We start from the raw sequence: 100,119 nt of genomic DNA, 5'->3' as shown, positions 1-100,119 counted from the left end.
GGCAGGGGCTGCGTGGGCCTCACATCACCGCGCCGACTTGCCACGGCACGAACTCGTTCTGCCCGTAGCCGTGCTGCTCGCTCTTGGAGTGCGCGCCCGAGGCGGTGGCCAGCACCAGCTCGAAGATGCGCTGGCCCATCTCCTGGATCGAGGCCGTGCCGTCGACGATCTCGCCGCAGTTGATGTCCATGTCTTCTTCCTGTCGCTGCCACAGCGCCGAGTTGGTCGCCAGCTTGAGCGAGGGCGAGGGCGCACAGCCATACGCCGAGCCGCGACCGGTCGTGAAGCAGATCAGGTTCGCGCCGCCGGCCACCTGGCCCGTGGCGCTCACGGGATCGTAGCCCGGCGTGTCCATGTAGACGAAGCCGTGCGCGGTGACGGGCTCGGCGTATTCGTACACCGCCTCGAGGTTGCTGGTGCCGCCCTTGGCGACTGCGCCCAGCGACTTCTCGAGGATGGTCGTGAGTCCGCCCGCCTTGTTGCCGGGCGAGGGGTTGTTGTTCATCTCGCCCCCGTTGATCTCGGTGTAGTGCTCCCACCACTTGATGCGGTCCACGAGCTTCTGGCCCACCTCGCGCTTCACCGCGCGGCGCGTGAGCAGGTGCTCGGCGCCGTACACCTCGGGCGTCTCGCTGAGGATGGCCGTGCCGCCGTGCGCCACCAGCAGGTCGACCGCCGCGCCCAGTGCCGGGTTCGCGCTGATGCCCGAGTAGCCGTCGGAGCCGCCGCACTGCAGCCCGATGGTGATGTGCGCCGCGCTGCACGGTTCGCGCTTCACGGCGTTGGCGCGCGGCAGCATTTCATTGATGAGCGCCACACCTTTTTCGACCGTCTTGCGCGTGCCGCCCGTGTCCTGGATGTTGAAGGTGCGGAAGTTCTCGCCCTCGGCCAGGTGGCCGGTCGCGAGCCAGGCGTTGATCTGGTTGGCTTCGCAGCCCAGTCCCACCACCAGCACGCCCGCGAAGTTCGGGTGCGTGGCATAGCCCGTGAGCGTGCGCTCCAGGATCTGCATGCCCATGCCCTGCGTGTCCATGCCGCAGCCGGTGCCGTGCGTCAGCGCGACCACGCCGTCGACGTTCGGAAACGCCGCGAGCGCCTGTGGATTGGTCTTGCGCGAGAAGTGGTCGGCAATGGCGCGCGCAGCGGTGGCCGAGCAGTTCACGCTGGTCAGCACGCCGATGTAGTTGCGCGTGGCCACGCGGCCATCGGCGCGCTTGATGCCCATGAAGGTGGCCTCGCGTTTCGCGGGCGCGGGCTTCACGTCGGCGCCGAAGGCGTAGTCGCGTTCGAAGTCGCCCTTGTCGGGGCCCATGTCCAGGTTCTGCGTGTGCACGTGCTCGCCGGCCGCAATGGGCTTGCTCGCGAAGCCGATGATCTGGTTGTACCGGCGCACCGGTTCGCCCTGCGCGATGGCGCGCATGGCGACCTTGTGGCCCGGCGGGATCAGGCCGCGCACGGCCACGTTCTCGACGAGCGTGCCGCCCAGCAGTTGCGAGCGCGCGATGACGACGTCGTCGGCGGGATGGAGTCGGATGTAGGGGGTCATCGTGGGTATCGTTCTCGGAGCCGGCGCGGGTGCGCCGGCGGTGGTCGTTACTGCATGATCTTCGGCAGCCACAGCACGGTGGCGGGCCAGTAGGTGATGATGCCCAGGCTCAGCAGCAGCGGCACCAGCCAGGGCAGGATCGCCATCGTCGTGCGCTCGATGCTGAGGTTGGCGATGCGCGCCAGCACGAACAGCACCATGCCCATCGGCGGATGCAGCACGCCGATCATGAGGTTGAGCACCATCACCACGCCGAAGTGCACCGGGTCGATGCCCAGCTGGTTCGAGATCGGCAGCAGGATCGGCACCAGGATCGTGATGGCCGCCGTGGTCTCCAGGAAGCAGCCCACGAACAGCATCAGCAGGTTCGCCAGCAGCAGGAACACCCAGGCTTCCTTGGTGAAGTTGAGCACCCAGCTCGCGATGTCGGCCGTGACACCGGTGGCCGTCAGCATCCAGCCGAAGATCGAGGCGGCCGCCACGATGAAGAGCACCGTCGAGGTCGATTCCACCGTCTCCAGGCAGACCTTGACGAACATCTTCCACTGCAGCGTGCGGTACCAGAAGAAGCCCAGCACCATCGCCCACACGCAGGCGGCAATGGCGCCTTCGGTGGCGGTGAACAGGCCCGTCGCCATGCCGCCGATGAGCAGCACCGGCGTCATGATCGGCAGCACCGCCTCGAACTTGAAGACCTTGTCGGCCGCGAAGAGGATCACCAGCGCAATGGCCACCGCCGGTTGGGCCGGCGCGCCGAACTTGTCGACCGCGAACCACAGCAGCGTGGGCCACAGGCACACCACCAGCAGTTCGACCAGCGCCTTCATGAGGCGCGGCCACTGGAACTTCACGTCCGCGCCCCAGCCGTTCTTGTGCGCGTAGTAGGCCACCGTGAGCATCATGAGCAGCGTCATGATCAGCCCCGGCATCAGCCCCGCGATGAACAGCGCACCCACCGACACGTTGGCCATCATCCCGTAGATCACGAAAGGCAGGCTCGGCGGAATGATCGGCCCCAGCGTGGCCGAGGCCGCGGTCACGCCGACCGCGAACTCGGTCGAGTAGCCGTGCTCCTTCATGGCCTTGATCTCGATCGTGCCCAGGCCCGCCGCGTCCGCGATGGCGGTGCCGCTCATGCCCGAGAAGATCACCGAGCCGAGGATGTTCACGTGCCCCAGGCCGCCCTTGAGCCAGCCCACCAGCGCGAGCGCGAAGTTGTAGATGCGGTTGGTGATGCCGGCGTTGTTCATCAGGTTGCCGGCGAGGATGAAGAAGGGAACGGCCAGCAGCGGAAAGCTGTCGACGCCGCTCACCATGCGGTGAATGACGACGAAGCCTGGCAGGTTGCCGCTCCAGAGGATGTAGACCAGCGAGGCACCGGCCATGGCCACGGCGACCGGGATGCCGGCGCTCATGAAGAGCAGGAAGGCGATCTTCAGCATGTTGTTGTCGTGATGGAGTGGGGTTGCGACCTCAGCGGTCGTCGATCGTGGATTCGGGCCGCTCCAGCACGCAGTAGCCGCGGCGCCAGTGCACCACGCTCACCTGCACCGAGCGCACGCACATGGCGACGAAGCCCAGCAGGCACACGCCGTAGACGATGTTCATCGGCAGGTCGACGATGGTCATGCTCGCGTTGTTGCCGATCTTGAGCATCATCTGCACCGTCATGACCACCGCCGCCGCGAAGAACGCCGTGCGCAGCACGTCGACCAGCAGGCCCAGCGCGCGGCCCATGGCCGGCGGCATGTGGCGGTAGAAGAAGTCGACCTGGATGTGGTTGTTGCGCGCCACGCCGATCGACGCGCCCACGAACACCGTGCCCACCAGCAGGTAGCGCGCGATCTCCTCGGTCCAGGAGGCCGAGTCGTTCAGCACGTAGCGCGTCACGAACTGGTAGAGCACCGTGAGGCCCAGCACCCAGAAGATGCCCAGGGCGGCCCAGGCCTCCACGGTGGTGCCGGACAGGTCGACGGCCTCGTCCTTGGCGTGGAACTCGCCGTCGTCGCCCAGCAGCTTGTCGTCGCTCATCGTGTGGCCTTACTTGATCGCGATGATGCGGTCGTAGTCCTGCTGGCGGTAGCCGTGGTCGGTGGGCTTGGTGTTCTTGAGCACGGCCTCGCGGAACGCGCCCTTGTCGACCGTGATCACGTTGTTGCCCTTCTTCTTGAACTCCTCCACCAGCCGGGTCTCGGAGGCGATGATCTCGCGGCCGGTTTTCTCGGCGGCTTCCTGCATCACGTCGTTGAACATCTTCTTCTCGTCGGCGCTGAGCTTGGCCCACAGCTGGCCCGAGACCACGGTGAGCAGCGAGTCGACGATGTGGCCGGTCAGCGAGATGTTCTTCTGCACCTCGTAGAACTTCTTGGCCTCGATGGTGGGCAGCGGGTTTTCCTGCGCATCCACGGTGCCGCTTTGCAGCGCGAGGTAGACCTCGGCGAAGGCGATCGGCGTGGCATTGGCGCCCAGCGACTTGGGGAAGGCCAGGTAGGCGGGCGCGTCGGGCACGCGGATCTTCAGGCCCTTCATGTCCTCGGGCTTGCTCACCGGCTTGGCCGCGCTCGAGGTGACGTGGCGCGCGCCGTAGTAGTTGAGCGCCGTGATGTGGTTGCCGGTCTTGTCGTCGTAGCCCTTGGCGAGCTCCTTGAACACGTCGCTCCTGGCGTACTTCAGCTGGTGCTCCGCGTCGCGGAAGATGAACGGAAAGTAGGTGATGGCCAGCGGCTTGTAGCTGTTGCCCGCGAAGCTCGCGCCGGTCAGCACGATGTCGACCGTGCCCAGCGTCAGGCCCTGGTTGATGTCGGCTTCCTTGCCCAGGCTGGAGGCCGGGAACACCTGGATGTCGTACTTGCCGTTGCTGCGCTTCTTGATCTCCTCGGCCGCCCACACCGAGTACTTGTGGAAGGGCTCCGAGGTCTCGTAGACGTGCGCCCACTTGAGCTTGGTCTGCGCCGAGGCGATGCCCGTCGCGCCCAGCGCGCCGGCCGCGAGGGCGCAGGCGGCCAGGGCCTTGAGGGCGGTGCGTTTGCTGTTCTTGCTGCTGCTGATCATGGGGTGTGTCTCCGTTGTAGTGAACTGGCAGGAAGGCTGGCGAGGAATCAGGCGGGCTTGGCGCGGCGCCAGCTCGCGCTGAAACGGTGGTGCGAGTTGTCCATGTGCGTGTGCATCGCGCTGCGCGCGGCCTCGGCGTCGCGCGCGGCAATGGCGTCGCGGATCGCCTCGTGCTCGGTGATGGCGGCGCGCCACGAGGTCACGGTCTCGAAGTAGCCGCCCAGCCGCGTGAAGATCGGCCCGCGGCGCGAATCCCAGAAGCCCTGCACCGTCTCGACCAGCACCACGTTGCCGCTGGCGCCGACGATGGCGAGGTGAAAGGCGCGGTCGCCGTCCAGCGGCATGACGTTGCGGTCGGCCATCTCGCGCATGGTGGCGATGGCGCGCGTCATCGCGTCCACGTCCTTGCGCTTGCCCGACAGGGCGGCGATGGCGGCGGTCTCGCCCTCGATCACGCGGCGCGCGCGGATCAGCTCCAGCGGCCCCCACTCGGTGGGCGCCACCGGCGCGCTGGCGCGGTGCGAGCGGTCGAGCACGTACACGCCCGAGCCGGTGCGCACCTCGACCCAGCCCTCGACCTCCAGCGCGATGAGCGCCTCGCGCACCGACGGCCGGCTCACGCCGAGCTGCTTGGCCAGGTCGCGCTCGGCGGGCAGGCGTGCGCCCACGTCGAATTCGCCCTTGGCGATCAGCCCCCGGAGCTGGTCGGCAATCTGGCGATAGAGGCGTTGGGGTTCGACGGTCTGGAGCGGCACGGGAGCAGGGTGTGGGTGCGGGCGAGGCGGTGGATCGGCTTAAGGGTTGTCCTGAATTGGACAAGTGGTAAGGCCAATTCAGAATACGGCGATTCACAGATGTCACCCATCGGGCCTAACCCGAACCCACCCCGCATCCGCAGAACACCCCAGGAGACACCGACCATGAGATTGAAGGGAAAGACCGTGCTCGTCACCGCCGCCGGCCAGGGCATCGGCCGCGCCAGTGTGCTGGCGCTCGCGGCCGAGGGCGCCCATGTGTGGGCCACCGACGTCAACGAGCAGCTGCTGTCGGCCTACGCCGGCGTGGCGAACGTCACGGCCCTGAAGCTCGACGTGCTCGACAAGGCCGCCATCGGCGCGGTCGTGGCGCAGCTGCCCACGCTCGACGTGCTGTTCAACTGCGCGGGCGTGGTGCACAACGGCACCATCGAGCAGGCCAGCGACGACGACCTCGACTTTGCCTTCCGCCTCAACGTGCGCGCGCAGATGTGGACCATCCAGGCCGTGCTGCCCGGCATGCTCGCGGCCGGGCGCGGCAGCATCATCAACATGGCCAGCGTGTGCTCCAGCATGAAGGGCTTGCCCAACCGTTTTGTCTACGGCACCACCAAGGCGGCCGTGCTCGGCCTCACCAAGAGCGTGGCGGCCGACTACGTGGCCCGCGGCATCCGCTGCAATGCCGTGTGCCCGGGCACGGTCGACACGCCCTCGCTGGGCGATCGCATCAACGCCAACGCCGACCCCGAGGCCGCGCGCAAGGCCTTCGTGGCGCGCCAGCCCATGGGCCGGCTCGCGCAGGCCGAGGAGATCGCGCCGGTGGTGGTGTTCCTGGCGAGCGACGAATCCATCTTCGCCACCGGCCAGTACTTCACGGTCGACGGCGGCATCACGATATGAACCGGCTCGATTTCGAAGGCCGCCACGCCGTGGTCACCGGCGGCGCCACGGGGCTGGGCTTCGGCATCGCGCAGCGGCTCGTCGCCTCGGGCGGCAGCGTCACGCTGTGGGACCGCGACGAGGCCGCCGCCGGGCGCGCGGCCGAAGCGTTGGGCGCCAAGGCCTTCGCACTGAAGGTCGACGTGACGCAGCAGCCGTCGGTCGCGAAGGCCGTGGCCGCCACGCTCGCGCACGCACCGCGCATCGATGCGCTGGTCAACAGCGCCGGCATCACCGGGCCCAACGTCAAGCTGTGGGACTACCCGGTCGACGACTGGCGCCAGGTGATGGAGGTCAACGTCAACGGCGTGTTCCTGTGCTGCCGCGAGGTGGTGGCGCAGATGCGCAGGCAGGGCGCCAAGGGCGAGGGCCGCATCGTCAACATCGCCTCGGTGGCGGGCAAGGACGGCAACCCCAACGCCAGCGCGTACAGTGCGAGCAAGGCCGCCGTCATCGGGCTCACCAAGTCGCTCGGCAAGGAGCTGGCCGACACCGGCATCCGCGTGAACTGCGTGACGCCCGCGGCGGTGAAGACCGCCATCTTCGACCAGATGACCCCCGACCACATCGCCTTCATGCTCTCGAAGATTCCCATGGGCCGCTTTGGCACGGTGGAAGAGGTGGCCGCGATGGTCGGCTGGCTTTGCACCGACGATTGTTCGTTTTCCACCGGCGCCGTGTTTGACCTGTCGGGCGGCCGCTCCACCTACTGATTCCCCATTCAATGCACTGAAAGGAACGCATGAAACTCGTCCGCTACGGCAACCCCGGCAAAGAAAAGCCCGGTCTCATCGACAACGAAGGCAAGCTGCGCGACCTGAGCGCCGTCGTCAAGGACATCGGTCCCGACCAGCTCGGCGATGCCGCCCTTGCCAAGCTGCGCAAGACCAAGGTCGACAAGCTGCCGCTGGTCAAGGGCAAGCCGCGCTTCGGCAGCCCGGTGGCCAACGTCGGCAAGTTCATCGCCATCGGCCTGAACTACGCCGACCACGCGGCCGAGTCGGGCCTGCCGGTGCCCAAGGAACCCATCGTCTTCATGAAGGCCACCAGCTGCATCCAGGGCCCGAACGACCCGGTGATGCTGCCCAAGGGCTCGGTCAAGTCCGACTGGGAAGTCGAACTCGGCGTGGTCATCGGCACGAAGGCGCGCTATGTGTCGCAGAAGAGCGCACTGGACTACGTGGCCGGCTACTGCACCATCAACGACGTGAGCGAACGTGAATACCAGATCGAGCGCGGCGGCACCTGGGACAAGGGCAAGGGCTGCGACACCTTCGGCCCCATCGGCCCCTGGCTCGTCACGCGCGACGAGATCGAGAACCCGCAAAAGCTCGCGATGTGGCTCGACCTCAACGGCCAGCGCGTGCAGACCGGCAGCACCAAGACCATGATCTTCAGCGTGGCCAAGCTCGTGAGCTACGTGAGCCAGTTCATGACGCTGATGCCCGGCGACGTGATCACCACCGGCACGCCGCCCGGCGTCGGCATGGGCATGAAGCCGCCGCTGTTCCTGAAGAAGGGCGACGTGATGACGCTGGGCATCGAAGGCCTGGGCGAGCAGCGCCAGGACGTGGTGCCCTTCAAGCTCTGAGTACGCGCACCAGTTCGTCGTACACCAGCCGCACGCGCGCCGGCACCGGCGCGCGCTGCGGGCGGTAGACGTGGATCGGCCAGGGCTCGGGCGCCTCGGCCGCCAGCACCTCCACCAGCGCGCCCGACTGCAGCCACGGCTGCGCCAGCGGCCCGATGAGCTGGCCGAAGCCGATGCCCGCCAGCACCGCGGCGCATTCGGCGTCGATGTTGTCCGTCACGAACGCGGGCGACGACACGGTGAACACCCGTTTCTTGCTGAAAGCCCACGGCCAGGGCCGGCCCGAGCTGTGATCGATCAGCGCCGTCACCGGCAGCCCGGACAGCGCATCGACGGTGCGCGGCGCACCGACCCGCTCGATGAGTGCGGGTGAGCCCACCACGCACAGCGACATCTTTCCCACACCCCGGGCCACGAAGCGCGCGTCGCGCATCGGGCCGACACGCACGCCGAGGTCGATCTGCTGGTCAACCACGTCGGCATGCTGCTCCGACAGCCGCAGGTCGAGCACCAGCCCGGGATGCTGCGCCAGCAGCGGCGCCAGCGCCTGCGGAATCAGCCGGGCGTACACATGCGGCGCCGTGACCCGCACCGTGCCCGTGTGCTGCGACAGCGCGCGCCGGTCGATGCGGTGAAAGAGGTCGTCCACGCCGCCCACGGCCACGCGGGCGCGCTCGGCGAGCTGGCGTCCGAAGTCGGTGAGCTGCACGCCGCGCGTGCTGCGGTGAAAGAGCGGCTCGCCCAGTTCTTCCTCGAGTTCGCGCACGGCGCGCGTCACCACCTGCGGCGACACCGACAGGCGCACGGCCGCCTCGCGGAAGTTGGCGGCATCGGCGGCGGTGAAGAACACGCGCAGGGCTTCGAGGCGGTTGGACATGGGGTGTTCCTTTTTTGGGAATTCTGAAGTCGCCAGAGTTTCATTTACTGGAACGCGTGGATTTTCCACACTGCATGCACCTCTTCAACACACCCCCCAAGGAAATTCCATGACCTCCATTCAAGACAACATCCAGGGCAAGGTTGCCATCGTCACCGGTGCCAGCAGCGGCCTGGGCGAATCGACGGCGCGCCACCTGGCCGCGCGCGGCGCCAAGGTGGTGCTCGCGGCCCGCCGCACCGACCGGCTCGACAAGCTCGTCGCCGAGATCCGCGAGGCCGGCGGCGACGCCATCGCCGTCGCCACCGACGTGGCGAAGCGCGCCGACCTGGAAAAGCTCGCGGCCGCCACCGTCGAGGCCTTCGGCCGCATCGACGTGCTGGTCAACAACGCGGGCGTGATGCCGCTGTCGCCCCTCGACAAGCTCAAGGTCGACGAGTGGGACCGCACCATCGACGTCAACATCAAGGGCGTGCTCTACGGCATCGCCGCCGTGCTGCCGCGCATGCAGGCGCAGGGCAGCGGCCACATCGTGAACGTCGCGTCGATCGCCGGGCTGAAGGTGTTCACGCCCATCGGCACGGTCTACAGCGCCACCAAGCACGCGGTGCGGGCCATCTCCGAAGGCCTGCGCGTGGAGGTGGGCAACAGCGGCGTGCGCGTGACCATCGTGTCGCCCGGCGCGGTGGACTCGGAGCTGAAGTTCGGCAGCAGCGACGCCGAGAGCGCCGCCGGCGTGAAGGCCTTCTACGACGCCAACCAGATTCCGGCCGACTCGGTGGCGCGCGCCATCGTCTACGCGGTCGAGCAGCCGGCGAACGTGGACATCAACGAGGTCGTGCTGCGGCCTGTGTCGCAGGAGTTCTGATCCCGCCGGGGCAAGGGTGCGGCCCCCTGGCGGCCGCCCCTTGCTTTGGCTAACCTTTATTAACCTACCGCCGCCCAAGGTCATTTGCGGTCAAAAGTGCAAAGCCCCTGCAAAATAGAACGACCGTTCGTTTTATTCGGAGCTTTCACGATGTCTGCCACCGCCGTTCCCGCCAAGCCGGCCCGCGCCGCCCCCAAGGGCCAGCAGACCAAGGCCATCATCGTCGACGCCGCGCTGGCGCTGGCCGCGCAGATCGGGCTCGAGGGCCTGTCGATCGGCGCCGTGGCCGAAATCACCAAGATGAGCAAGTCGGGCGTGTTCGCCCACTTCGGCTCGCGCGAGGAACTGCAGATTTCGGTGGTGCGCGAATACCACGCCCGCTTCGAGCAGGAGGTGTTCTTCCCCGCCCTGCAGGCCCCGCGCGGCCTGCCGCGCCTGCGCGCCATGTTCGCCAACTGGATGAAGCGCACCTCGACCGAGATCGACTCGGGCTGCATCTACATCAGCGGCGCCTCCGAATTCGACGACCGCCCGGGCCCGGTGCGCGACGCGCTGGTCGAGTCGGTCAGCATCTGGCAGGCTGCCGTGCTGCGCGCCATCGTGCAGTCCAAGACCGAAGGCCACCTGCGCGCCGACGCCGACGAGCGCCAGGTCGGGTTCGAGATCCACGGCCTGATCCTCGCGCTGCACTACGAAGCCCGCTTCCTGCAGGTGCCCGGCTCCATCGGCCGCGCCAACGTCGGCTTCGACAACATCCTCGCGCGCGCCGCCACGCCGGACGCGCCGCCTGCTTCCAACGCCGCCGAGTCCGCGCCCGCCGCGCGCGGCACGCGCCGGCTCAAGACCGTGCGCTGAGCGCCACGGTTGCCCGTTTCGTTTTTCCGTTTTCGTTTTTTCCAATCTATCTAGCTTCGACCAGGAGAGTCCCGGATGCCTACCTACAACCCCCCCGTGCGTGACATGCAGTTCGTGCTGCACGAAGTGCTCAACGTCGCCGAGGAACTCAAGGCACTGCCGGCCCACGCCGAGACCGACGCCGACACCATCAACGCCGTGATCGAAGAGGCCGGCAAGTTCGCCGCCGAAGTCACCTTCCCGCTGAACATCAGCGGCGACGAAGAAGGCTGCGTGCTCGACAAGGCCACGCACGAAGTGAAGACGCCCACGGGCTTCAAGGACGCCTACGCCAAGTACGTCGAAGGCGGCTGGCCCGCGCTGTCGTGCGACCCGGCCTTCGGCGGCCAGGGCCTGCCGTTCGTGGTGAACCAGTGCCTGTTCGAAATGCTCAACAGCGCCAACCAGGCCTGGACCATGTACCCGGGCCTGTCGCACGGCGCCTACGAGGCACTGGCCGCGCACGGCACCGACGACCAGAAGAAGACCTACCTGCCCAAGCTCACGAGCGGCGAGTGGACCGGCACCATGTGCCTGACCGAACCCCATTGCGGCACCGACCTGGGCCTGCTGCGCACCAAGGCCGAGCCGCAGGCGGACGGCACCTACCGCATCACCGGCAGCAAGATCTTCATCTCGGCCGGCGAGCACGACATGACGAGCAACATCATTCACCTGGTGTTGGCCCGCCTGCCGGACGCGCCCAAGGGCAGCAAGGGCATCAGCCTGTTCGTGGTGCCCAAGTTCCACGTCAAGGCCGACGGCTCGCTCGGCGAGCGCAACCCGATCTTCTGCGCCGGCCTGGAGCACAAGATGGGCATCCACGGCAACGCCACCGCGCAGATCGTGATCGAAGGCGCCACCGGCACGCTGGTGGGCGAGCCCAACAAGGGCCTGGCCGCCATGTTCGTGATGATGAACGCCGCCCGCCTGGGCGTGGGCAACCAGTCGCTCGGCCTGACCGAAGTGGCCTACCAGAACGCGCTGGCCTACGCCAAGGACCGCATCCAGATGCGTTCGCTGTCGGGCGTGAAGGCCAAGGACAAGGAAGCCGACCCCATCATCGTGCACCCCGACGTGCGCAAGATGCTGCTCACGGCCAAGGCGTATGCCGAAGGCGGCCGTGCGCTGCAGATCTTCTGCACGCTGCTGCTCGACAAGGAACACAACCACCCCGACGAGAAGGTGCGCAAGGACAGCGGCGAGCTGGTCGCGCTGCTCACGCCCATCGTCAAGGCCTTCATCACCGACAACGGCCACATCGCGACGAACTCGTGCATGCAGGTCTTCGGCGGCCACGGCTTCATCAAGGAATGGGGCATGGAGCAGTTCGTGCGCGACAACCGCATCAACATGATCTATGAAGGCACCAACACCATCCAGTCGCTGGACCTGCTGGGCCGCAAGATCCTGGGCAACAACGGCGCCTCGCTGAAGAAGTTCGGCAAGCTCGTCGCCAAGCTGGTGGAAGAAGAAGGCGTGAACGAGAAGATGGCCGAGTTCATCAACCCGATCGCGATGCTGGGCGACCAGCTCACCAAGTTCACCACCGAGATCGGCTTCAAGGGCTTCCAGAACCCCGACGAAGTGGGCGCCGCCGCCGTCGACTACCTGCGCGTGGCCGGCCACTTCGTGTTCGGCTACCTGTTCGCCCGCATGGCGCAAGTGGCCCTGCGCGAAATCGCCGCCGGCAACAACGATCCGTTCTACGTCGCCAAGCTGCAGACCGCACGCTTCTACTTCGCCAAGCTGTTCCCCGAGACCGTGATGCTGATGCGCACCGCGCGCGCCGGCAGCAAGGTGCTGATGGACACCGACGCAGCACTCGCTTAAGCGACACACAGCCTTTCTTCATCGACCCACCGGGAGCCCGCTCATGAAAGCAACGCTTGCAGCCGTCTTGTTCACCGTCACCGCCGTCTCGGCCATGGCCCAGAGCACGCCGGTGGGCCTGTGGCGCAACGTCGACGACAAGACCGGCGAGGCCAAGGCCGAGATCCGCATCGCCGAGACCAACGGCGCGCTGCTCGGGCGCATCGAGAAGTCGTTGAAGAAAGACACCAAGCCCGACGCCACCTGCGACGAATGCGCCGACGACCGCAAGGGCAAGCCCATCGCGGGCCTGGAGATCATCCGTGGCGGCAAGAAGGCCGAGGGCAAGGACGTCTGGGAAGGCGGGAAGATCCTCGACCCCGAGAACGGCAAGGAATACCGCGCGAGCTTCACGCCGATCGACGGCGGCAAGAAGCTGGAAGTGCGCGGTTATCTGGGCCCCTTCTGGCGCACCCAAACCTGGAACCGTGTGCAGTAAGTGCGCAACGGAGGCCATGTGACATGAGCGTCTCATCTGGAAAGTTGATCGGTGGCCTTGCCCTCGTGGCGGTTGCTGCTGGTGCGGCCGCTGTCATCTTCTTTCTTGGGATATTCGCAACTGTCCCCATTGCTACCGGGTACAGAGGCGCCTCGGCGACATTCCCGTGGTGGGTCGGTTTCGGTTGGGCGATCTGCGGTCTGTTTGGTTTGGGAGGACTGGTTCTCCTTGCGAACTCACTGGCAGCAGACGAATCGCCACCGACATCAGGTGCCGAATCGGACTCGGCATAGCGCGTCATCGATGCAGCGGAGATTCCCTTTTGTTCTTGATAGCTTGACCCACTCCCGTGCTGCTCACTTCGTGTAGCAGCCTCCCCTCAAGGGGCAAGACCAGCGGCCCGGCCAAACCGGTTTCGCAGTGTTCCCCGAACTGATTCATAACTTCGAAACTCAGCCATGTCCCGATTTCAAGTGAAGAAGGTCGCCGTGCTCGGCGCCGGCGTGATGGGCGCGCAGATTGCCGCCCACCTCGTCAACGTGCGCGTGCCTGTCGTGCTGTTCGACCTGGCCGCCAAGGAAGGCCCGAAGAACGGCATCGTCACGCGCGCCATCGACAACCTCAAGAAGCTCAAGCCCGCGCCCCTGGGCGACGTGGCCGACGCCGGCCTGATCGAGCAGGCCAACTACGACGACGACCTGGCCAAGCTCGGCGAGTGCGACCTCATCATCGAGGCCATTGCCGAGCGCATGGACTGGAAGCTCGATCTGTACAAGAAGGTCGCGCCCCACGTCGCCAAGCATTCGATCCTGGCCTCGAACACCTCGGGCCTGTCGATCACCAAGCTCAGCGAAGCACTGCCTGAAGCCCTGAAGCCGCGTTTCTGCGGCATTCACTTCTTCAACCCGCCGCGCTACATGTTCCTGGTGGAGCTGATCAACACGCCCACCACGCAGCCGCAGGTGCTCGACGACCTCGAGGCCTTCGTCACCAGCACGCTCGGCAAGGGCGTGGTGCGTGCGCACGACACGCCCAACTTCATCGCCAACCGCGTCGGCATCGCCGGCATGCTGGCCACGCTGAAGGAAGTCGAGAAGTTCGGCCTTACGCCCGACGTGGTGGACGACCTCACCGGCAAGAAGCTGGGCCGCGCGAGCTCGGGCACTTTCCGCACCGCCGACGTGGTGGGCCTGGACACCATGGCCCACGTCGTGAAGACGCTGCAGGACAACCTGAACGCCGAGACCGATCCGTTCTACGCCAACTTCGCGACGCCGCCCGTGCTCGCCAAGCTGCTGGAGCTGGGCAACCTGGGCCAGAAGACCAAGGCCGGTTTCTTCAAGAAGGCCGGTCGCGACATCCTGCGCTTCGACCTGAAGAGCGGCGAGTACGTGCCCGCCGGCGCCAAGGCCGACGAGGTGTACGGCCGCATGCTCAAGAAGCCCGCGGGCGAACGCCTGAAGCTGCTGCGCGAGAGCGAAGGACCGCAGGGCCAGTTCCTCTGGGCCATCCTGCGCGACGGTTTCCACTACGCCGCCGTGCACCTGGCCGACATCGCCGAGAGCGCGCGCGACATCGACTTCGCGATGCGCTGGGGCTTCGGCATGAAGCAGGGCCCGTTCGAACTCTGGCAGGAAGCCGGCTGGGCGCAGGTCGCCAAGTGGGTGCAGGAAGACATCGACGCGGGCAAGGCACTGAGCACCGCACCGCTGCCCAAGTGGGTCTTCGAAGGCCCGGTTGCGCAAGCGGGCGGCGTGCACACGCCCGAGGGCTCGTGGAGCGCGTCGCAGAACAAGTTCGTGCCGCAGCGCAAGCTGCCCGTGCACGATCGCCAGCTGTTCCCCGAGAGCGTGCTCGGCGCGAACGCGGCCGATGCCCACACGGCCGGCACGACGATCAGCGACGAAGGCGATGTGCGCGTGTGGACGCTCGACGGTGAAGTGCTCATCGCGAGCATCCAGTCGAAGATGCACGCCATCAGCCCCGACGTGGCCGAGGCACTCGGTGCCGCGGTCGACCTGGCCGAGGCCGAATACAAGGGCCTGGTGATCTGGTCGCCCGACGAGGTGTTCTCGGTCGGCGCCGACCTGCAGGCGATGCTGCCGGCCTTCGTGGTCGCGGGCATCGGCGCGGTCGAAGGCGCGGAAGAAGAGCTGCAGAACGTCATGCTCAAGATCCGTTATGCCAACGTGCCGGTGATCTCCGCCGTGCGCGGCATGGCGCTGGGCGGCGGCTGCGAGCTGGCCATCCACTCGGCCAAGCGCGTCGTCGCGATGGAAAGCTACATCGGCCTGGTCGAAGTCGGCGTGGGCCTGATCCCCGGCGCGGGCGGCCTGACCTACATCGCTCGCCGCGCGGCAGAAAACGCATCGGCCTCGACGGGCACCGACCTGCTGCCGTTCCTCACCGAAGGCTTCACCGCCGCGGCGATGGCGAAGGTGGGCACGGGCGCGCTCGACTCGAAGAAGCTGGGCTACCTGCTGGACAGCGACGTGATCGTGCCGAACAAGGACGAGCTGCTCTACGTGGCACTGCAGCAGGCCAAGGCGATGGCCGACGCCGGCTACCGCCCCCCGCTGCGCCGCACCTTCCGCGTGGCGGGCCGCAGCGGCGCCGCGACGATCAAGGGCCAGCTGGTGAACATGCGCGACGGTGGCTTCATCAGCGCGCACGACTTCCACATTGCCAGCCTGATCGCGAACGTGGTCACCGGCGGCGACGTGGACGCGGGCTCGCTCGTGACCGAGGAATACCTGATGACGCTGGAACGCAAGGCGTTCTGCTCGCTCATCGTGCACCCCAAGACGCAGGAACGCATCATGGGCATGCTCAGCACCGGCAAGCCCGTGCGCAACTAAGGACAGATTTCATGAGCAAGCAAGTACAAGACGCCTACATCGTCTCCGCCACCCGCACGCCCATCGGCAAGTCGCACCGCGGCTACTTCCGCAACTACCGTCCCGACGACCTGCTCGCGACCACGCTGAAGGCGGCACTCGCGGCAGTTCCCGGCCTCGACCCCAAGGCCATCGAAGACATCATCTGCGGCTGCGCGATTCCCGAATCGCAGCAGGGCCTGAACGTCGCGCGCATCGGCGCGGTGCTGGCGGGCCTGCCGACCAGCATCGGCGGCATCACCGTGAACCGCTTCTGCGCCTCGGGCCTGTCGGCCGTGCAGATGGCGGCGGACCGCATCCGCGTCGGCGAGGCCGACGTGATGATCGCGGCTGGCGTCGAGAGCATGAGCATGGTGCCGATGATGGGCAACTCGCCCTCGCTGTCGCCCTCGATCTTCGAGCGCGAAGGCGACGTGGGCATTGCCTACGGCATGGGCCTCACGGCCGAGAAGGTCGCGCAGCAGTGGAAGGTGAGCCGCGAGGCGCAGGACGCGTTCGCGCTGGCCTCGCACCAGAAGGCACTGGCCGCGCAGGCCGCCGGCAAGTTCGCCGACGAGATCACGCCGATCGAAGTGACCGACCGCACGCCGAACCTGGAAACCGGCGAGTCGATCGCCAAGACCCGCACCGTGAGCCTGGACGAAGGCGCGCGCCCCGACACCAGCATTGAGGGCCTGGCCAAGCTGCGCACCGTGTTCGCCGCGCGCGGCACGGTGACGGCCGGCAACAGCTCGCAGACCTCCGACGGCGCGGGCGCGCTGATCCTTGCGAGCGAGAAGGCCGTGAAGCAGTACGGCCTCACGCCGCTCGCACGCTTCGTGAGCTTCGCCAGCAAGGGCGTGCCGCCGCACATCATGGGCATCGGCCCGATCGAGGCGATTCCGGCTGCGCTGCGCTATGCGGGCCTGAAGCACGAGGACATCGACTGGTTCGAACTCAACGAAGCCTTCGCCGCGCAGTCGCTCGCGGTGATGAACACGCTGGGGCTCGACCCGTCCAAGGTCAACCCGATGGGCGGCGCCATTGCACTGGGCCATCCGCTGGGCGCGACCGGCGCGATCCGCGCGGCCACCGTGGTGCACGCGCTGCGCCGCGAGAAGCTGAAGTACGGCATGGTCACGATGTGCGTGGGAATGGGACAAGGCGCCGCAGGCATCTTCGAACGCGTCTAGCGGCTACTGCGCGGGCGATCTGCGGCGTTGCGGGGCCCGTCGGGAAATCCTCACGACCCGTCAGGTCGCTCCGGTTTCCCGCCACCCGCGCCTTGCATCTCATCCCGCTCGCTACGCCGCAGGGCGGTGGTTGATCAACGAAGAAGGAGGCAGGCCCATGCAAGCGCAACAGCTCCCGGTCGATGGCGGTGTGCAACTGGCGGTGCGCCGCTACGACCCCGCCGGCGCACCGCGCGCCAGCATCGTCATCGGCGGTGCGATGGGCGTGCGCCAGTCGTTCTACGAGCCCTTCGCGCACTGGCTCGCGGGGCAGGGCCTGCGGGTCTGGACCTTCGACTACCGCGGCAGCGGCGACTCGCTCGGCGATGCGCCGCTGCGTGGTTTCCAGGCCGACCTGTTCGACTGGGCGCGCGACTACGAGGCGGTGATCGACGCCGCCAAGGCCGCGCTGCCCGACGAGCCGCTGTACCTGCTGGGCCACAGCCTCGGCGCGCAGCTGCCGGGCTTCCTGCAGCGGCCCGGGCAGGTCGACGGCCTCGTGAGCATCGCGGCCGGCAGCGGCTACTGGCGCGAGAACGCGCCGAAGCTGCGGCGCAGCATCCTGTATTTCTGGTTCGTGCTGGTGCCGCTGGCGACGCGCCTGTGGGGCTACTTTCCGGGCCGCAAGCTGAAGAAGGTCGGCGACCTGCCGCGCGGCGTGATCCTGCAATGGCGCCGCTGGTGCCTGAACCCGCGCTACAGCGTGGGCGCGGAAGGCGAGCCCGCGCTGCAAAGCTATGCACGCGTGCGCTTCCCGGTGCTCGCGCTCTCGATGACCGACGACGAACTGATGACGCACGCCGGCACGCGCAGCCTCGTGAGTTTTTATGCAGGCGCGCCGAGCGCGGTCGAGCGCATCGCGCCGGCCGACGTACAGGCGCGGCGCATCGGCCACTTCGGTTTCTTCCGCGAGCAGTTCAGTCAGAGCCTGTGGCCGAGCACGCTCGACAAGCTGCACCGGCTCGCCGCGCTGACCGCGCCTGCGGCAGTGCAGCACGCCAACGTCCCGCACACGACTGCGTGACGTCATCCTCCGAAGGCACACTGGCGATCACCATGAGCAGCACGAACCCCCACCCCCTCGACAAAGCCCTGGCCCTGCACCACAGCGACATCCGCGTGGGGCACTTCACGGGCACCACGAGTCCCGACTACTGGAACATGGTCGGCCCGTTCGGCGGCACCACCGCGGCGCTGGCGTTGCAGGCGGTGCTCAAGCACCCCGACCTGCTCGGCACGCCCATCGCGCTGACCGTCAACTACGCGGCCGCGCTCGGCGAAGGCGCGTTCGATATCCAGGCCACCGCCGTGCGCACCAACCGCTCGACGCAGCACTGGACGGTGACGATCACGCAGCCCGGCGCCGATGGCACGGCGAACATGACGACCACCGCCACCGTGGTCACGGCCGCGCGCCGCGACACCTGGAGCCAGGCTGACCTCACCATGCCCGAGGCGCCGAAGCCTGAGGCGGTCGATCGCATCCGTATCGGCCCGTCGGGCGTGGCCTGGCTCGAGCAGTACGAGATGCGCCCCTTCAGCGGCGGCATTCCCGCCAAGTGGGACGGCAGCCTGCAGCACAGCGAAACCCGCCTGTGGGTGCGCGACGCGCAGGCGCGCCCGCTCGACTTCGCCTCGCTCGCCGCGTTGAGCGACGTGTTCTACCCGCGCGTGTGGCTGCGCCGTGCCACGCACGTGCCCGCGGGCACGGTGTCGATCACCACCTACTTCCATGTCGGCGCCGCCGAGCTGGCCGAGGTCGGCACGGGCTACCTGCTGGGCTGCGCGGCGGGGCAGCAGTTCTTCAACGGCTTCTTCGACCAGAAGGCGCAGCTGTGGAGCGAGAAGGGCGCGTTGCTCGCCACGTCGAACCAGATCGTCTACTACAAGGAATGACCGTCATGGCGCTCACCAAGGCTGCATTGATCGTCGGGGCGGGCGACGCCACCGGCGGCGCCATCGCCCGCCGTTTCGCGCGCGAGGGCTACGCCACCTGTGTCACGCGGCGCAGCCTCGACAAGCTGCAGCCGCTGGTGGCGCAGATCGAGGCCGACGGCGGCCGGGCCCACGCCTTCGCCTGCGATGCACGCAAGGAAGAAGAAGTGGTGGCGCTCATCGAGCAGATCGAATCGACCGTCGGGCCGATCGAGGTGATGGTGTTCAACATCGGCGCGAACGTGCCGGAAAGCATCCTCACCGAAACCGCGCGCAAGTACTTCAAGGTGTGGGAGATGGCCTGCTTCTCGGGCTTCCTCAACGGCCGCGAAGTGGCCAAGCGCATGGTGGCGCGCGAGATGCCGGCCGGCGGCCATCGCGGCACGATCATCTTCACCGGCGCGACGGCCTCGCTGCGCGGCGCCGCCAACTTCGGCGCCTTCTCGGGCGCCAAGATGGCCCTGCGCGCGTTGGCCCAATCGATGGCGCGCGAGCTGGGGCCGCAGGGCATCCATGTCGCGCACGTCGTGGTCGACGGCGCCATCGACACCGAGTTCATCCGCAGCAACTTCCCCGAGCGCTATGCGCTGAAGGACAGCGACGGCATCCTGAACCCGGACCACATCGCCGACAGCTACTGGATGCTGCATGCGCAGCCGCGCGACGCGTGGACGCACGAGCTGGACCTGCGCCCCTGGTCCGAGAAGTTCTGACCGACGCCGCGCTACGCATCGCGTCGCGGCGCACAGCCCCAAGGAGACGACACCCATGACGAAATCCGTCGCGTTCTATTTCGACGTCGGCAGCCCCGCCGCCTACCTGGCCGCCACGCAGCTGCCGCACGTGTGCGCCGACACCGGCGCCGAGCTGGTCTGGAAGCCCATGCTGCTGGGCGGCGTGTTCCAGGCCACGGGCAACCATTCGCCCGCCGAGATCAAGGCCAAGGGCCCGTACCTCACGACCGACCTGCAGCGCTTCGCCAAGCGCTACGGCGTGCCCTTCGTGCACAACCCGCACTTCCCGATCAACACACTGCTGCTGATGCGCGGCGCCACCGGCGTGCAGATGAAGATGCCCGAACGCTTCGGTGCCTACATCGACGCGGTGTTCCATGCCATGTGGGTCGAGCCGAAGAACCTCAACGACCCCGCGACCGTCGGCGCCGTCTTGCAAAATGCAGGCTTCGACGCCGCGGGCCTGCTCGCGCTGGCCGGCGCGCAGGAAGTGAAAGACCGCCTCAAGGCGGTCACGCAGGAGGCGGTGGAGCGCGGCGTGTTCGGCGCCCCCACCATGTTCGTCGGCGACCAGATGTTCTGGGGCCAGGACCGCCTCGATTTCGTCCGCGAATCGCTCCAAGCTTGAGAAGGTGTGAACGAACCCGCCATGTCCGCTCATCCCGCCCAGACGCGCCCCCTCTGCGTTGCAAATGCTCGCCATAGCCCGAGCTATGGCTGCGCTTGCGCCTTGAGGGGTCGCGCCTGGGTGGGCTGCTCGGCCACGCCGGATTCATTCACACCTTCTGAGCGCGTCGTCCCCCGTTTTACCTACCCAAGGATCTTTCCATGAGCGACATCCTCGTCCACACCGAAGCCGGCGTGATGACCATCACCTTCAACCGCGTCGACAAGAAGAACTCGATCACCAGCAGCATGTACGCCGCGCTGGCCGACGCGCTCGCCACGGCCGAGAGCGAAGCGGCCGTGCGCTGCGTGCTGATCCAGGGCGACCCGACGATCTTCAGCGCCGGCAACGACATCGGCGACTTTCTCAACGGCCCGGCCTCCACGCAGGAATCGCCGGTGTTCCGCTTCCTGCGCGGCATCGCCACCTTCCCCAAGCCCATCGTCGCGGCCGTGTGCGGCCCGGCCGTGGGCATCGGCACCACGATGCTGTTCCACTGCGACCTCGTCTACGCGGGCGACAACGCAGCCTTCTCGATGCCCTTCGTCAACCTGGGCCTGTGCCCGGAGGCCGCGTCGAGCCTGCTGGTGCCGCAGATGCTGGGCTACCACCGCGCCGCCGAAGCCCTGCTGCTGGGCGAGCCCTTCATGGCCGAGGCCGCGCTCGAAGTGGGCCTGGTCAACCGCGTGGTGCCGCCGACCGAAGCCAACGGCATCGCACAGACGCAGGCCCGCAAGCTCGCGGCCAAGCCGCTGAGCGCGCTGATCGAGACCAAGCGCCTGCTGAAGAAGACGCAGATGCCCGCCGTGCTCGAGCGCATGGGCGAAGAAGGCGCGAGCTTCGGCCGCATGCTGCGCGAGCCTGCTGCCAAGGAAGCCTTCGGTGCTTTCATGGAGAAGCGCAAGCCGGATTTCTCGAAGGTCTAAGCCTTCCGTGGACTTGCCTGCGGACGGTGGCTGCGTACACTGTTCCTCGTGCCTGCTCCAGACCTCAACCCGCCCACAGCGCCCGCCACGCGGGCGATGCGTGCTGCTGAAAAAGTAGCATTCGGGCCGACGCGCCGGCATGCTTTGGGCTTACTCGCGGGCACGCTCGCGGCGCCCTCGCTGGTGCTGGCACGCGTGCGGCCGTTGCGCATCGGGGTCATCGGTTCGTGGTCGGGGCCCTATGCGGGCGGCGGGCGCCAGTTCGACGCCGGCATGGCGGTCTGGCTGGCCGACCACAAGCAGCAGATCGCGGGCCGGCCGGTGGAGCTGCTGCGCCGCGACGTGCCCGGCAGCGCGCCCGAACAGGCGCGGCGCCAGGCACAAGACCTCATCGAGAGCGAGCGCGTCGATTTGCTCACGGGGCTGGACTTCAGCTCCAACGCCTACGCCGTCGGCACCGTCGCCACGCAGGCGCGCGTACCGACCGTGATCATGAACGCCGCCTCCTCGGGCATCCCCGGGCGCTCGCCGTTCATGGTGCGGGTGTCGTTCACCATCGCACAGGTCACGGCGCCGCTGGCGCGCTGGGCGCTGCAGCAGGGGCTGCGCGACGTGTGCACCGTGGTGGCCGACTACGCCTCGGGCGTGGACGCCGAAAGCGCCTTCGTCTCCGGCATCACCGCGGGCGGCGGGCGCGTGGGCGCGATGCTGCGCGTGCCGCTGAACACGCTCGACTATTCGGCCTACATGCTGCGCCTGCGCGAGCTGAAGCCGCAGGCCGTGTTCTTCTTCCTGCCCTCGGGCCAGATGCCGGCCATCTTCCTGAAGTTCTGGCGCGATCGCGGCATGGCCGACACCGGCATCCGCCTGCTCGCCACGGGCGACGCCACCGACGACCACTACCTGGACGGCATCGGCGAACTGGCCGAGGGGCTGGTCACCAGCCACCACTATTCCTTCGCCCACGAGTCGCCGGCCAACCGGCGTTTCGCGGGCGCCTTCGAGACCGAGTACGGCAGCCACCTGCGCCCGGGCTACTTCGCCGTGGCGGCGCACGACGGGCTCGCGGCCATCGACGCCGCGCTGAGCGCGCCGGGCGCGCGCGGCGGCAAGGCGGGCGCCGAGCGGCTGGTGGATGCGTTCCGCGGCCTGCGGCTGGACAGCCCGCGCGGGCCGGTGGAGATCGACGCCCACACGCGCGACGTGGTGCAGTCGGTCTACATCCGCCGCGTGGAGCGGCGCGACGCGCGCTGGATCAACCGCGAGTTCGAGTGCTTCGAGCGCGTGCGCGACGCCGGCATGGGCGTCGCCTGAAGGCGGCTCAGGCCGCCGGCTGTTCGATGGGACGGGGGCGGCCGTTGTCGTCGATGGCGACGTAGGTGAAGGTGGCCTGCGTCACCTTGATGTACTCGCCCTGCGCCCGGAAGCGCTCGGCGAACACCTCGACCGTCACCGTGATGGAGGTGCGGCCCACGCGCACCAGCTTCGAATAGAACGAGAGGATGTCGCCCAGCCGCACCGGCTGCTTGAAGATGAACTCGTTGACCGCCACCGTGGCCTGGCGGCCCTTGGCGTAGCGCGCCGGGATCACCGAGCCGGCCAGGTCGCACTGCGCCATGACCCAGCCGCCGAAGATGTCGCCGTTGGCGTTGCAGTCGGCCGGCATCGGGATGACCTTGAGCACCAGCTCCATGTCGGTGGGCAGGCTCTTGAGGGTGGCGGCGGCGGCCGCTGCGGCGGAAGCGGCACTGGAAGGGGAGGACATGGGCACAATCTGAAGCAACAACAACACCCACGATTGTCCCCCATGCGCCGAAGCGGCGAAGCCCTTTCCTCCTCTCCCCATGCGCCCGGCGGCCACCCGCCCGCGCGCTCCGACCGTTCCGACTGGGCGACCCTGCGCCGCCTGTTTCCCTACCTCTGGCAGTACAAGTGGCGGGTGATCGCCGCGCTCGGCTTCATGATCGCGGCCAAGGTGGCGAATGTGGGCGTGCCGGTGCTGCTCAAGAACCTCGTCGACACGATGACGCCCAAGCCCGACATGGCGCAGGCGCTGCTCGTCGTGCCGATGGCGCTGCTCGTGGCCTACGGGCTGCTGCGCTTTTCGACATCGCTCTTCAACGAACTGCGCGAGCTGATCTTCGCCAAGGCCACCGAGGGCGCGGCGCGCAGCATCGCGCTGCAGGTGTTCGGCCACCTGCATGCGCTGAGCCTGCGCTTTCACCTGGAGCGCCAGACCGGCGGCATGACGCGCGACATCGAGCGCGGCACGCGCGGCGTGCATTCGCTCATTTCGATGTCGCTGTACAGCATCGTGCCCACCATCATCGAGCTGGCGCTGGTGCTCACCATATTGGGCGTGAAGTTCGACGCGCTGTTCGTGTGGATCACAGGCGCGGCGCTGGTGCTGTACATCGTCTTCACGGTCACCGTGACCGAGTGGCGCACGCAGTTCCGCAAGACCATGAACGAGCTCGACTCGATGGCGCAGAGCCGCGCGGTCGATTCGCTGCTGAACTACGAGACCGTCAAGTACTTCAACAACGAGGAGTTCGAGGCCAAGCGCTACGACGCCAGCCTCGACCGCTACCGCAAGGCCGCCATCAAGAGCCAGCGCACGCTGAGCATGCTCAACACCGGCCAGCAGCTGCTGATTGCCGTGAGCCTGGTGCTGATGCTGTGGCGCGCCACCTCGGGCGTGGTCGAAGGGCGCATGACGCTGGGCGACCTGGTGATGGTCAACGCCTTCATGATCCAGCTCTACATTCCGCTCAACTTCCTGGGCGTGATCTACCGCGAGATCAAGCAGAGCCTGACCGACCTGGACAAGATGTTCGTGCTGATGGAAAAGGAGCGCGAGGTGCGCGACGCGCCCGGCGCGCAGCCGCTGGCGGGCATCGACTCGACCGTCCGCTTCGAGGACGTGAGCTTTGCCTACGAGCCCGATCGCCCGATCCTCAAGCACGTGAGCTTCGAGATCCCGGCCGGCAAGACGGTGGCGGTGGTCGGCCCGTCGGGCTCGGGCAAGTCGACGCTCGCGCGCCTGCTGTACCGCTTCTACGACGTGCAGCAGGGCCGCATCACCATCGGCGGCGAAGACATCCGCACCGTGCAGCAGGCCAGCGTGCGCCGCGCCATCGGCATCGTGCCGCAGGACACGGTGCTGTTCAACGACACGGTCGAATACAACATCGCCTACGGCCGCCCCGGCGCGACGCGCGACGAGGTCGAAGGGGCGGCGCGTGCCGCGCGCATCCACGACTTCATCGCCGCCACGCCCAAGGGCTACGAGACGACGGTGGGCGAACGCGGCCTGAAGCTCTCGGGCGGCGAGAAGCAGCGCGTGGCCATCGCGCGCACGCTCTTGAAGAACCCGCCGATCGTGATCTTCGACGAGGCCACCTCGGCGCTCGATTCGGCCAACGAACGCGCCATCCAGTCCGAGCTGCGCAGCGCCGCGCAGGGCAAGACCACGCTGGTCATCGCGCACCGCCTCTCGACCGTGGTCGAGGCGCACGAGATCCTGGTGCTCGAATCGGGCGTGATCGTCGAGCGCGGCACGCACGCCGATCTGCTGGCCCAGCAGGGCCGCTATGCCCAGATGTGGGCTTTGCAGAAGAGCGAAGCAGTGCCGATGCTCTAGCCCGATCATTCACTCCTTCTTTCTTTTCACCGACCCCAGGAGTTCAGACGTGTCGACCAAGATTCCCCTGCTGGTGCTCAACAGCCTCTCGAGCGCCCACCAGGCCCAGATTGCCGAGGTCTACGACATGACCTACGCCTTCGGCGACGCGCAGCGCGCCGCCGCCATCGCCGAGCACGGCCCCAAATTCCGCGCGGTGCTGACCATCGGCGTCATCGGCCTCACGCCCGCCGAGATCGACGCCATGCCGGCGCTCGAGCTGGTCTGCTGCATGGGCGCGGGCTACGAAGGCGTGCCGCTCGAGGTCACGCGCGCACGCGGCATCGCGACCGCCAACGGCGCCGGCACCAACGACGACTGCGTGGCCGACCACGCCTTCGGCCTGCTGATCAGCATCGTGCGCGAGTTCCGCACGCTCGACCGGCTGTGCCGCGAAGGCGTGTGGCGCGAAGCCATTCCGCAGCCGCCGAACGTGTCGGGCAAGAAGCTCGGCATCCTGGGGCTGGGCACCATCGGCCAGAAGATCGCCAAGCGCGCCGCCGCCTTCGACATGGCCATCGGCTATCACAACCGCAAGCCGCGCGAAGGCGCCACGCACCGCTACTTCGACGACCTGAAGTCGCTCGCCACCTGGGCCGACTTCCTGATCCTGGCCGCGCCGGGCGGGCCGGCGACCAAGCACCTGGTCAACGCCGAAGTGCTCGACGCGCTGGGGCCGCAGGGCTACCTCGTGAGCATCGGCCGCGGCAGCGTGGTCGACACCGAGGCGCTGGCGAAGGCGCTGCGCGAGCGCCGCATCGCGGGCGCGGGCCTGGACGTGTACGAGAGCGAACCCAAGCGCCCCGAGCCGCTCATCGGCCTGGACAACGTGCTGCTCACGCCGCACATGGCAGGCTGGTCGCCCGAGGCCACGCAGAAGTCGGTGGACCACTTCCTCGCGAACGCCCAAGGGCACTTCGCGGGGCGCGGCGTGCTCACGCCGATCTGATCCGATCGGATCAGGACAAGGCCGGCGGGCGCCGCGCCGCCCAGCCGCAGGCCTGGTCGTAGGCATGGCCCAGCCGCAGCACGTCGAGGTCGGCATGGATCGGGCCGGCCAGCTGCAGGCCCATCGGCAGCCCGCCGTCGCCGAAGCCCGCGCGCACGTTGAGGGTGGGCAGGCCCGCCAGCGTGAAGGGCGTGACGATCTCCATCCAGCGGTGGTAGGTGTCGCTCTTCACGCCGTTCACCTCGGCCGGCCAGTGCAGCTCGGCATCGAAAGGGAACACCTGCGCCGTCGGCGCCACCACGAAGTCGAAGCGCTCGAAGAGCTTGAGGAACGCGCGGTACACGTTCGAGCGGTAGTGCGAGGCCTGGTAGAGCGAGGCGGCGTCCAGGTGCCGGCTTTGCTCGATCTCCCATTGCGCCTCGGGCTTGAGCTGCGCGAACAGCTTCGGGTCGCTCAGGTAGGCGCCGAGCTTGCCGCCCACCAGCAGTTGCCTCAATCGCAGCCAGGCGCTCCAGTTGTGTTCGCGCGGCACGTCGAGCGTGCAGGGCTCGACCTTGCAGCCGATGGTGCGGAAACTGTCGAGCGCCTGCTCGCCGAGTTCGCGCACGCCCGGCGCCAGCGGCAGCTCCGGCCAGAGGCTGCCGAGCCAGCCGATGCGCAGGCCGCGGCCGTCGCCGTCCAGCTGCAGGTCGTCGGGCGAGGGCAGGGCGTGCGGCGACGACAGCGGCACGCGCGTGTCGAAACCCGCCTGCACGGCCAGCAGCCGGGCCGTGTCTTCCACGGTGCGGCCCATCGGGCCCTCGCAGCCCAGCTGCTGGAAGAAGAGCTCCTGCTCCGGGTCGCCGGGCACGCGACCGCGCGAGGGGCGCAGGCCGATCACGTTGTTGAAGGCGGCGGGGTTGCGCAGCGATCCCATCATGTCACTGCCGTCGGCCACGGGCAGCATGCCCAGGGCCAGCGCCACGGCCGCGCCGCCGCTGCTGCCGCCCGCGCTGCGATCGGGCGCGTAGGCGTTGCGCGTGATGCCGAACACCGTGTTGTAGGTGTGCGAGCCGAGGCCGAACTCGGGCGTGTTGGTCTTGCCGATGACCACGGCGCCGGCCGCACGCATGCGGGCGACGTGCAGGCTGTCGGTGCGCGCGGGCGAGCGCGGCGACAGCGGCGAGCCCATCGAGGTCGGCAGGCCGGCGGCGTGGCTCAGGTCTTTCACGGCCAGCGGAAAGCCGTGCATCCAGCCGCGCCGTTCGCCGCGCGCCAGCTCGGCGTCGCGTTCGTCGGCCTCGGCCAGCAGCTGGGCGGGGTCGCGCAGGGAGACGATGGCGTTGAACCGCGGATTGAGCGCGTCGATGCGGGCGAGCGACGCCTGCATCACCTCGCGGCAGGACACGTCGCGGGCCGCGATCTTGCGCGAAAGTTCGGTGGCGCTGAGCTCAGGCAGGTCGTCGAAAGGCATGGCGCATGCGGGAAAAGGAGGGGGCGCCCAGTATGGCGCGGCGCTCGCATAATCGCCGCGTATGGAAACAAAGTGGCTCGAAGACTTCATCAGCTTGGCGGAAACCCGCAGCTTCAGCCGCTCGGCCCAGTTGAGGCACGTGACGCAGCCGGCGTTCTCGCGGCGCATCCAGGCGCTCGAGGGATGGGCCGGCACCGACCTGGTCGACCGCAGCTCCTACCCCACGCGCCTCACGCCCGCGGGCCAGACGCTGTACAGCCAGGCCATCGAGATGCTGCAGTCGCTGCAGAGCACGCGCGCCATGCTGCGCGGCCACTCGGCCGCCGGGCAGGACGTGATCGAGATCGCCGTGCCGCACACGCTGGCCTTCACCTTCTTTCCCTCGTGGGTCACCAGCCTGCGCGAGCATTTCGGGCCGATCAAGAGCCGGCTCATCGCGCTCAACGTGCATGACGCGGTGCTGCGGCTGGTCGAAGGCAGCTGCGACCTGCTCATTGCCTACCACCACCCCTCGCAGCCGCTGCAGCTGGACGCCACCAAGTACGAGATGGTCAGCCTGGGCGAGGAAACCGTCGCCCCCTGGGTCAAGGCCGATGCCGAGGGCGCGCCGCGCTACCGGCTGCCGGGCCGCCCGGGCCAGCCACTGCCCTACCTGGGCTATGCGCCGGGCGCCTACCTCGGGCGCGTGGTCGACCAGCTGCTGAAAGAGTCGGGCACCGCCATCCACCTGGACCGCGTCTACGAGACCGACATGGCTGAAGGCCTGAAGGTGATGGCGCTCGAAGGCCACGGCATCGCCTTCCTCCCGCAGAGTGCGGTGCGCAAGGAGATCAAGGCGCGCAAGCTGGTGAGCGCGCTGCCGCCCGAGATCGACAGCCTGGAGGCCAAGATGGAAATCCGCGCCTACCGCGAGCGGCCCACCGCGCCGGTCCCGGTGAAGGGCGGCGCCGGCCGCTCGGCGGCCCGGGCCGGGCTGTCCGAAAGCCTGCAGCCCAAGCGCACGGCCGACGCCCTGTGGTCCTACCTGGTCGGAACCCAGCCGCCGCAATGAGCGGGCGAGTGTGAATGGCTGCGGATTTGTGCGCTGCACAATCTATAAGCACCACGCATACGACCCCCCGCAATCAGCATTGGCGGCCCGGCCACGGCGCCACTACAGTCGCGGCAGTTTTTTTCGGCCGTCGCACGCCGGGGATCGCCGGTCGCTGCTTGCGCCACGCACAGCCGCCCGAATGCCGGGCACAAAGGCTGCTTAGTGAAAGTCGGACAATGCGAAATGTCTGGATTGCACCAGGCTGGCGCCCCGATGGGCGCAGCCGGTGCGAGGCGGGCGGCGATGCCCGTGGAATGCACCGGGTTGGTCCGGGTATCCCGCAAAATGCGAGTGTCTAGAATTTCGTTCTATTTGTTTCAGTCACCCTCAGGAGCTTTTCGTATGAAAAAACAAGTATTGGCATTGGCTGTCGCAGCGCTCGCCACCAGCGGCGCCTTTGCACAGGCCAATGACACCCTGGCCAAGATCAAGGCCTCGGGCACCATCACCGAAGGCGTGCGTGAGTCCTCCGGCCTTTCGTACACGCTCGGCAATGGCCAGTACACCGGCTTCCATTACGACGTCTGCGCCAACATCATCAAGGACCTGGAGAAGGCCGCCGGCAAGAAGCTCGAAGTCAAGTACCAGCCCGTGACTTCGCAGAACCGCATCCCCCTGGTGCAGAACGGCACCGTGGACATCGAGTGCGGCTCCACCACCAACAACGCCACCCGCCAGAAGGACGTGGCTTTCGGCGTGACCACCTACGTCGAAGAAACCAAGATCGTCGTCAAGGCCAACTCGGGCATCAACTCGCTGGCCGACCTGAAGGACAAGACGGTCGCCACCACCACCGGCACCACGCCGCTGCAGACCGTGCGCAAGCAAAAGCGCGCCGAGAACCTGACCTTCAAGGAGGTCTACGGCAAGGACCACTCCGACAGCTTCCTGCTGCTGGAAACCGGCCGTGCCGACGCCTTCGTGATGGACGGCTCGATCCTGGCTGCCCTGGCCGCCAAGTCGAAGTCGCCCAAGGACTACAAGATCCTGAACGACGTGCTGGCCGTGGAACCCATCGCCATCATGATCCGCAAAGACGACCCCGCCTTCAAGAAGGCCGTGGACGACAGCATCAAGGCACAGGCCAAGTCGGGCGAACTCGCCAAGCTGTATGACAAGTGGTTCCTCAAGCCGATTCCCCCGGCCAACGTGACCATCAACCTGCCGCTGGGCGAAGCCACCAAGAACGCGTGGGCCAACCCGAACGACAAGCCGGCCGAAGAGTACGTCACCAAGGAATAAGCGCGCGTCGCTGCGTGAATGGACGCCCACCTTTCGCGGTGGGCGTTTCTTTTCAAGGGACGGTTTTTCGAAAAGAAGCTGAAGGAGTAAACACACATGGGAAACTGGGATTGGCAGGTCTTCCTGCAAGACCCCGGGGGGGAATATCCGAGCTACCTGCAATGGATGCTCTCGGCCTGGGGCTGGACCGTGTCGGTCGCGCTGCTGGCGCTGATCGTCGCGCTGGTGCTGGGCTCGCTGATCGGCATCATCCGCACGCTGCCCGACAGCCCGTGGCTCGTGCGCTTCGGCAATGCATGGGTGGAGCTCTTTCGCAACATCCCGCTGCTGGTGCAGATCTTCCTCTGGTACCACGTGATTCCGGCACTCATCCCCGTGATGAAGGGCGTGCCGAGCTTCATCCTCGTGGTGCTGGCGCTGGGCTTCTTCACCTCGGCGCGTATCGCCGAGCAGGTGCGCTCCGGCATCCAGGCGCTGCCCAAGGGCCAGCGCTATGCGGGCATGGCGGTGGGTTTCACCACGCCGCAGTACTACCGCTACGTGATCCTGCCGATGGCGTACCGCATCATCATCCCGCCGCTCACGAGCGAGACGATGAACATCTTCAAGAATTCGTCCGTCGCGTTCGCCGTGTCGGTCACCGAACTCACCATGTTCGCCATGCAGGCGCAGGAAGAAACCTCGCGCGGCATCGAGGTCTACCTGGCGGTGACGGCGTGCTACGTGGTGTCGGCCCTGGCCATCAACCGGCTCATGGCGTTCATCGAGAAGAAGACCCGCGTGCCGGGCTTCATCGTCTCGGCCAGCGCTGGCGGCGGAGGACACTGACATGATGAATCTCGACCTGTCCTTCTACAACTGGGACGTCATCAGCAACTTCGTCATCAAGGGCTTCTACTTCAGCATCATGCTGACGGTGGTGGCCACCATTGGTGGCGTGATCTTCGGCACGATCCTGGCGCTCATGCGCCTGTCGGGCAAGAAGTGGCTCGATGCGCCCGCAGCGCTGTACGTCAACGGCATGCGAAGCATCCCGCTGGTGATGGTGATCCTGTGGTTCTTCCTGCTGGTGCCGGCGTCGTTCTATTCGATGTTCGGTTCGCTCGGCTCGAACTACCGCTCCGAGATTTCGGCGGTGATCACCTTCGTGGCGTTCGAAGCGGCCTACTTCAGCGAGATCATGCGCGCGGGCATCCAGTCGATCCCGCGCGGCCAGGTGAACGCGGGCCAGGCGGTGGGCATGACCTACGGCCAGAACATGCGCCTCGTGGTGCTGCCGCAGGCCTTCCGCAACATGCTGCCGGTGCTGCTCACGCAGACCATCATCCTGTTCCAGGACACCTCGCTGGTCTACGCCATCGGTGCCTACGACATGCTCAAGGGCTTCGAGACGGCGGGCAAGAACTTCGGTCGCCCGATCGAGGCCTACCTGCTCGCGGCGGTCGTGTACTTCGCCATGTGCTACGCCCTTTCCTGGCTGGTGAAGCGCCTGCACAAGAAAATCGCCATCATTCGCTGATTGAGTGGCTGAACTGAACCGGAGAGAAACAAATGTCCGAAAAAATGATTGAAATCAAGAACGTCTCCAAGTGGTACGGCCCGGTGCAGGTGCTCAACGACTGCTCGGTGAACATCTCCAAGGGCGACGTGGTGGTGGTGTGCGGTCCGTCGGGTTCCGGCAAGTCCACGCTCATCAAGACCGTGAACGCGCTCGAGCCCTTCCAGAAGGGCGAGATCACCGTCAACGGCATTCCGCTGCACGACCCCAAGACCAACCTGCCCAAGCTGCGCTCCAAGGTCGGCATGGTGTTCCAGCACTTCGAGCTGTTCCCGCACCTGTCGGTGACCGAGAACCTCACGATCGCGCAGATCAAGGTGCTGGGCCGCACGCCCGACGAAGCCAAGACCCGCGGCCTGAAGATGCTCGACCGCGTGGGCCTGATGGCGCACAAGGACAAGTTCCCGGGCCAGCTGTCGGGCGGTCAGCAGCAGCGCGTGGCGATCGCCCGAGCGTTGTCGATGGACCCGATCGTGATGCTGTTCGACGAACCCACCTCGGCGCTCGACCCCGAGATGGTCGGCGAAGTGCTCGACGTGATGGTGAGCCTGGCCAAGGAAGGCATGACCATGATGGTGGTCACGCACGAAATGGCCTTCGCCCGCAAGGTCGCGAGCCGCGTGATCTTCATCGACGTGGGCGGCAAGATCCTGGAAGACTGCCCGAAGGACGAGTTCTTCAACCACCCAGAGAACCGTCAGCCGCGCACCAAGGACTTCCTGAACAAGATCCTGCAGCACTGATCCGCTGCGCGCTCCAAACAAAAAGCCACGCTGTCCGCAACGTGGCTTTTTTCATGGGGTTCGGGTCGAAGCTCAGGGCAGCCGCGCGATGTGCTCCGTCAGCAGGTCGAAGAAACCCTGCGCATCGCCGTCGATGATCCACTGCACGTTGGCCGGCCGCTTCAGGCTGCCGTGCCAGTCGGCCACGGTCTGGCCGAAGCCCATGCCCTCGCGGCTGTCGATCTCGACGTGGATGCGGCGGCCCTGGAACAGGTCGGGGCGCAGCAGGTAGGCCGTCACGGTGGCGTCGTGCACCGGGCCACCGGGCATGCCGTAGTGGGCCATCTCCTGCGGCGCGTAGGCGTCGAGGATGTCGGCGACGATCGTGCCGGCGCGGTTGCCCAGCTGGCGCAGCCGCGCGATGCGCGCGTCGCTCGTGAGGATCTTGTGCGTCACGTCCAGCGGCAGCATCGTGATCGGCACGCCGCTTTTCAGCACCGCCTCGGCCGCATGCGGATCGGCGAACACGTTGAACTCCGCCACCGGCGTGATGTTGCCGCCGTTGAAATGCGCGCCGGCCATGAGCACCAGCTCGCGCAGGCCGCGCACGATGTCGGGCGCCTGTTCGAGGGCCAGTGCGAGGTTGGTCTGCGGGCCGAGCATGGCGAGCGTCACGCTGTGCTCGGGCGCGGCGCGCAGCGTGCGCACGAGGTAGTCGACGGCATGGCCCTCGGCCAGCGCCACGACGGGGTCGTGCACGGTCACGCCCGTGAGGCCTTCACGGCCGTGGATGTTGGCGGCGTAGATGGGGGTGCGCTGCAGGGGCCGCTCGGCGCCCGCGTAGACCGGAAGCTCCGGCCGTCCAGCCCATTCGCAGGCCAGGCGCGCGTTGCGCGAGGTCTTGGCCAGGGGAACATTGCCCGCCACCGTGGTCAGCGCCTGAATCGCCAGCGATTCGGGCGCCGCCAGGGCGAACAGCAGCGCGATCACGTCGTCCGCGCCGGGGTCCGTGTCGATGATCAGGGTGTGCATGGCGACATTGTCATGCCGCCCCCCGATCCACGGCGATGCGCGGCTGCTTACTTCGCGCGCGCGGCGATGGCCTTCTCGGCCTTGGCCACCAGGTCGACGCCGACGGTCGACTTCCACTTGTCGTACACCGGGCGCGTGGCCTTCACGAAGGCGTCGCGCTCGGCCGGCGTGAGGTTGGTCACCGTCACGCCCATGGCGGCGATGTCCTTGAGCACGGGCTTGTCGGCTTCGACCAGGCCCTTGCGCGCGATGGCGATTTCCTGCTTGCCGGCGTCGAGCGCGGCCTGGCGCACGATGGCCTGGTCGGCCGGCGTCCACGAGGCCCAGATTTCCTTGTTCACGACGAACACCAGCGGGTCGGCCACGTAGCCCCAGGTGGTGACGAACTTCTGGCCCACCGTGTGCATCTTGAGCACGGTGAACAGGAACAGCGGGTTCTCCTGGCCGTCGACCGCGCCGCTGGCGAGCGCGGGCTGCGCGTCGGCCCAGCTCATCTGCGTGGGGTTGGCGCCCAGTGCGGTGAGCATGTCGGAGTAGATGGGCGAGCCCACCACGCGGATCTTCATGCCCTTGATGTCGGCCGGCGACTTGATCGGCTTCTTCGAGTTGGTGATTTCGCGGAAGCCGTTCTCGCCCCAGGCGAGCGGCACCACGCCGGCCTTGTCGAGCGTCTTGAACATGTCCTTGCCCACCTCGCCCTGCGTGAGCGCGTCGATGGCCGCGTAGTCGGGCATCAGGAAGGGCATGGAGAACAGGTTGAGCTGCTTCACTTGCGGCGACCAGTTGATGGTCGAGCCTACCGCCATGTCGATCACGCCCTGGCGCAGCGCGCTGAACTCGCGCGTCTGGTCGCCTTGAATGAGCGACACGCCCGGGTACAGCTTGATGTTGATGCGGCCCTGGGTGCGCTCCTTCACCAGGTCGGCCCAGATCTTGCCGGCCTGGCCCCACGGCGTGGGCGGGCCCAGCACCAGCGACATCTTGTACTCGGGCTTGTAGGTGGCCTGCGCCATCGCGCCGGTCGAGAACAGGCCGAGCGTGGCGGCGACGGCGGCAAGGCCCAGCAGGGTGCGGCGGATTTTCATGAGAGAGGTCTCCTCTTTGTCTATCGATGGATCGAAAAAATCAGTAGCCCAGCTTGCGCGGCAGCCAGAGCGCGAGTTCGGGGAAGGCGATCACCAGCACCATCACCACGAACATCGAGAACAGCATCCAGCCCACCCACTGCACGGTTTCTTCCATGCGCACTTTGGCGATGCGGCACGAGACCATGAGGTTGACCGCCAGCGGCGGCGTGAACTGGCCCAGCGCCACCTTCAGCGTGAGGATCACGCCGAACCACACCGGGTCCCACTTGTAGTGCTGCACGATGGGCAGCAACAGCGGCACGAAGATCAGGAAGATCGACACGCCGTCCAGGAACATGCCCACGGTGATCAGCAGCAGGATCAGGAGCGCCAGGATGCCGTACTCGCCCAGCCCCGAATTCACGATGGCGCGCGTGACCGGATCGATGACGCCCAGCGTCGAGAGCGAGTACGCGAAGATGCCCGCCAGCGACACCACCAGCAGGATCACCGCCGACAGCTCGCCCGACTCGCGCAAGATCACGAACAGGTCGCGCACCTTGATCGTCCGGTGGATGCACATGCCCACGAACAGGCCGTAGAACACCGCCACCACGGCCGCCTCGGTGGGCGTGAACCAGCCCGCGCGCATGCCGCCCAGAATCAGCACCGGCGCCGCCAGGCCCCAGATCGCTTCGCGAAAGCTCTTCCAGAACGGCGGGCGCGGCAGCGTCGATTCGAGCGCGCCCATCTTGTGCTTGCGCGCCAGCCACACGGCCGGAATCATCAGCGCCAGGCCGGCCATCACGCCGGGGATCATGCCGGCCGCGAACAGCGCCGGCACCGAGGCGCCGGGCACCAGCACCGAGTACACGATGAACGCGACCGAGGGCGGAATCAGGATGTCGGTGGCCGCCGCGGCGCCCACCACGCTGGCCGAGTACGCGGCCGGATAGCCGGCGCGGCTCATGGCCGCGATCATCACCGCGCCCACGGCGGCGGCGTTTGCCGGGCCCGAGCCCGAGATGCCGCCCAGGAACATCGCCACCGCAATCGCCACCAGCGGCAGCATGCCGGGGCCGCGGCCCACGATGGCGATGGCGAAGTTGACCAGGCGCAGTGCCACGCCCGAGCGGTCGAAGATGGAGCCGACCAGCACGAACATCGGAATCGCCAGCAGCGGGTACTTGCCCAGGCCGGCGTAGAAGTTCTGCGGCACGGCCAACAGGCCGAACCACTGGGCGTCGGCGTTGGCCAGCGCGATGCAGGCGGCGCCCGCCAGGCCGAGCGCGGCGCCGATGGGCACGCCCACCAGCATCATGAGCACGAAGGCGACGAAGAGCAGGGTGGCGATCACTTGGCGTCGCCCTTCTTGCTGTTGTCGTCGTCAGACTTGTAGTTCGTCTTGCGGCCACGGCGGACCATCAGGCCGATGGCGCGCCCCGCGATCGCGAACGACACGATGGGCAGCCAGATCGAATACCACCAGGCGGGCAGGCCGATGCCGGGCGTGGTTTCTTCGAAGCGGTAGTCGTCCCAGACCATGCGGATGCTGAGCGCGCCGATCAGCGCGAACAAGATGGCGATCATCAGCGCGCCGAACTGGGCCAGGCGCTTGCGCCGCGCCATGGAGCCGCTTTCCGAGAAGTACTCGATGCGGATGTGCCGGTCGCGCGCCACGGCGGCCGAGCCGGCCACCAGTGCCAGCATGATCATCAGGAACACCGAGAACTCTTCCGTCCACGCGAAGGACGAGTCGGTGAAGTAGCGCACGATGACGTTGGCAAACGTGATGAGCGCCAGCGCGCCCATGATGAGGACCGTGAGCCAGTCTTCGATGGCGAGGGGAACCTTGGTGGGTTCGTCGGCGGCTTCGATGTCGGGGGGGAGGGGACTGGCGGCGTCCAGCGTGGGGCCGGACTCGGGAGGAGTTGTCATCGCAGGAAAGGGCAGCTGAGGCAGGCGCCAAGTCACCGGGCGGACGCCGGGACGCGATCCGTACACCTTGACAGGCGAGCAGCGCTCGATGCTAGGGGGTCAATGACCATTCATATATCGGGGGTTTCCTTAGCTGTGGCCTTGTTCTGGACGCTTGTCCGGGGCGCGTGCGCAGGCCGCCGGGTACTCCCCTCCGCGAATGTCCCCCGGCCTGCGGCCTCCTCCTTGGTTTCGCTGCGGGGAGCACCCGATGCCCTGCGCACGATGAGTGCGGCTGTGACGTTGGCGGGCTGACCGCTGTGGTGGATTGCAGATGTTCGCTTCAGACTGGATGCAGTCGGGCCATTCGAGATTTTTAGCGGTCGCAGTTCCCCACCGAGGCGTCAATCGACCTGTATTGATTTCCAAGGAAATTCTCGATCTGGGTTGAGCTACCATTGCAGAACGCTAGCGTTTTTCACACAGGAGTTCTGCATTGGCTGTAACGAAGACGGAGGTGGTCAGTGCAAGAGTGCCTCCCGATGTGAAGTCCGCGCTGTCCGCTGCCGCAGAGGCGGAGAGACGCAGCGTCGCGTCCATGCTCGAAGTCATGGTTCTCAGCTACTGCCGTGATCACGGCATCGCCGCATCGCGCGCCGCGTCTACAGACAGGGGCCCTGCTAAGGCACCCCGCAAGCAACGCCAGCCTTCGAGCTGAAATGGCCTGATATGCAGGGCGATAAGGCATCGAACTTTGGATATCTCAAGGCGCACGACCAGCAGCTCGTACGCCTCGGGATGCTCGCTGAGCGCTACTTCGCAGACGATCCGAATACGTGCCTCCTGAAGCTGCGCCAACTGACGGAATTGCTCGCGCAACTCGCAGCTTCGAACGTCGGGGTTTTCACTTCTCCCGAAGAAAAGCAGGTCGACCTGCTTCGCCGTCTGCAGGACCAGGGCATCGTTCCGCGAGAGGTCGGGGCGTTGTTCGCGCAGGTCCGCAGGTCGGGCAACAACGCGAACCACAGTTTTGGCGGCGACCACCGCACCGCGTTGCTCAGCCTCCGGCTCACGTGGCAGCTGGGCGTGTGGTTCCACCGGACCTTCAAGGATCCCGCCTTCAAGTCCGGCCCGTTCCTGCCCCCCGTGCCACCGGCGAACGAGAGCGTGGAACTCACGGCTGAACTCAACGCACTTCGGGTCGAACTGGCCCAGTACCGAGCTACGCATCAGGATGCGGCGCAGGTGATCGATCAGGCGCAGGCACAGATCAGGCGCGCCGAAGAAGATCGCGCCTTCTGGGAGAGCATGGCCACGGAGGCCGAATCGGCCAAGTCCGCACTGCTCCAGCGACTGGAGCTGCTCCAGGCCCAAGCCGGTGCAGAGCCACCACAAGCCATCGCCAGGCTCGTGGCGGCCGCAAACTCGGCGGCAGCGGTCATTCAGATCAGCGAAGGCGACACGCGCAAGCTCATCGACGACCAACTGACCAGCGCGGGCTGGACGGTCGACTCGGCACAGCTGACGTTCGCCAAGGGTGCCCGGCCTCAACGTGATCAGAATCTCGCCATTGCCGAATGGCCCACCGAGACTGGGCCTGCCGACTACGCGCTGTTCATCGGCCTCACGCCGGTCGCCATCGTGGAGGCCAAGCGCAAGAACATCGACGTCTCCGCTGCATTGCAACAAGCCAAGCGCTACAGCCGTGGCTTCCGTGCATCACCCGAGGTGGAACTTCCTGCAGACAACTTCGGCGCCAACGCCGAGTTCCGTATCCCCTTTGTCTTTTCCGCCAACGGCCGTCCTTACCTACGGCAGTTGGCCGAGAAAAGCGGCGTCTGGTTCTGTGACCTGCGGCGCCCGGAAAACCTCGGCCATGCACTGGACGGTTGGTACACGCCCGAAGGCCTGAGCGCGCTGATGGAGCGGGACGAAGACCGCGCGCACTCCGAACTCGCCAATGCGCCATTCGATTACGGTTTTCCACTGCGCCCCTACCAGCAGAACGCCATCCGGGCGACCGAGGCCAGCATCCACGAGGGCCAGCGCGCCGTCTTGCTGGCCATGGCCACTGGCACCGGCAAGACCAAGACCTGCATTGCCCTCATCTACCGCCTGCTCAAGGCCAAGCGCTTTCGCCGCATCTTGTTTCTGGTCGACCGTTCAGCCCTGGGCGAGCAGGCCGCGAACGCCTTCAAGGACACGCGGATGGAGCGCCTGCAGACCTTCGCCGATATTTTCGGCATCAAGGAGCTGGATGCCCCACGGCCCGACGCCGACACCGCCGTCCACCTAGCCACGATCCAGGGCATGGTGCAACGTGTTCTGTACACCGCCGAGGATGAGCCACCGCCTCCCGTCGACCAGTACGACTGCATCGTTGTCGACGAATGCCATCGCGGTTACCTGCTGGACCGTGAGTTGTCGGACACCGAGCTCAGCTTCCGTGGCTACGACGACTACGTTTCCAAATACCGGCGTGTGCTGGACCACTTCGACGCGGTGAAGGTCGGGCTCACCGCCACGCCAGCGCTGCACACCACCCAGATCTTCGGGCCGCCGGTGTTCACCTACGGGTACCGCGAGGCCGTCGTCGATGGCTGGCTGGTGGACTACGAACCGCCCATCCAGGTGCACACGCACTTGTCCAGCGAAGGCATCGCCTGGAAGGCTGGCGAGGAAGTCAAGGTCTACAACACAGGCCGTCAACAGATCGACCTGTTCAAGGCGCCGGACGAGATCAAGCTCAAGGTCGACGATTTCAACCGCAAGGTCATCACGCGAGCGTTCAATGAAGTAGTTTGCAATTATTTGGCGCAGGAGCTGGACCCCGCGTCGCGCCGCAAGACCTTGATCTTCTGCGTCAGCGACAGTCATGCCGACATGGTCGTGGACTTGCTCAAGCAGGCCTTTGCCGCGCAGTACGGTGCAGTGGAAGACGACGCCGTCATCAAGATCACTGGCGCGGCCGACAAGCCGCTGCAGTTGATCCGCCGCTACAGGAACGAACGCCTGCCCAACGTTGCCGTGACGGTGGACCTGTTGACCACCGGCGTGGACGTGCCCGAGATCTGCAACCTGGTTTTCCTGCGGCAAGTGAATAGCCGGATTCTGTTCGATCAGATGTTGGGCCGCGCCACGCGGCTGTGCGACTTCGGCGGTACGGACGTAAAGGATGCATTCCGCGTGTTCGACGCCGTGCGCATCTTCGAGGCTATCGGCGACATGACGGCCATGCAACCCGTGGTCGTGAACCCGAAAATCAGCTTCAGCCAACTTGCCCAGGAGCTGGCAACGCTCAAGGACGAAGCCGCCACCGCCCTGGTGCGTGACCAGTTCCTGGCCAAGCTGCAGCGCAAGAAGCGTCACCTGTCTGACAACGACCGGCAAGACTTCGAAGCCAAAGCCGGCATGCCCGTGCAGGCCTTCATCCAGAAACTGAAGGCCATGCCCCTGACCGATGTGGCCGCATGGTTCGTTCAAAACCCGGAGCTGGGCGAACTGCTGGACCGCCGCGGCGATGGCCCCGAACGCGAGATGTATGTGTCAGAGCATGCCGACCGCTTTGAGCGTGCCGACCGCGGCTACGGCAAGGCCCAGAAGCCAGACGACTACCTCCGCGCGTTCGGCGACTTCATCCGGGCCCAGGGCAACCAGATTCCGGCCTTGGTGACCGTGCTCACCCGCCCGCGTGAACTGACCCGTGCCCAGCTGCGCGAGCTGGTGCTGACCCTGGACCGCGCCGGCTTCACCGAAACCAGCCTCGCTTCGGCCTGGCGCGAGCTGACCAACCAGGACATCGCCGCGCGCATCGTCGGCTATATCCGCCAGGCCGCCATCGGCGACGCGCTGGTGCCCTACGCCGAGCGGGTGGACCACGCGCTGCAACACCTGCTGGCGCACCCGCCCGGCGGCAAGCCTTGGAGTACACCGCAGCGCGACTGGCTCAAACGCATCGCGGCACAGACCAAAGCCAACGTGCTGGTGGACCGCGCCGCTCTCGACGACCCCGACCTCATCTTCAAGCGCGAAGGCGGCGGCTTCAACCGCCTCGACAAAGTCTTCAACGGCCAGCTCCAGCCCGTGCTGGAGGCCTTCAACGACGCGCTGTGGGCTCCGCCACCAGCGTCGGCCAACCGCTGACCTCTACTGACCCCCTGCTACCCCATGACCAACCACTCTGCCGCGCTCGACATCGGCGCCAAGCTCTGGTCGTTGTGCCACGTGCTGCGTGACGACGGCGTCACCTACCACCAGTACCTGAGCGAACTGACCTACCTGCTGTTCCTGAAGATGATGAAGGAGACCGGCCAGGAAGACCGGCTCAAGGTGTGGACGCGACCCAAGAAGTCCGAGCCCCCGGTCGAACAACCCGGCACCCGCTGGGACGACCTGCTCAACGCCTCCGCCCCCGAACGGCTCGACCTTTACAAGGAGATGCTGCTCGACTACGGCCTGCGCGGCCGCGGCGCGGTGCAGGAAATCTACGCCAACGCCAACACCTTCATCACCAAGCCCGCCACACTGAGCAAGCTGGTCACCGACATCGACAGCCTGGACTGGTACAGCGTGGAACGCGACGACCTGGGCGACATGTACGAAGACCTGCTGGAGCGCAACGCCGGCGAGAAAAAGAGCGGCGCCGGCCAGTACTTCACGCCAAGGCATCTGATCGACAGCATCGTTGCGGTGATGCAGCCGCAGCTGGGCGACGTGATCCAGGATCCGGCGGCCGGCACCTGCGGCTTTTTGATCGCGGCCAACAACTACCTGCGTCGGCACAACGACTTCGACAGCCTGACGGATGCACATCAGCGCCGCTACACCAAGGAAACCTTCTTTGGTATGGAGCTGGTGCAGGACACGCACCGCCTCGCGTTGATGAACATGCTTCTGCACGGCATCGAAGGCGGAGTGATCTATGGCGACACGCTCAGCGATGACCACGACCAGTTGCCGAACGCCACGCTGATCCTCTCCAACCCACCCTTCGGCACCAAGAAAGGCGGCGGCTTGCCGACACGTGGTGACCTCACCTTCGAGACCAGCAACAAGCAGTTCGCCTTCCTGCAGCACATCTACCGTGCGCTGAAGCCGGGTGGGCGCGCCGCCGTGGTGCTGCCCGACAACGTGCTGTTCGAAAGCAATATCGGTACCGAGATTCGCCGCGACCTGATGGACAAGTGCAACTTGCACACCATCCTGCGCCTGCCCACCGGCATCTTCTATGCCCAGGGCGTAAAGACCAACGTGCTGTTCTTCACGCATGGCAAGACCGACAAGGGCAATACCAAGGAAGTGTGGGTCTACGACATGCGCGCCAACATGCCGCAGTTCGGCAAGCGCACGCCCTTCACGCGCGACTATTTCCGCACGCCGTCTGACGCACCGGCCAGCCAACTGCGCGACAAGTTCGAGGACGTGTTCGGCGACGACCCCTGCGGCGGGCCCAGCGCATTGGCCGCGCGTCAGGACACTGGCGCCACCGGCCGTTGGCGCCGCTACACCCGCGAGCAGATCGCGCAACGCGGCGATAACCTCGACATCAGCTGGCTCAAGGACGACAGCGCGCAGGCCGCCGACGCCCAGCGCGATGACCCGGCCATGGTCGCCCGGCTGCTACAGCGCGAGCTGGGCGACGCCATGGCCGAGTTGCGGGCCTTGCTGGAAGAACTGGGGGAGGACCCCGATGTGGCGCTAGACGACTTGCCCCTGGACGAGCCGCAGGCCAATGAGGCTGGGGTATGACCGACTTGATTGCCACCCTGGCCGGCACCTCGCCGGTGAGTCTGCACGACGAGCTGCGCGCGCTGATCGCTGCCAGCCGCCAGCGCTTGACCGGCGTGTTGAACCGGCTGTGCTGGACTGTCGGCCAAAGTCTGGTCTCAGAAGTGCTGGGTGGTGTGTGCGCCGGCTCTGGCGCCCGCTTACTCGACCAATTGGGCTTGCAACTGTCGCAAGAGTTCGGTCGGAGCTCCGAACCGCGCAACCTGCGCCGCATGGTGGAGTCTGCGCAGGTCTTCGCCGACGCCGCAATTGTGTCGTCGCTGTCGACACAATTGCCGCTGCTGAATGCAGCGCTGATAGAGGCGCGGGAGCGGTTGGTGCTGCGGGAAGGGCCGGGGCGATGAGTGATTTCGAGATCACGCCGCAAAGCTTGCCGCCTTCTTGGGTTGTCACAAACCTGGGCGCAGTTGTTGCCTATGGCAAAACCACAAAAGCTGAGCCCTCGGAAATTCCCGGCAGTGCCTGGGTGCTGGAGCTGGAAGACATCGAAAAGGACAGTTCGCGCATCCTGGCCCGATTCACGCAAGCTCAACGCCAGTCCCGAAGCACCAAGAACCGATTCAACACCGGGGATGTGCTGTACAGCAAGTTACGCCCCTACCTCAACAAGGTGGTCATTGCCGACTTGCCGGGCTTTTGCACCACTGAGATCGTGCCCCTGCCGACGAGTCCAGCGTTGGACAAGCGCTACCTCTTCCACTGGCTCAAACATCCGGCGTTTCTGAAATACGTGGAAGCCGCGAGTCATGGAATGAGCATGCCGCGCCTTGGTACCGAAGCAGGTAGGTCCGCGCCACTCGTGGTGGCGCCGCGAGAAGAGCAAACCCGCATCGCTGACCAACTCGACACCCTGATGACCCGCATCCAAGCCTGCAATGACCGCCTGGATGTCATTCCGGTATTGCTCAAGCGGTTTCGGCGGGCAGTGCTGAATGCCGCTACGTCCGGCTCGCTGACGGAGGACTGGCGAAACGATGAGATGACCTCTTGGCCTCAAGTCAGGCTTGCCGAAGTGGCCTCCGGCTTTTCGTATGGCTCCGCGGCCAAGTCCTCTCCGACGGGGGAAGTGCCTGTGCTTCGCATGGGCAATATCCAAGAAGGGCGGCTGGACTGGAGCGACTTGGTCTTTACCTCGGACAAAGGAGAGATAGACAAGTACACGTTGACTGCCGGCGACGTTCTTTTCAATCGCACGAATAGCCCCGAGCTCGTAGGAAAGACCGCCGTCTACAAAGGCGGACGACCAGCCGTATACGCGGGATATCTAATTCGCGTCAGGTGTTTGCCCAGCCTGTTGCCAGACTACTTGAACTACTGCCTCAATAGTCAGAACGGACGGGACTATTGCTGGTCGGTCAAGTCCGACGGTGTTAGCCAGTCGAACATAAACGCCAAGAAGCTGGCAGCCTTCCCCTTTCGGTTGCCCTCGCTAAGCGAGCAGGCCGAGATCGTGCGTCGCGTCGAAGTACTTCTGTCTGTCGCTGATCGCATTGAGAAGCGCTATGAGCAAGCAAGATGGCTTGCTCAGCGCCTCGCACCTGTCACGCTCTCCAAAGCCTTCCGCGGCGAACTCGTCCCTCAAGACCCCGACGATGAGCCCGCCAGCGCGCTGATAGCGGAACTGAGGGCCGCTCAGACAAATGCTGCAGCAGAACCCTCGCGCAGACGACCCAAGACACCGGGGAAACGACCGAATATGAGCATTTCCGACAAGAACACCATCAAGGCTGCAATTCTGAAGCTGAAGACTGATCGCTTCTCGTTTGACGAGCTAAGGGCGCAGGTTTCAGGTGACTACGAGCAGCTAAAGACAACGCTCTTCGAGTTGCTAGAAGAATCAAGTCCTGTTGTTCGGCAGGTCTTCGACGAGAAGACCAAAGCGATGCAGCTTGTGCGAGTCTGACCATGAAGCTCACCCGCATTCACATCATCAAGGCGGCGACCTGCGGCGGGCTACTCGACGGGCTCGATGTCGGCTTGCGAGGGACGCAGAACGGGCCCGAGCAATTCGACCCGCTCTGCCTTGTTGGACCTAACGGTGCGGGAAAATCACAGTTCCTTCAGGTGGTCGCCGAGGCGTTTCAGACAGTCTTTCACGCATGTGTTGCGAATGAGGAGCGCGCTAAAGGCAATGAAGACCTTCAGTTCGAGATTGAGTACGTGATTCGTCTCACGAGTGGCGAGCCGGTGCTAGTCCGTCTTTCGCGTCGCAGCGAGGGCAGGCGACGTCCGGCGCTCAAGATCGAGCGGAAAGATGGTATCGAGTGGGTTGAATGCTCCCTCGAGAAGCCTGCGACACACGAGCTGCTCCCATCGCGGATCGTCGGCTACACGTCGGGAGGCAACGAGACTCTGAGCCTGCCTTTTCTTGTGAGCCGGAGCGGCTACGCTGACGCGGTTGGCAAGCAGGCGTTGGACCATGAGCCCGGTGCGAAATCTCAGTCAATTCCCGATACACGGCTCATGCTCGTAGACTACGGCACGCATCTCGAGGTGCTGGTCGCAAACCTTCTCCTGGGGTCCGCGACGGAAAGGGATGCATTGCTCCGGGACGCGAAGCTCAAGGAACTGCACTCGTTTCGATGCGTGATCCAGCTGGCTCACCGGGCTGTCCCTAAGCTCTCGGCACGAAAAACGTCGACGCGGAAGCGCAAGGGTGTGCAGCTAACTGACGAGCTCGAGCACTACATCGAACAACTGAAACGGTGCTCGACTTGCCATACATACGACGAAAAGTCCGAGACCTACGTCTTCGACTTTCTGGTGACGGACGAAACGCGCAGAGCATTTCTCGCGTTCTGGGCGACCACGATCGAGCTGTACTCGGCACTTCACAAGCTGGCGATGCTGAACGACCTGGCGATTCCCAAAGTCACCCGCGAACGCCTACTTCGCGACATCAAGACGAGACGCTTCGCATCGCGGCTGCCGGAGCCTCAGGATGAGGACAGGGTCTTCCGCTTTGAGCAGGTTCGGTTCATACCTAGGGTTGGCGAGGGAGTTGTTGACTACGTTTCGCTTTCCGACGGTGAACACCAGCTCGCGCAGATTCTCGGGACGATGTGCATGGCATCGTTTCCCAACGTGCTGTTCCTGCTTGACGAGCCGGAGTCGCATTTCAACCCGCAGTGGCGCGTCAAATTCATCTCCCGGATGATGGACTTGCCCACGGCGAGCGGCAAGCGCGGCGAAGCGGGCGGAGCGGCCGCCCAACAGGACTGCTTGCTGACGACCCACTCGCCGTTTGTGCCGTCGGACATGTCGCGGAACAACGTGCTCATCTTCAAGAAAGGGGAATCCACGGTCGAAGTGCGGCGCCCCGACATTGAGACCTTCGGCACAACCTTCGACGCCATTCTTGGAGAGTGCTTTGACGTTCGACCTCCAATGTCGGAGGTGCCGCGACGTGAGATCAAGGAGTTGATGGCCAGCGAGGACGCAGACGCAATCAAATCGGGCATCGCGAAGCTAGGAGATTCAGTCGACAAGGTATTCTTGATGGATCACCTTCGCCAGATCTCGAAGCAGGACGGAGCGTAGGCATGCTCTTCGGCTACCCGCCTGCCGCAACGCAGAACAACTGGCTTCACGACTGCGTGCTGGCGGCGGTCAAGAATGTGCACGCGCTAGCGGACGCTAAAAAGCGGTATCCGGCCTGGCCCAAGATCCTGCCCGACGAGCACCAGGCGACGCTAAAGTCACGCGCGGGGTTGCGAGACCGACTCAAGAAGTACAACATCGCACTCCGGAAGCTGTCGTTGCAGAGCGAGAGGGCCGCCGTTCTAGCCGCCGTCACTGATCAAAACCGCATTGCAGACCTGCTGTCCAACGCCTCCAATTGCGCGGCGCTCGAAGCGCTGCCCGCAGCCGTTCATGACGCCGTGACCTCGCTCTTTGACTTCGCCTTCGGACTGCTCACCGACCTCAAAATTCGTGATGATCACTACAAGATCATCTACAACGCGGTGACTGAGCATATCTGTCCGTTCTGCGGCACGGAATACTTCGATGCGCCCGGGGCGCCTCGTGAGGACTTGGACCACTACCTAGCGGTGAGTCGCTATCCATTTGCCGCCGTTAACCTGAGGAATCTCGTGCCCATGGGGCACAAGTGCAACTCGAAGTACAAGCTTGCGGTTGACGTGCTCTACGACGCGGGCGGCGTACGTCGCGTGGCCTTCGACCCGTATAACCACGCCAAGATTGGCGTGGTGCTCGACGACAGTGACCCGTTCGACGGCTCAACGCCGAGCACGCCCAGATGGGCGATCGAATTTGACCCTGACGCACCAGCTGTCCCGACTTGGGATGCAGTGTTCTCCGTTCGCGAGCGCTATCGACGAGACCACCTTGACGAGGGCTACTCGGCATGGCTCTGGGAGTTTCGGAACTGGGCGCGAAGTGCCGATCGCCGGGGTGATACTGATGTCAGCTTGTTAGAGGCGCTCAAGAGGTTCGAGCAGTACTGCGTCGACAACGGCATGCGAGACAAGGCTTTTCTCAAGGCGGCGGTGTTCCGGATGCTGCGACTACGCTGTGAACAGGGACATGGCCGCCTGAAGCAACTTTTACGAGATCTCCTTGACCAGTCGACGACTTCAGCACCGTGCTCATGAGCGACATCAAACTCTTCCGCCTTCAATTCGGCCGCGCCACCGAGCTCCAAGGCGACGCCTCCGATTTGGAGAAACCGTTGCAGACCCTGATCGAGGCCAATCTCGATACGCTCCTCGGCATTCGTTTCCTGGCCACCGAGTACTCCACCGGCAAGACCCACGCCGGGCGAATCGACTCGCTGGGCCTGGATGAGAACAACTGCCCGGTGATCCTGGAATACAAGCGCTCGGTCGGCGAGAACGTCATCAACCAGGGCCTGTTCTACCTGGACTGGCTGATGGACCACCAGGCCGAGTTCAAGCTGCTCGTGATGGACAAGCTGGGCAAACCGGCGGCCGACGCCATCGACTGGACGGCGCCGCGCCTGGTGTGCATCGCGGCCGACTTCACCAAGTACGACGGCCATGCGGTGCAGCAGATCAACCGCAATATCGAGCTGATCCGCTACCGGCGCTTTGGCGAAGAGCTGCTCCTGCTGGAACAGGCCAACGCCACCAGCGCGAACGGCGGCCGTGCGTCGGCGGTCAAGCCGGCGAAAGCGCTGAAGTCTCCGCCCGCGGATGCCAGTGCGGCGAAGCCGGTGACGGGAGACCGGTCGTTTGCCGAATGGCTGCCCTTGCTTGCGCCCTACTTGAGCGAGTTGATGGCGTCGCTGGAGGGGCATGTGCTCTCGCTGGGCGACGACGTGCAACGTAAAGAGCTGAAGTTGTACGTGGCCTTCAAGCGGCTGAAGAACTTTGCCACCGTGGTGCCGCAGAAGGTGCGCTTGCTTCTGTACCTGCACGTCGACCCAGCCCAGGTGCTGCCGCTACCGTCGAACGGGCGGGATGTCAGGCAGCAAGGACATTGGGGAACGGGTGACCTGGAACTGTCCCTCGCGTCGCAGTCGGATCTGGATGCAGCGAAGCCGCTGATCCTGTTGGCGTATGAGGGGCGTGCGACGGGTGCGGTGACTTCGTCAGGCAGTTGACGGTTTGCCCAGGCGAGCCGCGAAAACCGCAGCCCGCAGACCAGCCGCTAACCGCCAGTCTCAAGCGCTCCGCGTCGCGCCTTCTCGCTCACACCTTTTACGATCAGATGCGCTGGGTCGGATGGGAGCATGAAGTGAGCAACCTACCTGGGGACCAGTGCTTCAACTTCTACCCTTTCCTCCATACCGAGCAGGGCTCGACGCAGAGTAGCTCGCGGCGTCCAGTCCCGATCCCCGAGCAATACGCACTCAACACCGAATAGATTGTCGCGGCGCTACCTGAGCCGGCGGCGAGCGGCCGCTTTGGAGCGAATCGAACTTCGGCTTTGGGCTCATTGCTGAAGTTAACCTGCAGCCAACAGAAGCGTCGAAGGCTTCTGGAGCGCCTCATAATCAAAACCTGCCCCCCGCTTGTTCGAGATACCGACCTTTCGTCATGGATAAATTCTTGCTGCAACAGCAGGTGCTGGAACGGCTCGCCGAAGACCTGCTGCAAGCCGAACAGGCAGTGCGGGCAGCCCATGAAACGGCGACTCACGAAGAGAACATCGCCGAAAACAAATACGACACATTGGGGCTCGAAGCCGCCTACCTGGCCACCGGCCAAGCTCGGCGCGCCGAAGCCATACGCCAGGCGATGGCCAATTGGCGCCGATTCCGCCCGCGTCCCTACGACGCCATCAAAGGCATACAGCTAGGCGCGCTGGTCTGCCTGGTCGATTCCGACGACAAGCAGCAACAGCTCTTTCTCGGCCCGGATGGGGGCAGCATGACGTTGGTCAGCGGCACTCAGCTGGTTCAGGTCATCAGCAGCGAAGCCCCTTTGGGTAGGGCAATGCTGGGCAAATGCGAGGGTGATGAGGTGTCGATACAGGTCGCTCCAATCCGACAGCAGTTTGAGGTACTGCGGGTTCTTTAAGCCGCGACTGGACAGACGCGGCACGCGTGACGTTGAGAGTCAGTCGAAGGCGGCGGACCTCGACCTGCGTTGACGCTAACTAGGGTCTCGACGAACGTTCCTCGAAGATTGGCCCCGATTTTCCAGTTGTAGATTTCAGCTGCGCGTTGGCGAGATCTCCAAGACTCCTGATGGCCCCTTCCAAGCGCGGGTCGCCGAGATACCCGTAGTTGATGCGCAGGTGCCGGGTGTATCGGCGGTCGGCTGAAAACAAATGGCCCGGCGCTACGCCTATGCCGAGCCGAAGAGCGTCCTGGTGCAGTGCGAGCGAGTCGACACCTTCTGGCAGCGCGAGCCACAGGAAATAGCCACCCTCGGGGCGCGTGACCCGCGTTCCAGTTGGAAAGTATCGATCGATAAATCGCAAGCATGCAGCCTGCTGGCGGCTGAGCGAATGCCGCAGGGCGCGCAGGTGACGATCGAAACTCTTGTGTTGCAGGTACTCCTGCAACGCCAGTTGCGAGGGGAGTGCCGTCGCCAGCGAGCTCATCAACTTGTTCCGGCCCAAAGTGGCTGCAAAGCGACCGCCCGCTACCCAGCCGATGCGATATCCGGGTGCCAGGGATTTCGAGAAAGAACTGCAGTGCAGCACCCAGCCATCCCGGTCCCAGGCCTTGGCTGGTGGCGGTCTCCGAGCCCCATGCGCGAGCTCGCCGTACACGTCGTCTTCGATCAGCGGTATGGCGCGGGTGGCGAGCATGCTGACCAGTTGCTCCTTGGCTGCGTCGCTCATGGTGCAGCCCATCGGATTCTGGAAGGTCGGCATGAACCAGCAGGCCTTCACCGGATGCTGGTCGATCACGCGAGCAAGAGAGTCGAGATCTACGCCTGTTCGCGGGTGCGTCTCAACCTCGACCGCGCGAAGACCGCGCCGCTCCAGTGCCTGCAACGCACCGTAAAAGGTTGGCGTTTCGATCGCCACGAGGTCGCCTGGCTGCGTCACCGATTCGAGCGCAAGATTGAGTGCTTCCATCGCCCCGCTGGTGATGACCAGTTCAGACGCAGGAACATCCATCCCGACGCTGCCGTAACGCAGGGAGATCTGATGGCGCAATTGGGCGTTTCCTGGTGACAAATCCTCGACGGTCTGCCAAGGATCCATCCGCTTGAGCGCTCGCGTCAGGCCGGCGGCAAGTTGCTCGAAGGGAAACAACTCTGGCGACGGAAAGGCCGAGCCGAGCGGGACCATATCGCGCTCGCGAGCCTGTGCAAGGACCTGAAAGACAAGCGACGAGACGTCGACCGACATGGACCGCAGGACAGGCTCGCTGGCGGCGAGTTCGTTGGCCGGCATTTCCGCGCCCGCTCGAACGAAGTATCCCGACCGCTGCCGAGCTTCGACAAGCCCTTGCGCCTCCAGCAGGTAGTAAGCAGAGAACACGGTGGACGCACTGATGCCCATTTGCGACTTCAGTTCGCGCACGGAGGGAAGGCGATCGTTCGCCTTCAGGCTACCCGCGCGAATACGCTGAGCGATGTTGTCGGCAAGCTTCTCGTAGCGGTTCATGGGCATCTCTTTCTGATACGGTCGTTCTGGACCGCTTCAGAGATTGTCATATCAGACGTCGACCCGCCCCGGCGCGACTACCGGCCTCCTTGCATCTGATACGAAGATTTTCAGCTGATCTGGTTCTTTACGTATCAGCCTGGAAGATGAACACTCGACAGCACGATGAGAGTGCTTCTGTGGTGCAGGCAGACTGCTCCGCCTTTCGACCCATGTCTTGCGTGCCTTTCGACGCGCCTTGCGGACGCCCATTTAGCTCACCGCAACCGTTTCGTTAGATTGATTGATTGAATTTCCGTTTCTTCATCGGTCTATTGAGCTACTCGCCGCACTCGGGCACTTCGCCGTCTTTCACCATTGATATCCCTTCAATCATGAATTCAATCCCTATCTCTTTTGTTATTTTCAAGGTTCTCGTGCTCAGCGTGGGCATGTATTTAGCCGTCAAGTGGCATTACGAACGGGGGCAGAAGGACAAGAATCAGAAGACAGCTGCAGTGGTACTGACATCCATCAAGGTGGGCGGGGCGTTCGTCGCTTCTGCGTTCCTCGTGCTCTTCCTCACCTTTGAATTTTGCAATTGGATGGGTCTGGACCTGGCCATGCAGTGATTGGAAGTTTTCGGTCGATAGCCCGGATACGGTGCGACTAACGGCACGACCCTTTCAGAGACGGACATCGACACGATGGCGCGGTATTTGGCTGGCATGCCGACGTGCAAGGCGAGCTCGCCGATGGCAAAGTTCTCGCCCAGAATTCATGTCAAGTGATCGCCCGGCTGCATCGTCTCTGCTCCTGCGCCAACCTGCGTTGGTGCCGGGCATCAGGCCGGTTACCTTCTTGCCAGCAGCCTTGAGGCGGCGCCGGAACTCGATCTGGCCATCTTCGATTTTCATATTCGATGAGCCCGCCGAGTGGCTGCTTGTGGCCGCAACGAGCCCTGGTCATCGACCTCAACAATCTGAGGCCCCAATCGACTGAGCTCGTTCCGCTGACCCTCGGTGAAGGTGCGTCGCGCGAGCACAAGTGACTGCAACCCGGTGATGCCTGCCAATGCCGCGATGGTCGCTATGGAGAGCCGCGAGGCGTCGAGCGCAATTTGCTGGATGCCTCGCAGACCGCAAAGCGGAATGACCTTATCGTCCGCCAAAGATACATCCATAAGAGTGACCGCAAAGACCTCCGCGTCCCACACGTAGCCGCCACCGACGGCTTCCACGCCGTCGAGAATCGACTGATTGGCTTGGCTTTCTTCAGGCGTCATTTTCGGTTCACTGTATTGAAGGCGGCGGGAAGCAGGCGCGCCCCGTCTGGAAAGCTGAGAGGCGCCGACGAACTTCCGCTCTTGGCCGACTGCAGCCGGTCGCCTTGCCATCGCAAAGGGCGCTGCTCTCGACAATTTCGCGCGATCATGAAAGCTGGAGCTGGAATGGATTGACACACCCCCGAGGCAATGGAAAAGGCCCATTTAGGATGTGTGAATCCCCGTCCCACCATCAAAAATTCCTACGGATTTCGACTGGGGCCCAGTGTCGATTCATGTACTTCATTGTGAAGATGGGCCCTTCGATAATCCGGAGACGGACAACGTGCGTCTGATGAGTTCGCGCACATGAGATTAACTAAATAGAAACAACGCTTGTGGAGCAACATCGCTTTGGGCCTATGCTGCCACCGTACCTCCAGGTTTCGCGCGAAGGCCGTGTGCAGCACTTGGCCGAACACAGCGGCACCTGCCGCGGTGCAGTCCTGCGCATTGCATGCAACGGAATCGATGGCTTTCATGCCGGGATGGCAGCCAAGCAGTACGGCCACGCGTGTCCTGGCATCGAGGACACGGGGTGGGGCACGCGTGAGGTGACAGTTCGGCATTCCTTCGGGAATCGGTTGACGTTTGCCAACGCAGTGAGCACGTGACGGGCCGTCCGAATGCCCCGAACCGCCGACGGCCGTGGCTACAGTCGATGGCAGCCCTCGCCGTCGCGGCCTTGATCGGCTGGGGGTGCCTTGTTGGAGCGATCGAAGTGGTGGAAAGCGTGCGCACCGGGGTGCTCAACAACCGCAAAGGACCTGACATCCTTGCCGTCGAGCAGCCTGTCCTTTACTGGGCCCTGATCAGCTTCTACGCGGCGGCAACCCTGACCGCCGCCGGCTTGGCGCTTTTGGTGATGGCCATTGCCGTGCGCGATCTGATTGGTGCAAGAGGCCCTGATCGATGAATGCGTCGTCTACGCGCCTGGCGACCTGCGTGCGCGTTGCCGAGGTGCAAAAGTGGCGCGATCTTTCCGATGCCGGCTGGAGCGCGAGATTCCGGCTTGAAGATGGCCCGCGGACCTCGAAGGGTCGAGGTGGTGACGAGCCCGTTGCCGGCTGTCAGTGCGGCGTAGTTCTCCTGGTCAACTCGCAAGCGACTGCGTGGCGACGCCGAATGACTGCTTCTGTCCGAAGCCGGGCTTCCGCTGATTCACAGAAAGACGGTGTGAGGCTGCAGTTTCACTCCTTCTTACATGCTCACTCACAAAGAATTGACGACTTGTCCGTTCGCTGTGATTTGTCAGTGCGCCGAGAGCAGATACTTCATGCCCTGCGTAAAGCCACGCGGCGCGACGGTGAGATGGTCCTCGTCGTTCAGGACCGCTGACTTCAGCTTCAAGCTTGGGTACTTTCTGCTCTGTAGCGCCGTCTCCAGCGCCTGGTTGTCGGCAACCATGTCTACCGTCTGGTTGTAGCGCCGAACACCTTTGCGCAGCGCCTCATAGGCGCCGACATAAAGATAGACATTCGCCGTCAGGTCCCGATTCTGTTTGGCGTAGCTCGCTTCGAGCTTCAAGGCATGTCGCTTGTCGTACCAGAGAGATGGGCTGCCGAGGATATAGCCGTTGAACAAGCCGGGCTCGGTGAAAAGGATCTGCATCCCAAGCAGGGCGCCGTAGGAGTGACCGAGAAAGATTGTTCTGGCCGGGTCGGCCCGGTAACGAGCGGCGATGAACGGCTTTACCTGGTTGCGCAGATATTCTTGATAGGCGCGCGCCTGACCGTGGACCGCATTGGCTGGCGCGGTGCTGGGGCCGTTCGGTGTCGGTGTGTAGTCGCGCTGGCGGCTGACCGCGCCGTCCTCGCCCTTTGCGTAAGACAGGCCGACGAGGATGAATTCCTCGATCTGAGGTCCTTCAACGTTCAGGCGGCGCCCCAACTGCCGGACGATCGGGAAAGCGTAGTCGGCGTCAGTCACATACAGCACGGGGTAGCGCTGCCGGGGCTGCTTCGCATAGGACGGCGGCAAAGCAACGAAGACTTGGTAGCCGCGGCCTGAAACCGGATCGGGCACGTCCCATACCTCGCTGTCGACAATCTCGTAAGGCCGCCCCTCGCCGGGCTGCACCTTCGGCGTCGTTTGGGCCTGGGCGCGTGCCGGATCGCCAGAGATGCCGAAGCTGGCGATGAGGGCAACCAGCAAGGCATTCAGAAAACGTTGTTGCATGTGATGAGGTCTTCGCAGATCGGGGGAAATTCTGGTGCAGACCGAGAGGATGGCTTTCGTTCGACACCTGTCCCATGTTGAGTGTCTGCTTGTGACCGAATCGTTCCGGCGCAAAAAAACGGACGGTTGTTGGCCCCTGGTGACCTTAGGGTGTTCGCGAACTGGGCGGCGTGAGCCAAGGTCCGGTTCTGGCCGATAGCACTCATTCGCGCGAGGCCAGAAGATGTCGGCAACCGCTGCATGGCCGTCCTTCGTGTGCGCCCGCTTCAGACTGTTGCGAGACAGGCCTGCACGCCTGGCTGTCTCGCGAATGCACAACCATTCATTTCATTTGCATCTTTTACTCAGAGCAAATCAGCCGGCGCATCATGCCTTGTGCATGTCGTATGGATGCACTTTGGGTCTCGGCTCGACCCACCCGGCCGCTCCGGTATCCAACTACTTCAATTGGAGACCCAAATGAAAAAATTCATTCCCAGCGCCATCGCCAGCCTTCTGATCGCAGGGGCAATCTTGCCGGTCGCCGCCAAGGAGAAAGTCGTCGCCCGGAGCATCACGGAAGCGGAAGTCCTGGGGGCCCAGCAGGCCTGGTGCAAGGCGCTGGTCGACATCAGCGCTGCGAATTCCAGCGGAGGGCAGCCGGCCGCCAGGGCGCTGGCCGAGAAGGTCATCGACAGCGCCTACGCCTACCAACTGGGCGCAGTGCTGTTCAAGCCGACGCTCACGACATCGCCGCAGACCTTTCGCACCGCTCGCGACGGCGCGCTGGCGTACTTCGTGGGCGGCAACCCTGCCTTTCCCAACGACACCGGCTTCGCCCTGAAGGGCTGGACCAAATGCGAGATTGCCAACAGTGCCGTGCTCATCCACGGCGACGTGGCCAGCACGCTGGGTAACGTGCTGTTCACCGACCCGGACGGCAAGGTCACCACGGTCGACAAGACCTGGACTTTCGTGAAGGACGGTGCCGGCAAGCTGCGCATCGTCGTGCATCACTCGTCGCTGCCGTACGCTGGCCGTTGAACACCGCGTTCGAGTGCCGGCATTGGTGGCTCAAAGGCGCGAATCGGTGGCAGCACGCCGTCGTAGCGCGCGACCTGCACCGTAGTGCGTTGCCCCGCGCAACCCTGCGCCAGCGATGAGGTGCCGATGTCGCGCGTCAACACATTGGGGTTGCCGTGCACGCTTGCACTTCGAGCGGCAGTGGCCAGAGTGGCTGAACGCCTGTCTGTCTTGGGTCAGTAGGCACCCATGTAGTCGCGCTTGCCGATCTCCATACCGTTGTGGCGCAAGATGGCATAGGTGGTGGTCACATGGAAGAAAAACTGCGGCAGTCCATAGTGCAGAAGATATGCGCTTGCGGTCAGCTTCTTTTCCTTGGGGGTGCCGGGGCGCAAAACGATCTCGCGGCTCTCGCTGGAATCAAATTGCTCAGGCTTGAAGGAGCCGATATGGGCCAGAGCTTTGGCGATCAACGCTTGCAGGTCGGCGAAGCTGACCTCGGTGTCGGGCCAGGACGGCACCTCGGCACCAGCCAGGCGGGAGGCAATGCCCTTGGAGAAGTCCGCGGCGATCTGTACCTGACGTATCAGCGGAAACATGTCAGGGAACAGCCGCGCCTGCAGCAGCGCATTGGGGTCGATATTTCTTTGCGTCGCCTGGTCTTCGGCCTTCTTGAGCACGTCGGACAGGGCGCGCAGCATCTGCTGCATGACGGGAACGGAGGCGTTGTACAGCGGGCTGGTCATGGTGAGTTCACTTCTAAAATTTTGGGCACGATGGCCGGAGTTGGCGTGGCAGGGGCCCTGCCGACCATGCAAGGCTAACAGCACAGGGCGAACTGAATCGCCCCGGCTTTTGTGGCTAGCTTTTCTTCCCGCTGGTAGTCGGAGCAGCCGCGTTGAAGGGCAGTTCACTGGCAAGAAGCGGAGCGGGCCGCGAAACACGCAGCCCGCAGACCAGCCGCTAACCGCCGGTCTCAAGCGCTGCGCGTCGCGCCTTCTCGCTCAGTTGAAACAGCTCTCCAGCCTTGCGAGCGAGATCAGCCGCAAGCCACAGCAGGTTGTCCAGTTGTCGAGGCCCGTCACCGCTGCACCAGTCGATGTCTTCCCCGTGGCAGACCCACAGGAGCGCTTCGAGTTGAGAGAGTGTGTTTTCGAGAAGATCCGCCGGGTCTTGGGCGTTGTCTTCGGAAGCTACCGGCGTAGTTGGCCGGGCTATAGTCTTGGTAGCCATTTTTGTGCGTTCCTTCCAAGGTAGTTGCACGAACTTGGTTAGACGGCTGGGGTGCTAGTAACACCTCGGCCGTCGCCTTTTGATACCTCGCATCTGCATCGCTGCTTTCGCACCGACGACCTGCCGCGAGGCAAGCAGCCTTCAAACATCTCGGTAGTGGTGGGGGTGTGGCGCCTTTCTTCTTCCCTTGGTGGGGTGTCGAGTGACAGGGGCATTCACTCTAGAGAAGAACCCGGCGAAGTGGCCGGTTCATGCGGCACGAAGTCTCGGTGAGCGCCAACAAATGCAGCTTCTGCGATGTGCCGCGCACGGACCTCGTGGGCCCGTGCCGCGCCAGTCCGAAGCGGCTCTGAACGCTCACGTCGATGGGGTGCCTTGCGCGGCGAAACCAAGGAGGAGCCCGAAGGGCGGGGGACATTCGCGGAGCAAGGCGCCCCGTCGGCGGGAGCGCGGCAGAGCTTCAGTTCATCCAGCTGCGGGCGCGGTCCAGATGCTCACGGCACTCGCGCACCATGCGTTCCAGCAGTTCCGCGCAGGTCGGGATGTCGTCGATCAGTCCGATGCACTGGCCGGCCGAGACCACGCCGTTGTGCACCTCGCCCGACTCCAGCGCCGCGCGGCCGCGTGCGCCGGCGACCAGCGGACGGATGTCCTCGAACTCGCAGCCGCCCGGACGGCGTTCGGTGGCCACCACTTCTTCGGAGATCGCGTTGCGGAACACGCGCGCCGTGTTGTGCAGCGTGCGGAACATCAGCTTGGTGTCGCGCTCGGTCGCGGCCACCAGCGCCTGCTTGATGTTGTCGTGGATGGGCGCTTCCTGGGTCACGCAGAAGCGCGTGCCCATGTTGATGCCCTCGGCGCCCAGCGCCAGCGCGGCAGCCATGCCGCGGCCGTCGGCGATGCCGCCCGACGCGATGATCGGAATGCGCAGCTTGCGCGCCGCCACCGGCAGCAGCACGAGGCCGGGCACGTCGTCCTCGCCCGGGTGGCCCGCGCATTCGAAGCCGTCCACGGACACCGCGTCGACGCCGTTGCGCTCGGCCGAGAGCGCGTGGCGCACCGAGGTGCACTTGTGGACGATCTTCACGTCGTGGCGCTTCAGGGCCTCGATGAAGTCCTTCGGGCTGTTGCCCGCGGTCTCCACGATCTTCACGCCGCTGTCGATGATGGCTTGCACGTATTCGGCGTACGGCGGCGGCTTCACCGCCGGCAGGATCGTGAGGTTCACGCCGAAGGGCTTGTCGGTCATCGTGCGCGTGCGCGCGATCTCGTGGCGCAGGTCGTCGGGCGTGGGCTGCGTGAGCGCCGTGAGAATGCCCAGGCCGCCGGCGTTCGACACGGCCGCGGCCAGCTCGGCACGGCCCACCCATTGCATGCCGCCCTGGATGATGGGGTAGCGGATGCCGAGCAGTTCGGTGATGCGGGTCTTCATCGTCGCAGCCGCTTACAGCGTGGTCACGAGTTCCGGCACGGCCGTGAACAGGTCGGCCACGAGGCCGTAGTCGGCCACCGAGAAGATCGGTGCTTCTTCGTCCTTGTTGATCGCGACGATGACCTTCGAGTCCTTCATGCCGGCCAAGTGCTGGATCGCGCCCGAGATGCCCGCAGCGATGTACAGCTGCGGCGCGACGATCTTGCCGGTCTGGCCCACTTGCCAGTCGTTCGGGGCGTAGCCTGCGTCCACAGCAGCGCGGCTGGCGCCCAGGCCGGCGTTCAGCTTGTCGGCCAGAGGCGCCATCACTTCGGTGAACTTCTCGGCGCTGCCAAGGGCGCGGCCGCCCGAGACGATGATCTTGGCGGCGGTCAGTTCGGGGCGTTCGCTCTTCGTGACTTCGCGGCCGACGAAGGTCGACTTGCCGCTGTCTGCGACGCCTTCAGCGGTTTCGACCGTCGCGCTGCCACCGGTGGCAGCAGCTGCGTCGAAGCCGGTCGTGCGCACGGTGATCACCTTGGTGGCGTCGGTGCTCTGCACGGTGGCGATGGCATTGCCGGCGTAGATCGGGCGCTCGAACGTGTCCGGGCTGTCGACCTTGGTGATGTCGCTGATCTGCGCCACGTCGAGCTTGGCGGCCACGCGCGGAGCGACGTTCTTGCCGTTGGCGGTCGAGGGGAACAGGATGTGGCTGTAGTTGCCGGCGATCGCGAGCACCTGGGCTGCGACGTTCTCGGCGAGGTTCTCGGCCAGCGAAGCGCTATCTGCAGCGATCACCTTGGACACGCCGGCGATCTGCGCGGCGGCCTTGGCGGCTTCTGCTGCGTTGGCACCGGCCACGAGGACGTGGACGTCGCCACCGCAAGCCAGGGCTGCGGTCACGGTGTTGAGGGTGGCCGGCTTGATGCTGGCGTGGTCGTGTTCGGCAATGACGAGTGCGGTCATGTTCGTTTCTTCCTCAGATCACTTTGGCTTCGTTCTTGAGCTTGTCCACCAGGGTGGCAACGTCGGGCACCTTGATGCCGGCGCCACGCTTCGGGGGCTCGCTGACCTTCAGGGTCTTCAGGCGGGGCTTCACGTCCACGCCGAGGTCTTCGGGCTTGAAGGTGTCCAGCTGCTTCTTCTTGGCCTTCATGATGTTGGGCAAGGTGACGTAGCGCGGCTCGTTCAGGCGCAGGTCGGTCGTGATGACCGCGGGCAGCGTGAGCGTCAGGGTTTCCATGCCGCCGTCGACTTCGCGTGCCACGGTGACCTTGTCGGCTGCCAGGTCGACCTTCGAGGCGAAGGTAGCTTGGGGCAGGTCGGCCAGCGCAGCCAGCATCTGGCCGGTCTGGTTGGCGTCGTCGTCGATGGCTTGCTTGCCGAGGATGATCAGCTGGGGCTGTTCCTTGTCGACCAGCGCCTTGAGCAGCTTGGCAACCGCGAGAGGTTGCAGCTCTTCGCTCGTCTCGACCAGGATGCCGCGATCGGCGCCGATGGCCATCGCGGTGCGCAGGGTTTCCTGGCACTTGGCATCGCCGCAGGACACGGCGATGACTTCGGTCACGATGCCCTTTTCCTTCAGCCGAACCGCTTCTTCGACAGCGATCTCGTCGAAGGGGTTCATGCTCATCTTGACGTTGGCAATGTCCACCCCGGTGCCGTCGCTCTTGACGCGCACCTTCACGTTGTAATCGACGACCCGTTTGACAGGCACCAGAACTTTCATGGCTGTTCCTCTTGAATGACAAAAATGGGAAAAGGGGTTACTCGAGCTTGGCGCCCGACTGCTTGATCAGGCGCTCCCACACGGGGCGCTCCTGCTTCCAGGCCGCGGCAAAGAGCTCGGGCGAGCTGTCCTTGATCTCGAAGCCCATGGCCGCCACGCGCTCGCGCACGTCGGGCTGCTGCGTGGCCTTGCGCACTTCGTCGGCGATGCGGTCGACGATGGCCTTGGGCGTCTTGGCGGGCGCGGCGATGGCGAGCCAGCCGGTCACGCGGTAGGCCTCGTCCTTCAGGCCCTGCTCGGCCAGCGTGGGCACGTTGGGCAGCGTGCTCATGCGGCGCTCGCCGGTCACGCCGACGGCCTTGAGCTTGCCCGCGTCGATGTGCGGCTTGGCCGCGAGCGCGCTGGCGTAGGCCATCTGGATCTGGCCGCCGATGAGGTCCTGCACCATCGGCGCCTCGCCCTTGTAGGCGACGTGGTTCATGTCGGCCTGCTGCGTGAGGCTCATGTGCGCGCCGGCCAGGTGCGGGTAGGCGCCCACGCCGTACGAGCCGTAGGCCACCTTGCCCTTGTTCGCGGCCACGTACTTCAGCAGCTCGGGGCCGGTCTTGGCGGGCACGCTGGGGTGCACCACCAGCACCAGCGGCGCCATCGCGATCTGGTAGACCAGCGTCAGGTCGCGCTGCGTGTCGTAGGGCAGCTTCTCGTAGAGGAACTCGTTGGTCATGAGCGAGTTGCTCAGCGACAGCACGATGGTGTAGCCGTCGGGCGCGGCCTTGGCGACCGTGTCGGTGCCGATGATGCCGGCCGCGCCGGGCTTGTTGTCGACCACGAGGGGTTGGCCCATGCTGGCCGACATCTTCTGGCCCAGCACGCGCGCCAGCACGTCGGTCGCGCCGCCGGCCTGGAAGGGCACGACGAGGCGGATCGGCTTGTTCGGGTAGGGCGCCTGCGCATGCGCGGGGGCCAGCGCGAACAGTGCGGCGGTCGATGCTGCCGCGCACAGCAGGGCGCGGCGGGTCGAGGGTTGATGGGTCATGGTTTGTCTCCCGTTCGGTTTCAGAAAATCGTTGTGAAGAAGCAGATCAAGATCACTTCAGCGCGATGCGCGTCTTGAAGGGCAGGGGCTCCAGGGCTTTCTGCAGTCGCTCCTGCAGTGCCGCGGCTTGCGCGCCCGCTGTGGCGGCGTCGATCTGCACATGCACGAGGCTTTCGCCTTCGGTGCTCACCGCAGGCCGCGCCGCATCGCTCAGGCCGAGTGCCGTGCAGACCTCGGCGACCGTGGCCGCCACCACCTGCCGCGCGGCCATGGCGCGCAGCTCGGGCTTGTAGATCTTGCCGACGTTGGTCATGGGCATCGTGGCGATCACCGACACCCACTTGGGACGGGCCGGTGCCTCGTCCACGCGTGCAGAAGTGAAGGCCAGCAGTTCCTCTTCGGTGGCCGAGGCGCCGGGCACCAGCGTCGCGAAGATCACGGGCAGCTCGCCCGCGTAGGCGTCGGGGGCGCCGACGGCGGCGCACAGCTGCACGGCGGGGTGCGCGCCCAGCGCGTCTTCGATGGTCTTGGGGTCGATGTTGTGGCCGCTGCGGATGATCAGGTCCTTCGAGCGGCCCGTGAGGTGCAGCCGCTCTTCAGCATCCATCCAGCCCAGGTCGCCGGTCGCGAGCCAGCCGTCGGCCGTGAAGGCCTTGGCGTTGTCGGCCGGATCGACGAAACCCGAGAACACGTTGGGCGACTTGAACAGCACCATGCCGGTCTCGCCCTGCGCCACCTCGCGGTCGCTGGCGTTGCCGTTCTCGTCCAGCGCCACGATGCGCACCTGCGCGTACGGCAGGCGAAAGCCGACGCAGCCCGCGGGCCCGTTCACGCCGGGCGGCGTGATGGTCGAGATGCCGGCCATCTCGGTCATGCCCAGGCTCTCGTGCACGTGCAGGCCGAACAGGCGCTCGAAGCGCGCGGCCAGCTCGGGCGCGAGCACGGCGGCGCCGGTGCGGCAGTAGGTGATGGACGAGATGTCGGCGCCGTCCAGCGGCACGTTGGCCAGCGCGGCCAGCACCGTGGGCACGGCGGACAGCGAGGTCGGGCGGTACTTCTCGACCAGCTTCCAGTAGTTGGCCAGCACCTCCTTGTTGCGCAGCAGCGAGGGCGTCGGAATGATCACCTCCACGCCCGCCGACAGCGACGAGAGCGAGGCCGGCAGCACGCCCGCCACATGGAACAGCGGGTAGCCGTTGATCGAGATGCCCTGTTCGTTCATGCCCGCCAGCTGCACGCTGGCCCAGGCGGTGAACACCTGCGCGCCGTGGCTGTGGCGCGCGAGCTTGGGTGCGCCCGTGGTGCCGCCGGTGTGGAAGTAGGCGGCGATGTCGGTGGGCGCGATGTCGCGGCCGCTCACGAGGCGGTCCGAAGGTTGCGCGGCGCGCAGCACGTCGAACTCGGCCACACCCTCGGGCAGCGTGCCGGCAGTGCCGGGCGCTTCGTCGTGCGGCGCCACGCGCAGCACGGTGGTGAGCGTGGGCACCTGGCCGCGCAGGCGCATGGCCTTCGACCACATGCCCGATTCCACATCAGAGCCATAGGCGATGAGCACCTTGGCACGCGCCGCGGTCATGAGCGCGACCAGCTTCTCGTCGGTGAGCAGCGGGTTCAGCGGCTGCACGATGCCGGCCGCCTCGCCGCCCCAGAGTGCCAGGTGGTACTCGAGGCAACCGGGCAGCAGCACCGCGACCGCGTCCTGAGGCCCCACGCCCAGCGTGTGCAGCAGGTTGGCCGTCTGGTGGATGCCCGCGAGCAGCTGCGCATACGACCAGCGGATGGGTTCATCCGCCGGGTTGCCACTGCGCAGGAAGGTCAGCGCGGTCTTGTCGCCGAAGGCCACGCCGGAGTTGCGAAAGAGCTCGTAGGTGCTGCGCACCGTGAGCGCTTCGTCGAGCGGCGTTGCTTCGAGCGCGCGGATGTCGGCGAGCCCGCGCACCGGGAACCGGGGGCGCATCGGTGCGCCGATGACGTTGCTGTTGTTCTTGTCGTTGCCTGTTGTCATGTTGTCTCCTTGAAGGGGTCTTGCCGGCTGCGGACGGATGCCGTGTCTTACTGGTTCGTGATCTTGTTGTCGCGAATGACCTTGCCCCAGCGCTCGAAGTCCTGGCGCATGCGCGTGGCGGTCTGTTCCGGCGTGCCGTAGGCCGCGAAGGAGCCCACGCTCTGCAGCTTCTCTCCGACTTCCTTGTCGGCCAGCGCCTTCTTCAGCTCGGCGCTCATGCGGTCGACCACGGCCTGCGGCGTGCCGGCCGGGGCCAGCAGCCCGCCCCACGAGGTGGCGTCGAAGCCGGGGAAGCCCTGCTCGGCCACGGTCTTCACGTCGGGCAGCAGGCTCACGCGCTTGCCGGAGCCCACGGCGATCGGGCGCAGCGTGCCGGCGCGGATGTGCGGGATCACGGCCACGAGGTCGGAGAACATCGCGGGCACCTGGCCGCCGATGAGGTCGGTCACGGCCGGGGCGCTGCCGCGGTAGGGCACGTGCTGCATCTCGAACTTGCCGATGTTCTTCAGCTGCTCGGTCGTCAGGTGGCCGAAGCTGCCGGCGCCGGCGGTCGTGTAGTTGAGCTTGCCGCCGTCGGCCTTGGCCTTGGCGATCAGGTCCTGCAGGCCGTTCACGCCGGGCAGGGCCTTCGGGTTCACCACCATCACGATCGGCAGGTCGTACACCGTGCCCACGGGCGTGAAGTTCTTGAAGATGTCGTAGGGCACGGTGCCGTACAGGTGCGAGGCCAGCAGCGTCGGCGTGGCCAGCATCACGAAGGTGTAGCCGTCGGGTGCAGCCTTGGCCGCAAAGGCCGCGCCGATGGTGCCCGAGGCGCCGCTGCGGTTGTCGACCAGGATGTTCTGCTTGAGCGACAGCGACATCTTCTGCGCCACGATGCGCGAAGCCACGTCGGTCGGGCCGCCGGGCGGGAAGGGCACGACCAGCGTGATGGGCTTGGTCGGCCAGGCCTGGGCGAAGGCGCTGCCGGCCAGCAGGGGAAGGGCCAGCGCGAGCAGGGCGCGGCGCACGGGGTTGCGGGGGGTACGGAGGAACGGGAAGGCCATGGATTTCTCTTCAGGGATGCGGGCGTTGTCTTCGCTGTGTGCGATCAGACGACGCCATTCGTTTTCAGCGCTGCCAGCTTTTCATCCGACAGGCCGAGCAGGGACTTCAGCACGTCGTGCGTGCCTTCGCCCAAAGTGGGCGGCGCGCTGCGCACGGGCAGGCGCTCGCCATCGAAACGGTAGGGCGGCGCCAGCACATTGACCTCGCCGGCCACCGGGTGCGGCTGCTTGGTCACCAGGCCGGCGTCGGTCGCGCGCGGGGAGTTCAGCGCTTCCAGCAGGCCCAGCACTTCGCCGCAGGGAATGCCCGAGGCGTTGAGTTTCTCGAGCAGCGCAGCGCGCGGGCGCTTCGCGAGTTCGGCGGTCAGCTCGGGCAGCAGCGCCGCGCGGTTGGCCGAGCGCAGGATGTTGGTCTTGAAGCGCTCGTCGGCCGCCAGGTCGGGGCGCTCGATCACCTCGGTGCAGAAGCGCATGAACTGGGCGTTGTTGCCCACGGTGATCACCAGCGGGCCGTCGGCCGCGTCGAACACGCCGTACGGCACGATCGACGGGTGCGAGTTGCCGTAGCGCGGCGGGTCTTCGCCCATCAGCAGCGCCTCGAGGCCGTAGTAGGCGGTGATCATCAGGCCGCAGTCGAACAGCGCCATCTCGATGTGGCGACCCGTGCCGGTCTTCTCGCGCTGGTAGAGCGCGGCCAGCACGGCCTGCGCCGAGTACATGCCGGTGAACAGGTCGACGGCGGCCACGCCGAACTTCAGCGGCGGCTGGTTGGCCTCGCCATTCAGCGCCATCAGGCCGGCCTCGCCCTGCACCACGAGGTCGTAGCCGGGGCGCGCGGCCTCGGGGCCGGTGCGGTCGTAGCCCGAGATCGAGCAGTAGATGAGGCCCGGGTTCTCCTTGCGCAGCTGTTCGTAGCCCAGGCCCAGCTTGTCGATGCCGCCGAACTTGAAGTTCTGCAGCACCACGTCGCACTGCTTGGCGAGGTCGCGCGCGATCTGCTGGCCTTCGGGCGTCTGCAGGTCGAGCGTGACGGAGCGCTTGTTGCGGTTGACGCTGTTGAAGTAGGCGGTCTCGGTCTTGCCCACGCGCAGGCCCCAGTCGCGCGTGTCGTCGCCGCGGCCCGGGTGCTCGACCTTGATCACCTCGGCGCCCATGTCGGCCAGCACCATGCCGCACCACGGGCCGGCAAGGATGCGGGACAGATCGAGGACGCGCACGCCGGCGAGCGGCAGCGAGGAATTCAGCGAGGGCATGGGAACAACTCCAGGAAAACGAAAGACCCCCGCATCTGCATCGGCATGCACACGCGGAGAGGGGCGCGGCGCGTCAGGACGCGTCGGGCTGGGGTGCGTGGCGCAACGCGACGAAGTCGGCCTTGCGCTTGCCGAGGAAGGCGCCGATGCCTTCGGCGGCTTCGGCGTCGGCCTGCGACGTCACCATGTAGACCGCTTCGGCCTCGAGTTGTTCCTCGAGCGTTGCACGGTGGGCCTGGCGGCACAGCGTCTTGATGCGTGCGCTCGCGCGCTGCGGGCCGTTGGCCACCTTGGCCGCGAGGGCGATGGCCTCGGCCAGCGCGCCGCCCTTGTCGGTCAGGCGGTTCACCGCGCCCATCGCGTGCAGACGCTCGGCCGTGAGGCGGTCGCCGGTGAGGCACAGCTCGGTGAGCAGCTGGCGCGAGACGAACTCCGCGAGGAAGGCCGTGGCGCCGCCGTCGGGCGTGAGGCCGACCTTGACGTAGGCCACGGTGTAGAACGCATCGCGCGCCGACACCAGCATGTCGCAGGCCAGCGCCATCGACAGGCCCGCGCCGGCCGCGCCGCCCTCGACCGCCGCGATCACGGGCTTGCCGCAATCGCGGATCGTGCGGATCAGGTCGTGCAGGCCTTCGAGCTTCTCGCGGCGTTCGGCCTCGGGCAGTTCGCGGCGCTTGGCCAGCAGGTTCAGGTCGCCGCCCGAGCAGAAGAAATCGCCCGCGCCGGTGAAGACGATGGCGCCCACCTCGGGGTCGTTCTGCGCGTCGGTGAGCGCGGCGGAGAGCTCGGCGTACAGCGTCGGCGTGATCGCGTTGCGCGCGGCCGGGTTGCTGTTGGTCAGGATGCGGACCGAGCCTTCCTGCGAGATGAGGACGGTCTTGTCCGTCATGCTGCGACCTCTTTGCCCAGAGCGATGTAGCGCTGCAGGTGGTGGTCTTCGTCGCCGAGCTGGTGGTCGATCATCACGAGGCGCTTGGCGTAGTGGGGCAGCGGCAGCTCCCAGGTCATGCCGATGCCGCCGTGCATCTGGATGCTTTCCTCGGCCACCAGCGCGCCGATGCGGCCGATGCTGAACTTGGCGGCCGACAGCGCGCGTTCGCGCGCCACGCGGTCGCTGCCGTCGATGGCGGCGGCGGCGTTGATCACGGCCGAGCGGGCCTGTTCGATCTCCAGCAGCAGGTCGGCCATGCGATGTTGCAGGGCCTGGAAGCTGCCGATGAGGATGCCGAACTGCTTGCGCGTGCGCAGGTACTCGAGCGTGGCGGTCTTGGCGGCTTCCATTGCGCCCAGGGCTTCGGCGCACAGCGCGAGCACGCCGCGGCCGATGGCGCGTTCCAGCGTGGCGGCGCCCTGGCCTTCGGCGCCCAGCAGCGCGTCGGCGCCGAGCGTCACGCCGTCGAGCGTGAGTTCGGCCACGCGGCCCCCGTCGATGGCGGGGCAGCCGCGCACGGTGAGGCCGGCGGTCTTGGCGGGCACGAGGAAGAGGGAGATGCCGGCTTCGTCATCGACGTTGCCCGAGGTGCGGGCCGACACGAGGAACAGGTCGGCCTGTTCGCCCTGCGGCACCACGGCCTTGGCGCCCTGGAGCACCCAGCCATCGCCGCTGCGCTCGGCCTTCGTGGCCACGCGCGTGCGTTCGTAGTGCGTGTCGGCTTCATCGTGCGCAAAGGCCGCCACGGTCACGCCGTTGACGATGTCGCCGATCTTTTCTTTCTGCGCGTCGCTGCCGGCGGCGCTGATCGCCTCGCCGACCATCACGGCGCCCAGCAACGGCTCGACCACGAGGCCGCGGCCCAGCGCTTCGAAGACCACGGCAATGTCGAAGCCGCTGCCGCCGAAGCCGCCGTCGGCCTCGCTGAACAGCGCGCCGATCACGCCGAGCTCGGCGAAGTTCTGGAAGATTTCCTTGCTGAAACCGTGCGCTGACTTCGCGATGCGGTCGCGCGCATCGAAGGCGTACTGCTCGGCGATGAAGCGGTTCAGGCTGTCGGCGAGCATGCGCCGGTCTTCGGTGTGTTCGAAGTTCATTGCATCTCTCCTTACAGGCCCAGGATCATCTTGCTGATGATGTTCTTCTGGATTTCGTTCGAGCCGCCGAAGATCGACAGCTTGCGGTTGTTGAAGTAGCGCGAGGCGGCAGCCTTGGCATAGGCCGGGCCGAAGGTCTCGCCGGTGAAGCCGTCCTGCAATGCCTCCGCAACGAAGGGGCGGCCATAGACGCCCATGGCGCGGCGCGCGAGCGACGAGATCTCCTGGCGAATTTCCGTGCCGCGAATCTTCAGCATCGAGCTTTCCGCACCCGGCACGCCGCCGCCGGCCACGGCCGCGATCACGCGCAGGTTGGTGGTCTTCATGTTCTCCAGGTCGATCTCGACGCGCGCCAGGCGCGCGGCAAAGGACGGGTCTTCGGCGAGCGGCTTGCCGTTCTTGGTCTGCGAGGCGGCGATGCCCTTGAGCTGTTCGAGCGCGGCCACCGAGAAGCCCACGCCCGCGATGTTGGTGCGCTCGTAGGTCAGCAGGTACTTGGCGCAGGTCCAGCCCTTGTTCTCTTCGCCCACGAGGTTCTCGGCGGGCACGCGCACGTCGGAGAAGAACACCTCGTTGACTTCATGCTCGCCGTCCAGCGTGATGATCGGGCGCACTTCCACGCCGGGCGAGGTCATGTCGACCAGGAGGAAGCTGATGCCTTCCTGCTTCTTCGCCTCGCGGTTGGTGCGCACCAGGCAGAAGATCATGTTGGCGTGCTGGCCCAGCGTGGTCCAGGTCTTCTGGCCGTTCACGATGTAGTGGTCGCCCTGCGCGTCGATGCCGCGCACGGCCGTGGTCTTCACCGCGGCCAGGTCGGAGCCCGCGCCGGGTTCCGAGTAGCCCTGGCACCACCAGTCGGCGCCGCTCAGGATGCGCGGCAACCAGTAGCTCTTTTGCGCTTCGTTGCCGTACTTGATGAGCACCGGGCCCAGCATGTTGACGCCGAAGGGCACGATGCGCGGCGCGAAGGCCAGGGCGCATTCGTTCTCGAAGATGAACTTCTCGACCGCGGTCCAGCCGGGGCCGCCGTACTGCTCGGGCCAGTGGTTGGCGAGCCAGCCGCGCTCGTTCAGGATGGCGTGCCATTCCTGCATGTCGGCCTTTTCCAGGATCTTGCCGCTGCGCACCTTGTCGGACAGCCGTGCGGGCAGCTTGTTCGCCAGGAAGGTGCGCACTTCGCTGCGGAAGGCTTCTTCTTCGGTCGTGAAGTTCAGGTCCATCGCGGACTCCTCAATGAATCAATAAATTTCGAACAGGCCCGCGGCACCCATGCCGCCGGCGATGCACATCGTGACCACGGCGTACTTGGCGCCGCGGCGCTTGCCTTCGAGCAGCACGTGGCCCGTGAGGCGCGCGCCGGTCATGCCGAAGGGGTGGCCGATGGAGATCGCGCCGCCGTTCACGTTCAGGCGTTCCGACGGAATGCCCAGCTTTTCCTGGCAGTAGATCGACTGCGAGGCGAAGGCTTCGTTGAGTTCCCACAGGTCGATGTCCTGCACCTTCAGGCCGTGGCGCGCGAGCAGCTTGGGCACGGCGAAGACCGGGCCGATGCCCATCTCGTCGGGCTCGCAGCCGGCCAGCGCCAGGCCGCGGAAGGCGCCCAGCGGCTTCAGGTTGGCGCGCTCGGCATCCTTGGCTTCCATCATCACGCAGGCCGAAGCGCCGTCGGACAGTTGCGAGGCGTTGCCGGCGGTGATGAACTTGTCGTCGCCCATCACGGGCTTGAGCTTGGCCAGCGCCTCGTAGGTGGTGCCGCGGCGGTTGCAGTTGTCTTCCGTGGCGGTGACTTCGCGGTGGGTGACTTCCTTGGTCTCCTTGTCGGTCACGGCCATCGTGGTGGTGCAGGCCACGATCTCGTCCTTGTAGCGGCCGGCCAGCTGCGCTTCTTCGGTCTTGCGCTGGCTCTCGGCGGAGAAGCGGTCTTGTGCTTCGCGGCTGATGTTGTAGCGCTTGGCGACGATGTCGGCGGTGTCGATCATCGCCATGTACAGCTCGGGCTTGTGCTCGACGATCCACGGGTCCAGGCTGAGGTCGCCACCGTCGCCGGGGCTGCGGCCGCGGATCTGCGAGATGCTTTCCACGCCGCCCGCGATCATGGCCGGCGCGCCGTCCACCACGATGCGGCCGGCGGCCATGGCGATGGCCTGCAGGCCCGAGGCGCAGAAGCGGTTCACGGTGGTGCCGGCGATGCTGATCGGCAGGCCCGAGCGGATGATCGACTGGCGCGCGATGTTGCGGCCGGTGGTGCCTTCGGGGTAGCCGCAGCCGAGGATCGCGTCCTCGATCAGGGCCGGGTCCAGGCCCGAGCGCTCGACCGCGGCCTTCACCGCGAACGAAGCCAGCGTGGCGCCGGAGGTGATGTTGAATTCGCCGCGGTGCGCCTTGGTGAGCGGGGTGCGGGCGGTAGAAACGATGACGGCTTCACGCATGGGGTTGTCTCCTGGGGGCTCTTGCTACGGGTTACTCGGATTGATTCAGGCTGGCGAAATCGGCGCCGCGTTCGACCAGCTCCACGAGCAGCGGCGACGGCTTCCAGAAGATCGGGTCGGCCTTGGCGAACTCGCGGATGTCGGCGAGCACCTTGGGCAGGCCCACGGTGTCGGCGTACTTCATGGGGCCGCCGCGGTGGCGCGGGAAGCCGTAGCCATAGAGGAAGGTCACGTCCACGTCGAGCGGGCGCAGCGCGATGCGCTGCAGCACGACATTGGCGCCTTCGTTGACCATGGCGGCCATGTAGCGGCGCATGATTTCTTCTTCGGTGAATTTGCGCGGCGTGATGCCGGCGCGCTCGCGCTCGGCGTCGATGATGGCCAGCACCTCGGGGTCGGGCACGCCGGTGCGCGCGCCTTCGGGGTACAGGTAGTAGCCGCGTTGCGTCTTCTGGCCGAACCAGCCGCGCTCGCAGATGCGGTCGGCCACCTGCACGTAGCGCGCCTGCGGGTCGCGCGTGGCGGCCTTGCGCTTGCGCGTGGCCCAGCCGATGTCGCCGCCGGCCAGGTCGGACACCTGGAACGGGCCCATCGGGTAGCCGAAGTTGCGCACGGCCGCGTCGATGTCGTAGGGCGAGGCGCCGTCTTCCATCATGTGGTCGGCGGCCTGGCGGTACACGGCCAGGATGCGGTTGCCGATGAAGCCGTCGCACACGCCGGCGCGCACGGGCACCTTCTTGAGCTTCTTGGCGAGTTCGAAGCCGGTGGCGACCACGTCGGCGCTCACCTTGGCGGGCACCACGATCTCCAGCAGCTTCATGATGTTGGCGGGCGAGAAGAAGTGCAGGCCCACCACGTCCTGCGGACGCGAGATGCTGGCGGCGATCTCGTCGATGTCCAGGTACGAGGTGTTGGTGGCGAGCACGGCGCCCTTCTTGCACACGCGGTCGAGTTCGGCGAACACGGCCTTCTTGACGCCCATCTCTTCGAACACGGCCTCGACCACGATGTCGACGTTGGCGAAGGCGTCGTAGCTGGTCGAGCCCGAGAAGCGCGCCATGACGGCGGCCTTGGCCTCTTGTGTCATGCGGCCCTTGGCGATGAGGCCGTCGTACACCTTCTCGACGTGGGCACGGCCGCGCGCGAGGCTGGGCTCGTCGCGCTCGACCATGGTCACGGGCAGGCCCGCGTCGAGCATGGCCACGGCGATGCCCGCGCCCATGGTGCCGCCGCCGACGATGCCGGCCGAGGCGAGCGCGCGCGGGCTGGCCGAACGGGTCTCGGGCGCCTTCAGCACTTCGCGCTCGGCGAAGAAGGCGTGGATCAGGCCGGCGCGCTGCGGGCTGTCGATGCACTGCAGGAACAGCTTGCGCTCCAGCGCCATGCCTTCGTCGAAGGGCAGCGTGAGCGCGCCTTCGACCGCTTCGACGATCTTCATCGGCGAGAACAGGCCGCGGCTCTTCTTGGCGGTGTCGGCGCGCGCGGCGTCGAGCGCGGCACGGGCCGCTTCCTTGTCGGCCAGGCCGGCGGCTTCGCGCGTGCGGCGCACCGGGGCATTGGCGGCGACGAGTTCCTGCGCGTAGGCGAGGCCTTCGGCGCGGGCATCGGCCTCGGTGCCGAGGCGGTCGACGAGACCGAGCGTCAGCGCTTCCTTGGCGCCCGCATGGCGGCCGCTGAGCATCAGTTCGAGCGCGGGCTTCACGCCGATGAGGCGCGGCGCGCGCTGCGTGCCGCCCGAGCCGGGCAGCAGGCCCAGCGCCACTTCGGGCAGGCCCAGCTTGGCGGTGGGCGCGGCGAGGCGGTAGTGCGCCGACAGCGCGATCTCCAGCCCGCCACCGAGCGCGGCGCCGTGGATGGCGGCAACCACCGGCTTGGTGCAGTTCTCGATCTTCAGGCAGACCTCGGGCAGCGAGGGCTGCTGCGGCGCCTGGCCGAACTCGCGGATGTCCGCGCCGGCGATGAAGTTGCGGCCCGCGCCGACGATCAGCACCGCCTTGGCGCCGCTGTCGGCCTCGGCCGCGTCGATGGCGGCGGCCAGGCCGCGGCGCACGTCCACGCCCAGGGCGTTGACGGGCGGGTTGTCGATGGTCACCACGCACACGTCGCCTTGACGCTGGAAGGTGACGGGACCGTTGGACGTGGAAGGGCTGGGAGTGGGGGTGGCCATGTGCGTGTCGCTTGTCTCTTGCTTGCGTGGCAGGCCCTCGTGAAGTCGAGGGGTCCGGGGCTCTGGGGAGCCCTGCATTCTTGGCCGGCATCGCTGCTTTGACAATTGCATAGGTGGTTGACAGACTGTCAAAGAATTTTTGACACAATCCGCCCATGGACCTGCAATCGCTCACCCTGCTGGTGGAAATCCTTGACGCGGGCAACCTGAGCGCGGCGGCGCGCCGGCTCAAGATGACCCGCGCCAACGTCAGCTACCACCTGAACCAGCTGGAGCGCTCGGTGGGCGCGCAGTTGATCCGGCGCACCACCCGGCGCGCCGAGCCCACCGAGATCGGGCTGCGGCTGTACCAGCACGGCGTGGCCATCCAGGGCGAGTTGCTGGCGGCGCGCGAGTCGGTCACCGCGCTGGGCGAGGGCCTGCAGGGCCGCGTGCGCCTGAGCGTGCCCAGCGGATACGGCCAGCTCGTGATGGCCGACTGGCTCATCGACTTCAAGCGCCAGTACCCCGGCATCGTGCTCGACGTGGTGTTCGAGAACCGCATCGAAGACCTGCTGCGCGACGAGGTCGACATCGCCATCCGCGTGATCCCCGAGCCGCCGCAGAACCTCGTGGCGCGCGAGATGGGCCCGGTGCGCTACGTGGCCTGCGCCACGCGCGCGTATGCCGAGCGCCACCCGTTGCCCGTGCAGCTCGACGCGCTGCGCGCCACGCCAGTGGTGACGGCCGCCGTCATCGGTCGGCAGCTGCGCATCTCGGCCTACCAGGGCGAGACCCGGCGCGAGGTGATCCTGGAGCCGACGCTGATCTCGGAGAACTTCCTGTTCCTGCGCCAGGCCATCCTCGCGGGCCTGGGCGTGGGCCTCGTGCCCGACTACGTGGTGCAGGAAGACGTGCGCCGCGGCGACGTGGTGACCACGCTGGACGACTGGCGCCTGTCGATCTTCGGCACCCAGATGTTCATGCTCTACATGCCGAACCGCCAGCACACGCGGGCGATCCGGACGTTCATCGATTTCATCCTGGCGCGGGTGCGGCCGGAAGAAGCCGAAGAAGCTCAGTCGCAGCGGTAGACGACTTCCCCCGCCGGCACACCCTGCGCCGGCACCTCCGACAGCGTGCTGCTCAGAAAGCGCATCGGCGCGCCGAAGTTGCGGCAGTAGTTCTCGGCGTCCTGCGCCGTGGGCGACTTGAACACGCCGTCGGCCAGGAAGGTGACGCGCGGCGCGGGTCGCGAGACGCAGCCCGCGCCGATGAGCAGGGCCGGAACGAGGACGGAGACAGCAGCGAATCGGCGCATGGGGCAGGGCGGAGAGAAGAGGCCGCGACTGTAGCCGTTCGGCGGCCTCAGTCGGCGAGCCACACGCTGCCGTCCGCCGCCTCGCGCAGTGCCAGCGGCGTGAGGCGCGCGCCGCGGCAGGGGCCGCCGACGCAGCGCCCGGTGTCGGGCTCGAAGATCGCGCCGTGCCGCGCGCACATCAGGTAGCGCCCGGAGCTTTCGAGGATCTGGCCTTCGAAATCGAGCGGGCCGCCGGCGTGCGGGCACTGGTTCAGGTAGCCGTGCACGGCGCCCTGCCAGCGCACCGCGAAGGCCGGCACGCCGCCGGGCGCGGTGAACAGGGCCGCGAGGCCGCCGTCGGCGAGTTCGGTGGCGATGGGCTGGGCGGTCGGGGCGGGCGCGGTCATGGGGAGCGAGCCTACCAAGGTCCGCCGCAGGGCTGGCGCCCGGGGGAAACCTCCGTGGCATCACATGTTCCGGCTATGTCATCCGACCAATAGACGCAGGGGCGTGCCGTTTTCACAATGCATCCGCTCGCTTTCCTTCGTCCGTGCATCCTTGTGTCAAGGGGGATTCCCACCGATGAGCACGCTGAAACAGGGCTGGCGCGGGGCCGATGTCCGTCGCCTGCAGGAGGCCCTGAACCGCAAATTGCAGCCCAGCCCCGGCCTCGCGCCCGACGGCGACTACGGCCCCGTCACCCGGGCGGCCGTGCTGCGCTTGCAGGCCGCGCACTGGCTGTGCGAAGACGGCGAAGCCGGCCCCTGCACCCGCAACGTGGCCTTCGACAACGAAACCCACGCGCCGCTGCTGCACCCCGTGGCGCTGATTCCGCAGCCCGCGCCCGCGCTGTGCTGGGCGGCGGCCACCGCGATGCTCACGCGCGCCACCGTGCAGACCGTGGTGGCGCGCACGCCTTCGGAGCTGATGGGCGCCGACGGCGCTTTGCGCCGTCGCGTGGACAGCGACCGCCATGCGCAGGGCAGCGACCCCGATGGCGACGACAACCGCCGCTTCGCCGCCGCGCACGGCCTCGCGCTGCGGCCCCACGGCCCGTGGACCGTCGCCGCGCTGCGCACCGCGCTGCACGCCGGGCCGCTGATGTTCGACCTGCGCTGGGGCGCCAAGGGCGGCGCGCCCGCCGGCCAGCCGGGCCACATGGTCGTGCTCGCGGGCATCCGCGGCGACAACGACCCCGGCGGGGGCGGCACCACGCTGCGCCTGTTCGACCCCTGGCCGCCGGGCCGGGGCGCGCGCAGCTCGACCAGCCACGTGCGCTGGATGCAGGCCGTGGCCGACCGCATCTGCGGGGTGTTCCAGCGGTAGTGGCGCCTGGCTGTTGTGGCCGTTGGCACCGGTGCATGAAAAAATCCTGACTTTCCGCGAACCGTTTCGGCGGGTGGCCGCCTCTTTCCATGCGGGAGGGGCGTTCTGTTCCCCCGCATTCACACGTCACGGATCGAAGGAAACCACCATGCTCTACGTCAAGAATGTTCCCGGCTGGGAACGCGCCCTGCGCATCGCCCTGGGCCTCATCGGCCTCGCCTTCGCCGCCATGAACTGGCCGGCGGATGCCCTGGCCGTCGCGGTCGGCCTCATGGGCGCGATGCTGGCCCTCACCGGACTCGTCGGCTTCTGCCCGATGTGCGCGATGGTCGGGCGCACCCTCGACAAGGGCCGCTGACCCATGGCCCCCGCAGCGATCGACCGCACCTGCCTGATCCTGGCCGCGCAGACCGGCGACCCCGTCGCCCTCGAGGGCCTGCTCGCCGCCTGCCAGACCGACGCGCGCCGCTACGCCCGCCGGCACTGCCAGGCCAGCGACGTGGACGACGCCGTGCAGGAATCGCTGCTCGTGGTCGCGCGCCGCGTGCGCGGGCTGCAGGCGGCCGCGGCGTTCTCGTCGTGGTTGTTCACCGTCATCCGGCGCGAATGCCTGCGCCTGCAGCGCGCGATGTTCCGCCACGACCCGCTCGACGAAGACACCGTCGAACGCCAGCTCGCGGCCCGCAGCGACCACGCGCTGCGCATCGACCTGGCCCATGCGCTCGAATCGCTGCCAGCGCACTACCGCGAGGTCGTGCTGCTGCGCGACTTCGAGGAACTCACCATCGCCGAGATCGCCGAGCGCCTGGGCGAGCCGCCGGGCGCCGTGAAGAGCCGGCTGCACCGGGCGCGCCTGCTGGTGCGGGAGTACCTGCTGGGGTAGCCCGGGGGTGCTCCGGTCGAGGGGCGATGCGACAATCTCGCCGCAATGACAGACACCCTCACGATCACCCGCCCAGACGACTGGCACCTGCACGTGCGCGATGGCGCCGCCCTCGAAGCCGTCGTGCCCCACAGCGCCCGCCAGTTCGGCCGCGCGCTGATCATGCCGAACCTGCGTCCGCCCGTGACCACCGCCGCCCAGGCCGTGGCCTACCGCGACCGCATCCGCGCCGCCGTGCCCGCGGGCACGTCCTTCGAGCCCGTGATGTCGCTCTACCTGACCGACAAGCTGCCGCCCGAAGAAATCGCGCTGGCTGCCGAAGCCGGCGTGCGTGCGCTCAAGCTCTACCCGGCCGGCGCCACCACCAACAGCGATGCCGGCGTGACCGACATCCGCAAGACCTACAAGACGCTCGAGGCCATGCAGAAGCACGGCCTCTTGCTGCTGGTGCACGGCGAAGTGACCGACCCGGCCATCGACCTGTTCGACCGCGAAGCCGTGTTCGTCGACCGCGTGATGATTCCGCTGCGCCGTGACTTCCCCGAGCTCAAGGTGGTGTTCGAGCACCTCACCACCAAGGAAGGCGCCCACTACGTGCGCGACGCCGATCGCTTCACCGCCGCCACCATCACGGCGCACCACCTGCTGTACAACCGCAACGCCATCTTCACCGGCGGCATCCGCCCGCACTACTACTGCCTGCCCGTGCTCAAGCGCGAGACGCACCGCGTCGCGCTGGTCGAGGCGGCCACCAGCGGCAGCGACCGCTTCTTCCTGGGCACCGACAGCGCGCCGCACCCCGCGCACCTGAAGGAACATGCACTGGGCTGCGCCGGCTGCTACACCGCGCTCACCGCCATCGAGCTGTACGCCGAGGCCTTCGACAGCGTGAACGCACTCGACAAGCTCGAAGGCTTCGCCAGCTTCCACGGCCCCGACTTCTACGACCTGCCGCGCCACACCGACACCATCACGCTCAAGCGCGAAACCTGGACCCTGCCCGAGACCGTGCCCTACGGCGAAGCCACGCTCAAGCCGCTGCGCGGCGGCGAGACCGTGCAATGGAAGCTCGCGTGACGGCGCCGGTGCCCCTGTCGTCGCTGCGCGTGATGCTGCTGATCGACGCCGACAACGTCTCGGCCGACGTGATCGAGCAGGCCGTGCAGCGCACGATGGAGGACTACGGTGCCATCCATGTGCGCCGTGCCTACTGCAACGCCGAGATGGCCGTGAACCGCCAGGCGCTGTTCAAGCGGCTGTCGGTACGGCCCATGGTGAACCTGTCGGCGGGCAAGAACAGCACCGACATCGCGCTGGCCGTCGACGCCATCGACCTCGTGATCGCCGAGCGGCCCGACGTGGTGGTGCTGGTGTCGTCCGACTCCGACTTCGCGCCGCTCGTGATCCGCCTGCGCGAAAAGGGCTGCCGCGTCTGCGGCATCGGCCAGCAGGGCAAGACCGGCGAAGAGACCGTCGGCGTCTACGACAGCTTCATCGACCTCGCGCACCACGGCATCAAGCCGGCCGTGCGCACCGCGCCGGCCAAGAAGGTGGCGGCTGCGAAGAAGACGCCGGCTGCGAAGACCGCCCCTGCGAAGAAGGCTGCGGCCAAGACCGCGCGCAAGACGGCGGCGAAGACGGCCAAGCCGGTGGCACCGCCACCGCCGCAGCAGCCTGAAATTTCCGAAGCCGCCGAGTTCATCTTGCAGGCCGTGCCCGCGCTGCGCCGCGGCACCGACGTGCCGCTCAACGACGTGGCCAAGGCCCTGCGCACCGCCGGCCTGCTCAGCAAGAGCGGCAGCTCGCTCAAGCTCTTCGACAAGCTCACGGGCGAGTTCGCGGTGATGCAGCATCCCGACCGCATCCGATGGACGGGGGCGTCCGCGCCTTGAGCCCGGGCCTGCCGGCGGTTGCGGCCATCGATTGGGCCGCACCCTGGCTGGCCCCGTACCGTGATCCCGGCGAAGCCGTGGCGCGGGCCGCCGCACAGACCGGCACCGTCGCCGCCGCGCTGCAAAGCGCCAAGCCACCCGGCGTGCCCGACTTCGTCACGCAGGACGCGCTGCCCGAGGGCCAGGCCTACGAGGCCCACATCTTCCGCACGCGCACCGTGCCCACGCGCGACAACTTGCACGACTTCTTCAACGGCCTCGTCTGGCTGGCTTTCCCTGAAACCAAGCGCCGGCTCAACGAACTGCAGGCCGCCGAGATCGCACGCGCCGGCGTCGGCGCCACGCGCGGGCCGCTGCGCGATGCGCTCACGCTCTTCGACGAGAACGGTGCGATGCTCGATGCGCCGCCTGCGCTGTGGGAGGCGCTGGTGGCGCGCGACTGGCAGGCGTTGTTCGTCACGCGGCGCAGCCTGTGGCATGAGGCGCGCCTGCTGCTCTTCGGTCATGCGCTGCTTGAAAAGCTGGTGGTGCCGCGCAAGCCGATCACCGCGCATGTGCTGCTGACGCACCGTGCGACCGGCGCCGCAGCCCTCGACGATGCGGCAATCGCGAGAAATATCGATGCGAAACAGCTCGAAGCGAAGCCTTTCGTTCCTATTCCGGTGCTCGGTGTGCCCGGCTGGTGCGTCGAAAATACATCGGCTTCGTTCTATGCCGACCCGCAGGTCTTTCGACCCTTGCCGGGCGCGTTGTCAGGGCTGAAGTCGCGCTAGCGTTCATGGGCCCGGGAGGGGCCTTTGCCCAGCGCTTGCATCGCGCGCCACGCGCGCGTCATACGTTCACATGCCAGGGGAGAGGTCAAAAAGATGGACACCATCATCATCGTGCTCAAGGTGGGGCTGATTCTTTACGGGATCTACAGCTTCATCGTCTACATGTCGCGACGCTCCGACAACCGGAGTGCCCTGAAGGACTTCCGCAATGCACCGGTGCTGCGTCGCATCACCGACGAAGAAAAATCGGCACTGCAACCCTTCCTGATGGGGCAGAAGCTCACGGTCGACGACAACGTGCGCGAACTCAGCGGTGTGTTCCTGCGCCATGGCCTGTCGACGCAGGGCTCGTCCACCGAGCACGACACCATCGGCGATGTCGATGTGCTGCTGCCCTACGACGCCATCGACTACATCGAGCCGCACAACCAGGCGCTGGTGGTGCTGGCCGGAAAGTGCGCCGTCGTGATCCGCCTGAACGGCTTCGATCTGCTCGAAGGCCGACAGCGCGCGCAGCGCCAGCAGGCGCAGGACCAGCAATGGAAGCGCGGCGAGATCGGTGCGCTTCCATCCCTGGACGAGGTCGGCGCAGACACCGGTGCGGCCGTGCCCGAAGCCGTGGCCGCATCCGTCGCGACTGACCCGAGCGCGCGCTACCAGCGCGGCGAAGTCGACATCCTGAGCCAGCGCACCGAAACGCCCGAGGAGGTCGAGAGCCGCGTGGGGCGCGGCGGCTGGGCCTCGGCCTTCGCCTGGCTGCTCGCCTTCGTGCTGTTGTGGGCCGCTACCTGGGACGCCACGCAGGCGGTGAGCGTCTACCTGATGGGCGCAGGCCTGCTCGTAGGCCTGTGGGCCGCGTGGCTGTTCGTGCGCAAGCCACCGGCGACGGCGCCTGTGCGGCAACCGCAGCCGGTGAACCGCGTGCGCGGCATGCTCAACCAGATCGCGGTGGTCAACGCCAGCAACGCGTCGGTCCAGAACGTGGGGCTGTTCATCGGCGACAAGCTGAGCCTGGTGCTGCCTTCGCATTGGCGCACGACGGCGTCGGTCCCTTACGGCGAGGTGATCGAAGCCGAGCTGCGCACCAGCGACTACAGCGCCGTGAGCTTCGGCGACAAGTGGTCGGTGGCCGACGAATGGCGGCGTTTCCGGCCCGCGTACTGGGGGCGGCACTTGCTGCATCTGGTCATCGGCCTGCTGGCCATCGGCGCGGTCGCGCTGTCGGCACCGGACCCGCGCGGCGAGGCCGCACTGGCCGCGCAATGGCTCACGAATGGCGGTGCCACGGCCACCTATGGCGATGCCGGGCAGCTCGCCGACAAGCCGCCGCGGTGGGGCAGCCGCGCGCGCATGGAAGGCGAAGGCCGGTGCGAGATCGACATGAGCGGCCGTGCCGAAGAACACCACAGCGGCGTGCCCGCCATCGATTGCAGCTTCGTGCGTTGGAACGGCACCGCGCCCGTCATCCCCGCGCTCGACATCCCGCCCAGCGTGCTGGCGCTCGCCGAGCCCGGTTTTCTTCGCGCCACCGAGAATCACGCGATGGCCAGCCTGATCGCGATGCTGCGAATGCAGCAGATGGGCGGACAGGCCTCCGACCCGCTCGCGGCCTACCGTGCGCGCGAGAGCGTGCCGTTGACCGTGCGCGGCTTCGACCGCTCGGTGGCGATGATCGACGCCGCCTGCAAGGACGCCGCGGGCCTGTCGCCCGCCGCCTGCGAGCGCCTGCAGCGCGAGCTCGTGCGCGCCATCGATGCCACGGTCGACAAGGACGGCGTCGAGACGCCCGTGAACACCTGGCAGGCGCTGGCGACCAGCGCGGCAGCGGGGAAGGAGAACGCCGACCTCGTGCTGTCGCGTCAGCAGCTGGCGTCCGTGCAGCGTGCGCTGGCGCAAGCGGTCGACAGCGTGGTGGCCGCGAAGATCGAGGCTGCGCTTCCGGCCATCGTGCCCGCCCAGGGCGGCGTGCTGTTGGCATCTCCCACCCGCATCGGCAACGCGCGGGTGCAGGCGCCCGGCGAAGGAAGTGACGATGTGTCGGCCGCAGGCGCGCCCGTGGCCGATGTCGCCGAAGACGACACCGACAGTTCCCTGCTCGCCCGCTGGACCCGTCTGCAGCGTAATGCCACCGCGGAAGGCCTGAAGCCCTTCACGCTCGAAGGCCTCGTCACCGCCAGCGGCAAGGACACCACCGGCACGCCGTGGGTGCGCGTCGACCCGAGCCTCGATGCCTCGCGCATGACCGCAGCGGGCGCGCATGTGCTCTGGTGGCTGTTCGCCGCGGGGTTGGTGCTGGTCAACGGCGTGCTGTTTGCACTGCGCTGGACGCAGGGCAGTCGCCGTCGCGCCCGGCTCGAGGCCGACATCTCCACCCGCCCGGCACCGGGCACCAGCGGCCTTTTCTGACAGGCCTTGACTCCTGCGGGGAATATCGGGGCGCCAGAACTTTTGCTCCTATCATGGCTCCACCGGAAGCAACACCGAGGGCCTCCCCGTCGCGCGCGGCTTGAAGAGGGCCCCGGGGCCCTTATCTAAGGGGGCAGATTTCCCCACGGAGAATTCAACTTGAAACGTATCCTTCTGTTCGTCCTGACCAACGTGATGGTCGTCGCGGTGCTCGGCGTGGTCGCCAGCCTGCTCGGCGTCAACCGCTTTCTCACGGCCAACGGGCTCAACCTGACGGCGCTGCTCGGCTTTGCGCTGGTCATGGGTTTCGGCGGCGCGATCATCTCGCTGCTCATCAGCAAGCCCATGGCCAAGTGGACGGCCGGCCTGCGCATGATCGACAACCCCCAGTCGCCCGACGAGGCCTGGATCGTCGGCACCGTGCGCAAGTTCGCCGACAAGGCCGGCATCGGCATGCCCGAGGTCGGCATCTTCGAAGGCGAGCCCAATGCCTTCGCCACCGGCGCGTTCAAGAACTCGTCGCTCGTGGCCGTGTCCACCGGCCTGCTGCAGGGCATGACGCGTGAAGAGGTCGAGGCCGTCATCGGCCACGAAGTCGCGCACATCGCCAACGGCGACATGGTCACGATGACGCTGATCCAGGGCGTGATGAACACCTTCGTCGTGTTCCTCTCGCGCGTGATCGGCTACGCGGTCGACAGCTTCCTGCGCCGCGGCGACGACCGCTCGTCGGGCCCCGGCATCGGCTACTACGTGAGCACCATCGTGCTGGACATCGTGCTCGGCTTCGCCGCCGCGATCGTGGTGGCCTGGTTCTCGCGCCAGCGCGAGTTCCGCGCCGACGCCGGCGCCGCCGCACTCATGGGCAACCGCCAGCCGATGATGAACGCACTCGCGCGCCTGGGCGGCCTGCCGGCCGGCGAGCTGCCCAAGGCCGTGGAAGCCATGGGCATCACGGGCGCGATGGGCAAGCTGTTTGCCACGCACCCGCCGATCGAAGAGCGCATCGCGGCGCTGCAGAACGCGCGCTGAGCACGGACAGGCCGCGCAGCGGCACAAAGAAAAAGGGGCTGGTGATTCACCAGCCCCTTTTTCATTCACCGAAGAACGGTGTGTCGTTCGCTCAGAGGTTGAGCGCCGAGACGGCTTCCAGGCCCTGCTTGATGTTGTTGCGCGCGGCACCTTCCACCGACATGCGCAGGCGGGTCGTGCCGACGAGCGAGTCGAACGCGCCGCCCGTGTAGGTCGACTTGATGACCTGGCGCATCGCCACCGACTTGTCGGAGGTCTTGATGAGCGACCAGCCCGCTTCCATGTCGACCGTGAACGCGGCGCCGAACGTGGGCTTGGTCAGCTTGACGATCGAGACCGACAGCTCGTAGTCGCCGCTCTTGCCTTTGACGACTTCCTTGAACAGGGCCGATTGCGTGACCGACTTCTCGATGGCGGCACCCAGGTCTTCGTTGGTGATGTCCGAGCTCCAGAGCGGGTTCGTTTCATTGCCGCCGCCGGTCTTCACCGACACCGAGTAGGGCAGCTTCTTGCTCGAAGCGATGCTGGTGGGCGTCATGGCCTCGCGGTTGGCCGACGAGGCGCAGCCCGCGAGCACGACGACGACGGAGAGAACGGCCAGGGCGCCTGCGCGGCGAAGGGTGGTGGTGTTGATCATTTGGTCTTGTCCGATTCTTTGAAGATGTTGCCGACCACTTCGTCGACCATTTCGGGCGGCGAGAGGCGTGTGAGGGAGGTGTGGAGCGAATTGCCGGTGGCCAACGGGTAGTCGGACTTCGGTTCGCGGATCGTGACGGTGAGCTCGACGAGGTACATGGTGATGTCCCACATCCACTTGTCCACGTAGGTGACGACAGCGTCGACTGGCTCGGGGGGCTTGGCTTCTTCCGTGACCTCGAAACCGCGTTTGCGCAGATTGCCGGCAATCAGCTTCTGGAGCGTGCCGTCTTCACCCTCGAGCTTCCTGACCTGCACCACGCGCAGCTTGTCGAGATTTGCCGAGGGATCGACGGTCGCTGTTGCGCGGTTGACCGCGCAGCCGCTCGCGAACACGGAAACAGCCACGGCCGCGAGAAGCAGCCTGATGACTCTTTTCAAATGAACTTCTCCTCCGCCCGGAATGGGCCGAAGGAATGTAGCTGGAAATGTGTAAAAACGTTTCCTGAGCGCCGATCCCTGGCGAAAAATTCGCCGCGCCGCAGTCAGACTGCACAGTTGCAGCCTTCTGGGCGCTTCAGGCCGTTCAATTGCCGGTGGCGGCAGGCTCGTCGGACGCGGGCGTGTCCGGTGCGGATTCGGCGGCTTGCGGCGCAGCTTCTGGTACTGCTTCCGGTGCCGCTGCGGCCGCAGCGGCGGCGGCCTCTGCCGCAGCCTCGGCCCGCTTCTTGTCGTCCCGCACCCGCTGCAGCGTGCGCGTCACGTCGCCCGGCTTCATGCCGTACATGTCGGCGAACTCCTGCTCGCTGCGGCCGCTGGCTTCGAAGGCGCGCAGCAGGGCTTCGCGCTTGGCGGCCTGCTGGGCGAGTTCGGCCAGGGCTTCGTCGACGACGGCGTTGTTGTTGGCATCGCGCGAGCGCACCAGCACGGCATAGGCCTCGTGGTCGAGGCCCGAGGCTTCGATGGCCTTGGCGATGCGCGTCACCAGCTGCGGACGCAGGTCTTCGCCGGGGTTGCGGTGCGAGCGGCGGCGGTGCAGCTCGAGGATGGCGTGGTGCACGTGCTCGGGCGCGACCGGGTCGAGCGCGTTGCCGTCCAGGTCGTGGCGCGCATGGCCGGCGGCCACGCTCTCGAGGTAGCGCGTGGAGCGTGCATGCTGGCCCATCGCGATCTTCAGGTCTTCGGCCTTGAAGTCTTCGGGATGACGCGCGATCAGCTCTTCGTACACGCCGAGCTTCAGCGGCACGAAGCGCGCGCCGAAGAGCTGCGGGTACAGCTCGAACAGGCGCTCGAGCACCGGGTTGACCTTGCGCGGTGCGCGCTGGGCTTCGGGCTGTTGTTGCTGTTGCGGCTGCTGTCCGCGCGGCTTGCGCCCTTGCTGCGGCTGCTGCTGCCCATGCGGGCGCTGTTGCTTGGCGCGCGGCGGGCGTTGTTGCTGCTGTTGCGCGGGGGCGGGCTGCGCCGCCGACGCGTCAGCGCCTGCGTCGGTGCTGCCCGCGCCGGCCTTCAGCTGCTGCAGCTGCTCGGCCATGTCCGGGCGCTGGCGCCGTGCGTTGCGCGAGTTCGTGTTCGGGGCGGCGGTGGATGCGTCGGTCATACGGAAGGCTCGGCGATGGGCGCGAGGGGATGGAAAGGGAAGAAAAAGAACAACCGGTCCCGCGCGGTCAGCGCGGTCGGAACATCCTGCGGGTATTGTCAGGGCGGATGGTCATGCGCGTGCAGTGCCTCGGTCACCTCGGTCAGGGACCTGCCTCCCGATCAGCAGCCGGAACGGCAGCAGCATCAGCACACCGACACCGAGCTTCACGCCCAGGTCGCCGAGCGCCCAGGTGAGCCAGGGGCCGTCGGTGCCTGCGAAGGCGATGCCCCAGAAGACGATGCTGTCGAGCACGGCCGCGATCACCGTGGCCACCAGCGGCGCGCGCCACCACAGGCCCCGGCGCAGGCGGTCGAACACGCGGATGTCGAGCAGTTGCGAGGCGATGAAGGCCAGGCCCGAGGCGGCGGCGATGCGCGCCGGCGCCAGCAGCAGCGACACCGCCACGGCGACCGCGAAGCCGACCCACGCCACGCGCCGCGCCATGCCGGGGCCGAAGCGCCGGTTGACGAGGTCGCTCACGAGGTAGGCCACCGGGTAGGTGAAGGCGCCCCAGGTGAGCCAGTCGTTGATGGCGAACTGCACCAGGAGGTTGGACGCGAGCACCACGGCGGCCATCGCCAGCGTGGCGACGGCCAGCTGGCCGGTGGTGGGACGGTGGAAGTGCATCGTCAAACGGCGCTGCCGAGCACGCTGCGCGCCACGGCCTCGGCCACCTTGATGCCGTCCACGCCGGCCGACAGGATGCCGCCCGCGTAGCTCGCGCCTTCGCCGGCCGGGTAGAGGCCGCGCACGTTGAGGCTCTGGAAGTCGTCGCCGCGCGTGATCTTGATCGGCGACGAGGTGCGCGTTTCCACGCCGGTGAGCACGGCGTCGTGCGTGTCGAAGCCCTTGATCTTGCGACCGAAGGCCGGGAAGGCTTCGCGCATCGCCTCGATGGCGTAGGCGGGCAGGGCCTGGTGCAGGTCGGTCGGTGTCACGCCGGGCTTGTACGACGGGATGATGCTTCCGAGCGCGGTCGACGGCTTGCCGGCGATGAAGTCGCCCACCAGCTGGCCCGGCGCGTGGTAGTTGCTGCCGCCGAGCACGTAGGCGTTGCTTTCGAGCTGGCGCTGCAGCGCGATGCCCGCGAGCGCATCGCCGGGGAAGTCCTTCGGGTCGATGCCCACCACGATGCCCGCGTTGGCGTTGCGTTCGTTGCGCGAGTACTGGCTCATGCCGTTGGTGACCACGCGGCCCGGCTCGCTGGTGGCCGCGACCACGGTGCCGCCGGGGCACATGCAGAAGCTGTAGACCGAGCGGCCGTTGCTGGCGTGGTGCACCAGCTTGTAGTCGGCCGCGCCCAGCAGCGGATGGCCCGCGTGGCGGCCCCAGCGGGCACGGTCGATCAGGCCCTGCGGGTGCTCGACACGGAAGCCGATGGAGAAGGGCTTGGCCTCGATGTGCACGCCGCGCGCGTGCAGCATCTCGAAGGTGTCGCGCGAGCTGTGGCCCAGCGCCATCACGACGTGGTCGGCGCGCAGTTCGCTGCTCTGGCCGGTCGTCTGGTCGAGCACCGTCAGGCCGCGCAGGTGACCGTCTTCGATGTGCACGTCGGTCACGCGCTGCTCGAAGCGGATCTCGCCGCCGAGCGCCACGATCTGCTCGCGGATGTTCTCCACCACCTTCACCAGCTTGAAGGTGCCGATGTGCGGATGCGCGACGTACAAAATTTCAGGCGGCGCGCCGGCCTTCACGAACTCTTCCATCACCTTGCGGCCGAGGAAGCGCGGGTCCTTGATCTGGCTGTAGAGCTTGCCGTCCGAGAAGGTGCCGGCGCCGCCTTCGCCGAACTGCACGTTCGACTCGGGGTTGAGCACGCTCTTGCGCCACAGGCCCCAGGTGTCGCGGGTGCGCTGGCGCACGGTCTTGCCGCGTTCGAGCACGATGGGCTTGAAGCCCATCTTCGCGAGCATCAGCGCCGCGAAGATGCCGCAGGGGCCGAAGCCGATCACCACGGGGCGCGTGGCGTCCGCGGGCGCCTGACCCGGCGGCGTGTAGCGCATGTCGGGCGCGGGCTGGATGTGCGGGTGGCTGGCGTGCTTGGCCAGCAGCGCGGCCTCGAGCGCGGCGTCGGCCACCTGCACGTCGCAGATGTAGACCGTGAGCAGGTCGACCTTGCGGGCGTCGAAGCTGCGCTTGTAGACGGTGTGGGAGGCGATCGCTTCGGTCGGAACGTCGAGCGTTCGGGCGATCAGGGTGGCCAGCGCCTCTGGGGCGTGGTCGAGCGGGAGTTTGAGTTCGGAGATTCGCAGCATGTCGTGGGGCTTGTGGTTATCAAGCAGACCGACGATTTTAAGCGCCCGGGGCGCTATGAAACTTGTAGCTGGATCAGGCGGGCAGGAAGCCTTCGACCGACAGGTAGCGCTCGCCCGTGTCGTAGTTGAAGCCCAGCACCACCGCATCGGGCGCCAGCGAGGGCAGCTTCTGCGCAATGGCCGCGAGCGTCGCGCCCGACGAGATGCCGACCAGGATGCCTTCCTCGACCGCGCAGCGGCGCGCCATTTCGCGCGCCGGCTCTGCGTCGACCTGCAGCACGCCGTCGAGCAGCGAGGTGTCCAGGTTCTTCGGAATGAAGCCCGCGCCGATGCCCTGGATGGGGTGGGGCGCCGGCGCGCCGCCCGAGATCACGGGCGAGGCCACGGGCTCCACCGCGAACACCTGCAGCTTGGGCCACTTCTTCTTGAGCACCTTCGCCACGCCGGTGATGTGGCCGCCCGTGCCCACGCCGGTGATGAGCACATCGATGCCTTCGGGAAAGTCGGCCGCGATTTCTTCGGCCGTGGTGCGCACGTGCACGTCGACGTTGGCGGGGTTGTTGAACTGCTGCGGCATCCACGCGCCCGGCGTGCCGGCCACGATTTCCTCGGCGCGGGCGATGGAGCCCTTCATGCCGTTGGCGCGCGGCGTGAGGTCGAAGGTGGCGCCGTAGGCCAGCATGAGGCGGCGGCGCTCCACCGACATGCTGTCGGGCATCACCAGGATCAGCTTGTAGCCCTTGACGGCCGCGACCATCGCCAGGCCGATGCCGGTGTTGCCCGAGGTCGGCTCGACGATGGTGCCGCCGGGTTTCAGCGCGCCGCTCTTCTCGGCGTCTTCCACCATCGACAGTGCGATGCGGTCCTTGATCGAGCCGCCGGGGTTGGCGCGCTCCGACTTGATCCAGACCTGCTGCTTCGCATGGCCGAACAGGCGGTTGATGCGGATGTGCGGCGTGTTGCCGATGGTCTGGAGGATGTTCTGGGCCTTCATGGAATCTCCTTGGGTGCGAGGGTCGGATGGTCAGCGCGCATTGTGGCGCCCCCTGGGCCGGGTTGCACCCGGCCCGCGACCGTTTCAGCACGAGGGGATGGCAGGCCGTTGCGGTTCAGGCCTCCAGGGCTTCCAGCGGCCCGAAGAACTCGTAGCGAAGCTGCTGCTTCGGCACGCCGAGCGCCAGCCCGTTGGCATACACCGCCTGCATGAAGGGCTTCGGTCCGAGAAAGTACAGGTCGACGTCGCGGTCTTCTGGCAGCAATCCGGCCAGCAGCTCGCGGGTGACGAAACCGGTCGCGTGCGGCGTGTCGGTGTCGCGCGGCGCGTCGTAGACATACAGCGGCTTCACGTTCGCATGCCGCTGCGCGAGTGCGTCGACGCGGGCGCGGAAGGCGTGCGCGCCGCCGTGCCGCGCCGCATGGACGAAGTGCACCGGCCGGCCCGTGTGCGCCACCGATTCGAGCATGCTCATGGCGGGCGTGATGCCCACACCACCCGTCACCAGCACGAGGGGACGCGCCTGCTCGCCCGCGGGCTGCAGCACGAAGTCGCCGCACGGCGCCTGCACCTGCAGCCGCGTGCCGACCGCGGCGGCCTCGTGCAGCCAGTTCGAGGCGCGGCCGCCTTCTTCCTTCTTCACGCTGATGCGGTACCACGGCTTGCCCGGCGCGTCGGACAGCGAGTAGTTGCGCCGCACCGGCTGGCCGTCGATCTCCAGCACCAGCGTGAGGTACTGTCCCGGCGAGAACGCCAGCAGCGCGCCGCCGTCCACGGGCTCCAGGTAGAACGAGGTGATGACCTCGCTCTCGTCCTCGCGCCGGGCCACGCGGAACTCGCGCGTGCCGCGCCATCCGCCGGGTTGCGCCGCGTTGGCGCTGTAGACCGCTTCTTCCGCGGCGATGAGCAGGCCCGCCAGCGATTCATAGGCCTCGCCCCAGGCGGCGATCACCTCGTCGGTCGCGGCATCGCCGAGCACTTCCTTCACGGCGCGCAGCAGGTAGTGGCCGACGATCGGGTAGTGCTCCGGCAGCACGCCCAGCGCGGCGTGCTTCTGGATGATGCGGGGCAGGGCGCCGGCGATCGCTTCGAGTCGGTCGATGTGCGCGCCGTACGCGATGACCGCCCCCGCCAGCGCGCGCGCCTGCGTGCCGGCCGCCTGGTGCGCCTCGTTGAAGAAGGCCTTCACCTGCGGATGGCCCTCGAACATGATCTTGTAGAAGTGGCTGGTGATGGCCTCGCCATGGGCCTGGAGCGCGGGCACGGTGGACTTGACGATGGCGATGGTTTGCGGATTCATGGTCTGGCGCTTCCTCTGTTGAGATGCCTTTGTCTTCTCACGATCCGTGCCAGCCGGAAGGCCTCTGCAAGTGCTTGACGCCATTGGGGATTTATTGGGTGTGGTCAAATTCACAACAACTTCGGCGTTGTACTTATGACCACATTGCGTGTCGATTCGACCACCGAGGCCTCACCACCCGAGGCCGAGCCCGAAGCTGAGGCCGCCCGCTACCGGTCACTGCTCGCCGCCGCGCGCGGGCTGGTCCGCTGCGATGCCGCCGCGCTGCTGCAGCTCGACGTCGACGTGCTGAAGCCCGTCGCGGTCGACGGCCTGAGCGATGAAACCCTGGGGCGCCAGTTTCCCGTCGCCGCCCATCCGCGTTTCGCGCGCCTGCTCGCCAGCGAACGGGGCCTGCGCTTCGCCCACGACAGCAACCTGCCCGACCCGTACGACGGCCTCGTCGCCGGCCAGCCGGGCATCCTGCCGGTGCACGACTGCATGGGCGCGCCGCTGCGCCTGCGCGGCGCCGTCTGGGGCCTGCTGACGCTGGACGCGCTGGAACCGCACGCCTTCGATGCCGTGGGCCCGGCGCAGATGGAAGCACTGATCGCCCTCGTCGAAACCGGCATCGAGGCCGCCGACACGATCCGCGAGATGCAGGCGCGCGCGATGCGCGAGCAAGCCGTCGCGCAGGCGCTGCGTGCGGGGCGTGGCGCGCCGCGCGAGCTGCTGGGCAGCAGCCCGGCGATGAAGCAGCTGTGCCACGAGATCGACACGGTCGCCGTGTCCGACCTCACGGTGCTGCTGCTCGGCGAAACCGGCGTCGGCAAGGACCTCGTCGCGCAGCGCCTGCACGCGCGCTCGCGCCGCAGCGAGCAGCCGCTCGTGCAGGTCAACTGCGCGGCGCTGCCCGAGTCGCTGGCCGACAGCGAACTCTTCGGCCACAAGCGCGGCGCGTTCACCGGCGCCGTGCAGGACCGCGACGGCAAGTTCGAGATCGCCGATGGCGGCACGCTCTTTCTCGACGAGGTCGGCGAGCTGCCGCTGAGCGTGCAGGCCAAGCTGCTGCGCGTGCTGCAAAGCGGCGAGGTGCAGCGCCCCGGCAGCGACCGCATGCGCAAGGTCGACGTGCGCGTGATCGCGGCCACCAACCGCGACCTGCCCGCGGCGATCGCGCAGGGGCGCTTTCGCGCCGACCTGTACCACCGGCTGTCGGTCTATCCGCTGGTCGTCGCACCGCTGCGCGAACGCGGGCGCGACGTGCTCGTCTTGGCCGGCAGCTTTCTCGAGGAGAACCAGCACCGGCTGGGCGCGCGCAACCTGCGGCTCTCGCCGGCGTCGAAGGCCGCCATGCTGGCGCACGGCTGGCCGGGCAACGTGCGCGAGCTCGAGCACGTGATCAGCCGCGCCTCGCTGCGGGCGTTCAGGGAGCAGCCGCGCGGTTCGCGCTGGACGGCCATCGAACCGCATCATCTGGCGCTGGACAGCGCTGCCGTGGGGAGCGCCGTCGCAGCGCCCGTGCAGGCGCCGGCGAACGAACACGCGGAGCCTGCCATCGCTGGCGGCACGTTGCGCGAGGCGACCGAGGCCTTCCAGCGGGCCTGGCTCTCGGAAGTGCTGGCCCGCCACGGCGGCCGCGTGGCCAGCGCCGCGCGCGAGGCCGGTATCGACCGCAGCAACTTCCACCGGACCTTGCGCAAGCTGGGCCTGGTGCAGGCCGGCGACCACGAAACGCCCGGCTGACGACCGGCGCGCGACACCGCTTGAAGGGTCATTGATGGGGCGGGCGATAATCGAGAGGTGAAGCACGCCAGACCGCCGCTGGTGCAAGCCCGAAAGGGACGATGCTCTGCCTTCGGGCAACAGCATCGGGTCGAAAGATCGCACTGGAGGAACGTCCGGACTGCACAGGACAGCGCAGGAGTTAACGACTCTCCACCGTGAGGTGAGGATCAGAGCAACAGAGACGAGCCGATTCAGTTCGGGTGAAACGGGCAATCTCTGCGCGCAGCAACACCAAGTAGGCCAGTATCGAGGTGGTTCCGCTGAGCTGGCGGGTAGGTGGCATCGAGCCGTTTGGCGACAAACGGCCCAGAGTAATGGCGGTCACGCCGGGGTCTTCGCAAGAGGGCTCCGGTGCACAGAATCCGGCTTATCGGCGAGCTTCACACTTTTCTTTCTCTCCCCCTTTTCCCTGGGCCGCGCGCTGATGGCGTGAGCAGCTGCGTGCAAGACTCGGTAGAAACCCGTACAATTGTTAGCAAGCTAACTAATTGATAACGCCGTGGCCGATACCGAACCCATCTCCCCGTTGCGCGAACACGCGCTGATGCGGCTCGGCACCTCGCTGTCGGTGCTCCAGCGCGGTTACCGCGCGGCGGCCGACAAGGCGGTGGCGCATGTCGGCCTGTCGCAGACGCTGGCCTGGCCGGTCGTGGTGCTCGGGCGCATGGAAGACGGCGTGCGCCAGGGCACGGTGGCCGAGGCGCTGGGCATCGAAGGGCCCTCGCTGGTGCGCTCGCTCGACCAGCTGGTCGAGGCCGGCTTCGTCGAGCGTCGCGAAGACCCGGCCGACCGCCGCGCCAAGACGCTGCACCTCACGCCCGCGGGCCGCGCCGTCTGCGAGCCCATCGAGGCCGCGCTGCGCCAGATGCGCGCCGCGCTGTTCGAAGGCATTCCCGACGAGGACATCGCCGCCACCTTGCGCGTCTTCGGCGCGCTCGAGGCCAAGCTCGGCCGCAGTGCCGCCGGCATGCAGAGCCTGCAGCAGGAAGGGCGCGGCTCGTAAATGGCGATGTCGATGGCGCTGCCGCGCTTCACCCGCGCGGAAGTTCTCTTTTCCGTCAAGAGCTTCGCCGCCGCGATGCTGGCGATGTACCTGGCCAGCCGCGCCGGCCTGCCGCGCCCGTTCTGGGCGCTCATGACCACCTACGTCGTCGCCCACCCGCTGGCCGGTGCCGTGCGCTCCAAGGCGGTGTTCCGCTTCTGCGGCACGCTCATCGGCAGCGTCGCCACCGTGCTCATGGTGCCCGCGCTGTCCAACGCGCCCGAGCTGCTCACGCTGGTGCTCGCACTGTGGGTCGGGCTGTGCCTGTATGTGTCGCTGCTCGACCGCACGCCGCGCTCGTACGTCTTCATGCTCGCGGGCTACACGGCGGCGCTGATCGGCTTTCCGTCGGTGCAGACGCCGCTCGTGCTGTTCGACACCGCCGTGGCGCGCGTGGAAGAGATCGGCCTGGGCATCTTCTGCGCCACGCTGGTCCACAGCCTCGTGCTGCCCGCCGGGCTCGCGCCCACCGTGCTGGGCCTGCTCGACCGCACGCTGAAAGACGCGCGCCAGTGGATCGGCGACCTGTTCCAGCCCGGCGACCGCAGCACCCCCAAGGACGCCGACCCCAAGCGCCTGGACGACGACCGCCGGCGCCTCGCCGGCGACATCACGCAGCTGCGCCTTCTTTCGACCCACGTGCCCTTCGACACCACGCACCTGCGCTGGACCGCCGGCGCGATCCGCGCCATGCAGGACCGCGTGGCGGCGCTCACGCCCGCGCTGTCGGCCGTCGAAGACCGGCTGCAGGCGCTGGCGCAAGCCGAAGGCCGCCTCGCGCCCGACGTCACCGCCGTGCTGGCGCTGGCCGCGCAATGGCTGCGCGACGAGAGCGACCCGGCCGTCGACGCCTCTGCACGCCTGCAGGCGCTGCGCCAGGCGATCGCCGCATTGGGCACCGCGCAGGACACGGGGCTCAGCCCCTGGGCCCGCGCGCTGCGCATCGGCCTGGCGGGCCGGCTCGAAGAACTGGTCGACGGCTGGACCGCCTGCGCCCGGCTGCGCCGCGACATCGACGAAGGCCTGAAGGGCGGCGCGCCGCTGCGCCGCACGGCCGCGCTGGGCCAGCGCGCGATGCACCGCGACCACGGCATGGCGCTGCTGTCGGCGCTGGCCGCCGTCATCGCCATCTGCGTGTGCGGCGCGTTCTGGATCCTCACGGGCTGGACCATGGGCTCGGCCGCCACCATGATGGCCGCCGTCTTCTGCTGCTTCTTCGCCACCATGGACGACCCCGTGCCCGCGATGCACGGCTTCCTGAAGTGGACGCTGTGGTCCATTCCCATCTCGGCCGTCTACGTGCTCGTGCTCATGCCCACGGTGCAGGACTTCGGCATGCTCGCGCTGGTCTGCGCGCCGCTGTTCCTGGTGCTGGGCCTGTACCTGCCGCGCCCGACGCACTTCATGGCCGCGATGGCGCTGGTCTTCGGCGTGTCGGGCACGCTGGCGATGCACGACACCGCCAGCGCCGACCTCGTGAGCTTCATCAACAGCATGACCGGCCAGATCGTCGGCGTGGTGATGGCCGCGCGCGTCACGCGGCTGGTGCGCTCGGTGGGCGCCGACTGGAGCGCGCGCCGCATCCAGCGCGCCACCTGGCGCGAGCTCGGCGACATGGCCGCTTCCACCCAGCCGCAGTACGCGCAGAGCGACGCCTACGCCGTGCGCATGCTCGACCGCATCGGCCTGCTGGCGCCGCGCATCGCGCAGGCCGGCGGCACCGTCGAGGGCGTGGCTGCCAACGACGCGCTGCGCGACCTGCGCATGGGCGCCGACATCGCCGTGTTGCAGCGCGTGCGCGCCCAGTTGCCGATGGCCACCTCGGCCGCGCTGCTCGGCGGCATCGCGCGCTTCTTCCGCCAGCGCGGCGAAGGCCGCATGGCGCCGCGCCCGGCGGCGCTGCTGCCGCAGATCGATGAAGCGCTGGCGGCGGTGCTCGCTGCGCGCGACACCTCGACTGCGTCGCGCGCCGCCGTCACCGCGCTGGTCGGCCTGCGCCGCAACCTGTTCCCCGACGCGCCGCCTTCGCTGGCAGGCGTGTCTTCTTCACCGCAAGGAGCTTCCGCATGATCGGCGAAGCCAGTTTCTACGGGCTCTATGTGCCCTGGCTCATGCTGCTGGCCGGCGCCGCGCTGCTCGCCCTGTGGGGCGTGCGCCGGCTGCTCGCCGCCACCGGCCTGTACCGCTGGGTGTGGCACCCGGCGCTGTTCGACATGGCGCTGTACCTGCTGCTGCTGTACGGCCTGAGCCGGCTCACGACACACCTGCAATGACGCCTGCAATGACAACTCAAACAACACAGAGATTCCCATGAAAGCCAACCCCTTCGCAGACAACCCCCGGGCCCAGAGCCTGCTGCGCGTTCTCCTCACCGTGGCCGTGGTGGCCGCCGCCGTCTGGGCGGGCTTTCGCCTGTGGGACCACTACGAACTCGCGCCGTGGACGCGCGACGGCCGCGTGCGCGCCAACGTGGTCCAGATTGCGCCCGACGTCTCGGGCCTCGTCACGGCCGTGCCGATCCGCGACAACCAGCCGGTCGCCGCCGGCACGCTGCTGTTCGAGGTGGACCGCGCGCGCTACGACCTCGCCGTGCGCCAGGCGCAGGCCGCGCTCGCCGCGCAGCGCGCCGTGAGCGCCCAGGCCCAGCGCGAGAGCGCGCGCAACACGGGGCTCGATGAGCTGGTGTCGAAGGAGTCGCGCGAACAGACCCGCGCCCGCGTCGAGCAGGCCCAGGCCGCCGTCGCGCAGGCCGAGGTGGCGCTCGACTCGGCGCGCCTGAACCTGCAGCGCGCCGAAGTGCGCGCGCCGGCCGACGGCCTCGTCACCAACCTCGACCTGCGCCAGGGCAGCTACGCCGCCGCCGGCCGGCCGGTGCTCGCGCTGGTCGATGCGCAGTCGTTCTACGTCGAGGGCTACTTCGAAGAAACCAAGCTGCCGCGCATCCACCTGGGCGACCGCGTGCGCGTGACGCCGATGGGCGGCGGCGCGGTGCTCGAAGGCGCGGTCGACAGCGTGGCCGCCGGCATCGCCGACCGCGACCGCTCCACCAGCGCCAACCTGCTGCCCAGCGTGAACCCGACCTTCAACTGGGTGCGGCTGGCGCAGCGCATCCCGGTGCGCGTGAAGCTCGACCCGCTGCCCGAGGGCGCGCGCCTCGTGGCCGGCCAGACCGTCACGGTGCAGGTCCTCGAACACGACACCCGCACTGCTGACGCACCGAAGAAGGGATGACCGCCATGACCCGCTTCGCCTTTCGCATGGCCTCGCTCGCCATCGCGGCCGGACTCGCGGCCTGCGCGGCGGTCGGCCCCGACTACCGGCAACCGCCCGAAGCGCTGGCCAGCCAGCCGGCTGCCGGCAAGCCTTTCGCCGAAGCACCGGCCCATGCTGCGCCGCTGCCCGCGCACTGGTGGCGCCTGTACCACGACCCGCTGCTCGACCGGCTCGTCACCCAAGCCCTCGCGCACAACACCGACCTGCGCCAGGCCGTCGCCAACCTCGAGCGCGAACGCGCCATCGAAACCGAAGTGGCCGGCGCCAAGTACCCGACGATCGGCGTGAACGCCGGGCCGTCCTTCGGCCATGTCTCGGGCCTGTCGCTGCTGCAAAAGGGCTACGCGCCGCCGAACACCTTCAACTACAGCGCGGGCGCGTCGCTGTCGTACCAGGTCGACCTGTTCGGCCAGATCCGCCGCGCCATCGAGGCCTCGGCCGCCAGCAGCCAGGCCGCCGAAGCCGCGCTCGACCTCGTGCGCGTGAACGTCGCGGCCGGCACCGCGCGCGCCTACGCCGAAGCTTGCTCGGCCGGCCTGCGGCTGCAGATCGCGCAGAAGTCGGTCGCGCTGCAACAGGACGCCGTGAACGTCACCGAGCGCCTGCAGCGCGCGGGCCGCGCCGGCGCCATCGACGCCGGCCGCGCGCGCGCCCAGCTCGCGCAGCTCGATGCCGCGCTGCCGCCGCTGAAGGCCCAGCGGCAGGGCGCGCTCTACCGCCTGGCCACGCTCACCGGCGCGCTGCCCCAAGACTTTCCGCGCGAGGTGGCCGACTGCACCACGCCGCCGCGCGTGGCCGGCGCGCTGCCGGTGGGCGACGGCGCCGCGCTGCTGCGCCGCCGGCCCGACATCCGCCAGGCCGAGCGCAGCCTCGCTGCCTCCACCGCGCGCATCGGCGTGGCCACGGCCGACCTCTATCCGAAGGTCACGCTGGGCCTGTCGGGCTCGTCGGCCGGCCATGCCACCGGCTTCGGCCGCCAGGACACGCTGGCCTGGAGCGTCGGCCCGCTGATCTCGTGGACCGTGCCCAACACCGGCGCCGCGCAGGCCCGCATCGCACAGGCCGAGGCCGGCACGCGCGCCGCGCTCGCCAAGTTCGACGGCACCGTGCTCACGGCGCTGCGCGAGACCGAGACCGCGCTCGGCACCTACGCCCGCGAGCTCGACCGCCGCGCCGCCCTGCAGGCCTCGCGCGACGAAAGCGCCAAGGTCGCCGCGCAGGCGCGCCAGCTGTACCGCAACGGCCGCACCGCCTACCTCGACACGCTCGACGCTGAACGCGCACTGGCCGGCGCCGACGCCGCATTGGCCGCCAGCGAGGCGCAACTGGCCGACGACCAGGTCGTGCTGTTCATGGCGCTCGGCGGCGGCTGGGAGCCGGCCGATGACGCGGTCGCGCAAGGCCAACAAGGCAAGCCCGCCACGACCGTCCGCTGAGCGGCACGTGCCGCTCGCCGGCCGCAACGCTCAGCGAGTGAACAGCCAGCCGCCCTTGGGCTGGCGCGTCAGCTCGTGGCGCTTGATGGCGCGCTCCTCGCCGTCGTCGCCCACGTAGACCACGTCGAAACGCAGCAGCCGGGGCGACACCAGCTTCCAGTTCTGGATGCGCTGCACCGTCACGCAGGCGGTCTTGTCGTGGTACTGCATCTCGGCCATCGGCCCGCCCTGGAAGCCCGTGCCGTCGAACAGCCGGCCGGGCGCCGCGAAGGGGTTGAGCACCGCGCCGTTGCGCGCCGTGATGCAGCCTTCGGTGCGCAAGAAGGATTCGATGGTCGGCGACGCGCTCCCCACCACCTTGCCCACCGCGGGGCTCGGGGGCTTGCCGCCGACGGCTTCGCGGATGCGTTCCACCTGCACCGCGGTGATCGGCGCGAGGCCGTCCTTGGAAACCACGGCGGGCGGGGCGGCTGTCGTCGCTTCTGTCGGCGAACCGACCGGCGCGTCCGGGAACAGCAGGGCCGTGAGGTAGCTGCAGCCCGCCAGCAGCGTCAAGGGCAGGGTGCAGGCCAGGGTGCGGATCGGTGTGCCGAACTTCATGGTGCTGGTATCTCCCGTGTGCGGCGCGGGGCCGCTGTCTTCAGGTGGCAGTTTGCGGTGCTGCCTCGTCGTCCTCAAGCCGCTTTCAAAAACGCTCGTTCGGCGCCAGGTAGCGCCACTGCCCCGGCTGCAGCCCGGCCAGCGAGACGCGGCCCACGCGCAGGCGCCGCATGGCGACGATGCGCAGGTTCACGCCGTCGCAGATGTGCGCGATCTGCCCGGGCCGCGCGCCCTTCAGTGCAAAGCGCAGGCCGGTCTGCTCGGGCGACTGCCGGCCGATGCTCACGCGCGCGGGCGAACGCTCCAGCCGCGCCAGCACCTCGGGGCTCACCGGGCCGGCCACGTCGACCATCACTTCGTGTTCGAGGATGCCCGCGTCTTCCTGCAGTTTGCGCTCGATGCGCCATTCCTGCGTGTAGGCCACGAGGCCGCTGGCGCCGGTTTCGAGCGGCGTCATGCAGCGCTGGCCGCGCGCATGCGCCGGCAGGAAGCGCTGGCCCTCGCGCTCGGGCTCGTGGTGGTTGGCGGCCACCAGCAGCTGGTGCGCGTTGTCGGTCGGCATGCCGGCGGGCTTGTAGAGCACCATCGTCACCGGCACCACGGGCTCGGGCCGCGCGCCGGCGGCGATCTCGACCTGCTGGTGTGGCTGCACGCGCGACTGCGGCAGCAGGGCGGGCACGCCGTCGACGCGCACCGCGCCGTTCTCGATCAGCAGCTCAGCCTCGCGGCGCGACACCTGGGCCAGCGCGGCCACGCGCTTGGCCAGGCGCACGCCTTCGTCGTCGGGTGCCGAGGGGCGGTTCGAGCGGTTCATCGTGCGTCGGCCAGTTGACGGATGCGCGCCACATGCGCCGCCAGCGAACGCGCCGCCACCGGCCACATGCGCTCGGGCACGTCGTCGTAGGCGAGCGGCAGCCACTGCTCGGGCGTGCCGTCGGGCAGCCGCTGCATCGCGGCGGCGATCTTGGCCTCTCGCTTGAGGCGGTGCGCCTTCAGGTGCGCGATGGCGGTGCGCGCAAAGCCGATCACGTAGCCGTGCGCCGGCAGGATGAAGTCGATGCCGCCGGCCGCGCAGGCCGCGTCGAGCTTGTCGAGCGAATCGAGGTACGCCGTCATGTCGCCGTCCGGCGGATCGACCACCGTCGTGCTGCCGTTGAGGATGTGGTCGCCCGAGAACAGCAGGCCGTCTTCTTCGAGCACCAGGCACAGGTGGTTGGCCGCGTGGCCGGGCGTGTGGATGGCGCGCAGCGTGTGCACGAGCGGCGTGCCATCGGGCGCGGTGCCCGAGAGCACCAGCCGTTCGCCGTCGGCCAGCTCGCGCTCGGCACTGAAGCGTGCGGTGGAACGGGCCGTGGGCGCGGACGACAGCCCGAGGATCGGCGGCTTGCGCCCTGCGGCGCACAGCGCCTGCAGCGGCGCGGCGCCCGGCGAGTGGTCGGCGTGCGAGTGCGTGCAGACGATCAGGCGGATGTCGCCCTGTGTGGCCTCCATCAGTCGCGCCAGGTGCGTCGCGTCGTTCGGGCCCGGGTCGATCACGAGGTAGCCGGTGGCCGCGTCGCCCACGAGGTAGGTGTTGGTGCCCGGGCCGGTCATGGCGCTGGGGTTCGGCGCGGTGAGGCGCTGCACGTTCTTCAGCAGCGCCACGGGCTGCGTGCTCTGCCAATCGAGCGCGTGCGCGATCTGGCCGTCGGGGCACACCAGCGCGAGCTCGCCGAAGGGCGATTCGTGTTCCATGTAGCGCGCGTCCTCGCCCTTAAGCAGGCCGGCGCGCGGGCAGCTGGTCCACAGCGGCTTCTCCTGGCCGTCGGCTCCGGGCGCGCAGGCCGCGAGCACCGCATCGACCGTCGCGTAGGCCGCCATGCGCTGCAGCGTGCGGATGGTCGGGAAGATCATGAAGAAGCTGCCCGCCTCGTGGCGCGCCAGCGCGTCGGCCGGGCGCACCCAGCAGGGCTCGAACTGCTCGCTCTCGTCGGCCGTAGGCGTCTGGCCTTCGGGCATGCGTGCCACCAGGAAGGGCACGTCGAAGCGCTTGGGCAGGTCGCGGTCGGTGATCCAGTGCGCGAAGGTGAAGACCTGGTCGGCCGACAGCACCAGGCCGCGCGCGGCGCACTGGTCGGCGAAGGCCGTGCCGGCGGTGGCATTGCGGTCCATGGCGGCGACCTCGCCGGCACTCACCGCGCGGCCATCGGCGTGGCGGGCCAGCAGGATGCCGAGTTCTTCGAAGGCCTCGCGGATCGCGGCGATGGCCTGCGTGTGTTGCGTGTCGCTTTGCGTGGCGCGGCGTGCCGCGATGCGCGCGGCGGCGGCGTCGGCCGCGTCGATGTGGCCCCCCGGAAAGACGTAGGCACCGGGCGCGAAGCTCGCGGTGGCCGAGCGGCGGGTCATGAGGACCTCCAGGCCGGCGTCGGTGTCGCGCAGCAGCAGGACGGTGGCGGCGGCGCGCACGGGCACCGGTTCGCGATGGGTGTGGAGTTGTTGTGTGGGGCGGACCATGGAGCGATTATGGAGAGGCAAGGGGCGCGGTGCATAAGCACATGTGCAAACAGATATCAGCCGCGCGCCACAATCGGCGCCTGCACCGTCCGCCTCGAAGAAAGACCGACATGGCCCATTCTCCCTTCCCGCGTCGCGCCCTGCTGGCCGCTGGCGCCTTGCTCTGCACCGCTGCCGCATCGACCCTGGCGCTGGCCCAGCCCGACTGGCCGCAACAACCCGTCACACTGATCATGGGCTTCCCGGCCGGCTCGGGCGTCGACGTGGTGGCCCGCGCCATCCAGGAGCCGCTGTCGCGCCAGCTCGGCAAGCCCGTGATCATCGACTACAAGTCGGGCGCGGCCGGCAACATCGCCAGCGAGTACGTCGCCCATGCCAAGCCCGACGGCTACACGCTCTCGTTCGGCACCGCCGCCACGCACGGCAGCAATGCTGCGCTCTACAAGAAGCTGCCCTTCGACGTGGAGGCCGACTTCGTGCCCGTGGCGCCCGTGCTCGACGTGTCGAACGTGCTCACCATCAACCCCGACGTGATCAACGTGCGCACGCTCAAGGAGTTCGTCGAGCTGGTGAAGGCCAACCCCGGCAAGTACAACTACGCCTCCACCGGCAACGGCGCGGGCACGCACATGGCCTTTGCCGAGTTCAACTCGCGCCTGGGCCTGAACATGGTCCATGTGCCCTACAAGGGCGGCCCCGAGGCCATCACCTCGGTGGTGCGCGGCGAGACCTGCTGCATCATGAACCAGGTGCAGACCGTGCTGCCGCACTACAAGGCCGGCAAGGTGCGCCTGCTGGGCGTGACCACCGCCACGGCGGTGCCGGCCGTGAAGGAGGTGCCGACCATCGCCTCCAGCGGCCTGCCCGGCACCAAGGGCTTCGACAGCGCCATCTGGTTCGGCATCTTCGCGCCCAAGGGCACCGACGCCCACATCGTCGACAAGCTCAACGCCGCCGTGAAGACCGTGCTCGAGCAGCCCGAGATCCGCGAGCGCTTCGAGAGCCAGGGCAACACCGTGCGCATCGAGTCGCCCGCCCAGTTCAAGAAGACCGTGCACGCCAACCGCGTGAAGTGGGCCGAAGTCGCCAAGGCGGCGAACATCAGCATCGATTGATCACAAGGTCTTCGTCAACGTCAGGATGAAGCGCGCCTTGTTCGGCGAGTAGGTCGTCTGGCCGACGGTGCCGAAACCGACGTCGTAGCCCGGGTTGGCCACGGAAACGTACGAACTCTTCTTGTTCGCGCCCTGTACCGAGCCCGTGAGCGTGAGGCCGCTGCCGAAGTCGTAGGTCGCGCCGACGTTGTAGTCCACGTAGCTCCTGTAGCCCAGGCTGCGGATGTCGCTCGACATGTTCGTGTAGCCCACGGCCGCCTTCAGCGTGACCTTGGGCGCGATCTCCTTGCTGTAGGCCAGGTTCAGGTAGCCGGTGTTGCGGCCCGTGCGGCCCGAGCCGGTCTTGGCGCCGGCATAGCCGAAGTAGTCCTTCGACACCGTGTGCGAGTACTTCAGCGTGAACGAACCCAGCGTGGCGTCGGTGTAGCCCGCGCTGGCGTACAGCTCCGTCGTGTTGCCCGTCGAATTGCCCGGGTACAGGTAGGTGAGCGCGCCCACGTCCATGTCGAGCGGGCCGGCCTTGAACTTGTAGCCGCCGTAGATGTCGCTCTCGATGCTGTTGCCCTTGAGCCAGTTGACGCTGGAGTTCCAGTTGCCGATGTAGAAGCCGCTGTCGCCGAAGGCGTAGTCGAAGCCGCCCTGGATGGCGGGCTTGAAGCCGCGGGTCTTCGCGTAATCGCTCTTGCCCAGCATGTCCTGGTCCTGGCCGCGGAACTTGTAGTTCGTGGTCAACGCCACGTTGCCCGTGAGCTGCGCGTTCGCGAGCATCGGCAGGGCGAACAGGGTGGGAAGAACGAGCACCGGCAAGGCGGTGCGAAGGAGGTGTTTCATCGAAAGAATTCGCTAACGGATGGAGGAGCCGGCAGCGTAGAAGCGCGGGTCTAAAAGCCGCGTAAAAAACGAAGGCCCCGGCGCAAAAGTTGTGTGTCGGGCATCGTCATCGCGACCACGCCCACCACCACGCAGGCCAGCCCGACCCACGCCGTGGGCGCCAGCGTCTCGCCCAGGCACACCACGCCGATCGTCACGCCGATGGGCACGCGCAGGTAGGCCTGCGCCGAGGTCGACATCGGCCCCAGCGTCTTGATGAGCCGGAAGTAGATCGTGAAGGCCAGCGCCGTGGACAGCACCGCCAACGCCAGCACGGCGAGCATCGAGGCGGCGGAGGGGGCGAGCGTCCAGGGCCTGTCGATCGCCAGGCTCGCGGGCACGAGCAGGGCCGCGCCGCTCAGCAGCGAGCCGGCCGCGGGCACCATCGGGTCCAGGCCCTTGAACACGCGGCCGAACATCGCGGCGCAGCCGTAGCAGACGGCGGCCACCACCAGTGCCAGCTGCGCCAGCAGCGAATGCCCCAGCCCCTGCAGCGCCTCGAAGCCCACGATCAGGCAGATGCCCGCCAGCC

94 protein-coding genes, 1 other RNA gene and 1 pseudogene are annotated in these 100,119 nt (G+C 67.1%); 52 read left to right on the top strand and 44 right to left on the bottom strand.

The annotated features are described in order from the left end of the window. Positions 1–19: 19 nt before the first annotated feature. The 5 genes from AC07XP_RS13095 to AC07XP_RS13075 are packed head-to-tail and all read right to left on the bottom strand — an operon-like array spanning position 20 to position 5,352. Positions 20–1,546 (bottom strand): UxaA family hydrolase, encoded by a 1,527-nt coding sequence (locus AC07XP_RS13095; RefSeq protein ID WP_495264916.1) that lies wholly within the window; start codon positions 1,544–1,546, stop codon positions 20–22. 47 nt (positions 1,547–1,593) lie between these two features. After that, positions 1,594–2,988, bottom strand: a complete 1,395-nt coding sequence (locus AC07XP_RS13090; protein ID WP_095743531.1) for a TRAP transporter large permease — start codon at positions 2,986–2,988, stop codon at positions 1,594–1,596. 31 nt (positions 2,989–3,019) lie between these two features. Next, the gene (locus AC07XP_RS13085) at positions 3,020–3,577 is read right to left on the bottom strand and encodes a TRAP transporter small permease (RefSeq protein WP_070060225.1); all 558 of its coding nucleotides are present in this window, start codon (positions 3,575–3,577) and stop codon (positions 3,020–3,022) included. A gap of 9 nt (positions 3,578–3,586) precedes the next feature. Next, the gene (locus tag AC07XP_RS13080) at positions 3,587–4,597 is read right to left on the bottom strand and encodes a sialic acid TRAP transporter substrate-binding protein SiaP (protein ID WP_307582850.1); all 1,011 of its coding nucleotides are present in this window, start codon (positions 4,595–4,597) and stop codon (positions 3,587–3,589) included. 47 nt (positions 4,598–4,644) lie between these two features. Further along, positions 4,645–5,352 (bottom strand): FadR/GntR family transcriptional regulator, encoded by a 708-nt coding sequence (locus AC07XP_RS13075; RefSeq protein ID WP_159273772.1) that lies wholly within the window; start codon positions 5,350–5,352, stop codon positions 4,645–4,647. 165 nt (positions 5,353–5,517) lie between these two features. On the opposite strand from AC07XP_RS13075, the gene AC07XP_RS13070 reads away from it, so the two are divergent. From AC07XP_RS13070 to AC07XP_RS13060, 3 genes are read left to right on the top strand one after another with little or no spacing between them, the layout of a single operon-like run. Further along, positions 5,518–6,252: an SDR family oxidoreductase gene (locus AC07XP_RS13070; protein WP_492698187.1), complete on the top strand. Its 735-nt coding sequence runs from the start codon at positions 5,518–5,520 to the stop codon at positions 6,250–6,252. Then, a complete protein-coding gene (locus tag AC07XP_RS13065; RefSeq protein ID WP_159278640.1) occupies positions 6,249–7,004 on the top strand; it encodes an SDR family NAD(P)-dependent oxidoreductase in 756 nt (251 codons plus the stop codon). The genes AC07XP_RS13070 and AC07XP_RS13065 overlap by 4 nt, the downstream gene beginning before the upstream one ends. Before the next feature lie 29 nt (positions 7,005–7,033). Continuing rightward, positions 7,034–7,882 carry a fumarylacetoacetate hydrolase family protein gene (locus AC07XP_RS13060; RefSeq protein ID WP_159278639.1) on the top strand — a complete coding sequence of 283 codons (849 nt, stop codon included), beginning with the start codon at positions 7,034–7,036 and terminating at the stop codon, positions 7,880–7,882. Here AC07XP_RS13060 and AC07XP_RS13055 read toward each other — a convergent pair. Next, entirely contained in the window at positions 7,872–8,759 is an 888-nt protein-coding gene (locus AC07XP_RS13055; RefSeq protein WP_495264915.1) for a LysR family transcriptional regulator, read from the bottom strand. The genes AC07XP_RS13060 and AC07XP_RS13055 overlap by 11 nt on opposite strands. Before the next feature lie 109 nt (positions 8,760–8,868). Here AC07XP_RS13055 and AC07XP_RS13050 point away from each other — a divergent pair, with 109 nt between their 5' ends. From AC07XP_RS13050 to AC07XP_RS12995, 12 genes are all read left to right on the top strand, one after another. After that, positions 8,869–9,627: an SDR family oxidoreductase gene (locus tag AC07XP_RS13050; RefSeq protein WP_139701460.1), complete on the top strand. Its 759-nt coding sequence runs from the start codon at positions 8,869–8,871 to the stop codon at positions 9,625–9,627. Positions 9,628–9,777: 150 nt separating this feature from the next. Continuing rightward, complete coding sequence (locus AC07XP_RS13045; protein WP_070060219.1) at positions 9,778–10,482, top strand: TetR/AcrR family transcriptional regulator; 705 nt, start codon at positions 9,778–9,780, stop codon at positions 10,480–10,482. 75 nt (positions 10,483–10,557) lie between these two features. After that, positions 10,558–12,354 (top strand): acyl-CoA dehydrogenase C-terminal domain-containing protein, encoded by a 1,797-nt coding sequence (locus AC07XP_RS13040; protein WP_070060218.1) that lies wholly within the window; start codon positions 10,558–10,560, stop codon positions 12,352–12,354. Between the two features lie 43 nt (positions 12,355–12,397). Then, positions 12,398–12,832, top strand: coding sequence for a DUF2147 domain-containing protein (locus AC07XP_RS13035; protein ID WP_070060217.1), 435 nt, complete (start codon positions 12,398–12,400; stop codon positions 12,830–12,832). 458 nt (positions 12,833–13,290) lie between these two features. Continuing rightward, positions 13,291–15,690, top strand: coding sequence for a 3-hydroxyacyl-CoA dehydrogenase/enoyl-CoA hydratase family protein (locus AC07XP_RS13030; protein ID WP_495264914.1), 2,400 nt, complete (start codon positions 13,291–13,293; stop codon positions 15,688–15,690). An 11-nt stretch (positions 15,691–15,701) separates the two neighbouring features. Then, entirely contained in the window at positions 15,702–16,901 is a 1,200-nt protein-coding gene (locus tag AC07XP_RS13025; protein ID WP_495264913.1) for an acetyl-CoA C-acyltransferase, read from the top strand. A 157-nt stretch (positions 16,902–17,058) separates the two neighbouring features. Continuing rightward, a complete protein-coding gene (locus AC07XP_RS13020; RefSeq protein ID WP_495264912.1) occupies positions 17,059–17,964 on the top strand; it encodes an alpha/beta hydrolase family protein in 906 nt (301 codons plus the stop codon). A gap of 32 nt (positions 17,965–17,996) precedes the next feature. After that, positions 17,997–18,836 (top strand): acyl-CoA thioesterase, encoded by an 840-nt coding sequence (locus tag AC07XP_RS13015; protein WP_495264911.1) that lies wholly within the window; start codon positions 17,997–17,999, stop codon positions 18,834–18,836. A 5-nt stretch (positions 18,837–18,841) separates the two neighbouring features. Next, the gene (locus tag AC07XP_RS13010) at positions 18,842–19,588 is read left to right on the top strand and encodes an SDR family oxidoreductase (RefSeq protein WP_095949525.1); all 747 of its coding nucleotides are present in this window, start codon (positions 18,842–18,844) and stop codon (positions 19,586–19,588) included. 55 nt (positions 19,589–19,643) lie between these two features. Next, positions 19,644–20,237, top strand: coding sequence for a 2-hydroxychromene-2-carboxylate isomerase (locus AC07XP_RS13005; protein WP_495264910.1), 594 nt, complete (start codon positions 19,644–19,646; stop codon positions 20,235–20,237). A gap of 200 nt (positions 20,238–20,437) precedes the next feature. Beyond that, the gene (locus tag AC07XP_RS13000; RefSeq protein ID WP_062471072.1) at positions 20,438–21,202 is read left to right on the top strand and encodes an enoyl-CoA hydratase; all 765 of its coding nucleotides are present in this window, start codon (positions 20,438–20,440) and stop codon (positions 21,200–21,202) included. Between the two features lie 195 nt (positions 21,203–21,397). After that, entirely contained in the window at positions 21,398–22,516 is a 1,119-nt protein-coding gene (locus AC07XP_RS12995) for an ABC transporter substrate-binding protein (protein ID WP_139701560.1), read from the top strand. Positions 22,517–22,523: 7 nt separating this feature from the next. Here AC07XP_RS12995 and AC07XP_RS12990 read toward each other — a convergent pair whose 3' ends face one another. Beyond that, positions 22,524–22,967: an acyl-CoA thioesterase gene (locus tag AC07XP_RS12990; RefSeq protein ID WP_070060209.1), complete on the bottom strand. Its 444-nt coding sequence runs from the start codon at positions 22,965–22,967 to the stop codon at positions 22,524–22,526. A 42-nt stretch (positions 22,968–23,009) separates the two neighbouring features. On the opposite strand from AC07XP_RS12990, the gene AC07XP_RS12985 reads away from it, so the two are divergent. Together AC07XP_RS12985 and AC07XP_RS12980 are read left to right on the top strand one after the other, a co-directional pair. Further along, complete coding sequence (locus AC07XP_RS12985) at positions 23,010–24,845, top strand: ABCB family ABC transporter ATP-binding protein/permease (RefSeq protein ID WP_495264909.1); 1,836 nt, start codon at positions 23,010–23,012, stop codon at positions 24,843–24,845. Positions 24,846–24,894: 49 nt separating this feature from the next. Beyond that, positions 24,895–25,833: a 2-hydroxyacid dehydrogenase gene (locus AC07XP_RS12980; protein WP_495264908.1), complete on the top strand. Its 939-nt coding sequence runs from the start codon at positions 24,895–24,897 to the stop codon at positions 25,831–25,833. Between the two features lie 10 nt (positions 25,834–25,843). Here the strand turns inward: AC07XP_RS12980 and AC07XP_RS12975 are convergent, their stop codons facing one another. Further along, the gene (locus AC07XP_RS12975; RefSeq protein WP_495264907.1) at positions 25,844–27,286 is read right to left on the bottom strand and encodes an amidase; all 1,443 of its coding nucleotides are present in this window, start codon (positions 27,284–27,286) and stop codon (positions 25,844–25,846) included. A 61-nt stretch (positions 27,287–27,347) separates the two neighbouring features. Between AC07XP_RS12975 and AC07XP_RS12970 the strand changes: the two genes are divergently transcribed. The 5 genes from AC07XP_RS12970 to AC07XP_RS12950 all read left to right on the top strand — a co-directional run bounded on the left by AC07XP_RS12970 (position 27,348) and on the right by AC07XP_RS12950 (position 31,922). Further along, entirely contained in the window at positions 27,348–28,337 is a 990-nt protein-coding gene (locus tag AC07XP_RS12970) for a LysR substrate-binding domain-containing protein (protein WP_062471061.1), read from the top strand. 384 nt (positions 28,338–28,721) lie between these two features. Further along, a complete protein-coding gene (locus tag AC07XP_RS12965) occupies positions 28,722–29,621 on the top strand; it encodes an amino acid ABC transporter substrate-binding protein (RefSeq protein ID WP_062471058.1) in 900 nt (299 codons plus the stop codon). 96 nt (positions 29,622–29,717) lie between these two features. After that, positions 29,718–30,449 (top strand): amino acid ABC transporter permease, encoded by a 732-nt coding sequence (locus AC07XP_RS12960; protein WP_062471055.1) that lies wholly within the window; start codon positions 29,718–29,720, stop codon positions 30,447–30,449. Position 30,450: 1 nt separating this feature from the next. Then, entirely contained in the window at positions 30,451–31,140 is a 690-nt protein-coding gene (locus AC07XP_RS12955; protein WP_062471052.1) for an amino acid ABC transporter permease, read from the top strand. Between the two features lie 44 nt (positions 31,141–31,184). Beyond that, complete coding sequence (locus AC07XP_RS12950; RefSeq protein ID WP_056576214.1) at positions 31,185–31,922, top strand: amino acid ABC transporter ATP-binding protein; 738 nt, start codon at positions 31,185–31,187, stop codon at positions 31,920–31,922. A gap of 72 nt (positions 31,923–31,994) precedes the next feature. Here AC07XP_RS12950 and AC07XP_RS12945 read toward each other — a convergent pair whose 3' ends face one another. Genes AC07XP_RS12945 through AC07XP_RS12930 form a run of 4 tightly spaced genes read right to left on the bottom strand, consistent with a single transcriptional unit; the run spans position 31,995 to position 35,938 of the window. Further along, positions 31,995–32,933 carry a nucleoside hydrolase gene (locus AC07XP_RS12945; RefSeq protein ID WP_495264906.1) on the bottom strand — a complete coding sequence of 313 codons (939 nt, stop codon included), beginning with the start codon at positions 32,931–32,933 and terminating at the stop codon, positions 31,995–31,997. Between the two features lie 47 nt (positions 32,934–32,980). Next, a complete protein-coding gene (locus tag AC07XP_RS12940) occupies positions 32,981–34,018 on the bottom strand; it encodes a DctP family TRAP transporter solute-binding subunit (RefSeq protein ID WP_495264905.1) in 1,038 nt (345 codons plus the stop codon). A 40-nt stretch (positions 34,019–34,058) separates the two neighbouring features. Next, complete coding sequence (locus AC07XP_RS12935; RefSeq protein WP_307635951.1) at positions 34,059–35,357, bottom strand: TRAP transporter large permease; 1,299 nt, start codon at positions 35,355–35,357, stop codon at positions 34,059–34,061. Further along, positions 35,354–35,938, bottom strand: a complete 585-nt coding sequence (locus AC07XP_RS12930; protein WP_495264904.1) for a TRAP transporter small permease — start codon at positions 35,936–35,938, stop codon at positions 35,354–35,356. The genes AC07XP_RS12935 and AC07XP_RS12930 overlap by 4 nt, the downstream gene beginning before the upstream one ends. Positions 35,939–36,646: 708 nt before the next feature. Between AC07XP_RS12930 and hsdR the strand changes: the two genes are divergently transcribed. The 9 genes from hsdR (at position 36,647) to AC07XP_RS12885 (ending at position 48,210) form a co-directional block, all read left to right on the top strand. After that, complete coding sequence (hsdR, locus tag AC07XP_RS12925; RefSeq protein ID WP_495264903.1) at positions 36,647–40,060, top strand: type I restriction-modification system endonuclease; 3,414 nt, start codon at positions 36,647–36,649, stop codon at positions 40,058–40,060. 24 nt (positions 40,061–40,084) lie between these two features. Next, entirely contained in the window at positions 40,085–41,665 is a 1,581-nt protein-coding gene (locus AC07XP_RS12920) for a class I SAM-dependent DNA methyltransferase (protein ID WP_495264902.1), read from the top strand. Continuing rightward, complete coding sequence (locus AC07XP_RS12915; protein ID WP_495264901.1) at positions 41,662–42,048, top strand: DUF1016 N-terminal domain-containing protein; 387 nt, start codon at positions 41,662–41,664, stop codon at positions 42,046–42,048. Before AC07XP_RS12920 ends, AC07XP_RS12915 begins: the two co-directional genes overlap by 4 nt. Next, positions 42,045–43,607, top strand: coding sequence for a restriction endonuclease subunit S (locus AC07XP_RS12910; protein WP_495264900.1), 1,563 nt, complete (start codon positions 42,045–42,047; stop codon positions 43,605–43,607). The genes AC07XP_RS12915 and AC07XP_RS12910 overlap by 4 nt, the downstream gene beginning before the upstream one ends. A 2-nt stretch (positions 43,608–43,609) precedes the next feature. Continuing rightward, positions 43,610–45,244, top strand: coding sequence for a restriction system-associated AAA family ATPase (locus AC07XP_RS12905; protein WP_495264899.1), 1,635 nt, complete (start codon positions 43,610–43,612; stop codon positions 45,242–45,244). A 2-nt stretch (positions 45,245–45,246) separates the two neighbouring features. After that, on the top strand, positions 45,247–46,320 hold the full coding sequence (locus AC07XP_RS12900; protein WP_495264898.1) for a hypothetical protein: 1,074 nt from the start codon (positions 45,247–45,249) through the stop codon (positions 46,318–46,320). After that, entirely contained in the window at positions 46,317–47,291 is a 975-nt protein-coding gene (locus AC07XP_RS12895; RefSeq protein WP_495264897.1) for a DUF5655 domain-containing protein, read from the top strand. The genes AC07XP_RS12900 and AC07XP_RS12895 overlap by 4 nt, the downstream gene beginning before the upstream one ends. Continuing rightward, a complete protein-coding gene (locus AC07XP_RS12890) occupies positions 47,288–47,554 on the top strand; it encodes a DUF2625 family protein (RefSeq protein WP_495264896.1) in 267 nt (88 codons plus the stop codon). Before AC07XP_RS12895 ends, AC07XP_RS12890 begins: the two co-directional genes overlap by 4 nt. 173 nt (positions 47,555–47,727) lie before the next feature. Then, positions 47,728–48,210: a GreA/GreB family elongation factor gene (locus AC07XP_RS12885; protein WP_495264895.1), complete on the top strand. Its 483-nt coding sequence runs from the start codon at positions 47,728–47,730 to the stop codon at positions 48,208–48,210. Positions 48,211–48,289: 79 nt separating this feature from the next. Here AC07XP_RS12885 and AC07XP_RS12880 read toward each other — a convergent pair whose 3' ends face one another. Beyond that, positions 48,290–49,756, bottom strand: a complete 1,467-nt coding sequence (locus AC07XP_RS12880) for an aminotransferase-like domain-containing protein (protein WP_495264894.1) — start codon at positions 49,754–49,756, stop codon at positions 48,290–48,292. A 287-nt stretch (positions 49,757–50,043) separates the two neighbouring features. Here AC07XP_RS12880 and AC07XP_RS12875 point away from each other — a divergent pair, with 287 nt between their 5' ends. Next, positions 50,044–50,367 carry a hypothetical protein gene (locus tag AC07XP_RS12875; protein WP_495264893.1) on the top strand — a complete coding sequence of 108 codons (324 nt, stop codon included), beginning with the start codon at positions 50,044–50,046 and terminating at the stop codon, positions 50,365–50,367. A gap of 281 nt (positions 50,368–50,648) precedes the next feature. Here AC07XP_RS12875 and AC07XP_RS12870 read toward each other — a convergent pair whose 3' ends face one another. Then, positions 50,649–51,020: a hypothetical protein gene (locus AC07XP_RS12870; RefSeq protein WP_495264892.1), complete on the bottom strand. Its 372-nt coding sequence runs from the start codon at positions 51,018–51,020 to the stop codon at positions 50,649–50,651. 377 nt (positions 51,021–51,397) lie between these two features. Between AC07XP_RS12870 and AC07XP_RS12865 the strand changes: the two genes are divergently transcribed. Both AC07XP_RS12865 and AC07XP_RS12860 read left to right on the top strand, forming a co-directional pair. Continuing rightward, positions 51,398–51,673: a glyoxalase superfamily protein gene (locus tag AC07XP_RS12865; protein WP_495264891.1), complete on the top strand. Its 276-nt coding sequence runs from the start codon at positions 51,398–51,400 to the stop codon at positions 51,671–51,673. Positions 51,674–51,720: 47 nt separating this feature from the next. Continuing rightward, positions 51,721–51,975 carry a hypothetical protein gene (locus AC07XP_RS12860; protein ID WP_495264890.1) on the top strand — a complete coding sequence of 85 codons (255 nt, stop codon included), beginning with the start codon at positions 51,721–51,723 and terminating at the stop codon, positions 51,973–51,975. Positions 51,976–52,310: 335 nt separating this feature from the next. Here the strand turns inward: AC07XP_RS12860 and AC07XP_RS12855 are convergent, their stop codons facing one another. After that, positions 52,311–53,237, bottom strand: coding sequence for an alpha/beta hydrolase (locus tag AC07XP_RS12855; protein ID WP_495264889.1), 927 nt, complete (start codon positions 53,235–53,237; stop codon positions 52,311–52,313). Positions 53,238–53,696: 459 nt separating this feature from the next. Between AC07XP_RS12855 and AC07XP_RS12850 the strand changes: the two genes are divergently transcribed. After that, positions 53,697–54,260 carry a metal-independent carbonic anhydrase family protein gene (locus AC07XP_RS12850; protein ID WP_495264888.1) on the top strand — a complete coding sequence of 188 codons (564 nt, stop codon included), beginning with the start codon at positions 53,697–53,699 and terminating at the stop codon, positions 54,258–54,260. On the opposite strand, the pseudogene AC07XP_RS12845 reads toward AC07XP_RS12850, so the two are convergent. The 15 genes and pseudogenes from AC07XP_RS12845 to AC07XP_RS12775 all read right to left on the bottom strand — a co-directional run. Continuing rightward, positions 54,230–54,424, bottom strand: a pseudogene (locus tag AC07XP_RS12845) (hypothetical protein); the annotation flags it as partial. The gene AC07XP_RS12850 and the pseudogene AC07XP_RS12845 sit on opposite strands and share 31 nt — an antisense overlap. Positions 54,425–54,475: 51 nt before the next feature. After that, on the bottom strand, positions 54,476–54,985 hold the full coding sequence (locus AC07XP_RS12840) for a DUF1993 domain-containing protein (RefSeq protein ID WP_495264887.1): 510 nt from the start codon (positions 54,983–54,985) through the stop codon (positions 54,476–54,478). A 217-nt stretch (positions 54,986–55,202) separates the two neighbouring features. After that, on the bottom strand, positions 55,203–55,472 hold the full coding sequence (locus tag AC07XP_RS12835; protein ID WP_492679132.1) for a hypothetical protein: 270 nt from the start codon (positions 55,470–55,472) through the stop codon (positions 55,203–55,205). Positions 55,473–55,932: 460 nt separating this feature from the next. Then, entirely contained in the window at positions 55,933–56,904 is a 972-nt protein-coding gene (locus AC07XP_RS12830; protein WP_062470992.1) for an NAD(P)H-dependent flavin oxidoreductase, read from the bottom strand. Between the two features lie 12 nt (positions 56,905–56,916). Next, positions 56,917–57,849, bottom strand: coding sequence for an electron transfer flavoprotein subunit alpha/FixB family protein (locus tag AC07XP_RS12825; RefSeq protein WP_307695657.1), 933 nt, complete (start codon positions 57,847–57,849; stop codon positions 56,917–56,919). A gap of 13 nt (positions 57,850–57,862) precedes the next feature. After that, complete coding sequence (locus AC07XP_RS12820) at positions 57,863–58,612, bottom strand: electron transfer flavoprotein subunit beta/FixA family protein (protein ID WP_095743555.1); 750 nt, start codon at positions 58,610–58,612, stop codon at positions 57,863–57,865. 37 nt (positions 58,613–58,649) lie between these two features. After that, entirely contained in the window at positions 58,650–59,648 is a 999-nt protein-coding gene (locus AC07XP_RS12815) for a Bug family tripartite tricarboxylate transporter substrate binding protein (protein ID WP_095948125.1), read from the bottom strand. A gap of 52 nt (positions 59,649–59,700) precedes the next feature. Further along, a complete protein-coding gene (locus AC07XP_RS12810) occupies positions 59,701–61,653 on the bottom strand; it encodes an acyl-CoA synthetase (protein WP_495264886.1) in 1,953 nt (650 codons plus the stop codon). 47 nt (positions 61,654–61,700) lie between these two features. Further along, the gene (locus tag AC07XP_RS12805; RefSeq protein WP_307635933.1) at positions 61,701–62,699 is read right to left on the bottom strand and encodes a Bug family tripartite tricarboxylate transporter substrate binding protein; all 999 of its coding nucleotides are present in this window, start codon (positions 62,697–62,699) and stop codon (positions 61,701–61,703) included. Between the two features lie 44 nt (positions 62,700–62,743). Then, complete coding sequence (locus tag AC07XP_RS12800) at positions 62,744–63,952, bottom strand: CaiB/BaiF CoA transferase family protein (protein ID WP_062478545.1); 1,209 nt, start codon at positions 63,950–63,952, stop codon at positions 62,744–62,746. A gap of 73 nt (positions 63,953–64,025) precedes the next feature. Continuing rightward, positions 64,026–64,841: an oxepin-CoA hydrolase, alternative type gene (locus tag AC07XP_RS12795; protein WP_495264885.1), complete on the bottom strand. Its 816-nt coding sequence runs from the start codon at positions 64,839–64,841 to the stop codon at positions 64,026–64,028. Next, positions 64,838–65,980, bottom strand: coding sequence for an acyl-CoA dehydrogenase family protein (locus AC07XP_RS12790; protein WP_495264884.1), 1,143 nt, complete (start codon positions 65,978–65,980; stop codon positions 64,838–64,840). The genes AC07XP_RS12795 and AC07XP_RS12790 overlap by 4 nt, the downstream gene beginning before the upstream one ends. Positions 65,981–65,991: 11 nt before the next feature. Continuing rightward, positions 65,992–67,200 (bottom strand): acyl-CoA dehydrogenase family protein, encoded by a 1,209-nt coding sequence (locus AC07XP_RS12785; RefSeq protein WP_495264883.1) that lies wholly within the window; start codon positions 67,198–67,200, stop codon positions 65,992–65,994. A gap of 18 nt (positions 67,201–67,218) precedes the next feature. Further along, the gene (locus AC07XP_RS12780) at positions 67,219–68,409 is read right to left on the bottom strand and encodes an acetyl-CoA C-acyltransferase (protein ID WP_062478557.1); all 1,191 of its coding nucleotides are present in this window, start codon (positions 68,407–68,409) and stop codon (positions 67,219–67,221) included. Between the two features lie 31 nt (positions 68,410–68,440). Next, positions 68,441–70,576 (bottom strand): 3-hydroxyacyl-CoA dehydrogenase NAD-binding domain-containing protein, encoded by a 2,136-nt coding sequence (locus AC07XP_RS12775; RefSeq protein WP_495264882.1) that lies wholly within the window; start codon positions 70,574–70,576, stop codon positions 68,441–68,443. Positions 70,577–70,731: 155 nt separating this feature from the next. Here AC07XP_RS12775 and AC07XP_RS12770 point away from each other — a divergent pair, with 155 nt between their 5' ends. After that, positions 70,732–71,649 (top strand): LysR family transcriptional regulator, encoded by a 918-nt coding sequence (locus AC07XP_RS12770; RefSeq protein WP_062478562.1) that lies wholly within the window; start codon positions 70,732–70,734, stop codon positions 71,647–71,649. Here the strand turns inward: AC07XP_RS12770 and AC07XP_RS12765 are convergent. After that, complete coding sequence (locus AC07XP_RS12765) at positions 71,634–71,876, bottom strand: hypothetical protein (protein WP_062478565.1); 243 nt, start codon at positions 71,874–71,876, stop codon at positions 71,634–71,636. The two genes, AC07XP_RS12770 and AC07XP_RS12765, sit on opposite strands and share 16 nt — an antisense overlap. A gap of 47 nt (positions 71,877–71,923) precedes the next feature. After that, the gene (locus AC07XP_RS12760; RefSeq protein ID WP_495264881.1) at positions 71,924–72,262 is read right to left on the bottom strand and encodes a Rieske (2Fe-2S) protein; all 339 of its coding nucleotides are present in this window, start codon (positions 72,260–72,262) and stop codon (positions 71,924–71,926) included. A gap of 175 nt (positions 72,263–72,437) precedes the next feature. Between AC07XP_RS12760 and AC07XP_RS12755 the strand changes: the two genes are divergently transcribed. From AC07XP_RS12755 to htpX, 8 genes are all read left to right on the top strand, one after another. After that, a complete protein-coding gene (locus tag AC07XP_RS12755) occupies positions 72,438–73,181 on the top strand; it encodes a peptidoglycan-binding protein (protein WP_495264880.1) in 744 nt (247 codons plus the stop codon). Between the two features lie 148 nt (positions 73,182–73,329). Then, positions 73,330–73,539, top strand: a complete 210-nt coding sequence (locus AC07XP_RS12750; protein WP_495264879.1) for a YgaP family membrane protein — start codon at positions 73,330–73,332, stop codon at positions 73,537–73,539. A 3-nt stretch (positions 73,540–73,542) separates the two neighbouring features. Continuing rightward, positions 73,543–74,064 carry an RNA polymerase sigma factor gene (locus tag AC07XP_RS12745; RefSeq protein ID WP_495264878.1) on the top strand — a complete coding sequence of 174 codons (522 nt, stop codon included), beginning with the start codon at positions 73,543–73,545 and terminating at the stop codon, positions 74,062–74,064. 45 nt (positions 74,065–74,109) lie between these two features. Next, positions 74,110–75,141, top strand: a complete 1,032-nt coding sequence (gene pyrC, locus AC07XP_RS12740) for a dihydroorotase (RefSeq protein ID WP_062478580.1) — start codon at positions 74,110–74,112, stop codon at positions 75,139–75,141. Then, positions 75,126–75,956, top strand: coding sequence for an NYN domain-containing protein (locus AC07XP_RS12735; RefSeq protein ID WP_495264877.1), 831 nt, complete (start codon positions 75,126–75,128; stop codon positions 75,954–75,956). Before pyrC ends, AC07XP_RS12735 begins: the two co-directional genes overlap by 16 nt. Continuing rightward, positions 75,932–76,729, top strand: coding sequence for a DUF3025 domain-containing protein (locus AC07XP_RS12730; protein ID WP_495264876.1), 798 nt, complete (start codon positions 75,932–75,934; stop codon positions 76,727–76,729). The genes AC07XP_RS12735 and AC07XP_RS12730 overlap by 25 nt, the downstream gene beginning before the upstream one ends. A 93-nt stretch (positions 76,730–76,822) precedes the next feature. Further along, a complete protein-coding gene (locus AC07XP_RS12725; RefSeq protein ID WP_495264875.1) occupies positions 76,823–79,135 on the top strand; it encodes an IgaA/UmoB family intracellular growth attenuator in 2,313 nt (770 codons plus the stop codon). A 159-nt stretch (positions 79,136–79,294) separates the two neighbouring features. Further along, positions 79,295–80,167 carry a protease HtpX gene (gene htpX / locus AC07XP_RS12720; RefSeq protein WP_056575841.1) on the top strand — a complete coding sequence of 291 codons (873 nt, stop codon included), beginning with the start codon at positions 79,295–79,297 and terminating at the stop codon, positions 80,165–80,167. 91 nt (positions 80,168–80,258) lie between these two features. On the opposite strand, the gene AC07XP_RS12715 is transcribed toward htpX, so the two are convergent. The 7 genes from AC07XP_RS12715 to hmpA all read right to left on the bottom strand — a co-directional run bounded on the left by AC07XP_RS12715 (position 80,259) and on the right by hmpA (position 86,991). Beyond that, positions 80,259–80,804, bottom strand: a complete 546-nt coding sequence (locus tag AC07XP_RS12715; protein ID WP_070060168.1) for a hypothetical protein — start codon at positions 80,802–80,804, stop codon at positions 80,259–80,261. After that, positions 80,801–81,244 carry a hypothetical protein gene (locus AC07XP_RS12710; RefSeq protein ID WP_070060167.1) on the bottom strand — a complete coding sequence of 148 codons (444 nt, stop codon included), beginning with the start codon at positions 81,242–81,244 and terminating at the stop codon, positions 80,801–80,803. Before AC07XP_RS12710 ends, AC07XP_RS12715 begins: the two co-directional genes overlap by 4 nt. 145 nt (positions 81,245–81,389) lie before the next feature. Beyond that, entirely contained in the window at positions 81,390–82,400 is a 1,011-nt protein-coding gene (locus AC07XP_RS12705; RefSeq protein ID WP_495264874.1) for a ProQ/FinO family protein, read from the bottom strand. 111 nt (positions 82,401–82,511) lie between these two features. Beyond that, positions 82,512–83,069, bottom strand: a complete 558-nt coding sequence (locus AC07XP_RS12700; RefSeq protein ID WP_495264873.1) for a VUT family protein — start codon at positions 83,067–83,069, stop codon at positions 82,512–82,514. 2 nt (positions 83,070–83,071) lie between these two features. Further along, positions 83,072–84,697: an NAD(P)/FAD-dependent oxidoreductase gene (locus tag AC07XP_RS12695; protein ID WP_495264872.1), complete on the bottom strand. Its 1,626-nt coding sequence runs from the start codon at positions 84,695–84,697 to the stop codon at positions 83,072–83,074. Positions 84,698–84,770: 73 nt separating this feature from the next. Then, entirely contained in the window at positions 84,771–85,691 is a 921-nt protein-coding gene (gene cysK, locus AC07XP_RS12690; protein ID WP_062478599.1) for a cysteine synthase A, read from the bottom strand. 115 nt (positions 85,692–85,806) lie between these two features. Next, positions 85,807–86,991, bottom strand: a complete 1,185-nt coding sequence (gene hmpA / locus AC07XP_RS12685; RefSeq protein ID WP_354345798.1) for an NO-inducible flavohemoprotein — start codon at positions 86,989–86,991, stop codon at positions 85,807–85,809. Between the two features lie 135 nt (positions 86,992–87,126). Between hmpA and norR the strand changes: the two genes are divergently transcribed. The 7 genes from norR to AC07XP_RS12650 all read left to right on the top strand — a co-directional run bounded on the left by norR (position 87,127) and on the right by AC07XP_RS12650 (position 94,509). Further along, positions 87,127–88,716, top strand: coding sequence for a nitric oxide reductase transcriptional regulator NorR (gene norR / locus AC07XP_RS12680; RefSeq protein ID WP_495264871.1), 1,590 nt, complete (start codon positions 87,127–87,129; stop codon positions 88,714–88,716). A gap of 59 nt (positions 88,717–88,775) precedes the next feature. After that, an RNA gene (rnpB, locus tag AC07XP_RS12675) (RNase P RNA component class A) lies at positions 88,776–89,144 on the top strand. A 158-nt stretch (positions 89,145–89,302) separates the two neighbouring features. Continuing rightward, positions 89,303–89,761 (top strand): MarR family winged helix-turn-helix transcriptional regulator, encoded by a 459-nt coding sequence (locus AC07XP_RS12670; protein WP_307583336.1) that lies wholly within the window; start codon positions 89,303–89,305, stop codon positions 89,759–89,761. Beyond that, positions 89,762–91,870, top strand: a complete 2,109-nt coding sequence (locus AC07XP_RS12665; protein ID WP_495264870.1) for an FUSC family protein — start codon at positions 89,762–89,764, stop codon at positions 91,868–91,870. Continuing rightward, positions 91,867–92,073: a DUF1656 domain-containing protein gene (locus tag AC07XP_RS12660; protein WP_495264869.1), complete on the top strand. Its 207-nt coding sequence runs from the start codon at positions 91,867–91,869 to the stop codon at positions 92,071–92,073. The genes AC07XP_RS12665 and AC07XP_RS12660 overlap by 4 nt, the downstream gene beginning before the upstream one ends. 37 nt (positions 92,074–92,110) lie before the next feature. After that, complete coding sequence (locus AC07XP_RS12655; RefSeq protein ID WP_495264868.1) at positions 92,111–93,031, top strand: efflux RND transporter periplasmic adaptor subunit; 921 nt, start codon at positions 92,111–92,113, stop codon at positions 93,029–93,031. Beyond that, complete coding sequence (locus AC07XP_RS12650) at positions 93,028–94,509, top strand: efflux transporter outer membrane subunit (RefSeq protein WP_495264867.1); 1,482 nt, start codon at positions 93,028–93,030, stop codon at positions 94,507–94,509. The genes AC07XP_RS12655 and AC07XP_RS12650 overlap by 4 nt, the downstream gene beginning before the upstream one ends. A 30-nt stretch (positions 94,510–94,539) precedes the next feature. On the opposite strand, the gene AC07XP_RS12645 is transcribed toward AC07XP_RS12650, so the two are convergent. The 3 genes from AC07XP_RS12645 to AC07XP_RS12635 all read right to left on the bottom strand — a co-directional run bounded on the left by AC07XP_RS12645 (position 94,540) and on the right by AC07XP_RS12635 (position 97,602). Beyond that, positions 94,540–95,109: a hypothetical protein gene (locus AC07XP_RS12645; RefSeq protein ID WP_369631219.1), complete on the bottom strand. Its 570-nt coding sequence runs from the start codon at positions 95,107–95,109 to the stop codon at positions 94,540–94,542. A gap of 85 nt (positions 95,110–95,194) precedes the next feature. After that, positions 95,195–95,923: an RNA pseudouridine synthase gene (locus tag AC07XP_RS12640; protein ID WP_354345787.1), complete on the bottom strand. Its 729-nt coding sequence runs from the start codon at positions 95,921–95,923 to the stop codon at positions 95,195–95,197. Further along, positions 95,920–97,602: an MBL fold metallo-hydrolase gene (locus AC07XP_RS12635; protein ID WP_495264866.1), complete on the bottom strand. Its 1,683-nt coding sequence runs from the start codon at positions 97,600–97,602 to the stop codon at positions 95,920–95,922. Before AC07XP_RS12635 ends, AC07XP_RS12640 begins: the two co-directional genes overlap by 4 nt. A gap of 110 nt (positions 97,603–97,712) precedes the next feature. On the opposite strand from AC07XP_RS12635, the gene AC07XP_RS12630 reads away from it, so the two are divergent. After that, a complete protein-coding gene (locus AC07XP_RS12630; RefSeq protein WP_095743580.1) occupies positions 97,713–98,717 on the top strand; it encodes a Bug family tripartite tricarboxylate transporter substrate binding protein in 1,005 nt (334 codons plus the stop codon). Here AC07XP_RS12630 and AC07XP_RS12625 read toward each other — a convergent pair whose 3' ends face one another. Both AC07XP_RS12625 and AC07XP_RS12620 read right to left on the bottom strand, forming a co-directional pair. Further along, positions 98,718–99,548 (bottom strand): TorF family putative porin, encoded by an 831-nt coding sequence (locus tag AC07XP_RS12625; RefSeq protein WP_495264865.1) that lies wholly within the window; start codon positions 99,546–99,548, stop codon positions 98,718–98,720. Between the two features lie 50 nt (positions 99,549–99,598). Next, positions 99,599–100,119 (bottom strand): EamA family transporter (locus AC07XP_RS12620; protein WP_495264864.1); only part of this gene is annotated, 521 nt, incomplete at its 5' end.

This window comes from Variovorax sp. GW531-E2, assembly GCF_059423125.1.
Note: the sequence above shows the minus strand (reverse complement) of the source record. Positions and strands in the feature narration are given on the sequence as shown.

Bases quoted from the DNA above. Each gene is read 5' to 3' on its own strand.
- AC07XP_RS12715 (WP_070060168.1), bottom strand. From the start codon at position 80,804: ATGATCAACACCACCACCCTTCGCCGCGCAGGCGCCCTGGCCGTTCTC.
- AC07XP_RS12970 (WP_062471061.1), top strand. From the start codon at position 27,348: ATGGAAACAAAGTGGCTCGAAGACTTCATCAGCTTGGCGGAAACCCGC.
- AC07XP_RS12955 (WP_062471052.1), top strand. From the start codon at position 30,451: ATGATGAATCTCGACCTGTCCTTCTACAACTGGGACGTCATCAGCAAC.
- AC07XP_RS12660 (WP_495264869.1), top strand. From the start codon at position 91,867: ATGATCGGCGAAGCCAGTTTCTACGGGCTCTATGTGCCCTGGCTCATG.
- hmpA (WP_354345798.1), bottom strand. From the start codon at position 86,991: ATGAATCCGCAAACCATCGCCATCGTCAAGTCCACCGTGCCCGCGCTC.
- AC07XP_RS12705 (WP_495264874.1), bottom strand. From the start codon at position 82,400: ATGACCGACGCATCCACCGCCGCCCCGAACACGAACTCGCGCAACGCA.
- AC07XP_RS12905 (WP_495264899.1), top strand. From the start codon at position 43,610: ATGAAGCTCACCCGCATTCACATCATCAAGGCGGCGACCTGCGGCGGG.
- AC07XP_RS12635 (WP_495264866.1), bottom strand. From the start codon at position 97,602: ATGGTCCGCCCCACACAACAACTCCACACCCATCGCGAACCGGTGCCC.
- AC07XP_RS12670 (WP_307583336.1), top strand. From the start codon at position 89,303: ATGCGGCTCGGCACCTCGCTGTCGGTGCTCCAGCGCGGTTACCGCGCG.
- AC07XP_RS13085 (WP_070060225.1), bottom strand. From the start codon at position 3,577: ATGAGCGACGACAAGCTGCTGGGCGACGACGGCGAGTTCCACGCCAAG.
- AC07XP_RS12700 (WP_495264873.1), bottom strand. From the start codon at position 83,069: ATGCACTTCCACCGTCCCACCACCGGCCAGCTGGCCGTCGCCACGCTG.
- AC07XP_RS12945 (WP_495264906.1), bottom strand. From the start codon at position 32,933: ATGCACACCCTGATCATCGACACGGACCCCGGCGCGGACGACGTGATC.
- AC07XP_RS13055 (WP_495264915.1), bottom strand. From the start codon at position 8,759: ATGTCCAACCGCCTCGAAGCCCTGCGCGTGTTCTTCACCGCCGCCGAT.
- AC07XP_RS13010 (WP_095949525.1), top strand. From the start codon at position 18,842: ATGGCGCTCACCAAGGCTGCATTGATCGTCGGGGCGGGCGACGCCACC.
- AC07XP_RS12940 (WP_495264905.1), bottom strand. From the start codon at position 34,018: ATGAAAATCCGCCGCACCCTGCTGGGCCTTGCCGCCGTCGCCGCCACG.
- AC07XP_RS13050 (WP_139701460.1), top strand. From the start codon at position 8,869: ATGACCTCCATTCAAGACAACATCCAGGGCAAGGTTGCCATCGTCACC.
- AC07XP_RS12830 (WP_062470992.1), bottom strand. From the start codon at position 56,904: ATGAAGACCCGCATCACCGAACTGCTCGGCATCCGCTACCCCATCATC.
- AC07XP_RS13045 (WP_070060219.1), top strand. From the start codon at position 9,778: ATGTCTGCCACCGCCGTTCCCGCCAAGCCGGCCCGCGCCGCCCCCAAG.
- AC07XP_RS12655 (WP_495264868.1), top strand. From the start codon at position 92,111: ATGAAAGCCAACCCCTTCGCAGACAACCCCCGGGCCCAGAGCCTGCTG.
- AC07XP_RS13035 (WP_070060217.1), top strand. From the start codon at position 12,398: ATGAAAGCAACGCTTGCAGCCGTCTTGTTCACCGTCACCGCCGTCTCG.
- AC07XP_RS12880 (WP_495264894.1), bottom strand. From the start codon at position 49,756: ATGAACCGCTACGAGAAGCTTGCCGACAACATCGCTCAGCGTATTCGC.
- AC07XP_RS12625 (WP_495264865.1), bottom strand. From the start codon at position 99,548: ATGAAACACCTCCTTCGCACCGCCTTGCCGGTGCTCGTTCTTCCCACC.
- AC07XP_RS12755 (WP_495264880.1), top strand. From the start codon at position 72,438: ATGAGCACGCTGAAACAGGGCTGGCGCGGGGCCGATGTCCGTCGCCTG.
- AC07XP_RS12815 (WP_095948125.1), bottom strand. From the start codon at position 59,648: ATGACCCATCAACCCTCGACCCGCCGCGCCCTGCTGTGCGCGGCAGCA.
- AC07XP_RS13060 (WP_159278639.1), top strand. From the start codon at position 7,034: ATGAAACTCGTCCGCTACGGCAACCCCGGCAAAGAAAAGCCCGGTCTC.
- AC07XP_RS12920 (WP_495264902.1), top strand. From the start codon at position 40,085: ATGACCAACCACTCTGCCGCGCTCGACATCGGCGCCAAGCTCTGGTCG.
- AC07XP_RS12695 (WP_495264872.1), bottom strand. From the start codon at position 84,697: ATGCTGCGAATCTCCGAACTCAAACTCCCGCTCGACCACGCCCCAGAG.
- AC07XP_RS12665 (WP_495264870.1), top strand. From the start codon at position 89,762: ATGGCGATGTCGATGGCGCTGCCGCGCTTCACCCGCGCGGAAGTTCTC.
- AC07XP_RS12630 (WP_095743580.1), top strand. From the start codon at position 97,713: ATGGCCCATTCTCCCTTCCCGCGTCGCGCCCTGCTGGCCGCTGGCGCC.
- hsdR (WP_495264903.1), top strand. From the start codon at position 36,647: ATGCAGGGCGATAAGGCATCGAACTTTGGATATCTCAAGGCGCACGAC.
- AC07XP_RS12990 (WP_070060209.1), bottom strand. From the start codon at position 22,967: ATGTCCTCCCCTTCCAGTGCCGCTTCCGCCGCAGCGGCCGCCGCCGCC.
- AC07XP_RS12760 (WP_495264881.1), bottom strand. From the start codon at position 72,262: ATGACCGCGCCCGCCCCGACCGCCCAGCCCATCGCCACCGAACTCGCC.
- AC07XP_RS12650 (WP_495264867.1), top strand. From the start codon at position 93,028: ATGACCGCCATGACCCGCTTCGCCTTTCGCATGGCCTCGCTCGCCATC.
- AC07XP_RS12750 (WP_495264879.1), top strand. From the start codon at position 73,330: ATGCTCTACGTCAAGAATGTTCCCGGCTGGGAACGCGCCCTGCGCATC.
- AC07XP_RS12795 (WP_495264885.1), bottom strand. From the start codon at position 64,841: ATGACGGACAAGACCGTCCTCATCTCGCAGGAAGGCTCGGTCCGCATC.
- AC07XP_RS12840 (WP_495264887.1), bottom strand. From the start codon at position 54,985: ATGACCAGCCCGCTGTACAACGCCTCCGTTCCCGTCATGCAGCAGATG.
- AC07XP_RS13015 (WP_495264911.1), top strand. From the start codon at position 17,997: ATGAGCAGCACGAACCCCCACCCCCTCGACAAAGCCCTGGCCCTGCAC.
- AC07XP_RS12785 (WP_495264883.1), bottom strand. From the start codon at position 67,200: ATGGACCTGAACTTCACGACCGAAGAAGAAGCCTTCCGCAGCGAAGTG.
- AC07XP_RS12825 (WP_307695657.1), bottom strand. From the start codon at position 57,849: ATGACCGCACTCGTCATTGCCGAACACGACCACGCCAGCATCAAGCCG.
- AC07XP_RS13005 (WP_495264910.1), top strand. From the start codon at position 19,644: ATGACGAAATCCGTCGCGTTCTATTTCGACGTCGGCAGCCCCGCCGCC.
- AC07XP_RS13020 (WP_495264912.1), top strand. From the start codon at position 17,059: ATGCAAGCGCAACAGCTCCCGGTCGATGGCGGTGTGCAACTGGCGGTG.
- AC07XP_RS12640 (WP_354345787.1), bottom strand. From the start codon at position 95,923: ATGAACCGCTCGAACCGCCCCTCGGCACCCGACGACGAAGGCGTGCGC.
- AC07XP_RS13065 (WP_159278640.1), top strand. From the start codon at position 6,249: ATGAACCGGCTCGATTTCGAAGGCCGCCACGCCGTGGTCACCGGCGGC.
- AC07XP_RS12835 (WP_492679132.1), bottom strand. From the start codon at position 55,472: ATGGCTACCAAGACTATAGCCCGGCCAACTACGCCGGTAGCTTCCGAA.
- AC07XP_RS12730 (WP_495264876.1), top strand. From the start codon at position 75,932: ATGGACGGGGGCGTCCGCGCCTTGAGCCCGGGCCTGCCGGCGGTTGCG.
- AC07XP_RS12820 (WP_095743555.1), bottom strand. From the start codon at position 58,612: ATGAAAGTTCTGGTGCCTGTCAAACGGGTCGTCGATTACAACGTGAAG.
- AC07XP_RS12775 (WP_495264882.1), bottom strand. From the start codon at position 70,576: ATGGCCACCCCCACTCCCAGCCCTTCCACGTCCAACGGTCCCGTCACC.
- AC07XP_RS12810 (WP_495264886.1), bottom strand. From the start codon at position 61,653: ATGACAACAGGCAACGACAAGAACAACAGCAACGTCATCGGCGCACCG.
- AC07XP_RS12850 (WP_495264888.1), top strand. From the start codon at position 53,697: ATGAAAAAATTCATTCCCAGCGCCATCGCCAGCCTTCTGATCGCAGGG.
- AC07XP_RS12885 (WP_495264895.1), top strand. From the start codon at position 47,728: ATGGATAAATTCTTGCTGCAACAGCAGGTGCTGGAACGGCTCGCCGAA.
- AC07XP_RS12985 (WP_495264909.1), top strand. From the start codon at position 23,010: ATGCGCCGAAGCGGCGAAGCCCTTTCCTCCTCTCCCCATGCGCCCGGC.
- AC07XP_RS12910 (WP_495264900.1), top strand. From the start codon at position 42,045: ATGAGTGATTTCGAGATCACGCCGCAAAGCTTGCCGCCTTCTTGGGTT.
- AC07XP_RS12645 (WP_369631219.1), bottom strand. From the start codon at position 95,109: ATGAAGTTCGGCACACCGATCCGCACCCTGGCCTGCACCCTGCCCTTG.
- AC07XP_RS12790 (WP_495264884.1), bottom strand. From the start codon at position 65,980: ATGAACTTCGAACACACCGAAGACCGGCGCATGCTCGCCGACAGCCTG.
- AC07XP_RS13040 (WP_070060218.1), top strand. From the start codon at position 10,558: ATGCCTACCTACAACCCCCCCGTGCGTGACATGCAGTTCGTGCTGCAC.
- AC07XP_RS12780 (WP_062478557.1), bottom strand. From the start codon at position 68,409: ATGCGTGAAGCCGTCATCGTTTCTACCGCCCGCACCCCGCTCACCAAG.
- pyrC (WP_062478580.1), top strand. From the start codon at position 74,110: ATGACAGACACCCTCACGATCACCCGCCCAGACGACTGGCACCTGCAC.
- AC07XP_RS12900 (WP_495264898.1), top strand. From the start codon at position 45,247: ATGCTCTTCGGCTACCCGCCTGCCGCAACGCAGAACAACTGGCTTCAC.
- AC07XP_RS12915 (WP_495264901.1), top strand. From the start codon at position 41,662: ATGACCGACTTGATTGCCACCCTGGCCGGCACCTCGCCGGTGAGTCTG.
- cysK (WP_062478599.1), bottom strand. From the start codon at position 85,691: ATGAAGGCCCAGAACATCCTCCAGACCATCGGCAACACGCCGCACATC.
- AC07XP_RS12805 (WP_307635933.1), bottom strand. From the start codon at position 62,699: ATGGCCTTCCCGTTCCTCCGTACCCCCCGCAACCCCGTGCGCCGCGCC.
- AC07XP_RS12725 (WP_495264875.1), top strand. From the start codon at position 76,823: ATGGACACCATCATCATCGTGCTCAAGGTGGGGCTGATTCTTTACGGG.
- AC07XP_RS12765 (WP_062478565.1), bottom strand. From the start codon at position 71,876: ATGCGCCGATTCGCTGCTGTCTCCGTCCTCGTTCCGGCCCTGCTCATC.
- AC07XP_RS12770 (WP_062478562.1), top strand. From the start codon at position 70,732: ATGGACCTGCAATCGCTCACCCTGCTGGTGGAAATCCTTGACGCGGGC.
- AC07XP_RS12930 (WP_495264904.1), bottom strand. From the start codon at position 35,938: ATGACAACTCCTCCCGAGTCCGGCCCCACGCTGGACGCCGCCAGTCCC.
- AC07XP_RS12895 (WP_495264897.1), top strand. From the start codon at position 46,317: ATGAGCGACATCAAACTCTTCCGCCTTCAATTCGGCCGCGCCACCGAG.
- norR (WP_495264871.1), top strand. From the start codon at position 87,127: ATGACCACATTGCGTGTCGATTCGACCACCGAGGCCTCACCACCCGAG.
- AC07XP_RS12975 (WP_495264907.1), bottom strand. From the start codon at position 27,286: ATGCCTTTCGACGACCTGCCTGAGCTCAGCGCCACCGAACTTTCGCGC.
- AC07XP_RS13070 (WP_492698187.1), top strand. From the start codon at position 5,518: ATGAGATTGAAGGGAAAGACCGTGCTCGTCACCGCCGCCGGCCAGGGC.
- AC07XP_RS12950 (WP_056576214.1), top strand. From the start codon at position 31,185: ATGATTGAAATCAAGAACGTCTCCAAGTGGTACGGCCCGGTGCAGGTG.
- AC07XP_RS13000 (WP_062471072.1), top strand. From the start codon at position 20,438: ATGAGCGACATCCTCGTCCACACCGAAGCCGGCGTGATGACCATCACC.
- AC07XP_RS13080 (WP_307582850.1), bottom strand. From the start codon at position 4,597: ATGATCAGCAGCAGCAAGAACAGCAAACGCACCGCCCTCAAGGCCCTG.
- AC07XP_RS12960 (WP_062471055.1), top strand. From the start codon at position 29,718: ATGGGAAACTGGGATTGGCAGGTCTTCCTGCAAGACCCCGGGGGGGAA.
- AC07XP_RS13025 (WP_495264913.1), top strand. From the start codon at position 15,702: ATGAGCAAGCAAGTACAAGACGCCTACATCGTCTCCGCCACCCGCACG.
- AC07XP_RS12860 (WP_495264890.1), top strand. From the start codon at position 51,721: ATGGCAGCCCTCGCCGTCGCGGCCTTGATCGGCTGGGGGTGCCTTGTT.
- AC07XP_RS13030 (WP_495264914.1), top strand. From the start codon at position 13,291: ATGTCCCGATTTCAAGTGAAGAAGGTCGCCGTGCTCGGCGCCGGCGTG.
- AC07XP_RS12870 (WP_495264892.1), bottom strand. From the start codon at position 51,020: ATGACGCCTGAAGAAAGCCAAGCCAATCAGTCGATTCTCGACGGCGTG.
- AC07XP_RS12745 (WP_495264878.1), top strand. From the start codon at position 73,543: ATGGCCCCCGCAGCGATCGACCGCACCTGCCTGATCCTGGCCGCGCAG.
- AC07XP_RS13090 (WP_095743531.1), bottom strand. From the start codon at position 2,988: ATGCTGAAGATCGCCTTCCTGCTCTTCATGAGCGCCGGCATCCCGGTC.
- AC07XP_RS12735 (WP_495264877.1), top strand. From the start codon at position 75,126: ATGGAAGCTCGCGTGACGGCGCCGGTGCCCCTGTCGTCGCTGCGCGTG.
- AC07XP_RS12965 (WP_062471058.1), top strand. From the start codon at position 28,722: ATGAAAAAACAAGTATTGGCATTGGCTGTCGCAGCGCTCGCCACCAGC.
- AC07XP_RS13095 (WP_495264916.1), bottom strand. From the start codon at position 1,546: ATGACCCCCTACATCCGACTCCATCCCGCCGACGACGTCGTCATCGCG.
- AC07XP_RS12800 (WP_062478545.1), bottom strand. From the start codon at position 63,952: ATGCCCTCGCTGAATTCCTCGCTGCCGCTCGCCGGCGTGCGCGTCCTC.
- AC07XP_RS12855 (WP_495264889.1), bottom strand. From the start codon at position 53,237: ATGCAACAACGTTTTCTGAATGCCTTGCTGGTTGCCCTCATCGCCAGC.